A 115,343-nucleotide genomic window follows, 5' to 3' on the forward strand; every position below is an offset into this window, starting at 1 on the left:
CGCCATGGATGGCGCGAAACGAGGCCCGCATGGATGCAGCTTCTGCCGTCCCCCGACCAGCCCCACCGCCCGGCCCCAAGCACGTAGCCAACTGTAAGCCGCCGCCCACGAAGGGGTCTCACCCGTTCGCACCGCGCAACAGCCTGTTGCCCATCCGGGGCATGTGCCCGCACACCGCGCATGCGATCCTGCGCCCCTGTCCCCGCCAGCGAGATCGCCCGCATGACCACCCTCATCGCCCCCCGCGTGCACGACATCGGCGGTCTGGAAGTCCGCCGTGCCGTGCCGACGCTGCAGGCCCGCAGCGTCGGTCCGTTCGTGTTCGTCGACCAGATGGGCCCGGCCCTGCTCAATCCCGGCACCGGCATCGACGTGCGTCCGCATCCGCACATCGGCCTGGCCACGGTGACCTTCCTGTGGTCCGGCGCCATCGGCCACCGCGACAGCCTCGGTTCGGACCAGGTGATCCGCCCCGGCGACGTCAACTGGATGACCGCCGGTCGTGGCATTTCGCACTCCGAACGCACGCCCCCGCCGGAACGCGAGCACGGCCATCCGCTGCATGGCATGCAGACCTGGATCGCACTGCCCAGGCAGTACGAGGAAGTCGAACCGGCCTTCCACCACCACAGCGCCGCCACCCTGCCCCAGCAACGCCGCAATGGCGCCTGGCTGCGGGTGATCGCCGGCCGCGCCTACGGCGAGGAATCCCCGGTCAAGGTGTTCGCCGACACCCTCAACGTGGCCATCGACCTGGACCCGGATGCGGAGATCGACATCGATACCGGCCACCGCGAACGCTCGCTGTACATCCTCGACGGCCAGGCGCAGCTGGACGGCGTCGACGTGCCCGCCCAGCACCTGATCATCCCGGCCGATGGCGCCCGCGGCCGGCTGCGCGCGAAGACGCCGGTCAAGGCGATGCTGATGGGCGGCGAGCCGCTGGATGCACCGCGCCATCTGTGGTGGAACTTCGTCTCCAGTTCCCAGGAGCGCATCGAGCAGGCCAAGGACGATTGGGCAAACGGACGCTTCGGCAGCATCCCGGGCGACGCAACGGAATTCATCCCGCTGCCGGCGAAGTGAGCCGACGGCCTGCGCGTCACTGAGCCGTCAGGCTGGCTGGCAGGATCTTCCCGGCCCGCTACGGCCCACCGGTCCGTGGAATTTGGTTACCGATGAAACCGCGATTTGTGCACTTGCTCACGTTCCGTTAAGGTCAAGGAATACCCGCCAGCTGGGCTGGCGGGCCGACGCGGCATCCGGGGATGGATGCCAGGTCGCAACGGCGACCACGCCGGCCCGCCGCTGGCGGTGCCGTCGACTTGAACGCCTCTGGGGGAACTGCATGAAAATCGTCTCTGCTGCCTTACTGCTGTGCCTGTGCGCCACTGCCATGAGCGCCCACGCGCAAAGCGCACCCAAGTGCCCGTCGCTGCCGGCTGCCAGCAACCTGCAGTGGCAGGAGCAGGCCACCGGCGATTTCCTGGTGTGCCGCGCGACCACCAGCGACGGCCGCGAAGTCCTCAGCCTGATGCTGACCGGCAGCGATCCGGAGCTGCGCTTCCCGCGCGCGTTGCGCCAGGAAAAGGACAGCTTCGCCGGCGAGGAGCTCTACTGGTACCTGCCTGACCTCGGCGGCCAGGAACCCCCGGGCTTCGCCGACCGCCGCGTCAGCGTGGTGAAGATCGACAAGAACCGCTATGCACAGTTGGCGCTGTATCCCGGCGACAGCGAAGAGCGCGCCGGCCTGCAGCAGATGATCCGCAGCATGAACCTCAATCCGGCAGCCGTGGCCGCCGGTCGCTGATCATGCGCCCCCTGTGGGCGGGGCCGGTGGATGACCGGCCCAACGCCACGGTGGCCTCAGAAACGGCCTTCCTGGAAATCCACGAAGGCCTGCATCAGTTCCTGCCGGGTGTTCATGACGAACGGCCCGTGCCGCATCACCGGCTCACGCAGCGGACGGCCTGCGACCAGGATCAGCCGTGCACCGGCGCTGCCAGCGGCGAGGTGCAACGCATTGCCTCCGCCCAGCACCGCCATCTGCTGCGCCGCCACCGGCCGCGCATCGTCGCCGGCGCCAACCTGCAGATCGCCTTCGAACACATACGCGAACACGTTGTGGCCATCCGGCAGCACGTAGTCCCACGCCGCGCCAGCGTCCAGGGTGATGTCCAGATACACCGGATCGGTCGCCGGCTGCGCGATCGGCCCGGGTGTGCCGTCGACCTCGCCGGCGATGATCTTGACCGTCACGCCGGCCACCGGGGTGACCTGCGGGATGCGTTCCGGGGCGAACTCCTGGTACTTCGGCGCGATCATCTTGTCGCGCGCGGGCAGGTTCACCCACAGCTGGAAGCCGCGCATGCGGCCACTTTCCTGCTCGGGCATTTCTGAATGCACCAGCCCACGACCCGCGGTCATCCACTGCACGCTGCCCGGGGTAAGCAGGCCTTCGTTGCCATGGTTGTCCTTGTGCCGCATGCGCCCGTCGAGCATGTAGGTGACCGTCTCGAAGCCGCGATGCGGATGGCTGGGGAAGCCGGCCAGGTAATCCTCGGCCTTGTCGGTACCGAATTCATCCAGCAGCAGGAACGGATCCAGGTCCGGCAGCGCGGAGCCGCCGATCACGCGGGTCAGGCGCACGCCGGCGCCGTCGGAGGTGGGCGAGCCTTCAATGGTGCGCAGCACGCGTGCCGCGGTCTGGGTGCTCATGGAAACTCCAGCAAAGTGTCTACCCGCAAGATGGCGGCTGTCGCGGGCAGCGCCAAGCCCTCGCACCGCAACCCATTGTTCCAGCGGTGCCTGCCACGGCCGGGGAGGTGCCGTGACCGCGTTACGACCAAAGTACTAGCTGGGAAACACCCTGTCTGCATTGACCCGACACGGGGCAAGGCGGACCCTTGTGATGTTCTTAAGGGAGAGTTCACCTCATGAAAGGCTTCTCAAAGCTGGGCTGGGCACTGCTCGCACTGCTCGGCGCATTCTGTCTGGGCACCGTGGCGCTGCGCCGCGGTGAACCCATCAACGCCTTGTGGATCGTGGTCGCCGCGGTCTCCATCTACCTGATCGCGTACCGTTTCTACGGCCTGTTCGTGGCCAGCAAGGTGCTGCAGCTGGACCCCACGCGGGCCACCCCGGCAGTGCTCAACAACGATGGCCTGGACTACGTCCCGACCAACAAGCACGTCCTGTTCGGCCACCATTTCGCCGCCATCGCCGGTGCCGGCCCGCTGGTCGGCCCGGTGCTGGCCGCGCAGATGGGCTACCTGCCCGGCCTGTTGTGGCTGGTGGTCGGCGTGGTGTTGGCCGGTGCGGTGCAGGACTTCATGATCCTGGTGCTGTCCAGCCGCCGCAACGGCCGCTCGCTGGGTGACCTGGTGCGCGAGGAAATGGGGCCGGTTCCGGGCACCATCGCCCTGTTCGGTGCGTTCCTGATCATGATCATCATCCTGGCCGTGTTGGCGATGGTGGTGGTCAAGGCGCTGGCGGAAAGCCCGTGGGGCATGTTCACGGTGATCGCCACGATGCCCATCGCGATCTTCATGGGCGTGTACATGCGCTACATCCGCCCCGGCAAGATTGGCGAGATCTCGGTGGTCGGCCTGATCCTGCTGCTGGGTTCCATCTGGTTCGGCGGCATCGTCGCGGCCGATCCGGTCTGGGGCCCGGCCTTCACCTTCACCGCCAAGCAGATCACCTGGATGCTGATCGGCTACGGATTCGTGGCATCGGTGCTGCCGGTGTGGCTGCTGCTGGCACCGCGTGACTACCTGTCCACCTTCCTCAAGATCGGCACCATCATCGCGCTGGCGGTCGGCATCCTGATCGTCATGCCCGAACTGAAGATGCCCGCGCTGACCCAGTTCGCCGCCAGTGGCGACGGCCCGGTGTGGAAGGGCGGGATGTTCCCGTTCCTGTTCATCACCATCGCCTGCGGCGCGGTGTCCGGCTTCCATGCGCTGATTGCCTCGGGCACCACGCCCAAGCTGCTGGCCAATGAAGCGCACGCGCGCTACATCGGCTACGGCGGCATGTTGATGGAATCCTTCGTCGCAGTGATGGCACTGGTCGCGGCCTCGATCATCGAACCCGGCATCTACTTCGCCATGAACAGCCCGGCCTCGGTGATCGGCGCCGATGCGGTATCGGCGGCGCACTACATCACCACCAACTGGGGCTTCACCATCACCCCGGAGCAGCTGGAAGCGACCGCGGTGGCCATCGGCGAGCCGACCATCCTGCACCGCGCAGGTGGCGCGCCGACCCTGGCCGTCGGCATCGCGATGATCCTGCACGAAGCGATCCCCAGTGCGGGCGATGCGATGATGGCGTTCTGGTACCACTTCGCCATCCTGTTCGAAGCCCTGTTCATCCTGACCGCGGTCGATGCCGGTACCCGTGCCGGTCGCTTCATGCTGCAGGACCTGCTGGGCAACTTCATCCCGGCGTTGAAGAAGACCGAGTCCTGGTCGGCCAACATCCTCGCCACCGCCGGCTGCGTGGCGCTGTGGGGTTACCTGCTGTATTCCGGCGTGGTCGATCCGTTCGGTGGCATCCAGACCCTGTGGCCGCTGTTCGGCATCTCCAACCAGATGCTGGCCGGTATCGCGCTGATGCTGGGCACCGTGGTGCTGTTCAAGATGAAGCGTGACCGCTACGCCTGGGTCACCGCGGTGCCTGCGGTGTGGCTGCTGATCTGCACCACCTACGCCGGCCTGATCAAGATCTTCGACAGCAACCCGGCGCAGGGCTTCCTGGCCCAGGCCCACAAGTTCCAGGATGCCATCGCCAGCGGCACCATCACCGCACCGGCCAAGACCGTCGGCCAGATGCAGCAGATCGTGGTCAACGCCTACGTCAACACCACGCTGACCGTGCTGTTCCTGCTGGTGGTCTTCTCGATCCTGTTCTATGCACTGAAGACCATCGCCGCCGCACGCCGCACGCCGCAGCGCACGGACAAGGAAACAGAGTACGTGAAGCTGCTGCCGCACCAGATGGCGGACCTGTGATGAGTACCGAACTGGTACCGGTCGGCCAGCACCAGGCCCATCGCCGCATCTGGCGGCGCCTGGTGCAGACCGCGCGGCTGTGCTGCGGCATCCCGGACTACGACAACTACGTCCGGCATGTGCTGGAGAACCATCCCGACCGCACGCCGATGGACTACAAGACGTTCTTCCGCGAGCGCCAGGAAGCGCGGTACGGCGGCAGGAACGGCGGACGCTGCTGCTGAGTCAGACAAAAACGGCGGGGCTTGGGCCCCGCCGTTTTTTCATGCCCCGGCCATCGCCTTCAGGATCAGCCCGGTGACATACGCAAGGCCGGTACCGGTCGCATAGCCCACCGTTCCGAGCAGCACGCCGACCGGCGCCAGCGACGGGTGGAAGGCCGCAGCCACCACCGGTGCCGACGCTGCCGCACCGATGTTGCCCATCGAGCCGACGCCGAAGAAGAACAACGGCGCACGCATCAGCTTGGCCACGATCCACAGCACCAGCACGTGGGTCGCCATCCAGATCAGGCCGAGCAGGAACAACCACGGACGATCCAGCAGCGACAGCAGGTCCATCTGCATGCCGATGCAGGCGATCAGGAAGTACAGGAACACCGTCCCCAGCCGCGAGGCACCGGCCGATTCCAGCTGGCGCGCGCGGGTAAAGCTCAACGCCAGGCCCAGTGCGGTGGAGAACAACACCACCCAGACGAACTGGCTGTCCAGGCTGAACTGGCTGGACCAGCCGACGTTGGCCTTGAACCAGGCCGCCAGCGGCGCGGCGATGGCATGCGCCAGCCCCACCCCGCCCAGCGCCACGCCCACGATGACCATCAGATCGGTCAGGCTGGGAATGCGCGCGTTCTGCGCCTCATAGGCGCTGATGCGCGCCTTCATCTCATCGATGGCGCGGGTGTCGGCGCCGTTGCGGGCATCGATCTGCTGCGAGCGGTTGGCCAGGAACAGCAGGATCGCCATCCACAGGCTGGCACAGGCCACGTCGACCACCGCGAACTGGCCGAAGGTGGTGGCATCGGTGCCGAAGATTTCGCGCATCGCCACCATGTTGGCACCGCCGCCGATCCAGCTGCCGGCCAGCGCGGCCATGCCCGCCCAGGTATCACCGGACACGGTTTCAGGATGGATCAGCTTCATCACCTGGAAGGACACGATCGCACCGAGCATCACCCCGGCGGTACCGGCGCAGAACACCACCAGCAGCTTCGGGCCCAGCTTGACGATGCCCTTGAGGTCGATGGACAGCGTCAGCAGCACCAGCGCTGCGGGCAGCAACACGTCGCGCGCCACCGGGTTGTACAGCGCGGTGGCATGCCCATCGATCAGGCCGGCGGTGTTGTAGATGGCCGGGATGAAGTAACACAGCAGCAACGCCGGAACCCAGGCGAATATCTTCTTCAACAAAGGCGTGGGGCCACTGGCCGCCCAGAAAATGAGCGCAAGGGTGGCGGCGATGAGCCCCAGGCCGACGATGTCGCTGGAGATCAGGGCGGTAGCGGGTTCGGTCGGCATGCAGTCCTCTGTCGATCGAAAAGTGACGGGCGAAAAAAATGCCGCAGGAGGCGGCACCCGCCGAGCTTACCATCGGCCCTGCCCGGCCGCATGCCGCAGCGCGGCTTGCCCGGTCCTTCGCCGCTGCGCAGAATCCGCCGGAAATCCCCCGGAAACCCGCCAGGAGCACGTCCATGGAACTCGGTGCTTTCTCCATCAGCCTTTCAGTGAAAGACCTTGATGCGTCACGTGCGTTCTATGAGGCGCTGGGCTTCAGCGTGACCGGTGGCGATGCCGCCCAGAACTGGCTGGTGCTGCGCAACGCCAACACCGTGGTCGGGCTGTTCAAGGGAATGTTCGAAGGCAACTGGCTGACCTTCAACCCGGGCTGGGACCAGCAGGCCAAGCCGCTGCCCGGCTTCACCGACATCCGCCAGTTGCAGGCCCAGCTGGATGCCAGCGGCGTCCCCCTGAGCACGCGCGCCGATCACGACGGTAACGGGCCGGCGCACGTGATGCTCAGCGATCCCGATGGCAACGTGATCCTGATCGACCAGCACGTGCCGCGCCCTTCACCCTGAGCGCGAGGCGCTGACATCCAGGGTAGCCAGGGTGCCACGCGGCTGTACCGGTTCAAAATGCAGCGTCCACCCCAGGTGCTCGCACAGGCGTGCCACCAGTTCCAGGCCGATGCCGCCGTGTTCGTTGCGCAGCCCGCGTGCCATGCGCGCGTGGATGGCGGCGATCTCCTCCGGACTCATGCCGTGTCCGGGGTCACGCAGGGTCAGCACGCCGGCCGAGGTCAGTTCCAGCTGGATGCTGCCACGTCCACTGTTCTCGATGGCATTGCGCAGCAGGTTGCCGATCGCCGCCTGCACCACCGCCAGCGGCGCGACCACATCCACCGGCGCGGCCTGCAGGCCCACGGTCAGGTCCTTGTCCCCCAGCAGGTGACGATGGTCTTCGATGATCTGCAGCAACAACGGGGCCAGTGCGATGCGCTCGGCGCGCGCGGCCAGCCGCGCCGGATCACGGGCCAGGACCAGCAGCAGTTCGATCAGCTCCTCCACGTCCTCTGCCGTGCGCTGCACGCGCTGCATCTGCTGGCGTGCGCGCTCGGGCAGACCCGGTTGCTCCAGCGCCAGCTCCGCTGCGCCGGTGATCACCGCCACCGGGGTGCGCAGCTCGTGGCTGGCGGTGCTGATGAAAACCCGTTCGCGCTCGACGAACTGCTCGTTGCGCGCAAGGTAGTCGTTGAGAGAATTGGCGATGGTATGGAGCTCGGCGCTGCCACGCGGATCCACCCTGATGCGCTGCCCCGGCGCCCCCGGTTTCAGCGCGCCGATGTCGCCTGCCAGCAGGCTCAGCGGGCGCACCACCCGCTGCATGCCCAGCCGCGCCATCACCACGGTGACGATCACCATGACCAGCCCGGCCAGCAGCACCCAGCGCGTGGCGAACTGTTCCAGCGCTTCGAAATCGGAAATATCCAGCGCGAGTGCCAGCCGGCCCATGGTTTCCGTCTGCCGCACCATCACCGCCGCCTTGCGTTCGCCGATCGGGATGCCGTCATGCAGCCCGGGATGCAGGCCGCGCAGGGTTGCCGGCGTGCTGGCCTGGTCCAGCCGGTACAGGCTCAGCGTGTCCGAATCCTGCCATCGGTACTGCGGGTCGCGCTCGCTGTGCAGGATGATGCTGTCCAGTTCGGAGTTCAGCAGCGCGCGCCACGCCGCGTGCTCGGCATGTTCATGCACGTTGTTGCCCACGCCGAACACCGCCAGCGAAATCAGTGCAAGGTAGGTCAGCAACCAGCCCAGTACGCGCCGGTACAGCGGCGCCGGCCTAGCGGCCATCGATCATCTCTCCTTCCTGCACGGCCAAGCGGTAGCCGACCCGCGGCAGGGTATGCACCAGCTTGCGCGCGAACGGTCCGTCCACGCTGCGGCGCAGTTCGTACACATGCGATCGCAGCAGGTCGCCGTCCGGCGGTTCATCGCCCCACAACGCGAACTCCAGCTGCTGGCGGGTGACGGCAGCCGGACTGGCGCGCATCAGCACTTCCAGCAGCTTGCGGCAGGCCGGGTACAGGTGCAGCACCTGCCCTGCGCGCTGGGCTTCCAACGTGGAAAGGTCCAGCACCAGGTCGGCCACCTGCAGGCGCTTGCGTGGATTGCGTCCCTGCGCACGCAGCAGCAGCGCATCCAGCCGCACTTCCAGTTCGGGCAATGCGAAGGGCTTGGTCAGGTAATCATCGGCGCCTGCGCGGAAACCGGCGATCTTGTCGGGCAGTTCGTCGCGGGCCGTGAGCATGATCACCGGCACTTCCGAGGCATGTTCGGCGCGCAGGCGACGAAGGACTTCCGGGCCCTCCATGCGCGGCAGCATCCAGTCCAGGATCAGCGCATCGTAGAGCTGCGTGGTGGCCAAGTGCAGGCCGGTGATTCCATCGGGCGCAACGTCCAGCACGTGCCCGCGCGACTCGAAATAGTCGAACAGATTGGCGACCAGTTGCCGATTGTCCTCGATCACCAGCAGACGCATGGGCGTATCCATCCCGTAGTTCCCTGCATGGTAGCGCCGCCGATGTCGGAATCCCGTGCCCCCCGCGCTTCCGACGAATTTCCCACGTGCCCGGATGGATAGTCCGGCTTTGCCCGGATGCGCCCCCCCCCCCTTGTCCCCGCCTTCCTTCCCTCGTGCGCGCTGGCGCCTGCCCCTGCTGTGGCTGCTGGTAGTGATCGCACTGGCAGCCGGCATCGGCATGCGCCTGCCGCAGCCGCCGGACGAGCCCCGCTTCGTGCTGGCCGCGCGCGCCATGCTGGACTCCAGCCAGTGGCTGGTGCCACACCGGGGCAGCGAGTTCTACGCCGAAAAGCCACCGGTGTACATGTGGATGCAGGCAGCGACACAGCAGGTGCTGGACTGGAAGGGAAGCTTCCTGCTGCCTTCCCTGCTGGCCGCCCTGCTCAGCCTGTGGCTGGTGGCCGACCTGGCACGTCGGCTGTGGTCGCCGCGGGTGGCGCCCCATGCCATGGCGGCCCTGTTCTGCAGCCTGCAGTTCGGCCTGATGGCCAAGCGCGCGCAGATTGACATGGTGCTGGTAGCGATGACCACGCTGTCGTTGTGGGGCCTGCTGCGGCACCTGTGCGAACGCCGCAACCTGCCGGCGCTCTGGTTGGCCGGCATCGCCGCTGGCGTGGGCACGGTCACCAAGGGGGTCGGCTTCCTGCCCCTGCTGGTCGTGCTGCCGTGGTTGGCGTGGCGGTCCGGTTACCGGCGGCTGCGCGGCCACGTGGCGCCGGGCCCCGCCCCCTCCACGCTGGCCTGGCTGCTGCCGTCCTTCCTGCTCGGCACTGCGGTCTGGCTGGCGCCGCTGGGTTGGGCGCTGCTGCGCCAGCCCGACCCTGCCCTGCAGGCGTATGCGCATGAACTCCTGTTCAAGCAGACGGCCACCCGTTACGCCCATGCCTGGCACCACGTGCAACCCGCTTGGTACTACCTGCAGGTGATGCTCACGCTGTGGCTGCCCGGCAGCCTGCTGCTGCCCTGGCTGCTGCGGCCGTGGTGGCGGCGGTTGCGTCGCACCGATGCACGCCTCTGGCTGCTGCTGGGCTGGGCCGTGCTGGTGCTGCTGTTCTTCACCCTCAGCCCCGGCAAGCGCGAGGTCTACCTGCTGCCGATGCTGCCGGCGCTTGCGCTGGCCAGTGCCCCGCTGTTGCCCGGCCTGCTGCGCCGGACCGGTGTGCGCCGCTACCTGCTGGGCTACAGCATCGCGCTGGGGCTGCTGGCGATCACCGTCGGGGCCCTGTTGGTGTACGCCGCGCCATGGGCCGTAGCGCAAGTCGAGCGACGCGCGATGCCGACCAGCCTGTTGCCCGTTCTGGGGGCAGGCCTGCTGGTCCTGGGAACCGCCGTACTGGGGCTATCAGCATGGCTGCGGCAACGCCACGCCGGCGCACTGGTGCTGGTGACCCATGCGTTGCTGTGGTGCGTGTACGGCGCCGTGCTGCTGCCCGCGATGGACCCTTACGCTTCCGCTTCGGCCCTGATGCAGCGTGCAGGCGCACGGATCGGGCCACAGGCCGAACTGGGCCTGCTGGCCTGGCGCGAACAGAACCTGCTGCAAGCCGACCGACCGGTCCGCGAGTTCGGCTTCAAGCGTCCGTGGGACCTGCAATGGCAGGACGCCGGCCAATGGATCGCTGCTGCGCCACAGACACGCTGGCTGCTGGTGCTGGATGCGGCGATCAGCCCCTGCGTGGATACCGCGCAGATCATCGACATCGGCATGTCCAACGGCAATCGATGGCAGCTGGTACCGGGAACGGCGTGGTCCCGCACGTGCCACGCAGCGGCGCGCGGGGCAAGCGACGCTGAAGACTGAGCCAGCGCGGCGGCGCGGTCCGGTTTAACCGAAGCCGAACATCGCTCCGATTTTTCTCCGACATCGCGCTACCTAGCATGGCCGCGGATCCTCCAAAGGCCTTGTGCATGCACCGCATCGCTGTTCCCGGATATCCGCTCCCACGCATTCGGCAGATCGCAGGCAGCGGATTCACTGCACGTCACCTGTGGCTGCCGTTGATCGCTGCCGCCCTGATTTTCAGCGCGCTGGTGCTGGGCGGCGACCAGTGGATCGCCGACCGCGTCTTCGCGCTCGAAGGCCAGCACTGGCTGCTGCGCGATGCGTGGGCCACCACCGTCCTGATGCACACGGGCGGCAAATGGCTCAGCGCCACCGCAACGTTGCTGGTCCTGGTGCTGTGTTTCCACCAGTGGCGCTACGGCAGCAATCGCCACCTGCGCTGGGCGCTTCTGTATCTCGTCCTGGCCATTGCACTGGGCACCGGCGCGGTATCGCTGCTGAAATCGCTGACCCACATGGACTGCCCGTGGGACCTGCTGCGCTATGGCGGACAGCGTCCGTTCGTCGGCCTTCTGCAGGCGCGGCCCGCCGCCCTGCCCGCCGCCGCCTGCTTCCCTGCCGGCCAGGCCAGTGCGGGTTACGCATGGGTCAGCCTGTATTTCTTCGCGCTGCTGTGGCGACCGGCCTGGCGCTGGCGCGGGCTTGCCGTCGGCCTGCTTGCCGGCATAGCGCTGGGGCTTGCCCAGCAGCTTCGCGGCGCGCATTTCATGTCGCACGACCTGGCCACGCTGAGCGTCTGCTGGCTGCTCTCGCTGGGCCTGTATGCGCTGGCGCGTTCCCGCCTGCCGCGTCGGGCCGGGCACGCAGCGGGGGCGCGCGCATGAATGCCACCGTCGCACGCGGCGTACGGCTGCCGGCCATGGCTTGGCTGCAGTGGCGCCCGCTGATCTCCAGCGAGGCGCTGATCGCGCTTGCCAGCCTGTACTTCGCCGTCGCAGGCAATGGGCTGTTCTGGTCCAGCGCAATGGCCACCCACCCCGGCAGCATCCGCTATGCCGTGTCGCTGCTGCTGCTGCTGCTCGGGACCCACGCCTTCCTGCTGGGTCTGCTGGTCTGGCGCTGGAACGGCAAGGCCGTGGTCAGCCTGCTGATCCTGCTGACCACGCTGGCTTCGCACTACATGAGCCGTTACCACATCTACCTGGATGCGGACATGCTGCGCAACGTGCTGGCAACCGACCGCCGCGAAAGCCGCGAGCTGCTCACCGCCTCGCTGGCCGGGCCGTTGCTGATCGGCATGCTGCCGGTGATCGCGCTGTGGCGGGTGCAGTGGGCGCAGCGGCGCTGGCCCGGCACCCTGCTGTGGCGCGCCGGCTTCCTGCTGCTCGCCGCCAGCGTGGCACTCGGCGGTGCGCTGCTGTCGTTCCAGGAAATCTCCGCGTTGATGCGCAATCAGCGCGAAGTGCGCTACCTGGCCACGCCCGCCAATGTCCTGCTGGGACTGCCGCGCGCCCTGCGTGGCGACAACCCGGTGCAGCGCGCGCCCAAGTTGCCGATCGGCACCGATGCCCAGGCAATGCCCCGCGTGGCGGGAAGCAGGCCACGCCTGCTGCTGGTCGTCATCGGCGAAACCGCGCGTGCGCAGGACTGGGGGCTCAATGGCGGCACGCGTGAGACCACCCCGGAGCTGGCGCAGAAACCGGTGATCAACTTCCCCGACATGCATTCCTGTGGCACCAGCACCGAAGTATCGCTGCCCTGCATGTTCTCCCCGTGGGGACGCCGCGACTACGACGAGAAGAAAATACGTGCGCACCAGTCGCTGCTGCATGTGCTGGACCATGCCGGCATCGCGACGCTGTGGCGTGACAACCAGTCCGGCTGCAAAGGCGTCTGCGATGGACTGCCATTGCAGTCGCTGACCGATGCCACCACGCCGGGGCTGTGCGTCGACGGTCGCTGCATGGATGAGATCCTGCTGCAGGACCTGCCGGCACAGGCCCGCGCGAAACCCGGTGACCGGGTCATCGTGCTGCATCAGCTGGGCAACCACGGGCCAGCTTATTTTGAACGCTATCCGCCGCGCTTCCGCCGCTTCACGCCTACCTGCGATACCGCTGACCTCGGACGTTGCACGCGTGCCCAGATCGCCAACAGCTACGACAACGCGCTGCTGTACACCGACCATGTACTGGCCCAGGCGATCGGGCTCCTGCAGGGGATGGAGGACTACGACACCGCGATGATCTATGTCTCAGACCATGGCGAATCGCTGGGAGAGAAAGGCCTGTTCCTGCACGGGGTGCCCTACGCGATCGCACCGCAGGAGCAGACCCATGTGCCGATGACGATGTGGTTCTCACCGCAGTTCGTGCGCGACCGCAGGCTGGACCTGGCCTGCCTGCGCGAGCGTGCCGGCCAGCGCACCGACCACGATGCGCTGTTCTCCTCCGTGCTGGGCCTGATGCAGGTGCGCACCGCGCTGTACGATCCGCAGCACGACCTGTTCGCCCGCTGCGAAGGCTGATCGGCGTGCGTCGTCCCGCCCCGTAGTGCCCTTCATTGCACTGCCCCTTGCGGCAGCGGGCCCGGGCCACTAGCCTTCAGCGGTCGTTCACCACCCAAGGACCACCCGTGAAACACCGTCATCTCCTGTTGGCGTCGGCAATCGCCGCCGCCACGCTGTCGCTGGCCGCCTGCAAGAAGGAGCCCACCCCGGGCACCGACACCGCGACCGCAACGGCGCCGGCTGGCGAAACCGCCGACCAGTTCGTGGCCCGCATCAACGCCGAATACAAGGCCGCGTACCCGGAGATGACCTCGGCGCAGTGGCTGTCGTCGACCTACATCAACGGCGATTCCGAACGCGTGGCGGCCAAGGCCAACGAACGCTCGCTGACCCAGCTCAACAGCTGGATCGAACAGGCGGCCAAGTTCGAAGGCCAGCCGATGTCCGACGACAGCAAGCGCGCGCTGCAGCTGCTCAAGCTGATGTCGTCGATGCCGGCCCCGCGCGACCCGGCCAAGCTGGCGCAGCTGACCCAGATCGCCACCCGCATGGAAGGCAGCTATGGCGCCGGCAAGTACTGCACCGACGCCAATGATCCGAACTCCTGCCGCCAGCTCGGCGACCTGGAACAGGTGCTGTCCAGCAGCCGCGACTACGACCAGCAGCTGGATGCGTGGCAGGGCTGGCACGGCACCACCAAGAACATGCGGGGCGACTACCAGCAGTTCGTCGGCCTGGTGAACGAAGGTGCCAAGGGGCTGGGCTTCGCCGATGCCGGGCAGATGTGGCGCAGTGGCTATGACATGCCGCCGGAGCAGATCGGCCCGGAAACCGATCGCCTGTGGGAACAGGTCAAGCCGATGTACGAGCAGCTGCACTGCTACGCCCGCGGCAAGCTCGACGCCACCTATGGCAAGGACAAGGCCGAAGTGGGCAACGGCCTGATCGCCGCCCACCTGACCGGCAACATGTGGCAGCAGGACTGGTCCAACCTGTGGGACCAGCTGCAGCCGTATCCCGGTGCCGGCAGCCTGGACATCACCGCTGCGCTGGAAAAGCAGTACCAGGTCAACCTCAGCGGCGCGCTGGCCAAGGCCGGCAGCAACGCCAACGTGGAAAGCCTGTACAAGGCGCAGCGTGAAGCCGAACTGCGCACCGCGCGGCAGATGACCGAACGCGCGCAGGACTTCTACGTGTCGCTGGGCATGCCGGCGCTGCCGAAGTCGTACTGGGAGAACACCCAGTTCATCAAGCCGCAGGACCGCGACGTGGTCTGCCATGCCAGCGCCTGGGACATGAACATGGAAGGCGACGTGCGCACCAAGATGTGCATCAAGCCGAACGAAGAGAACTTCACCACGATCTACCACGAGCTCGGCCACATCTATTACGACCTGGCCTACAACCCGCTGCCCCCGCTGTTCCAGGGCGGTGCCAACGATGGCTTCCATGAAGCGATCGGCGACACCATCGTGCTGGCGATGACGCCCAAGTACCTGAACTCCATCGGCCTGGTCGACAAGCCGGAAGAAAGCCGCGAAGCGGTGATCAACAACCAGATGCGCATGGCGCTGTCCGGCGTGGCCTTCCTGCCGTTCGGCCTGATGATCGACCGCTGGCGCTGGGGCGTGTTCGACGGCTCGATCACCCCGGACAACTACAACAAGGCCTGGTGGGACCTGAAGGCGCGCTACCAGGGCGTGGCCCCGCCGACCACGCGCGGTGAAGAGTTCTTCGATCCGGGCGCCAAGTACCACGTGCCGGGCAACACGCCGTACACCCGCTACTTCCTGGCGCGCATCCTGCAGTTCCAGTTCTACAAGGGCCTGTGCGATGCGTCCGGCTACAAGGGACCGCTGCACGAATGCAGCTTCTACGGCAACAAGGAAGCCGGGCAGAAGTTCTGGTCGATGCTGAGCAAGGGCGCCAGCCAGCCGTGGCAGGCCACGCTGAAGGAGCTCACCGGCGGTGACAAGCTCGATGCCGGCCCGATGATCGAATACTTCACCCCGGTCAACGCCTGGCTGAAGGAGCAGAACCAGGGCCAGGTCTGCGGTTGGCAGGCCAGCGCCGCAGCGCCGGCAGCACCGGCAGCGCCTGCAAAGCGCTGATCATCCGGTGGCGTCGGGCATGGCCCGGCGCCACCTTCGGACGTCATGCAACGCCGGGCATCGCCCGGCGCGATCAAGCGGGGTCAGTTGGCCTTGCCGGCGGCCATCTTCGCTGCCAGCGCGTCCTTGAACTCATCGAAACTGAGCCCCTGCGCATTGGCCTCGGCCTGCGCGGCATCGCGCAGCGCATCCGAATACACCAGGCGCACCGGCGTGCCCTTGCGTTCGTGCAGTTCGCCGGCCTGCATGATCAAGGCCAGCACCTGGGCGGCGCTTTCACTCTGGCCGGCGATGCGGCCATCCATGCCCAGCACCCATTCACCATCGCGTCGCACCACGCCGGCCAGCAGCGTGCGCTGCTGGTCACGCAGTTCGGCGTGCGGCTCGACCGGCGAGGCCTGCGCGGCTTCGCGGTTGGCGGCCTGGGTTTCGCGGCGCCGGCGGATGTCACGGCGCAGTTTGGAGGTGGTCGACATCAGGGGAGTACGGGCAATCGGGGTGGCAAGGATACCGCACGCCACGCGCGGACCTGCTTCACGGCGGGCCGCCTGCGGCCACCCGCAGTGCCTCTTGGTCGCGCTCGCGCCGGTGTTCCCAGTACCAGAACACGAAGCCCACGGCGAAGAATGCCGCCTGGCCCAGGGCCAGCTGCAGCGGCGAATGGCTCAGCAGCGGCGACACCAGCCCGGCCACCAGGGTGCTGACCATCAGCTGCAGGAAGGCCTGCAACGACGACGCCAGCCCGCGCTGGTGCGGGTACATGTCCAGCACCGCCAGCGCCAGGATCGGGAAGATCAGCGCCATGCCCAGGCCACCGATGAAGATCGGCAGCACCGCCCAGGGCAGCGCAAGCTGCGGCGCGGTGGCCACGTAGGCGATGTTCAGCACGGCGGAGACCGCGCAGCAGATGAAGCCGATGCTGACCTGGCGGGTCGGCGTGGTGCGGCCGGCCATGCGCCCGGACAGGAACGAACCGGCCGTCATGCCGCCGATGGTCGGGATGAACAACCAGGCGAATCCGCCCTCGCCCAGCCGCAGGTGCTGCATCACGAACATCGGCGCGGAGGCGATGTACAGGAAGATGCCGCCGAAGTTGATGCTGCCGGCCAGCGCCAGCCGCATGAAGCGAGGATTGGAGCCGATGCGCAGGTAGTCACGCACCAGTCCGCGCGGCGACAACGGCGTGCGCGCGGCGACCGGATGGGTTTCCGGCAGGAAACGCGCGGTGGCCACCAGCAGCAGCAGCGAGAACACCACCAGGAACCAGAAGATCAGTGGCCAGCCGGCACCGCTGAGCAGGATCCAGCCGCCGATGATCGGCGCGATGGCCGGCGCGATGCCGAAGATCATCGACACCTGGCTCATCAACCGCTGCGCATCGTGGCCGTGGTACAGGTCACGGATCACCGCGCGGCCGACGATCATGCCGACGCCGGCCGACAGGCCCTGCAGCGCGCGGAACATCAGCAGCGTGGTCAGGTCGGTGGACAGGGCACAGCCGACCGAGGCGCCCACGAACACCACCAGGCCGCCGAGGATGACCCGCTTGCGTCCCCAGGCATCGGACAGGGGGCCGTGCGCCAGGCTCATCAGGCCATAGAACAGCAGGTAGACACTGACGGTCTGCTGCACCGCCACTTCGTCCACCCCGAGCCGCTGCGCCAACTGCGGGAACGCCGGGAAAATGGTGTCGATGGAGAACGGGCCGAACATCGCCAGGCCTGCGAGCAACAGGGCCAGACGGCGGGTCGAAGGCGAGGCGGCAGTCATGGGAGCGTCCGGAGGAGCCGCGCAGGCCATGCACGGCAGGCGCCCGACCCGGTCCAGGCAGGACAGGAAGATGGCGCCGGATGAATACGAGAGTGGCGCCATGATAGGCCGTTGGCCGCCCCAATACCATGCGATCCGGGCCGAATCCGTCCGGTAGGTCGTGACGCATTCAGCGGGGTCTAGCGGGCTGCCGCTCCCCCGGCTTCCACGCGGGCCGCTATAATCGGCGGGCAACAAGGTGGGAGAAGCAGGACACCGCTGCCGAAGGCGCAAACGCCCGTAATCGCTCAGGCCCGTGACCACCCGCATCAAAACTCTGGAGAGACCGGTTCGATCCGGCGCCGAAGGGGCACGAAGCCGCGCACACGCGCGCTTCCAAACTCTCAGGCAAAAGGACAGAGGGGCGCCCCGCGGGCTGCTGATCGGCAGCCTGCCCACGTGCGTGCCCTTTCCCGACGGATCCTTCGCCATGTCCCAGAACACCCCTTCGTTGCGCGAGCTTGAACACCACAACGCGTTCGTCGAGCGCCACATCGGCCCCAACGACGCGGAGATCGCGCAGATGCTCGGCGTGGTCGGCCATGCCTCGCTGGATGCGCTGACCGATGCCATCGTGCCGGCCCGGATCAAGTCGCCGGCGCCGCTGGCGCTGCCCGAATCGATCACCGAAGTGCAGGCACTGGCCAAGATCCGCGCCATCGCCGACCAGAACACCGTGCTGCGCAGCTTCATCGGACAGGGCTACTACGGCACCCACACGCCGAACGTCATCCTGCGCAACATCCTGGAAAATCCGGCGTGGTACACCGCCTACACCCCGTACCAGGCCGAGATCTCGCAGGGCCGCATGGAAGCGCTGATCAACTTCCAGACCCTGTGCGCCGACCTGACCGGCATGGAAATCGCCAACGCCTCGCTGCTGGACGAAGCCACCGCCGCCGCCGAGGCGATGACCCTGGCCAAGCGTTCGGCCAAGTCGAAGTCGGACACCTTCTTCGTGCACGACGCGGTGCATCCGCAGACGCTGGAACTGCTGCGCACCCGCGCCGAGCCCCTGGGCATCGTGCTGCGCGTCGGCACCCCGGCTGAAGCACTGGAAGCGGAGGCGTTCGGCCTGCTGCTGCAGTACCCGGACACCTTCGGCCAGGTCGCTGACCACAAGGCGCTGGTGGATGCCGTGCATGCGCGCGGCGGCCTGGTCGCCGTGGCCACCGACCTGCTGGCACTGACCCTGCTGGCCGCCCCCGGCGAATGGGGCGCGGACATCGTGGTCGGCAACAGCCAGCGCTTCGGCGTGCCGTTCGGCTTCGGCGGTCCGCATGCGGCCTTCATGGCCTGCCGCGATGCCTACAAGCGTTCGATGCCGGGCCGCCTGATCGGCGTTTCCATCGACGCCCAGGGCAACCCCGCCTACCGCCTCACCCTGCAGACCCGCGAGCAGCACATCCGCCGCGAGAAGGCCACCTCCAACATCTGCACCGCACAGGTGCTGCTGGCGGTGATGGCCTCGATGTATGCGGTGTACCACGGCCCGGACGGTCTGACCCGCATCGCCCGCCGCACCCACCGCCTGGCGGCGATCCTGGCCGCGGCCCTGCGCAGCAACGGCGTTGCCGTCGGCAGCGACTTCTTCGATACGCTGCACGTGACCGGCATCGATGCCGCCGCGATCCACCAGGCTGCACGCGCGGCCGGTTACAACCTGCGTGCCATCGACAGCAGCTCGGTCAGCATCAGCCTGGACGAGACCGCCACCCGCGAGGACGTGGTCGCGCTGGCCGCCGTGTTCGGTGCGCAGGCCGACGTGGATGCGCTGGACGGCAGCACCGCCGACGCGATCCCGGCCGACCTGGTGCGCCGCAGCGACTTCCTGACCCACCCGGTGTTCAACACCCACCACAGCGAGCACGAACTGCTGCGCTACCTGCGTTCGCTGGCCGACAAGGACCTGGCGATGGACCGCACGATGATCCCGCTGGGCTCGTGCACGATGAAGCTCAACGCCACCGCCGAGATGATTCCGGTGACCTGGCCGGAGTTCGGCAACATCCATCCCCTGGTGCCGGCCGACCAGGCCGTGGGCTACAAGGCGCTGATCGAAGGCCTGGAAGCAATGCTGGTGGAATGCACCGGCTACGACGCGGTGAGCCTGCAGCCCAATTCCGGCGCGCAGGGCGAATACGCCGGCCTGCTGGCGATCCGCGCCTATCACCGTTCGCGCGGCGATGACCATCGCGATATCTGCCTGATCCCCGATTCGGCCCACGGCACCAACCCGGCGTCGGCGCAGATGTGCGGCATGAAGGTCGTGGTGACCAAGACCGACGCCAACGGCAACGTCGATGTCGAAGACATCCGACGCAACGCGGAAAAGTACAGCGACCGCCTTGCCGCGCTGATGGTCACCTACCCGTCCACGCACGGCGTGTTCGAAGAAGAGATCGTGGAGATCTGCGAGATCATCCACCAGCACGGCGGCCAGGTGTACACCGACGGTGCCAACATGAACGCCCTGGTCGGCGTGGCCAAGCCCGGCAAGTGGGGCTCGGACGTGTCGCACCTGAACCTGCACAAGACCTTCTGCATCCCGCACGGCGGCGGCGGTCCCGGCGTGGGTCCCTGCGCGGTGAAGTCGCACCTGGCCCCGTTCCTGCCGCGCGTGCTCGGTGGCGAAGGCGATGTCGGGATGGTTTCGGCGGCCTCGTTCGGCAGCGCGTCGATCCTGCCGATCAGCTGGATGTACATCACGCTGATGGGCAGCGAAGGCCTGCGCAAGGCAACCCAGGTCGCCCTGCTCAACGCCAACTACATCGCCACCCGCCTGGCCCCGCACTTCAAGACCCTGTACACCGGCCGCAACGGGCTGGTGGCGCATGAGTGCATCCTGGACGTGCGTCCGCTGGAAAAGACCAGCGGCATCGGTGCCGAAGACATCGCCAAGCGCCTGATCGACTTCGGTTTCCACGCCCCGACGCTCAGCTTCCCGGTCGCCGGCACGTTGATGGTGGAGCCGACCGAAAGCGAATCCCAGCACGAGCTGGACCGCTTCATCGACGCGATGATCCAGATCCGCGAAGAGATCGCTGCCATCGAAGATGGCCGCCTGGAGCGCGAGGACAACCCGCTGAAGAACGCACCGCACACGGCCACCGCGGTGACCGCCAGCGAGTGGACCCACGCCTACCCGCGCGAACTGGCGGCGTTCCCGCTGGCCAGCCTGAAGCAGTCCAAGTACTGGCCGCCGGTAGCCCGCGTGGACAATGTGTACGGCGACAAGAACGTGATGTGCGCCTGCATCCCGGTCGATGCATACAAGGATGACGAAGTCGACGCCTGACCTGCCTTCCCGGGCAGCCGATGGTCAACCACAAGGCCCGCGCAAGCGGGCCTTGTGGTTGATGGACAGGTCTCCACCATGGCCATCATGAAGAACGACGACAAAGAAGCACGCAGGCCCCTGACGGCTGCGCTCCTGATTCCCTGATGGGTTTGATGCGACGGCAGCGGGACGATGCTGGCACGTTCCGGCGCGACAGCCCGGAACGGCCCCGCATCAATCGGGGCACGTCCCCTTCCTGCAGCGCAGGGAGTCTCTCGTCACCAGTGGAGCCATTCCATGAAACGCATCAGATCACTTCCCGCCATCGCCCTGCTCAGCGGGCTGCTTGCCGCGCCGGCCGCCCTTGCGCAGGACACCGCCGACCAGCGCGGCGTCGTCGACTGCGGAGTGCAATACGCCGCCTGCATCATCACCCAGAGCATCTTCACCTGTACGGCGAAACTCGCTCTGTGCCTGATGAGCGGTGGCGATGACAATGGCTCAGCCAGCATGGACCGCCGTGACTGACAGCGTCCCTCGGTGCGTAGCGGTCTGGACCGCTACGCCTTCACCGCCGCTCAGCCTGCGTGGCTGCGCAGACGCCGCGCAGCGGCGCTGCAGCCGGCGATGAACAGGGTCAGGACCACCATCGACAGGAACTGCAGGCGGGTCTGGTCGCCGTACAGCAGCAGCGCGAAGATCAGGGCCAGGATGGCCAGCGCCAGCGCCGTCAACCAGGGGAAAGCAGCCATCCGGAACGGCAGCGCCACCCCGGCGCGGTCCGCCCGCCGACGCAGCACGAGCTGCGACAGCAGCGACAACGTCCACACCAGCAGGCAGGTGGAACCGACGATGTTCAGCAGCACCGGCAGCACCCTGTCCGGGAACACCAGCTCCATCACCGTAGCGGCGAAGCCGAACAGCACGCTGGCCAGCACAGCCAGCACCGGCACCTGGCGACGGTCGGCCCAGCCGAGCACGGCAGGCGCCTCGCGGCGCTGTGCCAGCGAGAAGATCATCCGCGAAGCGCCATATAGATTGGCGTTGAGTGCGGACAGCAGCGCGATCACCGCAACCAGCGTGATGGCGGTCCCGGCGCCGGGGATATTGGCCGCTTCCAGCACGGCAGCGAACGGCGATTTCAACGCCTCGCTGGTCCACGGCACCACCGCGATGATGACGCTCAGCGAACCGATGTAGAACACCAGGATACGCCATGCCACGGTACGGATCGCGCGCGCGATGCTGCGCTCGGGGTCCTCGGTTTCAGCCGCGGCGACCGCTACGATCTCGGTGCCGCCGAAGGCGAAGATCACCACCAGCAGCGCCGCGCCGACGCCGGCCAGGCCGGTCGGGGCAAAGCCGCCATTGCCGGTGAAGTTGGACAGGCCCGGTGAGGTCGCATCCGGCAACCAGCCCAGCAGCAGCGCCGCACCGATGGCGATGAAGCCAAGGATCGCGGCCACCTTGAGGATCGCGAACCAGAACTCGAACTCACCGAAATTCTTCACCCCCAGCAGGTTGATGGCGGTGAAGAACAGCATGAACGCCAAGGCCGCCATCGGCACCGACAGGCCGGTCCATACTGTCGCCAGCAGGCCGGCCGCGCCTACCGCTTCGGCGGCGATCACGATCACCAGCTGCACCCACCACAGCCAGCCGACGGTGGCACCGGCGGTCGGGCCCAGGGCGTCGGCGGCATACACCGAAAACGCCCCGCTGGTCGGCTTGTTGGCCGCCATTTCGCCCAGCGCGTTCATCACGATGATCACCAGCGCACCGGCGACCAGGTAGGACAGCAGCACGGCCGGGCCGGCCAGCTGCACGCCAACCCCGGAGCCGAGGAACAACCCGGCGCCGATGGCACTGCCCAGCCCCATCATGATCAGCTGGCGGGGCTTGAGCGCATGCCCAAGGCGGGGGGTCGAAGCAGGAGCGGCAGGCGTCGGGTTGGCAGGCATCGAAGGACACTGTGTGCGGCAACAAGGCCGTCACATTACCTTGTCCGGCGCGCCGGTGGGATAGGCCGGATGGCCTGCCGGCTCAGCCGCCTGCCAGTTCGGAGATGCGCGCCCGGTAGGCGCGTGGGGAAAGCCCCGCCTCCGCCTTGAACTTGCGGGTGAACGCGCTCTGGTCGCTGAAGCCGCAGGCCTGGCCGATGCTGGCGATGCTGTCGTTGCCATGCAGCAGATGCATGGCCATCTGGATACGCAACCGGGTAAGTACCTGCTGCGGGGTCATCTGGAACACCTTGCGGAAGCTGCGCTCCAGTTTGGACAGCGAGAACCCGGTGATGTCCAGCAGGGTCTGCATGCGCACGTTCTCGGCGTAATGCGCATTGAGGTGGGCCAGCGCCAGTCGCAGGTGCTCGTACTGCGCGCCCAGGCTGTGCTTCTGCCCCAGGTCGCGTGAAATGCCGATCAGCCCCTTGATCTCTCCTTCCACGACCAACGGACGCTTGCAGGTCAGGCACCAGCCCGGTTCCCGGTTGGCGAACAGGTGCAGTTCCATCAGGTTTTCGATCACCGCCCCGGCGATCACCCGGGCATCCTGGTCGGCGTAGTCCGCGCTCAAGCCGGTGGGATAGATTTCCGCCGCCGTCCGACCGATCACGTCCTTGCGCGATTTCAACCCGAGCCGGCGCAGCATGGTCTGGTTGATGTGGGTGTAACGCCCCTCGCGGTCCTTCATGAAGAACAGCACGTCCGGAATGGCGTCGAACAGGGCTTCGATGTCGGCAGGTTCAACACGCATGCCCACAGCATAGCCGACCGCCGTTTTGCCTGCGCGCTCACCTGCACGGGACCGTGGATTAACACATCACCGGCCACAGTCGAACAGAGACCCCCCGCCAATCCACCAGGAGATCCTTCGATGGCCGCCAGCAAGCCCTCCGGCAAGCGCGCACCCGCCCAGCCCACGTCCGCACCGTCGTCCAGCGAGGCGCTGGAACAGCGCGGCCAGGGCGATGAACTGCACCAGCTGGCCGGTGGCTCCCACCCGGTACTCACCAGCAACCAGGGCATTCCGGTTTCCGACAACCAGAACTCGCTGCGTGCAGGGCCGCGTGGCCCCAGCCTGCTGGAAGACTTCCTGCTGCGCGAGAAGATCACCCACTTCGACCACGAACGGATCCCGGAGCGCATCGTGCATGCGCGCGGCAGCGCCGCCCATGGCTACTTCGAGCTGACCCGTTCGCTGGGCAAATTCACCCGTGCGAAGGTGCTGACCGAAGTCGGCGTCAAGACGCCGGTGTTCACCCGCTTTTCCACCGTGGCCGGCGGTGCCGGTTCGGTCGACACCCCGCGCGACGTGCGCGGATTCGCGGTCAAGTTCTATACCACCGAAGGCAACTGGGACCTGGTAGGCAACAACATCCCGGTGTTCTTCATCCAGGATGCGCTGAAGTTCCCGGACCTGATCCACGCAGTGAAGATGGAGCCGGACCGCGCCTTCCCGCAGGCCGCCAGCGCGCACGATACGTTCTGGGATTTCGTGTCCCTGATGCCCGAATCCATGCACATGATCATGTGGGCGATGAGCGATCGCACCATTCCGCGCTCGCTGCGCATGATCGAAGGCTTCGGCATCCACAGCTTCCGCCTGCTCGACGACGCCGGCAATTCCACCTTCGTCAAGTTCCATTGGCGGCCCAAGCTGGGGCTGCAGTCGACGGTATGGGACGAGGCGCTGAAACTGCAGGGCGCTGACAATGATTTCCAGCGCCGCGACCTGTTCGAGGCCATCCAGCGTGGCGACTTCCCCGAATGGGAACTGGCCGTGCAGCTGTTCACCGAAGAAGAGGCCGAACAGTTCCCGTTCGACCACCTGGACCCGACCAAGATCGTCCCCGAATCGCTGGTTCCGCTGCAGGTGATCGGCCGGATGGTACTGGACCGCTGGCCGGACAACTTCTTCGCCGAAACCGAACAGGTAGCGTACTGCCCGGCCAACGTGCCGCCCGGCATCGATTTCAGCAACGACCCGCTGCTGCAGGGGCGTTTGTTCTCTTACCTGGATACCCAGCTGATCCGCCTGGGCGGGCCGAACTTCCACCAGATACCGGTCAATGCACCGAAGTGCCCGTTCGCCAACCACCAGCGCGACGGCCACATGCAGATGCAGGTGCCCAAGGGCCGGGTGGCGTATGACCCCAGTTCGCTGGAAGCCGACACCCCGCGCGAGACGCCGGCCGGTTTCCGCAGCCATGCCACCGTCGATGACGGGCGCAAGGGCCGCACCCGCGCCGAGAGTTTCTCCGACCACTTCAGCCAGGCACGGATGTTCTTCCGCAGCCTGGAAAAGCCGGAGCAGGCCCACCTCGCTTCTGCGCTGGTGTTTGAACTGTCCAAGGTGGAAACCGCCGCAGTGCGCGAGCGCACCGTCGGCCAGCTGCGCAATATCGATGACAGCCTGGCCCAGCGCGTGGCCGACGGCCTGGGCATGGCCGCGCTGCCGGACCCGGTGCCTGCCGCCGTGCCCGCGCAGGACCTGCCCAACGCCCCGGAAGTGCGCACCATCGGGCGCGGCAAGGACAGCCTGCAGGGCCGCTGCATCGGCATCCTGTTCGACGAAGGATCCGACGCCGGCGTGATTGCCGGGCTGCGCAAGGCCGCGCAGAAAGCCGGCGCGGATGTGAAGCTGGTCGCGCCCAAGCTGGGCGGCGGCGTGCTCAGCGACGGCAAGCGCCAGGCCGCGGATGGACAACTGGCGGGTACGCCCTCGGTGGTCTTCGATGCAGTCGCTGTGGTGCTGACTGCAGATGCGGGCAAGGCGCTGTCCAAGGAGTCGGCCGCGATCGATTTCGTCAGCAACGCGTGGGCGCACCTGAAGGCGATCGGCCACGATGACGGCGCCAAGGCGCTGCTGAAGGCCGCCGGCGTCGGCAATGATCCCGGCATCGTGGGCGCCGCGGACGCGCAGGCATTCATCCGCGCGGCCGCGCTCCGCCAGTGGGCACGCGAACCGAAACTGCGCCTGCTCGCCTGACAGCGGGCTGCACCCGGCGGTTACATGGGTGGGTGACGACCGTTGGTCGTTACGCTCTACGCTCTCAGCGCGGAGCTGGCTTGCCCGCTCCGCGCCCCGGCGTAGCCACCTTCGCCGCCACCACTACCGCCTGCACCCGGCGAACCGCGGCGATCGGCACCGCTTCGGCCCGTCGCTGCGCCGGCCACCACAGGAAGACGAACGCGCTGCTGGTTCCCAGCAGTCTCGCCTGGCCCGGCAATGCCGCCGCGTCGCCGATCAAGTGCACGGTCACCGCATCACCGTCCCGGTGATCGCGGATGTCCGCGCCGCGCTGGGCCACGTAACCGGCCGCCGCCACCGCCATGAACAGGGTCACGGCCACGGTCATCGCGGTCAGCGGACGCATCCGCGTCGCCTCCCAGCTGGTGAACACCGAACGCCCCAGCAGCATCCGCCACGCCCGGTTGCGGCCGGCCAGCCGCGCCACGGTATCCGGATTGCGCAGGCGCAGCGTCTCCGGCCAGGTCACCAGCAGCACCAGCAACACGCCCAACACCAGCAGGCCGATGTATACCGGGTCGCGCACACCGGCGACGAGGAAATCGCTGGCCTGCAGGTAATCCAGGATCGACAGTCCGAAGCCACGGTAGAACCAGTAGCTGCACCACAGGCCGAGCGCGGAAACCAGCAGGTAGGCCGTGGTGAACAACAGCGCCGGCTCGCGCCGCATGCGGTGCGCGGCCCGCAGCACGAGGGAATCCTCATTGCCCTCCGAAACCGGTATCAACGACCAGTCGAACGCGCTGGGCCGACTGCCCGGCAGCCCGCCGGCAGGTACTGTGTTGTCATTGCTGTCCATGGCGTCCCCTTGTCGTGCGCCCAGCATCGGCGAAGACGCGCCGCAGCGGTAGTGTCGCGCGTGCTCGCCCCCCTCCCGTCGTCGAACACGCGCGGCGCTGCATCGTCCGCTCAGCCTCCCCTCAGCCTTTTCACGGTGGCTGCGCATGCCCCATGGGCATGGTGGACGCATTCGATCAAGGAGTTCCCGATGCTGCCCAAACGCCTGCCCCTCTCTTCCCTGCTGCTCGCCTGCCTGGGCCTGGCCGCCGCGCCGCTGGCCATGGCCCAGGCGCCTGCGCCTGCCGCCCCCGCGCAGGCGGCGGCCGGGCAACCGGTGAACATCGAACCGCGCTCGCCGCTGCACGCCCAGATCCTGCTGGACCGCGCGAACTTCTCGCCCGGCCAGATCGACGGCGAGGTCGGCTCGAACCAGCGCCGCGCGGTATCCGGTTTCCAGGCCGCGCGCGGACTGAAGGTCACCGGCGAACTGGACGAGGAGACCTGGCAGGCACTGCAGGCCGACAGCACCAACATGCTGGTGCGCTACACGCTCACCGCCGAAGACGTGGCCGGTCCGTTTCAGCCCACGCCGAAGGGGCCCGCCGCACAGGCACAGCTGAAAGCACTCGGATTCGGCTCGGTGGCTGAAGCACTGGGCGAACGCTTCCATGCTTCGCCCGACCTGCTCAAGGCACTCAATCCGGGCATGGACCTGGGCAAGGCCGGCACCACCATCCAGGTGCCCAACATCGGCGGCGGTGCACTGCCGAAGGCGGCCAAGGTGCTGATCGACAAATCCGATTCCACCCTGCAGTTGCTGGACGATCAAGGCAAGGTGCTGGCCCAGGTGCCGGTGTCTTCAGGCAGCCAGCACGATCCGCTGCCGATCGGCGAGTGGAAGATCCTCGGCGTTGCCCGTGACCCGACCTTCCATTACAACCCCAAGCTGTTCTGGGATGCGAAGAAGAGCGACAGCAAGCAGACCCTGCCGCCGGGCCCGAACAATCCGGTCGGCGTGGTATGGATCGACATCTCCAAGCCGCACTATGGCCTGCACGGCACGCCCGAGCCGGGCCACGTGGGCAAGACCGAATCGCATGGCTGCGTGCGCATGACCAACTGGGATGCGCTGCGCGTGGCCGATGCGGTGGGACCCTCGCTGACCGTAGTGATGCAGGAGTAAGCCGATGCGCGTGATGCCGTTGATCGCAGTGGGACTGGTGGTGGGAATCGGTGCTGGCTGGTGGCTGTTCGGCCAGCACGGCCAGGCGGTGGATATCGCGCCGGTGGATCCGGCGTCGGTGATTGCCGTGCCGGGTGAACCGGCGCCGTCGCCATCGGTGACGCCAGAAGCGGTGTCCGGACCGTCGCCTTCATCGCTGCAGGTGACGGCCGCGGCGCCCACCCTGCCGGCCGCGCCGGTCGCCACGCCTGTCGTCGCGCCCGCCGGCAGTGGGCTGCTGTTGCCAGTGCAGGGAATCGCAGCATCGCAGCTGCAGGACACCTTTACCGATGCGCGCAGCGAAGGCCGGGTGCACGATGCCATCGACATCATGGCGGCCGAAGGCACGCCGGTGTTGGCGGTGGCGGACGGCCATGTCGAGAAGCTGTTCGACAGCGACAAGGGCGGGTTGACGATGTACCAGTTCGATCCCGATGGCGTGCACTGCTATTACTACGCGCATCTGCAGCGCTATGCCGACGGGCTGGCGGAGAAGAAGCAGATCAAGCGGGGTGAGGTGATCGGCTACGTCGGCAGCACCGGCAATGCGAATCCGGAAGCGCCGCACCTGCACTTTGAAGTGCACGTGCTGGGGCCGGAAAAGCAGTGGTGGAAGGGGGAGTCGATCAACCCGTATCCGCTGCTGACGGGGCGGTAACCGGCCGCTGCGCTCGCCGACCATGGGCCGGCGCTACCGTGGTGGCATGGGTCTGGTAGCGCCGAGCCATGCTCGGCGGGAACCGAAAACGCGCATTACACCGTCAGTTCACCATTATCTTCGCCGTCCCACCACGCGATGCGCGAGGCACGCACGTGCAGCAGCACGATGCCGGGCGTATCGATGCCCTGCTCGAACCAGCGCTCCAGATCCTTGACCCAATGCTCGGCGAAGGTCGCCTTGTCGGTATGCAGGTGGCAATGCCCCTGCACCGCGACGAAGATCGGCGGCTTGCCCAGCAATGACTTGGCACCGGTGAAGGACAGGCCGACCTTCGGGTCGCGGCGGATGTCGGCCACCATGCGGGTGTTTTCAAAGGTGAAGAACCAGCTGTCGCCATCGTAGTCCACGTCACCGTTGTTGCTCATCGGCCGCGCCGCTTGCTCGCCGCCGTCGGTGGTGGTCTGCAGCATGACGAAGTCAATGTCGGCCATTTTTTTGGCCAGGTCCTGCAGGGTGTAGGCGCTCATCGGTGATTCCTGGTTGGTGATGCGCCGAGGGTGAAGCGGCCGCGGTAAATGCACCGTGTAGGGCCAGCGAGGGCGATGTGCAGTGTCGCCGATGAGGGCATGCAGTTGCGTGCCCGGGGGGAGAAAACACCCATGGTTCTCCGCCGCCCCCGTGGGGCAACAACAGACTGACTTCGATAAAGCGTTACAGGATGCCAGTCCCGGCGTGTGCTGTTGCACCCGCCCGCGCATCCTCGAGGCGGTGGCACGCTAGCCATATGGGCAAATGTGTAGAACACCTGCAGGCAAGCGCTGGCGTCTCGAATGCCGTCACGACGTGTCCTGACGGCGTCGCCGACACATGAGTCTTCCGTGCGCGAGGTCACACCTCGCTCCAGTCATCTGGTCACAGACTCACAGTTGCGCACACCATGTGCGCGAATTCTGGAGGAGTTGATGACAATTACAGCCACGTCATGTGTGACCGCCCTGCTTCTCACCGCAAGCGTGCTTGCAACCAGTACGAGTGCACATAGCGCCACCGCCAGCCAGAATCCCGGGGTGGCGGCCTGCTCGGCCGCGTTTTCACAATCGCCCGCCAGTCAATCCTGCGTCTCGCGAGGCATCGGCGGGAGGAACGACGGATACTGCGCGATCAGGGCCTTGTGCACCACAGCCGATGGCTCGCCAAGTCCCTCAACCGGCGCATTCTCGCTGACGGAGATGGCGACACTGCACAACTGCGATGGAAAGCTGAGGGCTGGCGGCTGCTGATTGCCCCGCCCAATGCGGTGAGCCCCGCAGATGCGGGGCTCACCGGGTATGCGCTGATGCTCGCTCTGGATCAGGCGAACGGGTCCTGCAGGACCATGGTGTGGTCACGGTCCGGACCGGTCGACACGATGCTGATCGGGCAACCGGCCAGCTCTTCCAGCGACCGCAGGTAGGCGCGTGCGGCCGGCGGCAGGTCGTCCCAGTTGGTGATGCCGTGGGTGTTCTCGGTCCAACCCGGGAACTCCAGGTACACGGGGGTGCACTCTTCCCAGCCCTGGCCATCCAGCGGGGCGTATTCGGTGCGCTTGCCACGGTATTCGTAGGCGATGCAGATCTTCAGCTTTTCCATGCCGTCCAGCACGTCCAGCTTGGTGATGCACAGGCCGCTGATGCCGTTGATCGCCACCGCGCGCTTCAGCGCCACGATGTCCATCCAGCCGCAACGACGTGGGCGACCGGTGGACGCACCGTACTCGGCGCCACGGTCACGGATGCCCTGGCCGATTTCATCGTCCAGTTCGGTCGGGAACGGACCACCGCCGACGCGCGTGGCGTACGCCTTGGCGATACCCAGCACGTAATCGATGGAATCGGCGCCCACGCCGGCGCCGGCCAGCGCCCCACCGACGGTGGTGTTGGAGCTGGTGACGTACGGGTAGGTGCCGTGGTCGATGTCCAGCAGCGCGCCCTGCGCCCCTTCGAACAACACCCGCTTACCCTGCTTGCGCAGGTCGTGCAGGATGCCGGCCACGTCGGACTTCATCGGCTGCACGTACTCGCCGAAGGCCAGTGCCTCGTCGAAGGTCTGCTGGAAATCGACCGCATCGGTGCCCAGGTACTTGGTCAGCACGAAGTTGTGGTAATCCAGCGCGGTGCGCAGCAGTTCTTCCAGCTGCGCCGGGTAATGCAGGTCGGCGATGCGGATGCCGCGACGCGCCACCTTGTCTTCGTACGCCGGGCCGATGCCACGGCCGGTGGTGCCGATCGCCTTGCCGCCGGCAGCGCGTTCGCGCGCCTGGTCCAGGGCGATGTGGTACGGCATGATCAGCGGCGCGGCCGGGGAGATCTTCAGGCGCGAACGCACTTCCACGCCGGAGGTTTCCAGCTCGGCGATTTCCTTCTGCAGCGCGGCCGGCGAGATCACCACGCCGTTGCCGATCAGGCACAGCGCATCGGCGCGCAGGATGCCCGACGGAATCAGGTGCAGGACGGTCTTCTTGCCATTGATGACCAGCGTGTGGCCGGCATTGTGGCCCCCCTGGAAACGCACTACGGCACCGATTTCCTCGGTGAGCAGATCGACGATCTTGCCCTTGCCTTCATCGCCCCACTGGGCACCAAGCACTACGACAGACTGACCCATGACGGGCTCCTCGAATTGTGTGCGGCCATCGGGGCCGCGGACGGGTAAACCGTGGCGAGGCTGGCCAGCGCGGGGTGGCGGCTCCAACGGGGAGGCGCCGGCGATGGAGGGCCCGGACACGGAAAAAGCCGAACGGGAGGCCCGTCCGGCTTTTGTGCATTATCCGGGTTTCGGCAGCCGGCGGCTACCGCTGGCCGACGCTCCGTTCAGATCAGGTCGCGGAAAGGCGCCGTCGGTCGGGGTCTGCAGTCGAACGCCTGCTCGTAGCCCTCCACCATCGGCGGCAATTGGGCACGCAGCGGCCCTGGGGGATGTTCATCCCCAAGCCGCTGGCGCAGTTGGCCTGGTGTCATGTGCGCGGCATGGGTCTGCACCGCAGCGCGGAAGAACGCGGCGTCATCATGTGGGCGCCCTGCTGCGGCGGCCTCGGCCCGGCTGGCCAGCAACGCGGCGCGGATGCCGCGGAGGTCGGCCAGCGCTTCGTTGGCGGTGACCTTCGGGTCAAGCCGCACCGTACCGCTGCGGACATCACCGATGCGCTGCGCAACTGCGTCCTGCCTACGTGCCAGCAATGCCTTGCCCAGATCATCCAATCCGGTGATGTCAGCCACCCAATGAGCGACCTCATGGCCCAGCACGCTGCCCAGCAGCCCCCACCAGCCCTCCGGCTCCCCCCCGGCGATCCGCTGCGCGACATCCAGCAAGGCCAGCGATACGCTGATGGTGCCCGGCACGAAGCCAGCACCTGCGAACGGGACATGGCTCGCCGCAGGCGGCATGACCGATCCATGGCCCGCATTCACGGCCGCCACCGCGTTCACGGCGGCGCTGGCACGCAGCGCCTGAAGGTTGGCCAGCAGCGGCGCAGTGGCCGACGTGCCGGTCCAGCCCTCGGCGCGGCCGCCGTGCGTGGTATCCAGGCGGAGCGCCAGCAGCATCGCGCGCATCCGTTGCTGGTCGGCGGCTCCCAATCCTGACGCGGCCACGGCATCCACGAATGCCTCACGTACCCCGTCGAAGGTCGTCTGCCCCCGCGCCACGAGCGACGGCTCCAGGGTGGCGGCGTACACCGACTGCAGCGCCGCGCTGCCGGCTTCCTCGCTGTCGATCTTCCGTAGCACGCTGCCTGCGGTGCGTGGCCCCTGGATGGTGTCCTGCGCATTGCGCGCTTCCTGCAGCCAGACAAAGGCTTGCCAGGCCGCTACGTCGTGGCGTGGCAGCAGTGCAGCCAGTTGTTCAAAGAAGCCGGTGGTCAGGAACAACCGAGTGTCTGGCAGCAGTCCCAGCCCGGACCAGATGCGCGCCCAGGGCAGTGCGGGCACCAGCGCCTGCGCCTGCGCCAGGGTGCAACGGTCGAGATCGCTGCTGGCAGCTGCCATTACCGTCTCCATTGCCACCACGTCGGGCGCCTGCACGCGCGCGTCGGCAACCGGCATGCCGGCCTTCACCAGCAGTGCCTCGACCTCGGACCGGTAAGCCGCCACGGCTGACGGGTCGGCATCGCTTCGGTAGACACTGCGGTCCTTGAAAGGCAGCAGCGGCAGGTTGGCCGCCAGCACCCCGGTACCGCCGACGTCGTAGAGACCGATCAGCGATTCGCGCCCCCCCAGGGCGCCAGCAATGGCATGGTCCAGCGCCGCGTCAACGCTGGTCAACCGACGGAGCGCGTTGGCCTGGGGCGAAAAATCCGCCCAGTTGCCGGGCACGTCTGCGAAAGCACTGTGCCATGTGTCCCCCAGCGCCTGGCGTGCGGCACTGGCACCGGCCGGCACCGGTGCGGCGAGCAGCGTGGCCAGCCTGATCGCCAGTTCGTGTTGGGCTTCGGCGAACAGCGAGGGGGGCGGATCAGCGGGCGGATGGGCGATCCGCCACAGCCCGTTGAACGCCGCGTCGGGGTCGGTGCAGGGATCGGCGAACCACGCGGATAGAAGTTCGCCTGCCAGTTGGAGGGCGCCGGACTGGTCAGCCACGACGCCGGCTGAGCCGAAGGGTTCTGGCCAGTCAGGGGAGATCATGGCCGGGTTGAAACAGCGTGTCGGGCCTACTGCAGGAGCTACCGGCATCGGCCCTGCGGACAGTTCGTCAAGCGGGCGCAGCACGCTGCTGACGGCGAGCAGCCGCACCAGGTTGGCTTGCCAACCGCCCCGGGTAATGCCGACTGCGCGGCGGCCTGCAGGTGGATGGCCGGTCGGTGTCAGCGCCGGCAAGGAATCTGCGAAATTACGGATATCCAGCGGAAGCTGCGTGCCGGCGTTGTCGTCACGACTTGCAGGCGAAGTTGCCGGTCCGGTGGCATTGCGCGCCGCACCCTTCCAGCGAGCGTCGAATCGACCCATGGCAGCAACGGCCTGCGGTGCGGTGATCGGCATGCGATCTCTCCTTGACAGGCCATCAGCGACCTGATTCGACGTTAGACAGCACGTCGATGCACGGCAAATGGCAATCGCGTCAGCTCACTGGCAGAAATCGCTCAGTGCTTGGCCCACCACAGCAGGCTCAGGCCCGCCAGCAGCACCAGCCCCCCGAAGCTGCGCAGGGCGGGACTGGGCATGTCCAGCAAGCGTTCGGCCATGCGCTTCCACGCCAGTGGCGCGGCAAACATCAGCAGCCCTTCCAGCACCGCCACCAGGCACAGCGCGGCGAACAGATCTTTCATCCAACAGCTCCGCAAAAAGCACGGGGCCCGGACATGCCGGGCCCCGTGGGGAAACGACTGCGACTCAGCGGTCGCTCTTCAGGTACTGCAGGAACGGATCATTCTTGTCCAGCACGATCACGCCGTTGCCATCGGTCAACGAGTTCCGGTAGGCCTCCAGGCTGCGGGTGAACGCGAAGAACGACGGATCGGCCGAGCCGGCCTCGCCGTAGATGCGCGTTGCATCGGCGTCGCCCTCACCGCGCAGGCGCTGCGCATCGCGCTCGGCTTCGGCCACCAGCACCGTCGCCTCGCGGTCGGCCTGGGCACGGATGGTCAGCGACTGCTCCTCGCCTTCCGCACGCAGCTTGGCCGCTTCCTGCTTGCGCTGGGCGCGCATGCGCTCGTACACATCGTTGATCACCTGGCTGTCGGTCGGCAGGTCGATCTGCTTGATGCGCAGGTCGATGATCTGCATGCCCAGGCCCTTCACCGCTTCGTTGATGCCGGTCAGCTGGTCGGCGATCAGTTCGCTGCGGTCACCGGACACCAGCTCGGTCAGCGAACGCGAGTTGATCTGGTTGCGCAGCGAATCGGTGATGATCGGTGCCAGGCGGGCGTTGGCCACGCGCGGGTCGCCACCGGTGGCGCGGAAATAATCGCCCACGTTGGAGATGTAGCCGATGGCGAAGAAGTCGACGCTGACGTCCTTCTGTTCGGCGGTGAAGTAACGCGCCGGCGCGGTATCGAGCACCTGGAAGCGGCGATCGAACACGCGCACCGTTTCCACCAGCGGCACCTTGAAGTGCAGGCCCGGCTTGATGTCGGCGCGGACCACGCGGCCCAGGTTCAAGACCATGCCGGTCTGGTCCTCGCGGACCACGAACACCGACCCCAGCAGGCCGAACAGGATCACGACCACCAGGCCGATCCACAGTGAACTCCTCATTGGCTGCCCTCCTCACGGCCGCTCGGTCGTCCCGTCGGGCGGCCTGTCGGCCGGCCTGCATCACGCGGGGTGGGGCTTGCACTGCCGGTCACGGCAGGCAGCACGACATCCGGATTGGACAATGGCAGCTGCGCTGCACCGGTCGGGCGGGTTTCGCCCGGGAACGGCACGTACAGGACCTGGCGGCTGTCGCCACCGATCACCTTGCGGTTTTCGGCCAGCACCTGTTCGACCGTTTCCAGCCACAGGCGCTTGCGGGTCACGTCCGGCGCATTCTTGTACTGCTGCTGCAGCAGCGTGAAGCGCTGGGCATCACCTTCGGCGCGCGACACCACGGCCGCCTTGTAGCCTTCGGCGGTGGTACGGGTACGGGCGGACTGGCCGCGCGCTTCCGGAACCACCTTGGCCGCGTAGGCCTGCGCTTCGTTGATCAGGCGTTCCTTGACCTGCTGCGCACCGTTGACCTCGTCGAAGGCCGGCTTCACTTCTTCCGGCGGACGCGCATCGGGCAGGGTCAGGCCGGTCACGGTGACACCGGTGCGATACGCGCCCAGCAGGGTCTGCAGGCGGGTTTCGGCGGCGGTCGCCAGCGGGCCACGGTTGTTGAGCACCGAGTTCAGGTCGGCACGGCCGACTTCTTCGCGCACCGCGCTCTGCGCCGACTGCTCCAGCACCTGGTTGGCATCGTAGGTACCGAACAGGAACAGGCGCGGATCGTCGATGCGGTACTGCACGTTGAGCGAGACGTTGACGATGTTCTCGTCACGGGTCAGCACCGGCACCGAGACCGAGAACGTCTTGATTTCCGTGGCGTTGACCTTGGTCACCGACTCGATCGGCCAGGGCAGCTTGAAGCTGGGGCCCGGCTGCAGGATGCGCGAGAACTGGCCGAAGCGCAGGACCACGCCACGCTGCTGTTCGCCGATCAGCTGGAAGCTGGAAAACAGCAGCAGCAGGACCGCCGCGATGGCGATCCAGCGGACGATGCCGCCATCGAACATTTCCTTCAACGGCCCCGGGAACCCACCCCAGCCACCACCAAATCCGCCGCCGCGGGGCTTGGAAGGCCCCCGCCGGTTGTCTTCGGGACGGTGTCCGTCCCTGTTGCCGCCGGGTGTATTCCAGGCCATGCACGCTCCATCTGAATTGGGCCGCGCCACGGGCCCTTCCCGTGACACCAGCCTTGTACCGGTTTCCCTGATTCTACAAGATGGGGCGGACCAGAAGGATTGGAAGGGGGTAAGGTGATATTTCCCCGTCAGCGAGCGTTCCAATGTCCCTGCCCGACAGCTTCAGCGCCTTCCGCATCCACAAGGACGACCACGGCCACCGCAGCGGCCTGGAGCCCCTGCAGGTGGACGATCTTTCCCCCGGGCAGGTGCTGGTCCGCGCGCAGTGGTCGTCGGTCAACTACAAGGACGCCCTGGCCGGAACCGGCCGCGGCCGCATCCTGCGGCGGTTTCCGCTGGTCGGTGGGATCGACGTGGCGGGCGAGGTGGTCGCTTCGACCGACCCCGCCTGGCGCGAAGGCGATGCGGTGCTGGCCACCGGCTGCGGCCTGAGCGAGACCCGCGACGGCGGCTACAGCCAGTACGTGCGGCTGGAATCGAGCGCGGTCATTGCCCAGCCGCCCGGACTGACCCCGCGCGAGGCGATGGTGCTGGGCACCGCCGGCTTCACCGCCGCGCTGGCGCTGCTGCGCATGCAGGACAACCGCCTGACGCCCGATCACGGGCCGCTGGCGGTAACCGGCGCCAGCGGTGGAGTCGGCAGTCTGGCGGTGGATATCTTCAGCCGCGCCGGCTATGCCGTGCATGCGGTGAGCGGCAAGCCGGAGCAGGCCGACTGGCTGCGCGCGATCGGGGCCAGCGAGGTGCTGCCGCGCGAGGTGCTGGCCGATACCGCGCCGCTGCAGTCGGCACGCTTCGGCGGTGGCCTGGACAACGCAGGTGGCCCGATGCTGGCCAGCCTGCTGGCACAGACCGTGGGCTACGGCAGCGTGGTCAGCGCGGGACTGGCCGCCGAGCCGACCCTGGACATGACCGTGATGCCGTTCATCCTGCGCGGCGTATCGCTGCTCGGCGTGTCCTCGGCCAGCGCACCGCGGACGCTGCGCGAGCAGGTCTGGGAACGGCTGGGCAGCGACTGGAAGCCGGCGCACCTGCAGCAGATATGCACGCGGGAAATCGGGCTTGCCGAGCTGCCGCCGGTCTTTGAAAGCATGCTTTCGGGCGGGGCGCGCGGGCGTACCGTGGTGCGGATCGACTGAACGTCGCAGGCGGGCGACGGACGGCACGTTGTCGCCTTCTCCCCAAGGCGAGCGGCACACTACACTGCGGCATCACCTGGGGAGCAACATGGCACGCATCCTGATCGTCGACGATTCACCATCGCAGCTGTTGGGGATACAGCGCATCGTCGAGAAGCTGGGTCACCAGATCCTGACCGCCACGGATGGGGCGGCCGGCGTGGAAACCGCGCGCGCCGAGCTGCCGGACCTGGTGCTGATGGACGTGGTGATGCCCAACCTCAACGGCTTCCAGGCCACCCGCACGCTGGCCCGCGATGAAACCACCCGCCACATTCCGGTGATCCTGGTGACCACCAAGGACCAGGACACCGACCGCATGTGGGGCATGCGCCAGGGCGCGAAGGCGTACATCACCAAGCCGTTTTCCGAAGACGAACTGTCCGAGGTGCTGGAGCGCGTGTTCGCCGGCCAGCCCTGACCGGGGGTTGGTCGAACGGGTGGAACTCCCTCGCGGGTGGATGTTGTCTGAAGCTGCAGCTGGAGGTGGCCGGGCGGGGAGGCTATGCGGGGCACGCGCAAGTACGTCCATGCAGCTCTTCGCGGCTCCTGCCGCTCAAGGCCCCGCATAGCCTCCCCGCCCGCCCCCCTGACAGGTGCCGGTGGCCACCACCCGCGCAATGAAAATAAAAGAGCAAAGGCAGGGGGCATCTTCCTCCCACCCCTCCCTCCCACCGCCTTGTCCATGGCCACCATGGACCTGTCGAAGGTGGGGCGGGGTGGCTGTGCAGGACCGTCTTTTCGCATGGATGCGAAAAGCGAGCCTCCATGGACGGATTCACGGCGTGTCCTGCACAGCCACCCCGCCCCGCCAACACAACAGCCCTGCAGCTTTTGCCGTTGACGTCAGCTTTTGACGTTGCCTGCGCTTCAAGCCGTGCGCAGCACAACAAACCCCCTCAGATCGACTCGCCGAACGCCTTGGCCAGGTTGCGGTAGGCCTCGGCCTGGGCCTCATCGTTGGCCGCCGGCGCCACGATCTCCAGTTCCACGATCTGGTCGCCGTCCGGGTTGCCCGGCAAGCCACGGCCGCGCAGGCGCAGCCTGCGCCCGGCATCGGACCCTGCGGCCACCTTCAGTTCCACCGCACCGCCCAACGTCGGCACGCTGATGCTGGTGCCCAGCGCCGCCTGCCACGGCGTCACCTGCAGGGTGTACAGGATGTTGCGACCGTCCACCTCGAACTGCGGGTGCGCGGCATATTCCACTTCCAGCAGCAGGTTGCCACCATCCGTGCCCTGCCCGCCCAGCCGGATCACCTGGCCCGGCTTGATGCCCTTCGGCACGCGCACGTCCAGCTGGCGGCCGTTGACCGTGATCCGCAGCGTATCGCCGTTGTAGGCCGCTTCCAGCGGCACCGAAAGCTTGGCCCGGGTGTCGCGCTGCGGGGCGTGGCCACCGCTGCTGAAGCCAGGACCGGGGCCGCGCCCGGCCGCGCCACGCTGGCGCGCGAACAGGCTCTCGAAGAAATCGCTGAAGCCGCCGTTGGCACCGCCTGCGCCGCCACCGAACACCTCCTCGAAATCGAAGCCACCGCCCCCGCCGTAGTTGGGCGGGACATTGAACTCCTCGCCCGGCCGGTACCCCTGGGCCTTCAACTGGTCATACGCCGCGCGCTTCTGCGGGTCGCGCAGCGCTTCGTACGCCTCGTTGATGCCCTTGAATTTTTCTTCCGCGCCGGCTTCCTTGCTGACATCCGGGTGGTACTTGCGCGCCAGCCGCCGGTAAGCGGTCTTGATTTCAGCGTCGCCCGCGCTGGGCTCCACGCCCAGCGTGGCGTAGTAATCCTTGAATTCCATCGTTCTACCTCGAGTGATCCGTCGGCACCGGGGGCGCCAACCCGCGCCTATTCTAGCGGCTGCCGTGTGCAGGCCCGGACGTTGCCGTCCCCCGTCGCCTGCCAGATCGGGCGTGCACGCGGGATTTTCAATCCGTTGACGCGGCCATCCCATCTCCGTGCCTACGCTGCCCGCTTACCAGGAGCCCCCCATGAGCATCCAAGCCGGCGACCCGATCCCGGAAGTCACCCTGAAACGGATCCGCGACGGCGTGGAGACGGTCGACACCAAGGCCTTGTTCGACGGCCGCAAGGCCGTGCTGTTCGCCGTGCCCGGTGCGTTCACCCCCACCTGCTCGGCCAGCCACCTGCCCGGGTTCATCGAACACTTCGCCGCATTCCGCCAGCGCGGCATCGAGGTGTACTGCGTGGCGGTCAACGACCCGTTCGTGATGAAGGCCTGGGGCGAAAGCCAGCACGTGCCCGACGGACTGCTGATGCTGTCCGACGGCAACGGCGAACTGGCCCGCGCGCTCGGCCTGGAAATCGACGCCAGCGCGTCCGGCATGGGCATGCGCTCGCGTCGTTTCGCCCTGTACGTGGACAACGGCACGGTGCGCGAGGCCTGGATCGACGCCCCCGGCAAGTTCGAGGTGTCATCGGCCGAGCATGTACTGGCGCACCTGCCGCACTGATCAATGTAGTACCGCAACCCACGATAACGAAGGAGAAAAGGCCAGCCATGTCAAAGCCAGCCAAGCACCCCCACCCCGCCCATCCCGCCGGCATCAGCGATCGCCAGACCCTGCGCGACAACGCCCGGCGCAATATCGAAGATGGCGCGATCACCGATACCTACAACGCCGACCGCAAGGCGGTCATCCAGCTGCTCAACGATGCACTGGCCACCGAATACGTGTGCGTGCTGCGCTACTACCGCCACTACTACATGGCCAAGGGCATGCTCGCCGACGCGGTCAAGGCCGAGTTCCTGGAACACGCGCAGCAGGAACAGGCGCATGCCGGCAAGCTGGCCGAACGCATCGTGCAGCTCGGCGGCGAGCCGGACTTCAACCCGGACACCCTGACCGCACGCTCGCACGCCGAGTACAAGGAAGGCAGTGACCTGCGTGACATGGTGCGCGAGAACCTCATCGCCGAACGCATCGCCATCGACAGCTACCGCGAGATGATCAATTTCGTCGGCGACAAGGACACCACCACCAAGCGCATCCTGGAAGAGATCCTGGCCCAGGAGGAAGAGCACGCCGACGAGTTCGCCGACCTGCTGGATGGCTGGATCGGCAAGTAAGCCGACTCAGCGCACCACGTTGAACCGCACCTGGGTCCAAGCCCCATCGCTGGCCAGTGCGGTCAACGTGTGCCGTCCTGGCTGTTCGAAGCGCTGGCTGAACGGCTGGGCGCCGCGGGTGCGGGCGATCCAGCGGCCGTCCAGCAGCCAGTCGATGTCATGCTCGCTGCCGAGCGCACGCAGCTGCAGGCGCACGCCGTCGACGGCCCCCGGCGCACGCGCCAACGACGCCCCGTCGTTGAGCCCGTCGATGTGCAGGGCGATGCTGGCCTGGCGTCCGTCGTCGCGACAATCCGGTGCCAGCGCGGGCAGCTGCGAGGCAGCCCGTGCCGCCTGCGGCAGCCACGGCGCCAGCAGCGCCGGCCAGCGCGCGACTTCGCGGTCTTCCGCCTGGTGCGGCGCGCTGCAGTCGGCGGACAGTCGCAGGCCGCTTTGCAGATCAGCCTGGTAGCGCTGCCGGCCCGGCTGCCAGCGCCGCGCATCGCGCTCGGCGAAGGTGGGGGGCACGCTGCCATCAAGCAACCATGCACTCAGCCGGCGCTGACACAATCCCGCCGGCAGCTCGCTGGCGAGTTCCCCGGTGGGCCAGCACACGTCCGCCTGGGTGACACTGGCCGGACGCGGCGGCGCGGCGCTGGCACGGCCCTGGCGCGGCAGGCTGTCGACCACCTCGAACATCAGCGGCAGTGCCGTCACCGCCCCGTACTGTCCCGGCAATGGCGTGCCGTCCGGCCGCCCTACCCAGACCCCCACGGTGTACTGGCGCGTGCTGCCGATCGCCCACGCGTCGCGGTAGCCGTAGCTGGTGCCGGTCTTCCACGCGACCCGCGGCCGGCCGCCGAGGTCGAAGGTATCGATACCCTGCCCCGGGCGCGGATTGGCTTCGAGCATCTCGCGCACGATCCACGCCGCGCCCGGAGACACCAGCCGGCGATCCAGCACGGGATCCGCATCGGTATAGCGCACGCGACCGGCGATGCCATCGCGGTTCAACGCAGCGAAGGCACCGACCAGGTCCTCCAGCCGCGCTCCGGTGCCGCCCAGGATCAGCGACAGGTTGGGTGAGCTTCCACGTGGAAAGCGCAGCTGGATCCCGGCATGCGACAGGCGCGCGGCGAAGCGCGCCGGCCCGACCCGGTCCAGCAGGTCCACCGAAGGCACGTTGAGCGACAGGCGCAGTGCGGTGGCCGCGCTCACCGGACCATTGAAAGCCTCGTCGAAATTGCCCGGGCGGTAGCCACCGAAGCTCTGCGGCGCATCCACCAGCAGGCTCTCCGAGTGGATCAGGCCGTCATCCAGCGCCATGGCGTACAGGAAGGGCTTGAGCGTGGAACCCGGCGAACGCCATGCCTGCACCATGTCCACGTGGCCCAGCCGCTGGCGGTCGCCGAAGTTCAGCGTGCCGACGTAGGCGCGTGCCTGCAGGGTCTGGTTGTCGACCACCAGCAGCGCCGCCGACGTCCGCTCGGGCAGCGTGGAGAAGTAGCTGGAAAGCCGGCCCTCCAGCGTGCGCTGCAGGTCGATGTCGATGCTGCTTTCGATGCGTGGCTGCCCGGGTTGCGCGGCATGCAGGCGCTGCGCCAGCAAGGCGGCATGCAGGGGTGGACGCAGCGAACGGGTGACCACCGTTTCCACGCGTGCATCTTCCACCGCGTCGGCGGACCAGCGCCCCAGCGAAGCCATCCGTGCCAGCACCTTGTCACGCGCCTGCTGCGCTGCCTGCGGATGGCGGTCCGGACGCAGCCGGCTGGGCGCCTGCGGCAGCACCGCCAGCAGCGCGGCCTCGGCATGCGACAGCTGCGCCGCCGGTTTGCCCAGGTAGGCCCAGCTGGCCGCTTCAACGCCCTCGATGGTGCCGCCGTAGGGCGCGCGCTCCAGGTACAGGGTCAGGATCTCGCGCTTGGAAAGGTGCGCTTCCAGCTGCAGCGCGCGCAGCATCTGCTTGGCTTTGCCCCAGGGCGTGCGCGTATGCGGGTCAAGGATGCGCGCCACCTGCATGGTCAGCGTCGAGCCGCCCGACACGATGCGCCCCTGCCCCAGCATCTGCGTGCTGGCGCGCAGCAGCGCGACCGGGTTGATGCCGGGATGGCGCCAGAACCAGCGGTCCTCGTAGCCCAGCAGGGCCTGCAGGTACAACGGGGAGACCTGGTCGACCGAAGCCGGGTAGCGCCACACGCCTTCGGCATCGGCGAACGCGCGCAGCGGGCTGCCGTCGCGCGCGACGACCAGCGTGCTGGTATCGCGCTGCTTCGGCAACGGCGGCGGGAACGCCAGGTCCAGCAGCAGCACCGCCAACAGCAGCGCCACGCTGCCCCAGCGCAGCCACGGCCATAGCGGCCGCAGGCTGCGCCGCAACCGGCGCAGGCCGCGTTTGATCACCGGCGGCCCCGTGGGCAGGCCGCAGCGTGGCGGCCCGCCCGCCGGCTCACGGTTGCACCACCGTGATCGTGCTGGGGTTGCTGCGGCCGACACCGCGCAGCTGCGGTCGGTACATGTCTTCAACCAGCGACGGCGGCACCGTGTAGGTGCCCGGAGTGACCGCGCGCACCAGGTAGAACAGCGTCGCCTTGCTGCCACGCGACAGGTTCAGTGCCGCCACGTAGCGGTCATCGCGGAACTCCTCGTGCTTGACGTCGGCCGCATCACCGCGTGCGCTGATGCCGATGCCGTCCACCACCACGTCGGCCCACTGCTTGGCATCACCGAGGTTGAAATTCTCGATCTCCAGCCCGGCCGGCAGCAGGTCGGTCAGCAGGGCATCGGGCATGCTGCTGTCCGGGGTGACGGTGACGCGCACGATCAGCGCCTCGCCTTCCTTCAACGGGCGCGGCGTCCACGGCTTGCCGTCGGTGCCGAACCAGCTGCGCTCCACCCCGATCACGCTGTTGTCCGGCGCCGGCGCGGTGCGCGGAATACCCGCCACGTCGATGCTGGCGAACATCGGCGGCTCACCGGTGGGCGCAAAGCGCACGCCACTGACCAGCTGCGCGGCGTCGAAGCCGCGGCCGAACAGGCGACGCTCCCCGATGCTTTCGGTCTGCGCACCGATCACCAGCTCACCGGCAACCAGCTTCTTCTGGTTCGCGGCCAGCGCCTTGCCCAGGCGGGCGATGGCCACTTGTTCCTGGGTGCTCAGCCACATCCAGCCACGGTTGCGTCGGGTATCCAGCTCACGCCCGAGGTCCACCGAACGCGCATCCCAGGCCGGCTTGGCCAGGTTGTGCTCGTGGGTCAGCGCGATCATCAGCGCGTCATCGCGGATCGCGCTGCCGTAGTCACCGAAGTACGACGGCCGTTCGCTGCTCGGCTTGGCGAAGCCGGCCGCGATGGCCGCTTCACCGCGCTTGCGATCACCCTGCAGCGACAACGCCACGCCCAGGTGCACCAGCGGCAGGCCACCGATGGCCTTGGCCCGTTCGTTGTCATACAGCGTGCGCAGGGTGCCCAACGGCGCGCGGTTGACCCGCGCCAGCACGTAGCCGGAGTAGGCCTGGTTGGCGAACTTCAGGTTGTCACGGCGATCCTGGCCATAGAACTGATTGCCGCCGGACAGCAGGTCCTCGCTGAGCCGGTTCAATGCCTTCTGCAGCACGTTGTCGGGTACGGCGAAACCGGCATCGCGGGCATCCAGCAGGAACTCGGTGATGTACGGCGTCAGCCACGGATTGACGTAGCCGTCGTCGCCCCACATGGAGAAGTTGCCGTTGGCCACCTGCATCGAAGCCAGGCGACCGAAGGCGCCTTCCATGCGCTCGCGGCGCACCTTGGCGTCCAGTCCGTCGGCACCGAGCATCGTCGACGTGGCCTGGTCCAGGATCAGCGCGGCGTAGCCCTTGCTGGTGGTCTGTTCGGCACAGCCGTACGGATAGTTCAGCGCCCCCTGCAGGGCACTGGCGAAGGGAATCGGTGGCAGCGGGCTGACCAGCAGGCGCGCGGTCACCGATTCCGGCATCAGGCCGTCCATCAGGCTGCCATCCAGGCTGATCGCAGCCAGCGGATCCAACGTGCGCACCTGCGAACGCAGCACCTGCGGCCAGGCCGCACGTACCGGCAGGTCGTAGCGGCGATCGGCCTTGAAGCCGTTGCCGTCCACCCGCACCCGCACCTTGGCCACGCTGTGCCCCTCGCGCGCACTCAGCGGGAAGCTGAGCGTGCTCTTGGCATCGGCCGCCAGCTGGATGCTGCGCGTGCCCTCGGCCAGGCTCAGCGGGCCTTCGGTTTCCACCCGCACGTTGAACTGGCCGGGCTTGCCGGTGAAGTTCTGCACGTCCAGGGTGACCGTGCTGCGGTCGCCCGGGGCCAGCACGCGCGGCATGCTGGCTTCGGCCAGCAGCGGGGCGCGCACCACGGTCTCCACATCGCGCTTGCCATAACTTTCATCGGCATACACCAGCGCCGACACCCGCAGCGTGCCGTTGAAATCCGGCACCTTCAGGCGGACCCGGGCATTGCCCTTGGCATCCAGCTTCACCGGCCCGGTGAACAGGTCCACGGTCTGCACCCGCGCCGTCGGCCGCTTGGCCTGCGGCAACGCCGCCAGCGCCATGTCGCCGCCGAATTTCAGCTTGCCGCTGCTGCCGTCGAAGCTTTCGATGACGCGGCTGTAGATGTCATAGGCATCGATGCCCAGCCGGCGCTGCGCGAAGAAATGCGCCGCCGCATCGGGCACCGGGAAGCGGGTGATGTTCAGGATGCCCACGTCCACCGCGGACACGGTCACGTGCGCGACCTTGCCGGCCAACTGCGGCACGCTCACGGTGACCGGCAGGTCCTGCTCCGGACGCATCTGCTTCGGCGCCACCAGTCCCACCGCGACCGTGCGCGCCTTGCGGTCCATCGGCACGTGCACCACGCCCACCGCGCGTGCCGGGGTCACCTTGCTCGGTGCACTGCCGCCACGGAACACCAGCGCGGTGATGTACACATCGTGGCGCTCCCAGTCGGCGGTGACCGGAATCCTGAAGGTGCTGCCCGGCTTGGCGTCGATGTCCTGCACGTAGATCATGCGATCGGTTTCCACCATCAGCAGGCTACGACCTGCATGCGGCGGCGTCACCGTCACTTCCAGCGTGTCGCCGGCCTTGTAGCCGGTCTTGTCCAGGCCCAGCTTGACCTTGTCCGGGCGTGCATCCAGGCCCCGGTTGTCGTCGCCCCAGCTCCAGCCTGCGCGGAACGGGTAGCGGCTGGTCAGTCCGGTGGCCGGATCGAATACGTCCACCCGGTATTCGCCCCACTCCACCGGCACGTCGAAGGCCACCGCGCTGGTGCCGGCGTCGACGGTGCGGGTGTCCTTGTTCTCGAAGCGGCGGGTGAAATCGTAGTCCCAGCGATTGTCGTTGAACGCCCAGTGGTAATCACGGAGCTCGCGCACCAGGGTGACCTTCAGCCCCTTGGCCGGCTGCGGCTTGCCGGCCGCATCCACGCGCATCAGTTCGAAGCGCGCGGTGCCATTGGCATCGGCGCCGTCGTCCGGGTTGAACAGCGGGCGCACGCCGACCAGCGCCGCGGCCGGCCACATCACCCGCTTGAGGGTGCGGTTGACGGTGCGTCCACCAGTTTCATACAGGCTGCCCGACAACACCACCGCCACCGGGGTCTTGGCCTTGGCGGCTTCTTCCGGCAGGTCCACATCCTGCTTCAGCATGCCATCGGCGGGCAGCGTGGTGTCCACCACGTCCTTGGCTTCGCGCGGCAGGCTCACCGTCGGGTCGCCGAAGAAGTAACCCGGCAGGCCTTCCACCGGGGTCTGTTCCACGGCCACAGCCAGGCGCGCGGTGAAACGATTGCCGTCGGCCGGTGCGCCATACAGATAGGCACCGTTGGCCTGCAGCCGCAGCGCATCACCGGGCTTGAGGCTCTTCTGCGCACTGTCCAGGTCCAGCTTCATCCGCTCCGGCAGGAATTCTTCGATGCGCAGGGTCATGCCCTGGATCGCTTCCTTGCTGGCCGGATCGGTACGGAACTCGACCTGCCAGCGGCCGGTCGGCGCATCGGCAGGGATCAGCTGTTCGAAATTGAAATAGCCCTGTTCGCCGGGCTGCAGCTGGGTTTCGCGGAAGATCTTGCCATCGGGCTGCTTCAGCCGCAGGAACACCGGCTGGCGTGCCTTTGCATCCTTGCCCGGTGCGACCGGCCTGCCATCGTTGTCGCGCAGCAGCGCGGACAGGCGCACGGTCTCGCCGGGACGGTACAGGTCGCGCCCGGACCAGGCGAACACATCGAACCAGGCGTTGTCTCGCCCGGCCACCGCGAACTCGCTCAGGTCCAGCGCGGGCTGGTTGAACGGCAGGAAGCTGGTGTCCTTGCCGCTGCCGGCGACCAGCACGTGGCTGGCATCCAGGGTGTAATCCAGCAGCGCGTTGCCGTTGCCGTCGGTGCTGCCGCGCAGGACCACTTCGCCCTTGCCGTCCAGCACGCGCACGTCCACCTTCTTCAGCGGCGCGCCGTCCTTCAGCGAGGCGGTGTGGACGAACAGCTTGTCCTTGTACGCGCGGGTATGCAGGCCGATGTCGCTGACACTGAAGAACGCGGTATCGAACTCACCATCGAAGGCACCGGTGCGCTTGAGCACGGCGAAGTACAGTCCGGGCTCCTGCAGTTCCTTGATGTCCTGGGTCGGCAGGTAGGTCAGCACGCGCTCGTTCTGCTTGCCGCCCAGGATGAAGCGGTTGACGTAGACCGGTTCGGCCAGGCGGCTGATCGGCGTGCGTTCGCTGTAGTCGCTGTCCAGTTCCCAGCTGCCGCGGCGGCCGCCGCGCTGGTACTGGCTGAAGAACGTCGGCAGTTCCTTCTCGCGCACGCGCAGGAACTCCACGTCCACTTCCGGCACGTTGACCGACACCACCGGCAGGCCGCGGCTGTCGCGCGCCGGCAGCACGCTGCCCTGCGAGGCGAAGCCGGCCACCGGGGTCAGTTCGCCGCTGAACACCTTCTGCCGCAGTTCCTTGCCCAGCCTGCTGCCGTCGGCGGCCAACAGGTCGGCCGACACCACCAGCGAGTATTCCTTGGCGGCTTCCACGAACGGGTAGCGCAGGGTCCTGCCGTCCTCGGACAGGGTCCAGCTGCTGTCATCTGTGCCGACCTTTTCCTCGAAGCGCACCAGCGCGTCGAAGTCCTGGGTGCCGACCAGCGGGCGCGAGAACTCCAGCGCCAGCGACAGTCCATCGTTCTTCTGGTCCGGGTAGGCGCGCAGCAGGGTGAACTCGGTCACCTGCTCGGCCTTGGCGGTGATCGCCTCGCCGCTGGCCGCGGGCAGCTGCCCGCTGTCGTTGCGGTTGCAGCCGGTGATGCCGGCCAACAGGCTTCCTGCCATCAGGGCTGCCGCCCATCCCCACTTCCGAAGCCGCTGCGGACCGGTCATGTCGTCACTCCTTGAACAAGGCGTGCATTATGCCCCGCGCGCACCGGTAGTGACGGCCGCTGGCCGTCATCCGGCGCCACGCTGACGGCCAGCGGCCGTCACTACCGGTTCGAGCGGCCGTCAGTACCGGTTCAAAGGGTATCGGCCGGGACGCGGACGGCGCCTTCCATCAGCACCCGGGCGCTGCGGCTCATGATCGCCTTGGTCACCGTCCACTGCCCGTCCACCTGCGCCGCCTCGGCGCCGACCCGCAGCGTGCCCGAAGGATGACCGAACACGACCGACGTGCGCGCCCCGCCGCCCGCCGCCAGATTGACCAGGGTGCCCGGAATCGCCGCGGCCGTGCCGATGGCGACCGCGGCGGTGCCCATCATCGCGTGATGCAGCTTGCCCATCGACAGCGCCCGCGCATGCAGGTCGATCGACGCGGCGGCAATCGCCTTGCCACTGGAAGAAACGAAGTCCTGCGCCGGCGCCACGAATGCCACCTTGGGCGTGTGCTGGCGGGTGGCCGCCTGCTCGATGCGCTCGATCAGCCCCATGCGCACTGCGCCGTGCGCGCGGATCGCCTCGAAGCGCTCCAGCGCCGCGCGGTCTTCGTTGATGGCCGGCTGCAGTTCGGTGCCGGTGTAGCCCAGGTCGGCGGCGTTGAGGAAGATGGTCGGAATCCCGGCGGTGATCATCGTCACCTGGAAACTGCCCACGCCGGGGACCTCCAGCGTATCAACCAGGTTGCCGGTCGGGAACATCGCCCCGCCGTCCTGATCGTCGGACGGGTCGAGGAATTCCAGCTGGATTTCCGCCGCCGGGAAGGTCACCCCGTCCAGATCGAAATCGCCTATTTCCTGCACCTGGCCATCGCGCATCGGCACGTGGGCAATGATGGTCTTGCCGATGTTGGCCTGCCAGATGCGCACGCTGCACAACCCATCGCGCGGCACCCGCGCCGGCTCGATCAAGCCATTGCCGATGGCGAAGGGGCCAACCGCCGTGCTCAGGTTGCCGCAGTTGCCGCTCCAGTCGACGAAGGCGGTATCGATCGACACCTGGCCATACAGGTAATCGACATCGTGGTTGGGGACCGACGCCGCCGAAATGATCACGCACTTGCTGGTACTCGACGTTGCCCCGCCCATGCCATCGGTGTGCTTGGCATACGGATCGGGCGAGCCGATCACCCGCATCAGCAGCGCATCGCGCGCCGGCCCGGGAACCTGCGCGGCGGGCGGAAGATCCTGCAGGCGGAAGAACACGCCCTTGCTGGTGCCACCACGCAGGTAGGTGGCGGGAATGCGGAGCTGCGGAAGAAAGGTCATGGGATCAGTCCAAGGAGGAAGGTCGGCGAGATCGTCATGCAACCTGCGACGCTTCCAGGAAGTCCTGCGCAAAGCGCTGCAGCACGCCGCCGGCCTCGTAGATGGACACCTCTTCGGCGGTATCCAGCCGGCAGGTGACCGGCACCATCAGCTGGCTGCCGTCGCGGCGATGGATGACCAGGGTCAGCTCCGCACGCGGCAGCCGCGCACCGGTCACGTCGAAGGTTTCGGTACCGTCGATGCCCAGCGTCAGGCGGGTCACGCCCGGCTTGAACTCCAGCGGCAGCACGCCCATGCCGATCAGGTTGGTGCGGTGGATGCGTTCGAAGCCTTCGGCCGCGATCGCTTCCACACCGGCCAGGCGCACGCCCTTGGCCGCCCAGTCACGCGAACTGCCCTGGCCGTAGTCGGCACCGGCGATGATGATCAGCGGCTGCCGGCGCAGCATGTAGGTCTCGATCGCTTCCCACATGCGCAGCACCTGGCCTTCCGGTTCCACGCGGGCCAGCGAACCCTGCTTCACCACCCCGTCCACGACCGCCATCTCATTGATCAGCTTCGGGTTGGCGAACGTGGCGCGCTGCGCAGTGAGGTGGTCGCCGCGGTGCGTGGCATAGGAATTGAAGTCCTCTTCCGGCAGGCCCATCTGCGCCAGGTACTCACCGGCAGCGCTGCTGGCCAGGATCGCATTGGACGGCGACAGATGGTCGGTGGTGATGTTGTCGCCCAGCACGGCCAGCGGACGCATGCCGCTGAGGGTGCGGGCACCGGCCAGCGCACCCTCCCAGTACGGCGGGCGGCGGATGTAGGTGCTCTGCGGACGCCATGCGTACAGCGGGCTGATCGGCGCGCCGTGTTCCACCTTGAAGGTGAACATCGGGTCGTAGACCTTGCGGAACTGTTCCGGCTTCACGCTGGCCTTGACCACCGCATCGATCTCTTCGTCGCTCGGCCACAGGTCCTTCAAGGTGATCGGATTGCCCTGCGCATCGACACCCAGCGCGTCCTTTTCGATATCGAACCGCACCGTGCCGGCGATCGCATAGGCCACCACCAGCGCCGGCGATGCCAGGAACGCCTGCTTGGCGTAGGGATGGATGCGGCCATCGAAGTTGCGGTTGCCCGACAGCACCGCGGTGGCATACAGGTCACGGTCGATGATCTCCTGCTGGATCACCGGGTCCAGCGCGCCGCTCATGCCATTGCAGGTGGTGCAGGCGAAGCCGACGATGCCGAAGCCCAGCTGCTCCAGCTCGCCCAGCAGTCCGGCCTCTTCCAGGTACAGCTGCACCGCCTTGGAACCCGGCGCCAGCGAACTCTTCACCCACGGCTTGCGGGTCAGCCCGGCGCGGTTGGCATTGCGCGCCAGCAGCGCCGCACCAATCACGTTGCGCGGGTTGCTGGTGTTGGTGCAGCTGGTGATGGCGGCGATGATCACCGCGCCATCGGGCATCAGCCCGCCGGCCTGCTCGAGCTTGCCGGAGGCCAGCTTGGCCTCGTCGGCGATGCCGCGCGCGGCCAGTTCACTGGTGGCCACGCGCTTGTGCGGATTGGACGGGCCGGCCATGTTGCGCACCACGCTGGACAGGTCGAACTGCAGCACGCGCTCGTACTGCACCTGCGCCAGGTCATCGGCCCACAGGCCGGCGGCCTTGGCATAGGTTTCCACCAGCTGCACCTGCGGTTCCTCGCGGCCGGTCAGGCGCAGGTAGTCCAGGGTCTGCTGGTCGATGGAGAACATCGCCGCGGTGGCGCCGAACTCCGGCGTCATGTTGGAAATCGTCGCGCGATCACCAATGCTCAGCGCGCTGGCACCGGCGCCGAAGAACTCGATCCACGCACCGACCACCTTGGCCGCGCGCAGGAACTCGGTCAGCGCCAGCACGATGTCGGTGCAGGTGATGCCCGGCTGCGGGCGGCCGGTGAGTTCCACGCCGATGATGTCCGGCAGGCGCATCCACGAGGCACGGCCGAGCATCACGCTCTCCGCTTCCAGGCCGCCGACGCCGATGGCGATCACGCCCAGCGCATCCACGTGCGGGGTGTGGCTGTCGGTGCCCACGCAGGTATCCGGGAAGGCCACGCCATCACGCACCTGCACCACCGGCGACATCTTCTCCAGGTTGATCTGGTGCATGATCCCGTTGCCCGGCGGAATCACGTCCACGTTCTTGAACGCCTTGCGGGTCCAGTTGATGAAGTGGAAACGGTCTTCGTTGCGACGGTCTTCCACGGCGCGGTTGCGCTCGAAGGCGGCCTTGTCGAAACCGGGGTACTCCACCGCCAGCGAGTGGTCGACGATCAGCTGGGTCGGCACCACCGGGTTGATCTGCGCCGGGTCACCGCCGGCATCGGCGATGGCGTCACGCAGGCCGGCCAGGTCGACCAGCGCGGTCTGGCCGAGGATGTCGTGGCACACCACGCGGGCCGGGAACCACGGGAAATCAAGGTCCTGGCGGCGCTCGATCAGCTGCCGCAGCGAGGCTTCCAGGGTGGCCGGGTCGCAGCGGCGCACCAGGTTTTCCGCCAGCACGCGCGAGGTATACGGCAGCGTGGCATAGGCGCCGGGCTGGATCGCATCGACCGCGGCCCGGGTATCGAAATAGTCCAGCGCGGTGCCGGGGAGGTTCTTGCGGTACGACTCATTCATCATGGGGCTGGTCATGGCTGGCTCTTGGACAGTGGCGGGCCGGGCGTCGCGTCACCGGCAGGGACGGCGTTGCAACGCCACAACGGAACCAGGACGGCATCGCCGCCCCGCTCCGCACGGCACCCTGCGCGAGGGTGCCGGGTCACGCGTCAGGCGCGCTTGTCGATCGGCACGAACGCCTGGTCTTCCGGACCGGTGTAGTTGGCACTGGGGCGGATGATCTTGCCATCGATGCGTTGTTCGATGATGTGCGCGCTCCAGCCGGAGGTGCGTGCGATGACGAACAGCGGGGTGAACATCGCCGTCGGCACGCCCATCATGTGGTAGCTCACCGCGCTGAACCAGTCGAGGTTCGGGAACATCTTCTTGATGTCCCACATCACCGTTTCCAGGCGCTCGGCGATGTCGTACATCTTCATGCTCGACTGTTCTTCGGACAGCTCGCGGGCGACGTCCTTGATCACCTTGTTGCGCGGATCGGACACGGTGTACACCGGATGGCCGAAGCCGATCACCACTTCCTTGCGCTCCACGCGCGCCTTGATGTCCGCCTCGGCTTCATCCGCGCTGTCATAGCGCTTCTGCACTTCGAACGCCACTTCGTTGGCGCCGCCGTGCTTGGGTCCGCGCAGCGCGCCGATGCCGCCGGCGATGGCGCTGTACATGTCGCTGCCGGTGCCGGCAATCACCCGGCAGGCGAAGGTCGAGGCGTTGAACTCGTGTTCGGCGTACAGGATCAGCGAGGTGTGCATCGCCTTGACCCACGAATCCTGCGGCTTTTCGCCGTGCAGCAGGTGCAGGAAGTGGCCGCCGATGGAGTCATCGTCGGTCTCCACGTCGATGGCGCGGCCGTTGTGGCTCCAGTGGTACCAGTACAGCAGCATCGAGCCCAGGCAGGCCATCAGCTTGTCGGCGATGTCACGCGCGCCGGGATGGTTGTGGTCGTCCTTTTCCGGCGACACGCAGCCCAGCACGGACACGCCGGTGCGCATCACGTCCATCGGGTGCGCCGACGGCGGCAGTTCTTCCAGCGCGGCCTTGACCGCGGCCGGGATGCCACGCAGCGACTTCAGCTTGGCCTTGTAGGACACCAGCTCGGCGCGGGTCGGCAGCTTGCCGTGCACCAGCAGGTGGGCGATTTCCTCGAACTCGCTGGTGGTCGCCAGGTCCAGGATGTCGTAGCCACGGTAATGCAGGTCATTGCCACTGCGGCCCACGGTGCACAGGGCGGTGTTGCCGGCGGCGGTGCCGGACAGGGCGACGGACTTCTTCGGCTTGAAGGTCGGGGTGGCGGTCGTATCGTTCATTGTTTTCCTCCCGGAAATCGTGGCAGCAGGTTACTTCCTGGCGGCGAACAGCGCATCGAGCTGCTGCTCGAAGGCGTGGTAGCCGATCCGGTCGTAGAGTTCGTTGCGGGTCTGCATGGCATCCACCACATTGCGCTGGTGGCCGTCGCGGCGCACCGCTTCGTACACGCTTTCGGCGGCCTTGTTGGCCGCGCGGAAGGCAGACAGCGGGAACAGCTGGATGGCCACGCCGGCCGAGGCCAGCTCGTCACGGCTGAACAGCGGGGTGGCGCCGAATTCGGTGATGTTGGCCAGCACCGGCACCTTCACCGCATCGACGAAGCGGCGGTAAGTGTCCAGGTCATAGGCGGCTTCGGCGAAGATGCCGTCGGCACCGGCTTCCACGCAGGCGATGGCGCGCTCGATGGCCGCGTCCACGCCGTCGACCTGGATGGCGTCGGTACGCGCGATCAGGAAGAACGCCGGATCGGTCTTCGCATCGGCAGCGGCCTTGACCCGGTCCACCATCTCGCCCTGCGACACGATCTCCTTGCCCGGCCGGTGGCCGCAGCGCTTGGCGCCCACCTGGTCTTCGATATGGCAGGCACCCGCACCGGCCTTGATCAGCGACTTCACCGTGCGCGCGATGTTGAACGCGCTGGGCCCGAAGCCGGTATCGATGTCCACCATCAGCGGCAGGTCGCACACATCGGTGATGCGACGCACGTCGATCAGCACATCTTCCAGCGTGTTGATGCCCAGGTCCGGCAGGCCCAACGAACCGGCCGCGACGCCACCGCCGGACAGGTAGATGGCGCGGTAGCCGGCGCGCTTGGCCAGCAGCGCATGGTTGGCATTGATCGCACCGATCACCTGCAGCGGTGATTCGGCAGCCAGGGCCTGGCGGAAGCGGGCGCCGGCGGAAACGAGGGAAGCAGTCATGCAGCAATCCTGTCAGGGGTCAGCGTAGGACAGCGCAAAGAACGTGCCAACCCGCAAGCCATTGATTCTCCTGCCTTGCCCAGCCATGGATTTGAAACATATGAAACATCGAAACAGATGTATCATGAAACACCCTGCGATCCGTGACGCCCATGTACCTGCCCCGCCCTCCCGACAGCGCCGGCGATGCCGATCCCACCCAGCCGGTCATCTGGACGGTGAGCGTGTCCCGGCTGACCGGTCTGCTGGGCGATGTCATTCCCGAATTCGACCGCCGCGCGCGCATCGAACAGATCAACCTCGGCTTCGAGGAGGCCGTTGCGGTGATCAACCAGCGGCTGCGCCAGGAACACTGCGACGTGGTGATCGCCGGCGGCTCCAATGCGGCCTGGCTGCGCAGCCGGCTGGACGTGCCGCTGGTGCCGATCCAGGCCAACGGCTTCGACCTGATGGAAGCGCTGGCGCGGGCGCGCCGCATCGCCCCGCGCATCGGCCTGGTCACCCACGCCAGCGACGTGCCGACCTTCGGCAGCTTCCAGGACAGCTTCGGCCTGCAGATCGAGCACCGCCGCTTCGTCACCCGCGAAGACGCGCGCGACTGCATCGCCGACCTGCGCGCCAACGGCATCGAAGTCATCGTCGGCACCGGCATGGCCATCGACCACGCTGAAGCCGCCGGGCTGCAGGGCGTGCTGCTGTATTCGGCCGATTCGGTCCGCCAGGCCTTTGAACATGCGCTGGAGCTGGCCCACACGCTGGCACGTTCGGGCAGCCGCCGCCTGCCGCTGCGGCAACGCCGCGGCAACCGCGCAGGCCAGGGCACGGCGCTGCTTGGCGACAGCGGCGCGATGGCCAAGGTCCGCCAGCACATCGCGCTGTACGCCCCGCATGACAGCACCGTGCTGGTCAGCGGCGAGACTGGCACCGGCAAGGAACTGGTGGCCCGCCAGCTTCACGCTGAAAGCGGGCGACGTGGCCGCTTCGTCGCGTTGAACTGCGGCGCGATCAGTGAATCGCTGCTGGAATCGGAACTGTTCGGTTACAGCGATGGCGCGTTCACCGGCGCCCGCCGCGGTGGTCGCATCGGGCTGGTGGAAGCCTCCGACGGCGGCACGCTGTTCCTGGACGAAATCGGCGAGCTGCCGCTGCCGTTGCAGACCCGCCTGCTGCGCGTGCTGGAAGAGCGCGAAGTGCTGCGCGTGGGCGCCACCGAACCCACGCCGGTCAACCTGCGCGTGGTCGCCGCCACCCTGCAGTCGCTCGAGCAGCGCGTACAGGCCGGCCAGTTCCGTCGCGACCTCTTCTATCGGCTGGCGACCTTGCGCATCGTGCTGCCGCCGCTGCGTGCACGGCGCGGCGACGTCGCCCTGCTGGTGCACCACTTCTTCCAGCAGCTGCGCGGCATCGACGCCCCGCTGGACGAGGACGCCATGGCCCTGCTGGGTGCGGCGGACTGGCCCGGCAACGTGCGCGAACTTCGCAACCTGGTCGACCGCCTGCGCATCCACTGGCAGCCGGGCGACGGCCTGATCGATGCACACCGACTGCTGTCACTGGCACCGGAACTGGCGCAGGGCACGCCCGCTTCGGCGGCCGCGCCGCTCGCCGCCGGGCGCCCGTCCAGCGTGCAACTGCAGCAGCTGCTGGCGACCCACCGCAATGATCGCGAGGGAATGGCGCAGGCGCTGGGCATTTCGCGCACCACCTTGTGGCGCTGGCTGCGCGCAGCGGGGCTGTGACGGCGGATTCCCTGCTGAGCAACGCGCGTCACCCACCACACCCTTGCTACCGCCGCGCCGCCCAGCGCGCGTCGAGTGCGAACCGTCCACTCCCGGCCAGCGCCAGCCACGACAGCAGGACCGCCAGTGGCACCTCGGTCAGGTAGAAGAACCAGCTCAGCCAGTCCAGCACGCCCAGTCCGCCGGGAATGCGTGCGACCCCATCGGTCAGTGCGGCCACCACGCAGATCGCCGCCAGCAACAGCGCCGACGGACGACTGAGCAGGCCGGCCACCAGCAGCGCCCCGGCCACCCATTCGATCGCACCCAATACCGGCGCGCTGAGCCCGGGAAACGGAATGCCGGCATCGTGCAGCGTGGCCACCATGCGTTCCCGACCCGGCACCGTGAACAGCTTGTTCCAGCCTGAAACGCTGAACATCCCGCCGGCCACCACACGCGCGGCGAGCAGCAGCCACGACTCCACGCCGCCGCGTAACGGCGCAACCGACCAGACCCCGCGCAGAAGCTCCATCCCGACTCTCCCTTCCCGAAAAGAACCGAAGCTGCAACGGCCTGCCCTGCCGGCACATGAAGCGGTCACTGGCGTGCGGCCGGTGGAACCCGATGCAGCATGCAGATCACGTCATGAACGCGCGGCGCCGCGTGCTCAGGGATACAGCTGGCGCTTGCTCCAGCTGCCATCGGTGGCCTTCTCGTAGCACCAGCGCTCGTGCAGGCGGAACTTTGCCCCGTACCAGAATTCCACGCGGTCCGGCACCACCCGCAGCCCGCTCCAGCCGTCCGGACGCGGCACGTCCTGGCCGTCGAAACGCGCCTCTGCCTCGGCGACCCGCGTATCGAATTCCTCGCGCGAGGACAGCGTCCGGGACTGGCTGGATGCCCACGCGCCGATCTGGCTCAACCGCGGCCGCGAAGCAAAGTACGCATCCGCCTCGGCATCGTCGACCTGCTCCACCGCACCTTCGATGCGCACCTGGATGCCGGCCTCGCGCAGGCTGCGCCACAGGAACAACAGCGCCGCCCGTGGATTTGCCTGCAGCTCACGCCCCTTGTGGCTGTCCAGGTGCGTGTAGAAGACGAAGCCGCGCGCATCGAACGCCTTCAGCAGCACGGTGCGCGCGGACGGACGTCCGTCCGCGTCGGCAGTAGCCACGGTCATCGCGTTGGGCTCGATCTCGCTGCCCTGCCGGGCCTCGTCGAACAGCGCCGAGAAGGTGGACAACGCTTCGGTGTAGAGCTCGCTCATGACACTTCATTCCTGCAGGGATTGGGCTATTGTGGCGGCATGAGGGCAACTGCGTACACGACCACCACGAAAGGATTCCCGGACACGCTGGCCGAACAGGCGCTGGATGACGCGCTGGCCAGCGGCGCCGAGGTGCCAGTATTGGCGATCAGCGGCCTGCAGGGCAGCGGCAAATCGACGCTGGCCGCGCAGGTCGTGGCACGTGCACAAGCGCGTGGCCTGCGGGCCGCGACGCTGTCGGTGGACGATGTCTACCTGACCCGCGGCCAACGCCAGCGGCTGGCGCGCGACGTGCATCCGCTGCTGGTCACCCGCGGCCCGCCCGGCACGCATGATCTGCCACTGGCGCATGCGGTGCTCGATGCGGTGATCGCCCGCGCGCCTACCTCGCTGCCACGTTTCGACAAACTGGCCGATGAACGGCTGCCGCCGGCGCAGTGGCAGGACCTGGATGCACCACTGGACCTGCTGGTGTTCGAAGGCTGGTTCCTGGGCACGCCGGCGCAGCAGCCGGACGCGCTCGACGAACCGCTCAATGCCCTGGAACGCGATGCCGACAGCGATGGCCGCTGGCGGCGCTGGTGCAACCAGGCGCTGGCCGACCACTACGCCCCGCTGTGGCAGCGCTGTGACCGGCTGTGGTTCCTGCAGCCGCCGGATTTCGCGGTGGTGCCACGCTGGCGCTGGCAGCAGGAACAACACCTGCAGGCCGCCCAGCCCGGACGCAGTGGCATGACCCGGGCGCAGCTGGAGCGCTTCGTGCAGTACTACGAACGGGTCAGCCGGCAGGCCCTGCGCACCCTGCCGGCGTTGGCCGACCGGGTGATCGCGCTGGACGCCGAGCGCCGCATCGTCGAGGTCCGCTGAGCCGGATCCGCGCGACGCGGGACGCGGGACGGCCCTATTCAACCAGGAAGGTGACCTTCAGGTTGACCCGCCACTCGGTGATCTCGCCGCTGCCGCTGGTTACCACCTTGGTCTCGTTGATCCAGGCGCCCTGGATGTTCTTCACGCTTTCGGAAACCTTCTTCAGCCCGCTGCGTACCGCATCCTCGACACTGGTCTTGGAGGAGGCGTTGATTTCGATGACCTTGGCAACCGACATGGTGGCTGCTCCGTGGCGCGCGGGAAGCTCCGCGCTGGCCAAGGCTGGGGCGTCGGGGCGTAAAGGAATGTCACGGAGGTGTTAGCATCGCAGGGCATGAATCCCGCACCGAACCTGATCCTGATCGGCCCCATGGGGGCCGGTAAAACCTGCATCGGCCGTCGCCTCGCCGAACGGTTCACGCTGGACTTCATCGACCTGGACCAGGTGATCGTCGACAACGCCGGCGCCAGCATCCCGACCCTGTTCGAACTGGCCGGCGAAGCCGGGTTCCGCCAGCATGAACGGCAGGCCCTGCAGCAGGTGCTCAGCGGCCACGGCCAGCTGGTGTCCACCGGTGGCGGCGCGGTGCTGGATGCCGGCAACCGCCAGGCCATCGCCGCGCATGGCTATGTGGTCTACCTGCGGGTCAGCGTTGCGGCCCAGCTGGAACGCCTGGCGCGCGACAAGGGCCGCCCGCTGCTGCAGCGGCCGGATCGCGAACAGGTGCTGCAGGACCTGGCCTACCACCGCGATCCGCTGTACCGGCAGCTGGCCGACCTCACCCTGGATACCGACCTCTATACCGCCGCCGAGGCCACTTCCCAGCTGGTGGTGAAGCTGGCCGCGCACTGGCAGCGACAGGACCTCATCGCATGACCGACACTCCCCCCCTGCACGTCGCCGTCGGCGGCGCGCATCCGTATTCGATCACCATCGGCCCGGGCCAGCTCGCCGACGGCCACGCCCTGGCCCGCCATGTGCGCGGTCGCCACGTGCTGCTGGTCAGCGACAGCGAGGTCGCCCCGCTGTACCTGGCTGGCGTGCGTGCCGCGCTGCTGCAGGCGCGACCGGACCTGCTCATCGGCGACCACGTGCTGCCGGCCGGCGAAGCGTCCAAGACGCTGGCCGAGTTCGGCCGGGCCATCGAAGCGCTGGCCGCGCTGGGCGCCACCCGCGATGCCTGCGTGCTCGCGCTGGGCGGCGGGGTGGTGGGTGACCTGTCCGGCTTTGCCGCCGCCTGCTGGATGCGCGGGGTGGACTGCGTGCAGTTGCCGACCACGCTGCTGGCCATGGTGGATTCGTCGGTGGGCGGCAAGACCGCGGTGGACATCGCGGCGGGCAAGAACCTGGTCGGCGCCTTCCATCCGCCGCGCGCGGTGATCGCCGACACCCAGGTACTTTCCACGCTGCCGGTGCGCGAACTGCGCGCCGGCCTGGCTGAAGTGGTCAAGTACGGGGCACTCGGCGATCCGGAGTTCTTCGACTGGCTGCAGCAGCATGCGCAGGCCCTGTCTGCCGGCGACAGCGCGCTGCTGGCCGAAGCCATCGCGCGCAGCTGCGCGCACAAGGCCGCCATCGTCGCGCGTGACCCGCTGGAAAAGGGCGAGCGCGCCCTGCTCAATCTCGGCCACACCTTCGGCCATGCGATCGAGACCGAGCAGGGCTACGCCGCCCCAGGCCGTGATGCGCTCAACCACGGCGAAGCGGTCGCGGTCGGCATGGTGCTGGCGGCGCGGCTTTCCACCGCGCTGGACCGCGCGCCCGCCGCCGACGCCGATCGCCTGGTGGCCTTGCTGCAGTCACTGCAGCTGCCGGTCGCCATTCCCGCCGGGCTGGCCCCGCAGGCGCTGCTGGAACGCATGCGGCTGGACAAGAAGAACGTGGCCGGGCGGCTGCGGCTGGTGCTCTGGCGCGGCATCGGCAAAGCCGAAGTCGTGGCCGATGTGCACGACGAGGCCGTGCTGGCGGTGCTGGCCGCCGGCTGAGCGCGCAGCCTTCAGGCATGGGGTCAAGCATGGGGTCAGAGTCCTTTCGCTACGCGAAAGGACTCTGACCCCTGCCTTTGTTTTTTTTCTACGCGGTGGCGGCCACCGGAACCCGTCAGCGGGTCGGGCGGGGAGGCTGTGCGGGGCCTTGAGCGGCAGGAGCCGCGAAGAGCTACATGGACGTACTTGCGCGTGCCCCGCACAGCCTCCCCGCCCGGCCCAGACCCAGCAACGGCTTTCAGCTACCCGCGAGGGGCCTCACCCGTTCGATCGACCCCACGGTGCCCCGCCGCCTGCCCGTTCCCGCGGCTTTCGGACGCGCCGTAGTATCCGCCTTGTCTCCGGGTCACATAGCGCGGCGCTACACTTGCGCCATGCATGCCTTCCTGCAACACCCTGCAACCGGCACCGAAGCGCCCCGCTTCCTGCGCCTGACCCTGCTGCCGGACCTGTTCGGTGGTTGGGAACTGCTGCGCGAAACAGGTCGCATCGGCGGCCGGTCGCAGCTTCGCCGCGAGCTGTACCTGGACCAGGATGAGGCCCGCGCTGCCTTCGACAAGGCGCGCGATGCAGAACTGCATCGCGGCTTCGCGCTCGTCGAAGGCAGCACCTGATCGCACCTCCCCCGCACCGCGCCCACGTCCCACCCGCACAAGGAACACCCTTACGTGACCAGTCCCCTCCGCAATGATCGCCTGCTGCGCGCCCTGCGCCGCGAACCGGTGGACCACACGCCCGTCTGGCTGATGCGCCAGGCCGGCCGTTACCTGCCGGAATACCGCGCCACGCGCGCCAAGGCCGGCAGCTTCCTGGCCATGGCGAAGAATCCGGAGATCGCCTGCGAGGTCACCCTGCAGCCGCTGCGCCGCTTCCCGCTGGACGCGGCGATCCTGTTCTCCGACATCCTGACCATTCCCGATGCGATGGGTCTGGAGCTGTACTTCGTCGAGGGCGAAGGTCCCAAGTTCCGCCATCCGGTCCGCGATACCGCGGCCATCGCCCGGCTGGCGGTGCCGGACATGGAACAGGAACTGCGCTATGTCATGGACGCGGTACGGGTGATCCGCCGCGAACTGGATGGCCAGGTGCCGCTGATCGGTTTTTCCGGCAGCCCGTGGACACTCGCCTGCTACATGGTGGAAGGCGGCGGCAGCAAGGATTTCGCGCGCATCAAGGCGATGGCGCTGAACCACCCGCAGGAACTGCACCGGCTGCTGGAGGTGGTGACCGATGCGGTGATCGCCTACCTCGGCGCGCAGCGCGCGGCCGGCGCGCAGGCGCTGCAGGTGTTCGACACCTGGGGCGGCGTCCTGTCCCCGGCGATGTACCGTGAGTTCTCGCTGCGCTACCTGCAGCGGATTTCCGCCGAACTCGAACGCGGCCAGGGCAGCGAGCGCACGCCGTTGATCCTGTTCGGCAAGGGCACCGGCCTGCATCTGGAAGCCCTGTCGCACACCGGCGCCGATGCGCTCGGCCTGGACTGGACGCTGGACCTGGACGAGGCCGTGCGGCGTACCGGCGGACGGGTCGCACTGCAGGGCAACCTGGATCCGACCACCCTGTATGCCAGCCCCGAAGCGATCACCGCGGCGGCCGGGCGGGTGCTGGACACCTACGCGGCCGGCAACGGCGGTTCGCGCGAAGGCCACGTGTTCAACCTCGGCCATGGCATGTCGCCGGACATGGACCCGGCCAGCGTGCAGGTGCTGGTGGACGCCGTGCACCGGCTCAGCGCGCGCTGACGCTTTTCCCTACATGGCGGCATGGCGTGCATTGATCGCGCCATGACCGCCATTGGGTGATGATGACGCCTCCCGGTCGTGCGGATCCAAGCCCGATGACGTCAAGCTACGCCTCCATCCGTCCCCTGCTGTGGCTGGTGTCGCTGGCGATCTTCATGCAGATGCTGGACTCCACCATCGTCAACACCGCGCTGCCGGCGATGGCGCGCAGCCTGGGCGAAAGCCCGCTGCAGATGCAGTCGGTGGTCTTCAGCTACGCCCTGGCGGTGGCCACGTTCATTCCGGCATCGGGCTGGATCGCCGACCGTTTCGGCACCCGGCGTACCTTCCTGGTCGCGATCATCCTGTTCACCCTCGGGTCGCTGGCCTGCGCACTGGCCCAGAGCCTGCACCAGCTGGTGGCCGCGCGCGTGCTGCAGGGCATCGGCGGGGCCATGCTGCTGCCGGTCGGGCGGCTGGCGGTGATGCGCTCGGTGCCGCGCGAAGACTTCCTGCGGGCGATGAGCTTCATCGCCATCCCGGCGCTGATCGGCCCGTTGATCGGTCCCACGCTGGGCGGCTGGCTGGTGGAAGTGGCGTCCTGGCACTGGGTATTCCTGATCAACCTGCCGATCGGGGTGATCGGCTACCTGGTGGCGATGAAGGTCATGCCCGACCACTACGCCGCGCATCGCAGCCGCTTCGACCTGCGCGGCTATGTGATGCTGGCCTTCGGCATGGTGGTGCTGTCGCTGGCGCTGGATGGCATCTCCGGAATGGGCACCCCGCATGCGCTGGTGATGCTGATGACGGTGGCCGGGCTGGCCGCGCTGGTGGGCTACTGGCTGCACGCGGCCAACTCCACCGCGCCGCTGTTTTCGCTCGCCCTGTTCCGCGTGCCCAGCTACCGCATCGGCATCCTCGGCAACCTGTTCTCGCGCATCGGCAGCAGCGCCATGCCGCTGCTCATTCCTCTGCTGCTGCAGGTCGGCATGGGCATGAGCCCGATGAACGCCGGCCTGATGATGATCCCGGTGGCCGCCGCCGGCATGGTTTCCAAGCGACTGGCGGTGAAGCTGGTGGAACGCTTCGGCTACCGGCGCGTGCTGATGACCAATACCGTGCTGGTGGGCCTGGCCATGGCCAGCTTCGCGCTGATGTCGCCGGACCAGCCGCTGGGCTGGCGACTGCTGCAGCTGGCGCTGTTCGGGGCGGTCAATTCGCTGCAGTTCACCGTGATGAACACCGTGACCCTGCGCGACCTGGACGTCGGCTTCGCCAGCTCCGGCAACAGCCTGCTGTCGATGGTGATGATGCTGGCGGCAGGCTTCGGCGCCGCCGCCGCCGGCAGCCTGCTGGCGGCGTTCGCGCCGCTGGAATCACACGGCGCCACCGCGGCCCTGCATGCCACGTTCCTGTGCGTGGGCGCGATCACGCTGACCTCCACGCTGATCTTCTGGCAGCTGCCCGACACCGGCCCGGACCCGAAGCAGATCGAGGAAGTCGCCGAATAGCGCAGCTGCCGACCGCGATCGGCACCGCCCCGGCGCTACCGGGACATCGCCCGGGCGATCGCCTCGGCCAGCAGGTCGCCGGTCACCGGCTTGCGCAGGAAGCCCTGCATGTCCGCAGCGCCGACGCGCTCGGCCAGGTCGGCATCGGTGCGCGCGGTCACCGCCAGCAAGGGCAGCACATGGCCCTGGTTGCGCAGGTGCAGGGCCAGGTCGAAGCCACTCAGGCCGGGCAGGTCCAGGTCGAGCAGGCCGATGTCGAAGCGTTCACCGGCCATCTCGCGCAGGGCGGCCAGCGCGTGCTCGGCATGCACCACCTCGTGCCCGCGCGCGCGCAGCAGCCCGCCGACCACCTCGGCGACGGTCGGATCGTCTTCCACCAGCAGGATGCGCAGCGGGAGCGCCGGCGCCGGGCGCAGCTGCGTGGCGGGCGCACCGCTGACGTCCAGCGCGTGCAGCGGCAGCGGCAGGTCGACGCGGAACCGCGTGCCGCGGCCCAACTGGCTTTCCACGCTGATGTCGCCGCCCATCGCCAACGCCAGTTCGCGGCTGATCGCCAGCCCCAGCCCACTGCCGCCGTACTGGGCCGCGGTACGCGCCCCTTCGGCCTGTTCGAAGCGTCGGAACAGGCGTTTCTGCAGCTCGTGGCTGATGCCGGGCCCGGTGTCGGCGACCTCGAAGCAGAGTCCGCTGGACGGGCTTTCGGCACGCGCCAGCAGGGTGATGGAGCCGCGCTGGGTGAACTTCACCGCATTGCCGAGCAGGTTCAGCAGGATCTGCCGGACCCGCAGCGGATCCCCTTCGGCGGCCAGGCCCGGATCCAGCTCGTTGTACAACGTGAACTGCACCGCTTTCTGCCGCGCCAGCGGCGCGGTCAGCGCCTGCACTTCGGCAAGCAGCGCGTGCAGATCGATGCTCTGCGACTGCAGTTCCAACCGGCCCGATTCGATCCGCGCCAGGTCCAACGCATCGTTGACCAGCAGCAGCAAGTGCTCGCCCGCGCTTCGGATCGATTCGGCCTGGCTGCGCTGGCGCGTGTCCAGCGGCGATGACAGCAGCAGTTCGGTCATGCCCAGCACGCCGGTCATCGGCGTGCGCACCTCGTGTCCCAGATTGGCCAGGAAGCGGGTCTTGGCCGCCGATGCCTGCTCGGCCACTTCCTGCTTGTGCACGGCCATCTGGTAGTCGTGCCGCCGGTGCAGCCGCCGCCGGTACAACCAGGCAAAACCGCTCAGCAGCAGCAGCGACGCCGCGGCCAGCACCAGCACGCCGGTAACGCTGCGCCACCACGGTGGCAGCACCTGGAATTCAAGCGTCTGCACCCGCGACCAGACGTGGTCGGCGGAGCGTGCCTGCACTTCCAGTGCGTAACGCCCCGGCGGCAGCGCCGAGAACACCCGCTCCCCGCCTGCCCCGCCATCCACCCAGTCCGGGTCGTAGCCCGCCAGCCGGAAGCGATAGACATTCGAGGCCGCATCACTGAAGGACAGCAGGCGCGCCACGATGTGCAGGTCACGGTCACCGTCTTCGATGGTCACGGCTGCATCGTGGGTCAGCTCGACCACCTTGTCACCGCGACTGACCTCGACCCGCTCGATCACCAGCGGCGCCTGCCGCGTGGGCGGCCCCACCTTCAGCGGATCGAACACCACCAGCCCGGCCGGCGTGCCTGCCAGCAGCTGTCCACCGGCCGCGGTCACCAGCGTGTTTTCACGGAACTCCTGGCTGGGCAGGCCGTCATGCACCCCGTAGAGCCGCACGCTCGGTGCGCGCGGGTCCACCCGCAGCATGCCGCGCGGGCTGCTGGCCCAGACGATGCCGTCGGCACCCACCGCCAGCCCGTTGGCGGCCAGCGCCGGATAGCCCTGCACCGCGCCGATCGCGCGATGCCGCTGCAGCGCATTGCCGTTCCACCGGTGCTGCACCAGGCGACCATCCTGCGACAACCAGACCTGGTCGTCGGCCGCCAGCACCATCGCATGCACGGCCCCGGAAGGACCGCCATCGACCTGCACGAAGCGCGCCCCCTGCGCATCCCATTCCTGCACGCCGGCGCTGCTGGTCAGCCAGGGCAGGCCGCGCGGACCGCATTCCAGGCTGGTCGCGAGCTGGCCCGACTGCAGCCCACCCTGCCCAAGCGGTACGTCATGCAGCAGGTGCCCGTCCAGGTCACGCGCCTGCACGCCGGGCGGCGACATCGTCCAGACCTGGTCGCCGCACACGGCGATGTCTTGGACGTTGCCCTCCATAACCGCATCCCGGCCGACGCCGGTGCCCCAGCGCAGCAGTTGGCGACTGGCCGGGTCGTAGCGCAGCAGCGCATCCATCGATCCGATCCAGACCCGCCCGCGGGCATCCTCGGCCACCGACAACAACCAATGGTTGCCGTTGACCCAGGTCAGGTGCTGCTGCACTTTCCCGGTGGCCGGGTCCAGCTTGTCCAGCGCGCCGTGGCCGCCCACCGTCCACACGCCCCCATCGCGCGACGCCGCGGTGCCCAGCACGAAAGCATTGCGCAGTGACGAAGGCTCGTCTTCCAGCCGGGCGAGCACCGAGAACTGCCACCAGCGCGGCAGCAGGTGCCACAGCCCGGCATTGGTGCTGGCCAGCCAGATGCCGCCTTCGCGATCCTGGAAAGCGCCGCTCCAGTTCGGGCGTACCCGCCCCCGCGCGAGCGCGCTGTACAGCGGCACCTGCTGGTAATGCCCTTCCACCCCCCGGCCCAGTCCTGAACGGGTGTCCAGCCAGTAGCCGCCCTGTTCGTCATGCAGCATCACGCCGAGCACCTGGTCCCCGGCCGGTACCGGCCAGGGCGCAGGTTCGAAGCGCCCGTCGGCGCGCCGCACGATGACACTGCCGAGCGTGTTGATCCACAAGCTGCCATCGGCGTCGGCGGTCATTCCGTTGATCACCGCATCGGCGGGCAGCGCATCCGGCATGCGCTCGAAATCGCTGCCGGTCCAGCGCGCCAGTCCGCGCTTGGTGCCGACCCACAGCGTGCCATCGGGCAGCGTGGCCAGGAACGGTACGCTGTTGGACGGCAGGCTGCGCGGGTTGCCCGGCTCGGGCAGGAAGCGCTGCAACCGGTCCTGCGCATCCAGGCGGTACAGGCCGCCCTCATAGGTGCCGAACCAGATCGCACCATCGGGGGTGGAGGCGACGCTCCACACCGTGTTGCTGGCCAGCAGGGGCTGGCTGGCGCGGTCATAGAAACGCATCTGCCGGCGGTCGGCGGACAGCCGCACCAGCCCGGCGTTTTCCGTGCCGATCCACAACTGGTTGCGCGCGTCGGCCAGCACCGTCCAGATGCGGTTGTCACGCAGGCCATCCTCAGCGCGCCAGATGCGATAGCTGCGGCCGTCGAAGCGCGCCAGCCCGTCGTTGGTGGCGATCCAGAGATAGCCCAGGCGATCTTCGGCCATGCGGTTGACGGTGTTGGAAGGCAGCCCATCGAACACGGTCAGCTGGCGTGGCGTGGGCGGCACCGGCTGCGCCAGCACGTGCGCTGGCACGCACAGCAGCCAGGCCGACAGCAACAACGCGATTACATTCCCACGCCCCATCACCCTTGCCATCTCCGCATTGCCGTCCCTCACCTGCCAGACCGCGCGTTCAACGCAGCGGTGGATGCGACAGCACATCGCCGTCCCGGCATGGTAAACCGAAGCCCTGCCCTTCGCGCGGGGCGCGCCGCGGGCAATCCGCTGCCACGGCAGGATTCACGGCCATGGACGGCGCTGGCGCGCGCGCGCGATGGCACCGACCAGCATATCGCCGGTCACCGGCTTGCGCAGGAATCCGTCGAATCCTGCTGCCAGCACTTCCGCTTCCGCATAGGCGTCGGAACGGGCGGTCACCGCCACCAGCGGGAAGTCATGCGCGAGGGCGCGCAGCTGCCGCGCCAGGGCCAGGCCGTCCAGCGCAGGCAGGTCCAGGTCCAGCAGTCCGACATCGAAGGAGGAGGTGGTCACTTCGGCCAATGCCGCCAGTCCGTGCAGCACATGGACCACGCGGTGGCCGCGCGCCGACAGCAGGCCGACGATGACCCGGGCCACGGTCGGATCATCTTCCACCAGCAGGATCGCCAGGCCGGGCAGCTCCAGTGAAAGCGAATCGGCGCCGGGCCCAGGCGGCCCAGCCTCCTGCTGCCACGGCAGCGGCAGTTCCACCCGGAAACACGCCCCGTGGCCCGGACGGCTCTGTACGCCGATGCGCCCGCCCATGGCCACGGCGAGTTCCTGGCAGATCGCCAGCCCCAGCCCGGAGCCACCGAAGCGCGAGGCGGTGCGGGGTCCCTCGGCCTGTTCGAAGCGCTCGAACAGCCGCGCCTGCTGCTCGGCACTGATGCCCGGACCAGTATCGATGACCTCGAAGGCGAGCCCGACCCCTCCCTCGCAGGGGTGGGCTTCCAGGCGCACCGCGCCGCGTTCGGTGAACTTGATGGCGTTGCCCAACAGGTTCATCAGGATCTGCCGCACGCGCATCTCATCGCCGCTGGCCGACACGTAGCCGGGCATGCCGACCCGGCGCTGGAAGTCGAGCCCGCGCTGCCGCGCCAGGGGTTCCATCAATCCCTGTACTTCGTCCAGCAGCGCACCGAGGTCGAACGGCCGGATGTCCAGTTCCAGCCGGCCGGCCTCGATGCGCGCCAGGTCCAGCGCATCGTTGACCAGTCGCAGCAGGTGGGTGCCGGCCTGGTGGATGGCGCCGGCGTAGCCGCGCTGCTGCTCATCCAGCGCCGAATCCAGCAACAGCTCGCTCATGCCCAGCACGCCGGTCATCGGGGTGCGCACCTCATGGCCCAGCGTGGCCAGGAAATGACTCTTGGCCTGCGATGCCTGCTCGGCCAGGTGCTGCTTGTGCAGGCTCAGCTGCCATTGCTGGCGACGCCGCAGCCGCAGCCGCACGTACCCGCCCAGTGCCGCCAGCAGCGCCACGCCGCTCACCGCATACAGCGACAGCGCAACGCCGCTGCGCCACCACGGCGGCAGCACCTGCACGTGCAGGTCGGGGGCAGCGGTCCACTCACCGCCGGCGCGGCGTGCCTGGACTTCAATGCCGTAGTGGCCTGCCGGCAGCCGCGACAAGGTGCGTTCGCCGTCCACCGCCGGCACCCAGTTCAGGTCGTATCCCTCCACGCGGAAGCGGTAGGCGTTGCTGAGCGGATTGGCAAAGGACAGCAGGCGTGCGTTGATCTGCAGGTCGCGATCATCCGGCCCCAGCACCACCGGGGCCCCGAGCGGCAACTCCTGCCAGCCTTCGCCGTCGTCGCGGCGCACCCGCAGCGCGCCGAGCACCAGCTGCGATGGCGGCAGTGCGGCATCCTGCACGCCGGGGTCGAAGCCCACCAGGCCGGTCTGCGACACCGCCAGCACGCGCCCTGCCGCGTCCTGGGCGGGGGGACGACCGGTGAACTCGGCATCCGGCAGTCCATCACGTTCGGTGTACAGCCGCAGTTGCCGGCTCTGCGGATCCCAGCGCATCAGGCCGCGCGGACTGGTGGCCCACAGCTGCCCGTCCGCGCCAGGCACCAGGCCGCCGATTGAAACCGGAGGCACGCCTTCATTTGCCGCGACCTGCTCGCGCAGGGTCAGGCCCAGGCCATCCCAGTCATAACGTTCAAAGGCACCTTGGCGTGCCAGCCACAGGCTGGTCGGGGTCATCCAGGCGATGTCGAAGATCGGCCCACGTGACACCCCCGGCACGGCGATGAAGGTGTCGTCCTGGAAGCGCAGCACGCCCATGTCGCCGACGATCCATGGCTGGCCACGGGCGTCGAAGCGGATCTGTTCAACCGGCGCTTCACTGCGCCCGGGCAGGTCGGCGGCCAGCACTTCGCGCAGCACGCGTCCATCACCGGCACGCTGCTGCAAGCCATGGTTCATCACCGACAACCACACCGTTCCATCCGGCGCGGCGCGCATCAGGTCGATGCGTTGGCGCAGGTCCGCGCCGCCGTGGATCAACCAGTCACGATGGGTACCCCGGCGGGGGTCGTACACCGTGATGCGCCCGGCACGCCCCAGCCACACGCTGCCGTCGGCACGTGGCAGCAGCGACCAGATGGCGCCGCTGCCGATGGTTTCATCGCTGACCAGCAGCGACAACGTGCCTTTTCCATCCAGTCGGTACACGCCATGCGCCGCACCGATGTAGAAGTCGGTGCCATCACTGGCGGCGCTGAGCAGGTATTGGCTGTCGAGTGGTTTGCCATCCAGCTGGTACCACGTCGAAAAGCGCTTCCAGTCCGGCGGCAGATAGGCCAGGCCCTGGGTGAGCAGCGCGATCCAGATGCCGCCTTCGTGATCCTGCAGCAGGTCCAGCACGCCACTGTGTGCGGTCAGGAAGCCACTACCGCGGTCGCCTTCGAGCCGCCGCAGCTGCTTTTCATCGCCACGCAGCAGCCCCTCCGAACCGCCGACCCAGTAGCCGCCCTGGCGATCATGCAGGACCATCGAAGAGCGCAGCGTCCCCCCTTGTGACCACTGCGGACGATGTACCCGGTCGTCGGCATCGATGCCGAACATGCCCTCCGCCTGGGTCCCCACCCAGACACTGCCGCCGGCATCGCGGCTCAGCCGCAGCACCGCCGTCGTGCCCAGGGTGGCCACGCCAACCCGCTCGAAGCCGGTTCCGTCCCAGCGTGCGACGCCCTGCTCGGTGCCGATCCACAAGCGTCCGCGTTCGTCCACCAGGCTGGAATAGATCGTATCGCTCGGGATGCTGCGCGGATTGGCCGGATCATGGCGGAACACCTGCACGTTGCCGGCTTCGTCGCGCCGGCACAGTCCATAGGCGCTGGTGCCGATCCACAACGATTTGTCGTGATCGGCCAGCGTCCAGAACTGTCCCTGGCAGGTTTCGTTGAGATCGTTGATCGACTCGAAGGCGTCACGGGCCGGTCCCATGCGCACCAGGCCCACGCCGTTGATGCCCAGCCACAGCCGGTCCTGCGCATCCACCAGCAACGTTTCGATCTCGTTGCCGGGCAGGCTGCCTTCCACCTGCGGGTCATGCCGCCAGCTGCGCAGCGACACGCCGTCGTAACGCGCCAGTCCGCCGTCGGTAGCGGCCCACAGGTAGCCCTGGCGATCCTGCGCCAGCGCGGTCACCATGCGCGAAGGCAGGCCTTCGGCGGTGCCCAGGCGCCGCAGCCGGGGCGTTTCGGCGGCGTCCTGCGTGGCGGCCATTGCCGGGCCGGGCAGCAGCCCGGCCAGCACGGTGCTGGCCATTGCCAGCAGCCATCCCAATGCCCGTCCATGATGCATGTGCCTGACCATCGCTTCCCCTTGGATGCCGGCGATTGTCACACAGCCTTGACGAGGCGTCCGTCGAGGCGGAGGCTGCCGCTGTCGTTGCCGACACGCCCTGACAGCCAAGGCGTCATCGGCACCATGAACTGTTGCAGCCATGTGGCTGCTCGCGAAGCCGGTGCCGTGCGTATGATCGTCACGTCCCCCTGCAGGAGCCCACCGCGTGCTGCAACGTCTCACCCTCGCCTTGCTGCTGTCCGCCCTGCCCTGCATGGGGCTGGCCGCCACGCCGCTGTACCGCCTCGACCCGGTGCATACACGGGTGCTGTTCGCCATTGAACACGCCGGCTTCTCCCATGCACTGGGCACCGTATCGGGCAGCGAGGGCGAGTTGTATTTCGACCCGTCCGACTGGGCCGCCTCGCGGCTGGACGTACGCGTGCCGATCACCCGCCTGGACCTGGGCGATGCAAAGTGGAACCAGGCCACGCTGGCGCGCAACCTGCTCGACGGTGAGCGCTTCCCCGAAGCACGCTTCGTGTCTACCCGGGTGGAACCGATTGATGACACGCACGCGCGCGTCATCGGTGGGCTGACCCTGCGCGGGGTCACCCGCGAGGTGGTGCTGGAGGTGACGCTCAACGCCCTCAAGCGGCATCCGCTGCCACCGTTCCGCCGCACCGCCGGTTTTTCCGCGACGACCACCTTGAGCCGCCGTGACTTCGGCCTTACTGCGTGGTCCAGCATGATCGGCGACAGCGTGCAGCTGCGAATCGAAGCCGAGGCGGTCCGCGACCGCAGCGGCGCTGATGACGAACCGCCTGCTGCTGCGCCAGCAGCCCCCGTTGCGCCCGAACCGCCTGCCAGGAGCACGCCATGACCCGTCCCAATGCACAACGCTGGGGAGGCGTGAGCCAGTCCCTGCACTGGCTGATCGCCATCCTGATCCTCACCCTGGGGGTGGTGGGACTGACCATGGGCGAACTGCCGAAGACGCCGAAGTATTTCTGGGTGTACACCGCGCACAAATCCCTGGGCATCAGCGTGCTGGCGCTGGTGGCCCTGCGGCTGGGCTGGCGCCTGTATGCCGGTGCGCCCCCGGCAGTGCCGGGCACGCCGAGTTGGCAGGAACGCATTGCCAGTGCGACGCACGGGCTGCTGTACGTGCTGATGTTCGCCATTCCGCTGTCCGGCTGGATCTACGACTCGGCCAGTGGCCTGCGCCCGTTCCGCTGGTTCGGGCTGGTCGACGTGCCCAAGCTGGTGGCACCGGATCCGCAGACGGTCGCCGTGTCGCATGCCATCCATGAGTACGGTTTCTGGCTGTTGATCGCGGTGGTGCTGGCGCATGCTGGCGCCGCGCTCTACCACCACTTTTTCCAACGCGATGCCACGCTGGTGCGCATGCTGCCGCGCGGCTGGCTCGCCTCTTCCCAGAAGGATTGATTCGATGAGCATCAAACTGAGCACCCCGTCCGCCGTCGCTGCGGCCCTGGCCGGCCTGCTGGCGGCCTCGCCGGCGATGGCCGCCGATTACGTCCAGGCGGCCGGCGCGCCGGGATCCAACCTGGCCTTCGCCACCAAGTACGACGGCGAAGTCTTCGCCGGCACCTTCCCCGGCTTCTCCACCCAGCTCAGCTTCGACCCGGCCAATCCGGCGGCGGGTTCGCTGGACGTGGCGATTCCGTTGGCCGGTGCCCGCAGCGGCAACAGTGACCGCGACTCCACCCTGCAGGGCGCGGATTTCTTCGATGTCGGCAAGTTCGCCACCGCGCGTTACACCGCCAAGGGGTTCCGCGCGCTTGGTAATGACCGGTTCGCCGCCGACGGCACGCTCGAACTGCGCGGCGTCAGCAAGCCGGTCACCCTCACCTTCACCTGGACCCCGGGCACACAGCCGGTGCTGAAGGGCAAGGCAACGGTGAAGCGGCTGGACTTCGGCGTCGGCGGTGGCGACTGGGCCGATACCAAGACGATCCCGGATGAAACCGCAATCAGCACCGTGGTGACCTTCAAGGCGAAGTGATCGACAGGCATGGGGTGCCGGCCAGCGGGCGGCACTACCTGTCTTCTGCCAGCCAGGCCTGCACGTCAGCGGCATGGAACGGCCAGTCCAGTTCGCGGTCCGACCGGGCATCGCGCAACACGGGGACGCGGGCACCGTAGCGCCGTTCGAGCCCGGGCTGGTCATCGATGAACAGCGAATCGAAGGCAGGAAAACGCGCCTGGGCGAGCACTGCCAGCGCCTCGTCGCACAACTGGCAGTCGTCGCGCTGGTACAGGATGAACACAGACAGGGCTCCAGGGACCGGCTTTGCTGCGGCGCAGCCAAGGATGGTCTGCGGCAACCGCTAGAATAGCGCCTTTCCCGGTACCCGCAGCACGGCATCCATGGCAGTCAGCACGTTCGACGTCTTCAAGATCGGCATTGGCCCGAGTTCCTCGCACACCGTCGGCCCGATGAAGGCCGCCGAGCGCTTCGTGCACCGCTGGCTGCTGGACCCCGGCCGGCTGCAGGACGTGGTGCGCATCCGCGCCGACGTCTACGGGTCGCTGGCGCTGACCGGTCGCGGGCACGGCACCGACAAGGCGGTCCTGCTGGGGCTGGAAGGCCAGCGACCGAACCTGATCGACCCGGACATCATCCCGGCGACGCTGGAACGCATCCGTGCCAGCAAGCGCATCAACCTGATGGGCCAGCACGAGATCAGCTTCGACGAAAAACGCGACCTGGGCCTGAACAAGCGCCAGAAGCTGCCCTACCACACCAACGGCATGCGCTTCACCGCCTACGGCGCCAACGATGAGCTGATCGCCACGCGCGACTATTACTCGGTCGGCGGCGGCTTCGTGGTCAACCAGGATGACGCGGCGGACGACCGCATCGTGCCCGACGAGACCCCGCTGCCGTATCCGTTCAAGAGTGGCGATGAGCTGCTGGCGCAGACCGCGCGCAGCGGCCTGAGCATCGCCCAGTTGATGTTCGAGAACGAAAAATCCTGGCGCAGCGAAGACGATATCCGCGCCCAGCTGCGTGAGATCTGGGAAGCGATGCAGGCCTGCGTGGCCCGCGGCATCCGCCAGGAAGGCGTGCTGCCCGGCGGGTTGAAGGTGGGCCGCCGCGCGCCGGCGCTGCACCGCGAACTGTCGTCCAAGCCGGAAGCCGCAATGCGCGACCCGCTGACCACGCTGGACTGGGTCAACCTGTACGCGCTGGCGGTGAACGAAGAGAACGCTGCCGGCGGCCGCGTGGTGACCGCCCCGACCAACGGCGCGGCCGGCGTACTGCCGGCGGTACTGCACTACTTCGACCGTTTCTGTCCCGGCGCGAACGAACAGCGGATCTTCGACTTCCTGCTGACCTCGGCAGCGATCGGCATCCTGTACAAGGAAAACGCCTCGATTTCCGGTGCCGAAGTCGGCTGCCAGGGCGAGGTGGGCGTGGCCTGCTCGATGGCCGCCGGTGGCCTGGTCGCCGCGCTCGGCGGCAGCCCCAGCCAGATCGAGAATGCCGCCGAGATCGGCATGGAACACAACCTTGGCCTGACCTGCGATCCGATCGGCGGCCTGGTGCAGATTCCCTGCATCGAACGCAACGCGATGGGCGCGGTCAAGGCGATCAATGCATCGCGCATGGCGATGCGCGGCGACGGCAAGCACAAGGTATCGCTGGACAAGGTCATCAAGACCATGCGCGACACCGGCCGCGACATGCAGGACAAGTACAAGGAAACCAGCCGCGGCGGGCTGGCGGTCAACGTCATCGAGTGCTGAGCTCGCTGAACACCGTCGCTGACGGTGGATGACGGCCGCCGCTGCAGGTGGCTGACGACCGCCGCTTGAGGTGGGTGACGACCGTTGGTCGTCACGCTTTTCGGGGTAACCTCAGGCTTTCCCCCCGGAGCCCCCCATGCGCCTGTTGGCCGTCTCCCTGCTTGCCTGCCTTCCGTTCACCGCGCTCGCCGCCGACACTTACGGCGCACGCCTGGAAGGCTTCGATTATCCCCATCCGGTAAAGACCTTCGCGTTGCAGTCGCAGCGCCAGCCGCTGGAAATGGCCTATCTGGACCTGTCACCCTCGGGTACGCCGATCGGCACCGTGGTCCTGTTGCACGGCAAGAACTTCTGCGCGGCAACCTGGAAAGAAAGCTTCCAGCCGCTGCTCGATGCCGGCTACCGGGTGATCGCGCCGGACCAGGTGGGCTTCTGCAAATCCAGCAAGCCGCAGGGCTACCAGTATTCGTTCGGGCAACTGGCGGCCAACACCCATGCCCTGCTGCAGCAGTTGGGCGTGCAGCGCGCGCACATCGTCGGCCATTCGATGGGCGGCATGCTGGCAGCGCGTTACGCGCTGCTCTACCCGGATGCCACGCAGTCGTTGTCACTGGTCAATCCGATCGGCCTGGAAGACTGGAAGGCACTCGGCGTGCCATGGCGAAGCGTCGATGCCTGGTATGCGAACGAGCTGAAAACCAGTTTCGAATCGATCAGGAAGTACCAGCTGGATGTGTACTACAACGGCGACTGGAAGCCGCAGTTCGAGCAGTGGGCGCGGATGCAGGCCGGCATGTATGCCGGGCCGTGCAAGGAGGCAGTGGCGTGGAGCCAGGCGCTGACCTCGGACATGGTGTTCAACCAGCCGGTGGTCTACGAACTGAAGAACATCACGGTGCCGACCACGTTGTTCATCGGCCAGACCGACCGCACCGCCATCGGCCGCGACCTGGCACCGCCTGCGGTGAAGGCAACGCTGGGCGACTACCCTGCGTTGGGCAAGGCCGCGGCCGCGGCCATCCCGGCAGCGCAGCTGGTGGAGTTCGCCACGCTGGGACACTCGCCGCAGGTGCAGGACCCAACAGCGTTCAACAGCGCACTGCTGCGCTTTCTTGCTGCACGCCCCTGACCGGCAACAGGGGCCGCTGAGCGCGGCCCCTGTTGCTTTCGTGGATGCGGCGCGGGGTCAGCGCGCCAGGGCCAGCACGCTGACGCCATTGAAGGCCGCCTCGCCTACCACCCGCAGGTACCAGGTGCCCGGCTGCGGGTTGGCCACCACGATCGCTTCGGCAGTGCCGGCATGCCGCGAGCGGTACGCCGCATCTTCCACCGAAGGAGGTGCGCCGGGCGCGGCATACAGGCTGACATCACCGCGGCCGCCGAGGCTGCGCAGGTTGAGGCTGCGCGTGCCGGCCGGCACCTCGACCCGGTACAGCAACGACTGCGCCTCGCCACCGCCCAGCCCCTGCAGCACCACGCCACTCTGCAGTTCAGGTACCGGCGGCTCCGGCAGGGTATTGCCCAGTGCCAGCTGCACCGCACGGCCGGCATCGGCAAGCCCCGCACCAATGGAGCGGTTGGCTGGCGGCTGCACCGGGAACGGACGCACCGACCCCACCAGCAGCTCGCGCACCTTCGCAGGCGTCAACGCATCCTTGCCCGCAGCCACCGCCGCCGACTGCATCAGCGCCACGATGCCCGCCACATGCGGCGATGCCATCGAGGTGCCCACCATGCCGACGATGATGTCCCGGCCTGCCACGGTCGCGCCATCATTGCCGGTGGACCAGACATAGCCGCGTGATATCCCGGCGCCACTGTCCGGATCGCCACCCGGAGCGGCCAGGTCCACGCGTGGTCCGTAGTTGGTGTAGCTGGCGATCGTGCCACCCACGCCGGTGGCGCCCACGGTGATGACGTTGTCGCAGCTTGCAGGGCTGAACTGCGAGGCATCTGCGTTGCTGTTGCCCGCCGCGACCACCACCGTGGTGCCACGCGACACCGCGAAATCGATCGCCTCCTGCGTTGCCGGGTCCTGCGAGCAGGCGCCACTTCCGCCCAGGCTCATGTTGATCACATCGGCCGGACTCGGATTGATCGGGATCCCTTCGATGCTGCCGCCGGCGGCCCAGACGATCGCATCGGCGATATCGGAGGTCAGGCCACCGCAATGACCCAGCACGCGCACCGGCTGTACTTTTGCCCCCCACGCAGTGCCCGCCACGCCGAGACCGTTGTTGGTCATCGCCGCCACCGTGCCGGCGACATGGGTGCCGTGCCAACTGCTGTCGGAGCTGCGACCGCACCAGGGCATGGAGGTATCTGTCCAGTCGCCCGGATCGGTGGCATCGGGATCCCGCCCGTCGCCATCGCCGGCGACATCGGGCTGGTCAGGCGACTGGCCGTACCAGGAAATGAAATCGTAGCCGGCAACCAGATTGTCCTTCAGGTCCACATGCGGCGTGGAACCCGTATCCAGCACCGCCACGACCACGCCTTCGCCGGTGCTGTGGTCCCAGGCCTGTGGCCCGTGGATGCCGCCCACCGTGTTGAGCAGGTCCCACTGGTAGATCGGCAGCTGCGGGTCGTTCGGCATGAAATCCAGCGCGTACTTGCGTGAATCCAGCTGTGCGTACTGCACATCCGGATCCTGGCGAAGCTGCTGCAGCACTGCCTGCGCTTCGGCCTGGTCGAGCGGACGCGATGCCGCCACGATTTCCGCACCGGTGGCGCCGCGACGCAGTGCCTTCAGGCCCAGCGCTGCGCGTGCAGCCTGCGTGCCGGCGCTGCGCGCAGCGGCAGCACTCAGGCTGGACTGCACGCGGCTGCGGTCACGCGCCGGCGCACTGGCCGGCTTGTACTTGATGATGAAGCGTTGCACCGGTGCAACCGCGGGTTCTGCGGGGAGCTGCCGCAGCGGGACCACGGTGCGCGCCACGGCAATGTCGGCGGCGTGGGCCAGCATTGGCGCGGTGGCGAGCGAAATGGCGAGGGCCAAAACACCGGCCTGGGGAGTGAAGCGTTGGCGCATGTGTGTTTCTCCAGAAGAAACCATCAGGAAGAAGGCCGCTCCGATGAGAGCGGCCCCGGGGTTCAAAGATCGATGCCGAAACCGATGCCGGCGGAACGGTCGCTGCCACTGAACGCACCGCCCAGGCTGAAGCTGGCGCGCTCGCCGACCTGCTTGCCATAGCCGACCGAAAGGGCCTGCTCACCGTTCTGCCAGCCCGCACCCACGGCCACGCGACCACGTGGGCTGCGGCTACCGGCGGCGTTGATCGCCATGTTCATCATGGCGCTGCTCATCGCCCCCTGGCGGTCGATGCGCCGGTCCTGCTGGCCCAGGCGGCGGTCCAGGTCCTGGCTCAGGTCGACAAAACGGTCGTCCAACTGCTGGAAGCGCGAATCGGTATAAGTGCGTGCCGATGCGAGCGTCTGTGCGTCGCCGGCCTGCATCTGGCCGAGGTTGGCCGCATCGGTCGCGGCCGTGCCCGTACCGACGTTGGAGATGCGGCGGGCATTTCCTGCACTGCCGACCGACACCACGTTCGCCTCATCCGCGACAGCGCCTTCGCCTATTGCAACCGAGCCCTTGCCGCTGCCTGCAGTAACCAGCCCGGGGGCTGCTTCACCACCGCCCTCGCCGGGTCCTGGACCGACCGGCGGAGTGCCACCGTCTCCCGGGCCAGGGCCCGGCGTTGCAGGGGCGCCCGATTCCAGCGCGCCCACGCGATTGCCGAGCGCGCTCACCGCGCCATCCAGTGCGCTGACCGCACCGCCGACGTTGCCGAAGCGGGCACCCTGGACCGTATACACCGGCCCGATCAGCATGCCGTCGCCGCCCAGCGCCGCACCGCCGCCCAAGGCGCGCACCACGTCCTCGTGCTGGTTGACGTTGACCGCATCGGTGGCGGCCACGCCTGCGCGCAGGTTGCTGATCGTCGTGCCCTGCTCGCCCCCCAGCGCGATGCGTGCCTTGTCCTTGTCGTCGTAGCGGACCGCAGTGGCACCGAGTTCCCCCAGGCCGTCTCCGAGATCGGCAATGGCGCTGTCCATCTGCCGCTTGTTGACCGCGTCCGTCGCTTCCGTGCCATCGGCGACGTTGACGATCTGGCGCTCCGCGCCTGCGCGGCCGATCGACAGCGTATCGGGTCGATCCGCCACGCTCCCAGAACCCAGGGCGATCGAATCGTTTGCAGTGGCCAACGCCGAGTAGCCCAGCGCCATCGATTTCCATCCCGATGCCCGGGACGCTGAACCGATCGCGACACCGTCCGCGCCACTTCCCGCGGCAAGCTCACCGATGGCGATACTGCCACTGCCGCTCGCGTCGGCGAACACCCCAATGGCAAGCGAGCTCCATTGCGTCGCACTGCTGCCCAGGCCCATCGCAATGGCATACAGACCCGTGGCCTCGGCATTCCAGCCCACCGCGGTCGTGCCATGTAGCAGCGCCTTGGCGCCATAGCCGATCGCGGTGCCTTCCGATTCGGCCTGGCTGTAGGTACCCAGTGCCGTGGCGTAGGCATCGCGGGCCGAAGAGCCAAAGCCCACGGCCGTACTCTGGTCTTCCGCGCTCGACGCCGTCCCCAGCGCGAGTGAATTCACCCCTGTTGCCTGGGCACCGGCGCCAAACGCGCTTGCGCCGGCAGCGGAGGCGGTGGTGACGCGCTGTACCGGCTGGCCGTTCACCAGTCCGAGGTAGGTTCCGCCCACTGCGGTGTTGAAGTCTCCACCCGCACTCGCCCCTTGCCCGATCGCCAAGGCATGCGTACCGAGTGCGGTACTGGTTCCCCCCACACTGATTGCCCCGTCGCCAAGGGCCAGTGATTGTGTACCCACGGCAACACTTGCCTGGCCATCGGCCATCGCCTGTGGCCCGAAAGCCGAGGCGCCCGTGCCGGTGGCGATCGGATCGTCACTGCCATCTCCGGCACCATCGACGGCGACATAACGTCCCTTGCCCGCCTTGGCCTCCACCGCCTGTAGCTGGCGCAGATTGACCGCGTCGTTTTCTTCGGTGCCTGCAGCCACATCAGTGATCTGCCGCTGGATCGCGCCGTGGCGTTCGCCCGTCGCGTCCCACCATTCCTCGGACGCACCGACCGATACGGCGTTGGCGCGGGTTGCCAGCGAGCCATGACCCAGTGCGACGCTGTCGTTGGCCTGCTCCTGTACCTGTGACGTGCCGATGGCCACGCTGCGGTCGGCGGCGGCGGCCGCCAACGTGCCCAGTGCGATGCTGCTGGCGCCACTGCTCAGTGCTTCCGGGCCGATGGCCATGCTGTTGTTGCCGTATGCCCGGCTTTCCACGCCAAGCGCCAGCGCACGGTCGGCAAAGGCGCCACTCAGCGCACCCAGCGCGACGGCTTCGCGGCCAAGGGCCAGCGCCGATGGCCCCACGGCCATGCTGTTGGCGCCTGCGGCAATGGTGTTTTCAGCCACGCAGATGCCGTCGCATACGTACTGCGGGCCGATCGCCATTGCGCCATCGCCGTAGGCTGCAGCCAGATAGCCGGCGGCAATGCTGCGGAAGCCTGCAGCGGTGGTTGCCATGCCCAGCCCGATACTTCCGTCCCCCGCCGCGCTGCTCGCCACCCCCAGCGCCATCGCAAAGTCACCGGTACTCAATGAATTGGCACCCACCGCAATGGCGGCAGGTCCTTCGGCCGATGACTGGGTCCCCAGCGCCACCGAGCTGTTGCCATTGGCTTCGGCCAGGCCTCCCACGGCAACGCTGCCATGACCGCGCGAGGACGACAACGAGCCCAGCGCCATCGCGCCCGGCCCTTCAGCCGTGCTGCCATCGCCCAGCGCGATCGCCGATTGTGCCGTAGCTACCGCGCCGCTGCCCTGCGCGATCGCATTTTCGCCCAAGGCCGTGGCACGGTGGCCCACGGCCAGCGCCCCTTCACCGACCGCCAGCGCCTCCTCACCCACGGCCAAGGCATGATCGGCATCGGCATGGCTGTTGGCCCCCAGTGCCGCGCTTCCGCTGCCCTGTGCCGAAGCATTGCTGCCCACGGCGAGCGCTGTGGCACCCACCGCCGTGGCCAGGCTGCCCACTGCGCTGGCGTTGTCGCCGCGGGCCAGTGCGCCGGCACCGAGTGAGGTGGCCCCGTTCCCTGCAGCCTGCGCCTTGCCGCCCACCGCCACGGCGAAGTCACCGCCGGCGGCAACGGCATTGGCGCCGATGGCGACGCCGGCCTCGCCGTTGGTGCCCGCGTTGTAGCCGGCGGCGAAGCCGCCCGGACCATAGGCCTGCGCCCGTGCGCCGACCGCGGTGGAGCCTTGTCCCATCGCCGTGCTCAGTGCACCCAGCGCAGTCGCCGCCTGGTCACCTTCGGCCGACGCACTGGCGCCCACCGCGGTGTTGCCGAAACCTGCGGCCACGCTGCCCTGGCCGATCGCGGTGCCGGCGTCGCCAATCACGCTGGCGCCCTGGCCGAAGGCCGAACTGCCCACGCCCCGCACCCAGGCCTCGGCTCCGACGGCGGTTGTCGCATTGCCCTCGGCGGTAGCACGCGAACCGATGGCAATGGCGGTATCGCCGTTGGCGGAGGCGCGGTCATTGCGGTCGGGATCGCCTTCGATGGCGATGTAATCCAGATCGCCGATCTGATCCCTGACCTCGTCCAGCTGGGCGACGTTGACCGCGTCGGTCGCTTCGGTCCCTGCCTTGACGTTGACGATCTGGCGCTCCTGCCCTCGCCGCCCCACCGACACGGTGCCGGTGCGATCTGCCAGTGCGTTGCTGCCCAGCGCGACCGCGTCGGCGGCCTCGGCCTGTGCATACGCGCCCAACGCCACCGACCCCGCCCCTGCGGCGCTGACCGTGGCGTTCTGACCCAACGCAGCGGCGCCAGTGGCCAGTGCGCGGGCACTCTGGCCTACCGCCGTGGCCGATCCCGCCGTCGCCCGTGCACCACTGCCGAACGCCGATGCGCCCACCGCCGTGGCCCGTGCCTGGCTGCCGACCGCCGTGGCATCAGCGCCCTGCGCGCGTGCCAGCACGCCGACTGCAACGGCCTCGTCGCCCCTTGCCAGCGCGTTGTCGCTTCCATCATTGCTGCCGTCAACGGCCACATAGCCATCCTGTGCGGCTGCCGCGGCCACGATCGGAATCTTGCCGGATGCCATCGCCGCCCATGCCGGCAGCAGCAGCGCACCGGCCACCACGCATCCCGGCAGGCGACGTCGGCCGCCCTGGCAATGACCACGCGTGGCCAGCTCCGACGCCACCACCAGCTGCTGCAGCGAGCGGCTCCATACACGACTGAAAATCTTGTTCATCCAGCACCTCACGATTCGAAGGGCAACGCACTCCCGTCCTGGAGGCCAGGCGGTGCGATGTACCGGCCCAGCCTCTGGACCCGGGTGTCCAGAGAAGCGCCGCGCGGCACGTGGAATGAAGTCCGATCAAAGATGGCCAGCGGCGGCGTGGATGAACGTACGATTCAGCTGTAATCGGTGTCACGCACCGGTTGTCACCGAATACTCGCCACTCCTCACCGAACGGCGAACCGTTGCGCTGCCTGCATCAGCCTGACGCTGCAGGCCGCCTGGTCAGGGCGCGAACACGTAGCCGGCACCGTGCACCGCCGAAAGCGGAAACGGATGCCGGCTTGCCACGGCGATCTTGCGCCGCAGGCGGTGGATCAGCGAATCCAGCCGATGCATGTCGAAGGAGAACGGATCGGCGGTCAGGGTCGCGGCCAGCGCCTCGCGCCCGACGACTTCGCCGGCGTGCTGCATCAGGCAGTGCAGCAGCGGGCGTTCGCTGCGCGTCAACTGGACCGGCTGCCCACACGGTGCCAGCAGTCGCCAGCCGTTGCCGTCCAGTCGCCAACCCGGCTCAGCGGCGCGTGCAGCCGGATCGTCGAACCGACGCAGTCGCCGGGCAAGGCTGTGCAGGGTGGCTACCAGCAGCGCCGGCTCCGCCGGCTTGACCAGGTAGGCATCGGCGCCGCCCACCAGTCCGCGGACCTGGTCCTGCGGGCTTCGTCGCCCGGTCAACATCACCACCCCGACCGCCGGGAAACGCGAACGCAGCGACTGCGCCAGCTCGAAGCCGTCGGCGTCCGGCAGGCCGACATCCAGCACGATGATATCGGGCCGGTGGGTCACCAGCAGGTGCTCCAGCGCGGCCGCCGTGCCCAGCCCGACCACGTCGAAGCCATGGTCGCGCAGGCGCGGCACAAGAATCCGTTCGCGAAGCACCGCATCGACTTCAAGCACGGCCACACGCAGAGGGCTGACTACTAAATCGTTCACTGCAAACTCTTCGATCACTGCCATAAATCGATCATAGGCAGAACCGCGGGCTCAGCAGCGCTCGATTGTCTCCTTCCTCGCAATGCGCAGCACGTCATCCAGCAATGCCGCCGCCGTGACCTCCGCACCCGCGCCCGGGCCCTGGATCAGAAGAGGCTGATCGCGATATCGATCACTGTGGATCGCGACACGGTTATCCGTTCCCGCACCTGACGCAAGCGGGTGGTCCACCGCCAGCGACTGCACACCCACGCGTGCGGCGCCCGCTTCGACGCAGCCGATGAAGCGCAGCACCTCGCCCGCTTCGCGTGCGCGCAGCCAACGCTGGTGGAGTGGCGCATCCAGCTGCGCGAGCTGTTCCAGTGCCTGCGCGTGCGGCAGCGTGGCCAGCGCCGCCGGCACCAGCGAATCGACCTGCACCTGTCCATCGGCGAGGTCCAGCCCGCTTGCACGCGCCAGTATCAACAGCTTGCGGCGGACGTCCTCTCCAGAAAGATCCAGCCGCGGGTCGGGCTCGGTGAAGCCGGCATCGAGCGCTTCGCGGACCGCCAGCGAGAACGGCTGACTGCCGTCGTAGCGGTGGAACAACCAGGCCAGCGATCCGGACAGCACGCCTTCGATGCGAAGAATGCGATCCCCGCCTTCCACCAGTGCGCGCAGGCTGCTCAGCAACGGCAGGCCCGCACCGACCGTGGCACTGTCGCCATAGCGCGCGCCGCTGTCGGCACAGTGCGCCGCGATCTGCACGGCGCGCTGCGCATGCGCCCCCTGCCCCAGCTTGTTGGCGGTGACCACGTGCACGCCGCGCGCCAACCACTGCGCGTGTTCGGCCGCAACCGTTTCACTGGCCGTCGCATCGACCACCACGTCACCGGCGTGCAGGCTGTCGACCTGTTTCCACGGTGCGGCTGCGTCGCCGAGCCGGGGCGCGCAGCGCAGCGCATGCAGGGGCTGTTCCGGCGCACCGTCGCAGGCCAGCACCGCGCGCGAGTTGGCCAGCCAATGAAAGCGCGGCAAGGCGAGCCCGCGTGACTGCAACGCCTGGTAGCGCGCGACGAACGCGGTGCCCACGGTACCGGTGCCCAGCAGCGCCAGGCGGCGCGGTGCGGCATGGCCCAGTTCGACCACCTGTGCGTTCATGCGTCCACGACCTGTTTGTGCCGCGCCTGTGCATCGACCACGGCCGCCGCCCGGTCCAGTGCAGCGGCCAGGTCGGCCAGCAGGTCGCGTTCGGATTCGATACCCACCGACAGGCGCAGCAGGCCTTCGCTGATGCCAGCGGCCTGGCGTGCCTGCACGGTCATCGCCGCATGGGTCATCGTCGCCGGATGCGCCACCAGGCTTTCCACCCCGCCCAGCGACTCGGCCAGGGTGAAGTACTGCAGGCCATCAACGAAGGCACGCACGGCCGCGTGCGGATCGTCGCCGTCGCAGGTCACCAGTTCGAAGGACAGCATGGCACCGAAACCGGATTGCTGGCGTGCGGCGATGGCATGCCCCGGGTGGTCGGCAAGGCCGGGGTAGTACACCGCGCTCACCGCGCGATGGGCGGCCAGCAACGGCACGATCGCTGCGGTGTTTTCCTGGTGCACGCGCAGGCGTGCATCCAGCGTGCGCAGGCCGCGCAGGGTCAGGAACGCATCGAACGGCGAACCGGTCAGGCCCAGCGCATTGGCCCACCAGGTCAACTGCTGCGCAAGTTCCGGGTCGCGCGCCACCACCGCACCCCCCACCACATCGCTATGGCCGTTGATGTACTTGGTGGTGGAATGCAGGACCAGGTCGGCGCCGAACGCCAGCGGCTGCTGCAGGGCCGGCGACAGGAAGGTGTTGTCGACCACCACCAGCGCGCCGGCCTTGTGCGCGGCATCGATCACGAAGCGCAGGTCGGTGATCCGCAGCAGCGGGTTGGACGGGGTTTCCACCAGCACCAGCTTCGGTGAACCGGCCAGCGACTGGGCCAGCGAACGCGGGTCGGTCAGGTCGGCGGTGACCAGCTTGAACTGGCCCTTGCCGGCCAGTGCGTTGAACAGCCGCCAGCTGCCACCGTAGGCATCGTGCGGCACCACCAGGGTGTCTTCCGGTCCCAGCAGCGCCTGCAGCACCAGGCTGATCGCGCCCATGCCGGTCGCGGTGACCACGCCGCCCGCGCCGCCTTCCAGCTCGGCCAGCGCCTCGCCCAGCAGGTCGCGGGTCGGGTTGCCGCTGCGGGTGTAGTCGTATTGGCGCTTGTTGCCGAAGCCGTCGAAGCTGAAGTTGGAGGACAGCACGATCGGTGGGGTCACCGCACCGTAGGCACTATCGCGGTCGATGCCGGCGCGCACCGCGGCAGTGGTGCGGCTACAGGACGGCGTGCCGTTGTTGTCGTGGCTCATGCGGTTTCTCCCGGGATGCGGATGGCGTTGGCGAGGATCGCGTCGATGCGATCGGTTTCTTTCAGGAAGGCGTCGTGGCCGTAGGGCGAGCGCAGCACGCGCAGGCTGCCGCGCGGGCCCAGCCCTTCGACCAGGCTGACCAGGTCGGCCAGCGGCACCAGGCGGTCACCTTCGACGGCCACCACCACGGTCGGCAGCAGCAGCTGCGCCGGCTCGATGCGGTGCAGGTCGATGGATTCGGACAGGCGCAGCCAGGCCGTGACCGGCGTGCGCGCGACGTACTGCGCGGCGGCGGCGTCCAGGTAATCTTCGGCGGCCACGCGCACGCGCCCATTGATCACTTCCGGCGCGGCGTCGAAGCGCTCGCTGAACTCTTCAGGGGTGCGGTAGCTGAGCATCGCGAACTGGCGTGCCAGCGCCAGGCCGTTCTCGTCGCTGCACTGCAGTTGGCCCAGCGCAACCGCACGCCGCTGCAGCGCGCGCCACGCCGCCGCATAGGGATGCGCACGATGCGCGCCGCTGACCACCACCAGCCGCTGCACGCGCGGGCGGTGGCGCACGCCGAACTGCTGGGCGACCAGCGCACCATAGGAGTAACCGACGAACGCCTGCAGCTGCGCGATGCCGAGATGATCCAGCAGGATCGCCAGCGCATCGGCCTGGTCGGCGGTATCGATCGGCACGTCCAATGCGCCATCGGCGCCGATGAAATCGAACGCCAGCACGCGCAGCAGCTGCGGGTCGAGCGTCCGCCCCGGGCCGACCAGGCCTTCGGCCCAGCCCTTTTCGACGAACTGGGCATTGGCTGCCACGTGGCGGTTGGCGGAAATGCCACCGGCCAGCACCACCACCGGCGCGTCGGCAGGGCCTACCCATTCGTAGCGCAGGCGGATCGGGCGGGGGCCGGCGTGGCGCATGTCCAACACCGCGGCGAACTCGCCGCGTGCGGCGTGCACGCGGTCTTCGACCGGCACGCTGACGGGAACAAAGGAGTCGGGGCGGAGGGCGGTGCTGGGGGCGAAACTCATGGCGGCGTCCAATAAGGAAAACGGCCATCGAGCCTTCGCGGGGCTCGCGTCCAAGTCCTGCCCTTGCAGGGCACGGCTCGAACCATCTTCCGGTAGACACGGGGTCCCCGCAGGATTTGGCACCTACGCTGACGCTTTCGCGCCTGCGGGCTGCCCCGGCTTCAAAGGGCCTGTCCCTCTGCCGGTCTCGATGGTGGAGCCACGATGCCAGTGTAATTCCGTCATGTCAATCCCTTCATGCGGATGAAGAGATGGATTCATTCGCAACTTCCGCCTGCTGCCGCGCGGGCTGCTACAGTCCGCCCTCCTGCCGCCACGCCGAGCCTCGATGCGCCGTCTGCTGCCGTGCTGCCTGATCCTGCTGCCGCTGTGGGCGCGGCCCGCCATGGCGGCAGACACCGCCGACTGGCGCGCCGGCTGGGGCCTGTCAGGCGCCCCCGCGGCCGATTCGTTTGCCTACCAGTTACCGTTCGATGCCCGCCGCTTCAGCGTGGGACAGGCGCCGCAGGGCCGCTTCAGCCACCGCGACGCCGAAAACCGCCATGCGGTGGACTTCACCCTGCCCGAAGGCACGCCGGTTCTGGCCGCGCGCGCCGGCCGGGTGACCCGGGTGCAGGCGGGCTTCAGCGGCAATGGTCTGGACCCGCAGCGGGACCGCGAGCGCGCCAACTATGTGCGCCTCGTGCATGACGACGGCAGCATGGCCGTCTACGCGCACCTGCAACACGCGGGCGTGCGCGTGCGTGAAGGCCAGCAGGTGCAGGCCGGCCAGCTGATCGGCCTGTCCGGCAACACCGGCTACAGCACCGCCCCGCACCTGCATTTCGCCGTGCAGCGACAGCACGGTACCCAGCTCGAGTCGATCCCGGTGCGCATCGTCACCCCGCGCGGCCAGCTCCACTTCGAAAAAGGGGACGGAGGGGATTAAGGCGCATTCGGCCCGAACGCGGCCTTTCACGTCTTAATCCCCTCCGTCCCCTTTTTCGGCGATAATCATCGGCTTACTTCATTGATCTGCGCCCCGGGCGGGCGCCCCCTGCCATGTCCGAAGTCGCCACCGAAGCCGCGCGTCGCCGTACGTTCGCCATCATTTCCCACCCTGATGCGGGCAAGACCACGCTGACCGAAAAGCTGTTGCTGTTCGGCGGTGCGATCCAGATGGCCGGCTCGGTGAAGGGCCGCAAGGCCGCACGCCACGCCACGTCCGACTGGATGGCGCTGGAGAAAGAACGCGGCATTTCGGTCACCTCCTCGGTGATGCAGTTCCCCTACGAAGGCAAGATCGTCAACCTGCTCGATACGCCCGGCCACGCCGACTTCGGCGAGGACACCTACCGCGTGCTCACCGCGGTGGACTCGGCGCTGATGGTGATCGACGTGGCCAAGGGCGTGGAAGAACGCACGATCAAGCTGATGGAGGTCTGCCGGCTGCGCGACACGCCGATCATGACCTTCATCAACAAGCTGGACCGCGAGGGCAAGGAACCGATCGACCTGCTGGATGAAGTGGAAAGCGTGCTCGGCATCCAGTGCGCGCCGGTGACCTGGCCGATCGGCATGGGCCAGCGCCTGAAAGGCGTGGTCCACCTGATCTCCGGCGAGGTGCACCTGTACGAGCAGGGCCGCAACTTCACCCGCCAGGACTCGACCATCTTCCCGTCCATCGACTCGCCCGGCCTGGCCGAGAAGATCGGCGCGCAGATGCTGGCCGACCTGCGCGACGAACTGGAACTGGTGCAGGGCGCCAGCCACCCGTTCGACCTGGACGCCTACCGCGCCGGCAAGCAGACCCCGGTGTTCTTCGGTTCGGGCGTGAACAACTTCGGCGTGCAGCCGCTGCTGGACTTCTTCGTTGAACACGCCCCGTCACCGCAGGCGCGTGCCAGCACCGGCCGCGCCGTGCAGCCGCAGGAAAACAAGCTGACCGGCTTCGTGTTCAAGATCCAGGCCAACATGGATCCGCAGCACCGCGACCGCGTGGCATTCATGCGGGTGTGTTCGGGCCGGTTCGCGGCGGGCATGAAGACCCTGCACGTGCGCACCGGCAAGGACATGAAGCTGGCCAACGCACTGACCTTCATGGCCAGCGACCGCGAAATCGCCGCGGAGGCCTGGCCAGGCGATGTCATCGGCATCCACAACCATGGCACCATTTCCATCGGTGATACCTTCACCGAAGGCGAGGCGATCACCTTCACCGGCATCCCCAACTTCGCCCCGGAACTGTTCCGCCGTGCGCGCCTGCGCGATCCGCTCAAGCTCAAGCAGCTGCAGAAGGGCCTGGCGCAGTTGTCCGAAGAGGGCGCGACCCAGTTCTTCCGTCCGCTGATGAGCAACGACCTGATCCTCGGTGCGGTCGGCGTGCTGCAGTTCGACGTGGCCGCGTACCGCCTGAAGGACGAATACGGCGTGGAAGCGACCTTCGAACCGGTCAGCGTGGTCACTGCGCGCTGGGTCACCTGCAGCAATGAAAAGAAGCTGGAAGAGTTCCGCGAGAAGAACGCGCTGAACCTGGCGGTGGATGCGGCCGGGCAGCTGGTCTACCTGGCACCGACGCGGGTCAACCTGCAGTTGGCGCAGGAACGCGCGCCGGACGTGCGGTTCTCGGCAACCCGTGAAGCGGCCTACACCGCTACGTCCTGAACCAGAGGGTCATGGCCGGGCGTGCAAGCGCCGGCCATCGCGGCGATGATAGGGGGGATGCAGGTCCCCCTCCCTGCGACCCACTCCTCTTCCATGACCTCTGTTGAATCGATCCGCGAGGAAATCGCCAGCGCGTTGACCCATGGCCTTGGTGCGGTGTTCGCCCTGGCCGCCAGCGCCGTGTTGATCACACTGGCCGCCATCAACGGCGATGGCTGGCAGCTGTTCAGTTCTATCGTGTTCGGCGTGGCGTTGCTGCTGCTGTACACCGCCTCCACGCTGTACCACGCGATCCAGCACCCGGTGGCCAAGGGGCGGCTGAAGGTATTCGACCATTGCGCGATCTATGTGCTGATCGCCGGCACCTACACCCCCTTCATGCTGATCGGCCTGCGCGGTCCGTGGGGCTGGGGCATGTTCACCGCGATCTGGATCCTGGCCCTGGCCGGGGTGGTGTTCAAGCTGTTCTACACCGGCCGTTTCAAGGCCCTGTCGACAGGCATCTACATTGCGATGGGCTGGCTCATCGTGGTGGCGATCAAGCCGATGCTGGCGGCGATCGACCTGTGGACGCTGGGCTGGCTGCTGGCCGGCGGGCTGTCCTACACGCTGGGCACCTACTTCTACCACCGCGAATCGATCCGTTATTCGCATGCGATCTGGCATCTGTTCGTGATCGGCGGCAGCGTGTGCCACTTCGTCGCGGTGACTGCGCAGGTGTTGTGAGTTCGTGCGCTTGCGCGCGGCTTTGAAGCCAAAGCAAAAGCAACGTCAACGTCAACGTCAAATGCTGCAGGGCTGCTAGCTGGTGGGGCGAGGTGGGTTGGCGGGGGACGGCAACAGCCGCTCCTGCGGGCCTCGATGCGCGCCATCCATGGCGCTTTACGCCCCCGCCAACCCACCCCGCCCCACCTTCTGGCGGCCATGAAACCTTCGGTAGCGCCGACCCATGGTCGGCGGATTCGGGGAAGGAAGGGGGGGAGAAAGTTGGGGTCAGAGTCCTTTCGCGCAGCGAAAGGACTCTGACCCCTGCCTTTGTTCTTTTATTTTCTTGCGCGGATGGCGGCCACCGGAACCTGTCCGGGGGGCGGGCGGGGAGGCTGTGCGGGGCCTTGAGCGGCAGGAGCCGCGAAGAGCTACATGGATTTATTCACGCGTGCCCCGCACAGCCTCCCCGCCCGACCACTCGCAGCGACACGCAGCAACACCCGAAGAGCCACACGCGAGGGGGTTCCACCCGTTCGACCACGCCCCCTGCACATCATCCGAATGCCCGCTTCGCACCCTGTGCACGATGAACGGGCAACCATGCAGCAGTGAACGACACCTCGCCCCCCGTACCTGCACGTCCTTCCCGCTGGCGCATGCGCCGTCCCACCAAGCGCGGGCAACGGTGGCTCGCGATCCTGGTGTTCCTGCTCGCCGCGATCCTGCTGCTGATCGCCTTGTGGGACTGGAACTGGTTCAAGGGGCCGGTGGAGCGCGCGGTGCAGGCCAAGACAGGACGTGCGCTGCATATCGGCAACCTCGACGTGGATCTGGGTCGGGTGACCACCGTCCGCGCCGACTCCATCACCTTCGCAAACGCCGAATGGGCCAGGCAGCCGAAGATGGCCAGCGCGGACCGCGTGGAAATCGACGTGCGGGTGTGGCCCCTGCTGCGCGGCAGCGTGCAGCTGCCGGAGATCCGCCTCACCCGGCCCGATGCGCTGTTGCAGACGGCGCCGAAGGCCGACCAGCCGGGCAACTGGGATTTCATGGGCGATAGCAGCGGTGGCGAACCGCTGCAGCTGCGTCGGCTGCATATCGACGACGGGCGCCTGCAGTTCCTGGATGAACGCGGTCGCACCGATATCCAGGTGGCCGTGCGCAGCGGCGAGCCAAAGCAGGCCGATGCCGCGCCACCGCTGCTGGTCAGCGGCAAGGGCTCGTGGCAGGGCAATGCGTTCACCTTGAACGGCAACACCGAATCGCCGCTGGAGCTGACCAACAGCGGGCATCCGTTCCGGATCCACCTGGATGGCCGCGCCGGCGCCACGCATGCCGTGGCCAGCGGCACACTGATCAATCCTTTCCAGTTCCAGACCTTCAAACTGCGGTTCAGGCTGAGTGGCCAGGACCTGGAAGACCTGTATCCGCTGGTCGGCATCGCCCTGCCCTCCACGCCCCCGTATCGGCTGGACGGCCAGCTCAGCCGCAACCACCAGGTATGGGGCTACGAGAAGTTCAGCGGAACGGTCGGCGACAGCGACCTGGGCGGTGATGTGAAGGTCGAAACCGGCGGCGAGCGACCGCGCCTGACCGCCAACCTGGTGTCCAAGCGACTGGACTTCGACGACCTGGCCGGCTTCGTCGGCGCGCCGCCCAAGACCGGGAGCGATGAAACCGCCAACGCCGAACAGAAGGCCGAAGCCGCCCGGCTTGCGGCCAAGCCGACCGTGCTGCCGGATACGCCGTATGACCTGGGCAAGCTGCGTGCGATGGATGCCGACGTGCGCCTGAAGGCCCAGCGGATCAATGCCCCCAGCCTGCCCCTGGACGACATGGATGCCCATCTTTTCCTCGATGACGGCCTGTTGCGCCTGGAGCCGCTGAACTTCGGCGTGGCCGGCGGCGACATCCGCAGCACCATACGCATGGACGCGCGCCGTCCGCAGATCGCCACGTCACTGAAGGCCAGCGTGCGCCGCGTGCAGCTTGGCCAGCTGTTCCCGGATGCCAAGCTGGCCGAACAGGCCTCCGGCGGCATCGGGGGGGAGATCGACCTGACCGGCAACGGCAACTCGATCGCCGCGATGCTCGGCAGCAGCGACGGCAACGTCGCCGTCGGCATGGGCAAGGGCCACGTCGGCAACCTGATCATGGAACTGGCCGGCCTGGACGTGGCCGAGTCGCTGAAGTTCCTGTTCACCGGTGACAAGCAGATTCCGCTGCGTTGCGCCTTCGCCGATTTCGGGGTGAAGGACGGCCTGATGGACAGCCGGGCGCTGGCGGTGGACACCACCGACACGCTGATCGTCGGCGAAGGCACCGTCAACCTGAAGAACGAGCAGATGGACCTGCTGCTGAAGCCGCGGCCTAAGGACATCAGCATATTGGCGTTGCGCTCGCCGCTGCGGATCAATGGCACCTTCAAGGATCCCGGGTTCCGGCCGGACTTCAAGGCGCTCGGACTGCGGGGTGCGATCGCGCTGGCACTGGGCAGCATCGCGCCGCCGGCCGCCTTGCTGGCGACGTTCGAGCCCGGCCCGGGCAAGGACAGCGACTGCGGCGGCAAATACGCCAAATAAGGGTAGTGACGGCCGCTGGCCGTCAAACCCGGGATGTCTCAGCCGGCCACGATGTACTGCTGCAGCTGTTCCAGCTCCTGCGCCTGCGCATCGATCACCGCCTTGACCAGGTCACCGATCGATATCACGCCCAGCACCTTGCCGTTCTCCACGACCGGTAGATGGCGGATGCGGTGATCAGTGACCACCTGCAGGCAGTGCGCCACGTGCGCCGTCGGCGCCACCGTCACCAGCTTTGCGGTCATGATCTCTGCGACCTGCGTATCGCGTGAGGAGCGGTCCCGCAGCACGATCTTCCGCGCGTAATCGCGCTCTGACAGGATGCCGGCCAGCACCGGCCCGTCCATCACCAGGACCGCGCCGATGCTTTTCTCCGCCATCAGCCGGATCGCGTCGATCACCGCCGCGTCCGGCCTGACCGCATGCACTTCAGGAGACTTGCCGTCCAACAGTTGCCGAACCGTGGTCATCTGCCTGCCCTCCCAGGGTGGGTTGCCATCCAGAGTCTGCCACGCCCGGAGCGATCCAGGTGTCAAGCAGGTACAGCGGCCGCTGCTTGGACTCCTCGTACAGACGCCCCAGGTACTCCCCGATCAGTCCCAGGGCGATCAGCTGCACGCCGCCCAGGAACAGGATCACCGCCATCATGGTCGGCCACCCGGCGACACGGTCACCGTACAGCGCGGCCTTGACCACCACCCCCACGGCGAACACGAAAGCGCCGGCAGCGGTCAGCAATCCCAGATAGGTAGCCGCCCGCAGCGGCACGGTGGAAAAGCTGGTGATCCCTTCCAGCGCGAAATTCCACAGTCGCCACAGGCTGAACTTGCTTGTCCCCGCGATCCGCGCATGGCGCTCGTACGGCACGGCGATGCGTCGGTAGCCGACCCAGCTGAACAGGCCTTTCATGAAGCGATGGCGTTCACGCAGCTCGCCCAGGGCGTTCAGCGCGCGCGGCGACAGCAGGCGGAAATCGCCGGTATCGGCCGGAATCGGGGTCGGCGACAGCCGACCGATCACCCGGTAGAACATGTTCGCGGTGGCGCGCTTGCTCCAGCTTTCACCGGCACGGGCAAGCCGCGTGCCGTACACGTTGTCGTAGCCCTCGCGCCAGCGCGCGACGAACTGCGGGATCAACTCCGGCGGATCCTGGCAGTCGGCGTCCAGGATCATCGCCGCGCCTTCGCGCACCTGGTCCAGTCCGGCGGTGAGCGCGGCTTCCTTGCCGAAGTTGCGCGAGAGCCGCAGCGCGGAAACGCGCGGGTCCTTCCGCGCCAGTTCGCAGATCACCTGCCAGGTCGCATCGCTGCTGCCGTCATCCACGTACAGCATGCGACCGTCGATGTCGGGCAAGGTGGCGAACACCGCCGTCACCCGCTCGTGCAGGTGCGGCAGGGCCACCTCTTCGTTGTAGGCGGCGACGAGGACGGTCAGTTGATCGGGCTGCATCACAGCAGTGTACTCAGTCATCCTGCAGATACCCGCCGCCGCCCAACTGACGGGCCTGCCGTTGGATCCAGTTCGCCCGGCGCTGCACGTAAGGGCCCGGCCGGGCCGCACTGTACCGGCGCGGCGCCGGCAGCACCGCTGCCAGCCGCGCGCTCTCGGCGGGGGTCAAAGCCGACGCATCCTTGTTCCAGAACTGCCGCGCCGCCGCCTGCGCGCCATAGATCCCATCGCCGAACTCGGCGATGTTGGCGTACACCTCCAGGATGCGGCGCTTCGGCCAGAAGGTTTCGATCAGCAGCGTGTACCAGGCCTCCAGGCCCTTGCGCAGCCAGCTGCGGCCTTGCCACAGGAACAGGTTCTTGGCGACCTGCTGGCTGATCGTGCTGGCGCCGCGCACCCGGCCACCGCGTGCGTTGTGGTCGCGGGCCTTCTCGATCGCCTGCAGGTCGAAGCCGTTGTGCAGCGGGAAGCGCTGGTCTTCGGCGGCGACCAGCGAAATCGGCAGGCTCGACGCCATCTGGTCCAGGTCACGCCACTGGTGATGCAGGCGGTACTTCCAGTCGCCCTGCCCCAGCGCTTCGCCATACCGCCAGACCATCACGGTGGAAAGCGGCGGATCGATGAAACGCAGCGTCAGTACCTGCAGCACGCTGAACGCGGCCAGCAGCACCGGCAGCCACAGCAGGCGCCGCCAGCGCCAGCGCGGCGCGGCCGCGACATCGGCCACCTTGAGGTTTTCGTCCCCTGACCCCATTGATCGCTCACTCTTCTTTCAAACCGTTGTCGGCACATTATCCGGCAAGCCCTCTCCCTTATATACGCGCGGCCCCGAATCCATGAGCGACCACACCGACTCCCTGTTCCGCTTCCTGCTGCCCGATGCCGGCGTCCGTGGGGTGCACGTGCGCCTGCAGGACACCTGGCAGGAGATCCTGTCGCGCGGCGACTACCCTGCCGTAGCCGCTGGCCTGCTGGGCGAAGCGACGGTTGCCGCGGCGCTGTTCACCGGCCACACCAAGGTTGACGGGCGGCTGTCCATCCAGCTGCGCAGCAGCAGCGCACTGCGCACGCTGTTTGCCGAATGCACCGCCGCCGGCACCCTGCGCGGCATCGCACGCGTGGAAGACGGCGAGGATGCCCCGCGCGAACTGACCGCACTGGGCGAGGACGCGGTGCTGGCCATCACCATCGAAAACCCCGGCCTGGACCCGCGCGAGCCGCAGCGCTACCAGAGCCTGGTCGGGCTCACCGCACCGAGCCTGGATGAGGCCTTCGAGGATTACTTCCGCCAGTCCGAGCAGTTGCCCACGCGGTTGCTGCTGGCCGCAGATGGCCAGGGCGCTGCGGGCCTGCTGCTGCAGAAACTGCCCGGCGAAGAAGGCGATGCCGACGGCTGGACCCGCGCCAGCGCGCTGTTCGAGACGCTGGGCAAGGCCGAACTGCTGGCCACCCCGGCCGAAGAGCTGGTGCGCCGGCTGTTCCATGAGGAACAACCCGAGGCCATGGGCGACAAGCCGCTGCGCTTCGCCTGCTCCTGCTCGCGTGAGCGGGTGGAGGCCATGCTGCAGTCGTTGGGCGAGGAGGAGGCCCGCGCGGCCGCTGAAGCCACGGGATCGGTTGATGTGAAATGCGAATTCTGCGGACGGGAGTATCACTTTCCGTTGACGGAATTCGGGATACTGTTCCACGGTGCCGGAGCCTCCGTGCCGGCCCCTGAGCGGCTTCAGTAACCGTTTCCGCCCCAGCATGCCGACCATCTTCGCGAGTTCGTGTTCTGGGGAGGACAACGACTTGTTAAAGATTCATAAACAGCCTAGTCTCGAGTTCCCGCTTCCGCGGGAACTTGCCCTGCATTCGACTGTCTGACTGGACCCATGCCGAACTTCCTGCGCCTGCCACTTGCCCTGCTGATCGCCCTCGGGACGGTCACGGGCGCACATGCGCAGGCCAAGGACACCCGCACCGTCATCCCGGTCTGGAACAAGGGCAGTGGCAAGGTCGAAGCCCTGCTGTACCTGGAACCGACCGGCGAACAGATGGCCGGCGCACGCTGGCATTTCGGGCGCAGTTCACTGGATGCGGCCTTCGGCCTGTCCTCCGGCGATTCGCTGGGGCTGCTCTGCAACAGCAGCCGCGGCACCAGCATCAGCGGGCTTGCCAGTCATTGCATGCTGGCCAGCCTGGGCGATGACGAAGACACGCTGTCCAGGCGATTCAGTGCCACGGCGGCCTTCAACCGCGCCGGTGGACGTGTCGGACTAACCGCCGGCGCCGGCCGCGAGACCCTGCCCGCCTGGCTGGCAGGACCGAACAAGTCGCCAGCGCTGCGTGCCGAGCAGAACGACCTCACGGTATTCGGTCAGAAGAACATCGGCCGCGAAGGCTTCGTGTCCATTGGTGGCACCTATGCCAAGGCGCGCCTGGTGCCGTTGGCTGACGCCGCGCCCTCGATCGTGGATCGCTGGGACAGCAAGAGCATCAGCATTGGCGCAGGCTATGGCAACTTCAGCGGCAACATCATCGGCCGCGTGGTCGATGTGCCCGGCCAGCCCGGCAAATGGGAAGGCCTGGGGGTCGGTCTGACCTGGCGTACGCCGTGGTCGGGCCAGCTGACGGTGGGTGCGGAGAACGTCGTAAGCCGTGGCAAGAACCCGTTCTCACCACGCAATGAGAGTAACGACGACGGCACTGTTCCGTATGTCCGTTACGAGCAGGATCTGTAAGCACTTGATCCCTGTAGGGTATTTTTGAGAACGCCCCGAATTCCGGGGCGTTTTCGTTTGCGGACTGCCTGAACGGGTTTGCCGAATTTCACCAAAATCACGCGAATCATTAACAAAGCTTTAATTTTCGAAAAGACGGAAGTAGTATCGGGATCAGCCCGGCGATTTTTGGAAGCGCCATTCGCTTTCGTCGCGGGCCACACCACGTAGCTACCAAGTCCACTTGGAGAGAGAGCCCAATGAACCGCAACAGCAATAAACTGCGTGACGCCGTCGTCATCGCGCTGATCACCAGCGCTGCAGGTACCGGCGCCGCCGTCGCGCAGGAAACCTCCGGCACCACCAACCTGGACCGCATCTCGGTCACGGGTTCGCGCATCCGTCAGGTCGACGTCGAAACCGCCCAGCCGGTGCTGACGATTTCCCGTCAGGACATCCAGAACCAGGGCTTCAGCTCGGTCGGTGACATCCTGCAGAACATCTCGGCCGCAGGCAGCCCGGCGTTCAGCCGCTCCTCCCCGCTGACCTCCAACCAGGAAGCAGGCGGTCAGTACATCGACCTGCGCAACCTCGGTGCGCAGCGTACGCTGGTCCTGGTCAACGGCAAGCGCCTGGGCATCTCGCCGGACGGCTTCCAGGACGTGTCGACCATCCCGACCGTCATCGTCGAGCGCATCGACGTGCTGAAGGACGGCGCCTCGTCGATCTACGGCTCGGACGCGATGGCCGGCGTGATCAACATCATCACCCGCAAGAACTTCGACGGTGCCGAAGCCAACGTCTACACCGGTCAGTACGGCCAGGGCGACGGCAAGAAGGAAACCTATGACTTCATGATCGGCTTCTCCGGCGATCGTGGTTCGGTGACCATCGCCGGTGAATACCACAACGAAGAGGAAGTCTGGGCCAAGGACCGCTGGTTCACCCGCAATACCTATCCGGGCTGGAACCACAACGCGTCCTTCACCAACGTCGGGCAGTGGGGCAACTGGCGTCCGGCCGGCAGCACGGGCGGCTACCAGGCGCCGAACCGTGGCGGCACCGCGCTGGGCGTGGGCCAGTTCCACCCGCAGAATCTCGACGACCGCAGCCGTTCCTCGGATCAGATGCACCTGCTGACCCCGCTGGAGCGCCGCTCGCTGTATGTGTCGGCCAACTATGATCTCGTCGACAACGTCCGTTTCGTCACCGACCTGCAGTACTCCAAGCGCAGCTCGGACCGCCAGATCGCCGGTTACCCGCTGCAGTCCGGCGCGTACGAAGACCTGAACCTGAGCGCTGACAGCCTGTACAGCCCGAACGGCGGTGCGACCGACGTCGAATGGCGCCGTCGTGGCTGGGAAGTGCCGCGCACCACCAATACCGACCTGACCACTTGGCGCTTCACGGCGGCCCTGGAAGGTTCGTTCGAGATCGGTGATCGCTACTTCAACTGGGATGCGGGCGCGCTCTACAACGAGAACGACGTCTCCATCATCAACAACGGCAACTTCTACATCCCGGCCGTCCGCAACGCCGTCGGTCCGTCGTTCGTCAACGGCGCCGGCCAGGCCGTCTGCGGCACCCCGGGTCTCGACGGCGCGGATGACACCATCATCGCCGGCTGCGTGCCGTGGAACCCGTTTGCCGGCTTCGGCACCGGCGCGGTCGCCAATTCGCTCGACGACGAAGCCGTGCGCAACTACCTGTTCCGCGAGGAGCACGCGACCGGCAACACCACCACCCACAACTACTTCGCCAACATCGCCGGCACCATCGTTCCGCTGCCGGCCGGCGACCTGGGCTTCGCGGCCGGTTACGAGTACCGCCGTGAGGAAGGCCAGTTCGCTCCGGATGCCATCGCGCAGTCGGGTGACTCGACCAACCTGGCTTCTGGCCCGACCGGTGGCAAGTACGATGTCAGCGAGTTCTACCTCGAACTGAACGTGCCGATCCTGGCTGACCTGCCGTTCGCCAAGGAGCTGACGCTGGACGTGGCGACCCGCTACTCCGACTTCAACACCTTCGGCGACACCACCAACAACAAGTTCGGCCTGAAGTGGCGTCCGATCGACGACCTGCTGGTGCGTGGTACCTATTCGGAAGGCTTCCGCGCCCCGACCATCGGCGACCTGTACGGCGGCTCCTCGCAGACCTTCACCACCGGCTTCATCGATCCGTGCGACAGCATCTACGGCAACGCCCGTGGCACCGCACGCTGCCTGGCTGATGTCCCGGCGAACTACCGTCAGCTGCAGCAGGGCTTCATCCCCGCTGACGGCCCGGCCGCACAGTCCCCGGTGCCGTTCACCTCCGGCTCGAATGAGTTCCTGCAGCCGGAACGTTCGGAATCCAAGTCGATCGGCCTGGTGTACAGCCCGAGCTACGTCAGCGGCCTGACCGTGGGCGTGGACTGGTGGAGCATCCGCATCGAAGACACCCTGGTGTCCGACAGCCCGAACCAGATCCTGGAAGACTGCTATGTCGGCCTGATCGAAGAGCGTTGCGCCCTGTTCACCCGTGACCCGGCCAACGGCAACATCGTCGGCGACCTGACCTACGGCAACCGCAACGCCGGTTACACCGAAACCGAAGGCTTCGACTTCGACATCAACTATGCGCTGGACACCGATTGGGGCCGCTTCTCGGCCAAGTCCGCGACTACGTACGTGAGCAAGTACGAGTCCAAGACCACCAACGATGCCGAAGAAGTGCCGTCGCAGTACAACGGCTTCAACGCCTACTTCCGCGTACGCTCGAACCTGAGCCTGGGCTGGACGAAGAACGACTGGTCGGTCAACTGGAGCATGCGTTACTACTCCGGCACCAAGGAAACCTGCTACTTCACCGCACGCTGCACCCTGCCGAACTTCTCGGCTCCGGACACCGGCGGCATCATCACCCCGATGAACGAGCTGGGTTCGACGACCTTCCACGATCTGCAGGTCTCCTACGCAGCGCCGTGGAACGCCACCATCGCCATCGGTGCGAACAACGTGTTCAACAAGGTTGCCCCGCTGATGATGGATCAGCCGAGCTCGAACTTCTCGTACTATGGCGGCTTCGATATCGGTCGCTTCCTGTACCTGAAGTACAACCAGAAGTTCTGATCGGTCCACTGATCAACAACGTCTGAAGCAACGGCCCCGAAAGGGGCCGTTGTTTTATCTGGTGGGTTGGAATGCAACAACGCCACGCACAAAAAAAGAGCCGCTTCGCAGCGGCTCTCTTCAGCATCCTGGCTTGATGTGCTCAGCCCGGGATCAGCGTCTCGATCACGTGCTCGACGTAGGCTTCGAAGTCCTCGCGCGCCTGCTTGGGCTGCTGCAATTGCAGTGACAACTGCAGGAAGCCGACATAGGCCGCATAGGCCAGCCGCGCGCGATGGCGTGCATCGGTCGAACTCAGGCCCGCCTGGCGGAACGAGGCGATCAGGTAATCCATGCGCCGCTGCGACACACGGTCGATCACCGGACGCACCATCGGATGATCCAGCGCCTTCAACAGTTCGCTGTAGATGATGTGCGGCTGCACTTCATGCGCCACCACCTGGAACAGCTGGCGCAGGCGCACGCGCGGGTCGGGCACCTCTTCCAGGCTGCCGAACACCTGTTCCTGCTCGAACAGTTCCCAGCGCTCCAGCGCGGCCTGCAGCAGGGCGTCACGCGACGGGAAATGCCAATAGAAGCTGCCCTTGGTCACGCCAAGGCGGCGCGCCAGCGGCTCCACCGCGACGGCGCTCACGCCTTGTTCGGCAATCAGGTCGAGGGCAGCCTGGGCCCAGTCTTCGGCGCTCAGGCGGCTGTTGCGGCCGGCGCGCGGTTCGCCGGCGGGAGTTTCGGATTCGCTCATCTGGTGATTTAACCATACGCCGGGGTTCGTTGCAGTATGCCTCTGTATATAAAGATGTAAGTGCTCACCGACAGGCCGCTGCAGCGCACCATACGTGACAGTATTGACATCGAACCGAAGCGCTCCATACTAGCTGGTATGGTCACACCTCCTTCCCTCGCCCCGTTGTCCTCTCTGCGCCTGGACGCAGCGCACGGCGCGGTGCTGGCGGCCACCGCCGACACGGCCGGGCGCCGCGGCCCGATCCTGTTCGCACACGGCTTCGGCCAGACCCGTCATGCCTGGAACGCGTCGGCCCGCGCGTTGGCCGCCCATGGCTTCCAGACCCTGGCCTACGATGCGCGCGGCCATGGCGATTCCGACTGGAACCCAGCCGACCTGCCCTACCACGGTGATCAGTTCGCCGATGACCTGATCGTGCTGGCCGGCGAGCAGTCGCGCCCACCGGTGCTGGTCGCCGCGTCGATGGGCGGCCTGTTCGGGCTGCTGGCCGAATCGCGCTGGCCCGGGCTGTTTTCGGCAATGGTGCTGGTGGACATCACCCCGCGCTGGGATACCGCCGGGGTGGAGCGCATCCTCAGCTTCATGACCGCCCACCCGCAGGGCTTCGCATCTCTGGCCGAGGCCGCCGACGTGATCGCCGCCTACCTGCCGCATCGGCCGCGCAAATCCGAAGATTCCCTGCGTGCGCTGCTGCGCGAAGACCGCCATGGCCGCTGGCGCTGGCACTGGGATCCGCGGCTGGTGGCCGAACTGGCACGTGACAGCGAACAGCACCAGGACGCCCTGGCCGATGCCGCACGCAAGGTGAAGTGCCCGCTGCTGCTGGTCAGTGGCGGCCGCAGCGAGCTGGTCAACGCCGGCACCATCGCCGATTTCCTCGCGCTGGCCCCGCATGCCAGCCATGTACAGCTGCCGCAGGCCACGCACATGCTGGCCGGCGACGACAACGACGCCTTTACCGCTACTGTGTTGAACTATCTGGACGTGTTACCCCCGGCCCTGGCCGCAACATCGTCCGCCGAACCCGAGCACGTCACCGGAGTACGCTCATGAGCATCGTTCTTCCCTTCCTTGCCCTGTTGCTGGCAAGTGCATTCGCGGCCTATCACCGCATGCGCCTGATCACCTGGACGATCATCAGCGTGGCCGTGTTGGCCATCTGCTGGTTCGTGCCTTACATCAACCAGACCGCCACCATCGTCGCGGCCGCCATCGTGGCGGTGATCGCCGTCCCGCTGCTGCTGCCGTTCATCCGCAAGCCGCTGCTGACCGCCCCGATGATGAAGGTGTTCCGCAAGGTGCTGCCGCCGTTGTCGCAGACAGAGCGGATCGCCTTGGAGACCGGTTCGGTCGGTTTCGAAGGCGAGCTGTTCACCGGTGACCCGGACTGGAACATCCTGCTGAACTACCCCAAGCCGCAGCTCACCGCCGAAGAACAGGCCTTCATGGATGGCCCGGTGGAAGAACTGTGCAAGATGGTCAACGACTGGGAAATCACCCACGTCCACGCCGACCTGCCGCCGGAAATGTGGGCCTTCATCAAGAAGAACCGCTTCTTCGGCATGATCATTCCCAAGCAGTACGGCGGGCTGGGCTTCAGCGCGCTGGCCCACCACAAGGTGATCCAGAAGCTGGCCTCGGTGTCTTCGGTGGTCAGTTCCACCGTCGGTGTGCCCAACTCGCTGGGCCCGGGTGAACTGCTCAACCATTACGGCACCCAGGAGCAGAAGGACCAGTACCTGCCGCGCCTGGCAGATGGCCGCGAAGTGCCCTGCTTCGGCCTGACCGGTCCGTTCGCCGGCTCCGATGCCACCTCCATTCCCGATTACGGCATCGTCTGCCACGGCGAGTGGAATGGCGAGCGCGTGCTCGGCGTCAGGCTGACCTTCGACAAGCGCTACATCACCCTGGCCCCGGTGGCCACGCTGATCGGCCTGGCGTTCCGCATGTACGATCCGGACAAGCTGATCGGTGAAACGCGCGATATCGGCATCACCCTGGGCCTGCTGCCGCGCGAGACCGCCGGCGTGGAAGTCGGCCGTCGCCACTTCCCGTTGAACTCGCCGTTCCAGAACGGCCCGATCAAGGGCAAGGACGTGTTCATCCCGCTGACCCAGCTGATCGGCGGTGCCGCGATGGCCGGCAAGGGCTGGAACATGCTCAACGAATGCCTGGCCGTGGGCCGCTCGATCACCCTGCCCTCCACCGGCAGCGGCGGCGCGAAGGCCGGCGCGGTCATCACCGGTGCTTACGCCCGCATCCGCAAGCAGTTCGGGCTTTCGGTCGGTCGCTTCGAAGGCGTGGAAGAAGCGCTGGCCCGCATCGGCGGCAAGGCCTACAAGATCAGCGCGCTGGCCCAGGCCACTGCGGCGGCGGTGGATCGCGGCGATGTGCCGTCGGTGCCGTCGGCGATCGCCAAGTACCACTGCACCAGCATGAGCCGTGAAGTGATCTCGGACATGATGGATGTGATCGGCGGCAAGGGCATCATCCTGGGACCGCGCAACTTCGCCGGCCGCAGCTGGCAGGCCGCGCCGATCGCGATCACCGTGGAAGGCGCCAACATCATGACGCGCAGCCTGCTGATCTTCGGCCAGGGCGCGATCCTGTGCCATCCGTGGGTGATGAAGGAAATGAAGGCCGCGCAGGATCCGGACCGCAAGGCCGGCCTGCAGGACTTCGACCGCAGCCTGTTCGGGCACATCCGCTACGGCATCTCCAACGCCGTGCGTTCGTTCTGGTTCGGCCTGACCGGCGCCCGTTTCGGTGCCGCCCCGGGCGATGCCTACACCCGCCGCTATTTCCGCAAGCTGGACCGCTATTCGGCCAACCTGGCGCTGATGGCCGACATCTCGATGATGACGCTCGGCGGCAAGCTGAAGTTCAAGGAATCGCTGTCCGGCCGACTGGGCGACGTGCTGAGCCATGTCTACATGACCAGCGCCATGCTCAAGCGTTACCACGACGAAGGCGCACCGGTGGCCGACCAGCCGCTGCTGGCCTGGGGCTTCCATGACAGCGTGCACAAGATCGAAGAGTCGCTGTCGGCGGCGCTGCGCAACTTCCCGATCCGCCCGATCGGCTGGCTGATGTGGCTGTTGATCTTCCCGCTGGGTCGTCGTGCCGAAGCCCCGGGTGACCGCCTGAGCCGTCGCGTCGCCGCGCTGCTGATGGCGCCCAATGAAGCCCGCGACCGCCTGGCCGACGGCGTGTTCATGACCCCGTGCGAGAACAACCCCGGTGGGCGCATCAACAGCTACCTGGCCAAGGCCATCATGGCCGAGCCGGTGGAGCGCAAGTTCCTCAAGGCGCTCAAGAGCAAGGGCATCGAAGCGCTGGACTACAACAAGCAGCTCGACGAAGCCGTGGCCGAAGGCGTGCTGACCCAGGACGAGCGCAGCCTGTTGGAAGAGCTGCGTGCGATCACCCTGGAAGCGATCACCGTGGACGATTTCGATACCCACGAACTGCGCTCGGCCGGTTACTACGACCTGCCGCGCAAGGAAGCCGGTTCGCAGCAGGCAGCCTGACCGCCTCGCGACCCGATGGGGTCAGAGTCCTTTTCCGCAGGAGAAGGACTCTGACCCCTTTCTGTTGCCGTGTCAGTGCAGGTTGCGGCCGGCCTGCCAGATCGCCGCCAGCGCCAGCAGTGCGGGCACTGCCTGGATGTAGAAGATCCGCCGGTTCACGCTCCAGGCGCCATAACAGCCGGCCACCACCACACAGACCAGGCTGAAAATGGTGATCTCGAAGTAACGGACCAGTCCGACCAGGATGCCGGCGGCCAGGAAGCCGTTGTAAAGCCCCTGGTTGGCCGCCAGCACGCGCGTGGCCTGTGCCTTCTCCAGCGTGTTGCGGAAGGTCTTCAAGCCCAGTGGACGCGTCCACAGGAACATTTCCAGCACCAGGAAATAGACGTGCAGCGCAGCGACCAGCAGCGTCAACGACAACGCGATCCAGATCCAGTACATGGGCAATCCTCAGGTAAGTGCGCAGAGCTTACTTGAGGATCGGCAACCGGCGGGCTCGCGCGCGCTCCGCTAGCGGTCGCGCGGCAGCTTCTTTTCTTCGCGCAGCACGCCGAAGGCAGCCAGCGTCATCAGCGCAGCGACGACGATGCCCCCGGCAAACACGAGGTTGGACCCCAGCAGGGAAAGCCCCTTGTGCACCCAGGTGAAGCTCAGGTCCGCGCCGCGGTAGACCACGGTGTCGATGGCCGCGCCGGCCTTGTAGCGCCACTGGCGGTCCACACGGGTGTAGATGGTCTCGCGCGCCGGCTTGAACAGCGAAAACTCGCTGGCGCGGGTTACTACCTGCACCACCGCCACCAGCAGTGGCAGCGGCGACGCCGCCAGCACCGAGAAGCCGACGATGATCGCCAGCGCCGGGATCAACAGCGCCGGCGCCACCCCATGCCGGGACAGCAGCCAGCGCGTGAGCGTCAACTGCACCAGCAGGGTCAAGGCGTTCACCGCCAGGTCCAGGTGCGAATAAAAGGCCGTGCGCGCTTCCGGATCCGGATACGCCACGCGCACGATCGCGGCCTGCTGGTTGTACAGCAGCGTGCCCACGCCCACACCGAACAGCACCAGCAGTGCCAGCCAGCGCAGCAGCGGCTCGCGCGCGATCAGCTTCAGGCCATCCAGCACGCTGCCGCCCATCGGCTGCTCGCCGGACACCAGCTGCTGTTCGCGCTCGCGCAGGATCGCCCAGTGCCGCAGCCGCCAGATGCACAGCAGGCAGACACTGAGGAAACCGGCAGAGACCAGCATCAGGTTGGCGATGCCGACCCGCTGCACCAGCGCGCCGGTGATGGCCGGGCCGAGGAACGCGCCGAGCGTGCCGGCCGCACCGATGTAGCCGTAGTACGCCCGCGCCTGGGCGTTGGAGAACACATCGGCCATGAAGCTCCAGAACACCGCCACGGCGAACAGGTTGAACACCATCACCCAGAAGAAGAACGCCATGCCCCGGCCGGGCACGTTGCTGTCGAACATCAGGTGGAAGCCGAGCAGGGTGACGATGAAGAAGCCATACACAACCGGCATGAAGACGCGCCGTGGCTGCCGGCTGACCAGCCAACCGTACACCGGCTGCAGCACCAGCATGATCAGGAACACGCAGGTAAACAGGAACTGCAGCACGAACTCCTGCAGCGCTACGCCGTGGCTGCTGAACCAGCTGATCAGCGCTGGCGGGAAGACCTCCTGCAGGTCAGACGAGGAAGCCATCGCCTCGCGCACCGGGCGCAGCACGTAGTAGCCGCTGAGCAGGCAGAAGAAATACAGGAACGACCACCACAGCGCGGGCGTATCCCGCAGGGCCTGCAGCAGCCCCCGCAGCGGGCCGCGTTGCAGCGGCGGATCCAGCGGCGCGCTCACGCGTCACCCGGCGCGCACACGCGGCGGCAGCAGCAAAGCATGGGCGACTCCGGGAGGCGAGGAAGCGCGTACGGTATCCAATGCACTGCAACATCGCCAGCGCGCCGCGCCAACCGGGCTGCGCAGGGAGCGGTCCGGATAGCCGCTGATCCGGCATCGAAATCCCAGTATTTTCAGCAAGATGCGCATTCATCTTCGCTTTGTTTGTGCAACGGCGAAAAGCGAGGCTAGAATCGGTCACAGCAGTCGCGCTCGGGTCCCGATCAATGAACAAGAACAGCAGGCGTCGTCCGTTCCGCACGGCGGCCACCGGAATGCTGGGCATGCTGATGCCCGTCGCCCTTTCCACCACGGCGCAGACGTCCTCGCTGCCGCCGATGCCCACCAACATCGAAACCGCCGTTGCAGCGCCGGCGCATACCCAGCCGGCGGCCTACCGCACCGGGCTGACCGCCAATCCGCAGGCACCGGCGGCCGGCTTCAACGTGGCCAACATCGAATCGATGGCGCAGCAGCTCACCTATGGCGAGCGCGTGCCGGGCATGGCGGTGGCCATCGTGCAGGGCGGTCGCATCCTCAGCGCGCGCGGCTACGGCGTCACCGACGTCAACAATCCGCTGCCGGTCGATTCGCACACCGTGTTCCGCCTGGCGTCGCTGTCCAAGGCCTTCGCCGGCACCATGGCCGGGCTGCTGGTCAACGATGGCACGCTGCGCTGGGACAGCAAGGTCACCGACTACGTGCCGGGCTTCCAGCTGACCACGCCGGAGGCCACCGAGCGGCTGACCGTGGCCGACCTGCTGAGCCACCGCGTGGGCCTGCCCTACAACGCCTACGACCGCGACGTCGAAGCCAACGCCGAGTACTACACGCTGACCCAGAAGCTGGGCTCCACCTCGCTGAAGTGCCTGCCCGGCGACTGCTATGCCTACCAGAACGTGGCCTACAGCCTGATCGGCGACGTGGTCTACGCCGCATCGGGCAGCTTCTACGAACAGGCTGTCGAACGACGCCTGTTCAAGCCGCTGGGCATGGACGATGCCAGCCTCGGCCTTGCCGGCATCCAGGCCAGCTCGCGCTGGGCACGCCCGCACGTGCGCAGCCGCAACGGGTGGGTCTCGCTGACCCCGAAGCCGACCTACTACCGTCTCGCACCCGCGGCCGGCGTCAACGCCAGCGCCAACGACATGGCGCAGTGGCTGCTGGCGCAGACCGGCCACCGTCCGGACGTGCTGCCCGCCCCGCTGCTGGCCACCCTGCACGCTTCGCTGGTCAACACGCCGGGCGAAATGCGTTCGGGCTGGCGCCGTGACCGCCTGCGTTCGGCCGGCTACGCGCTGGGCTGGCGCAACTTCGATTACGCCGGCCATGAAGTGGTGTTCCATGCCGGCGCGGTGCAGGGCTACCGCGGCCTGGTGGCGCTGATCCCCGAACGCGACATGGGCATCGCCATCATGTGGAACGGTGAAAGCAGCCTGCCCAGCGGCCTGCTGCCGACGGTGCTGGATTCCGCCCTCGGCCTGCCGACCCAGCGCTGGCTGGACGTGGATACCGATTTCGGCAGCGACAGCCTGATGGCCGAAGGCGCGCCTTCGCAGGACAAGCGCAAGGGCGCCTCGTCCAACCGCGCCAGCGCCTCGCCCCGCTGAGCCGCCACGAAAAAGGGGACGGGGGGAATTAAGTCGAATTAATTCCCTCCGTCCCCTTTTTCGTGGATAAAAAAAACCCCCTCTCCGCTGGGCTGTCGGAGAGGGGGCTTCAGGTACGGCTATCGGGAGATGCTTAGATCAGCGGCGCCGGGGTTGCCGGGAGAGCCACCGGAGCGGCCTTCTTGCGGCGTGCCGGGCTCTTGCGGGCGGCCTTCTTTGCGGCCGGCTTCTTCGCAGCTGCCTTTTTCGCGGTCTTCTTCACGGCCTTCTTGGCGGTCGCTTTCTTGGCGACTTTCTTGGTGGCCTTCTTCACTGCCTTCTTCGCGGTCGCCTTCTTGGCCGTGGCCTTCTTGGCTACCTTCTTCGCCGCCTTTTTCACTGCCTTCTTGGCAGTGGCCTTCTTGGCGACCTTCTTGGCGGGCTTGCGCGCGACCTTCTTCGCTGCCTTCTTGGCAGTCGCCTTCTTGGCGACCTTCTTGACGGCCTTCTTCGCGGTCTTCTTCACTGCCTTCTTGGCAGTTGCCTTCTTGGCGACCTTGCGCGCGGTGGTCTTCTTGGCCGCCGCCTTCTTCACGGCCTTCTTGGCGGTCGCCTTCTTGGCGACCTTCTTGACGGCCTTCTTGGCGGTGGCTTTCTTGGCTACTTTCTTCGTCGCCTTCTTGGCGGCGGGCTTCTTCTTCGCAGTTGCCATGGGATGGCTCCTCGTCAGTGATGGAGTGTTGAAACGCCCAGGTAAATCGAACCCGCTGAAGCTGCTCGCGGGGCCCGCCGACGCGTCTTCCGCGTCGTGACGGTTGCTGCGATGCGCGCTTCGATCGGCGAGGCTGGCATCGCGGCAGAACGTGTCGTGCAATTGCCGGGGGGAAGCTGGGCCGACTCCACCGCGCGTGGCGGTGCAGCAGGTATCCGGGTTGTGCTTCGCGCCTGGCGGTTGATCGGTTGCACTCGGTTTGGCAGTAAAGGTCTGCTGGGCGAAACCTAATCACGCTTTTTTGGGCTGTCAACAACCCCCCGCAAAAAAATTCACGCCGCAGGTGTTCCGCGCTGGTCGCTGGCGGTGCGGCCGGCGGCGTTGCCGATCACCGCTGCAGGCATGCATCGACCGGCGCAGCGTGCGCGTGCGCATCGGCACGGCGAACGAAAGCACTTTAAACAAGCCTTATTCTGAAACAGCCGAACAACACGCACGGTGTCGCGCTGTTGCGGCACGCAGCATGGCGGTGACCGTCGCCGCTTCCCCAACGCTTCGGAAACGGTCGCTTTTTTTTTCACACGCGGCGCGTCGAACTTTGCGACGCAAATGCGATTTTGCGCAAAACTTTTCGTTCCCTGCGCGCCAGCCGCCAACCCTCGAACCAGCTGACAACGTCTTCGACAACCGCATGCTCATGCCTGAAGCGGGCGTCCGCTGCGCGCCCCGCGCATGAGCGAGGTGCCGCGATGCGGACAAAAAAAAGGACCGCCAGGGGCGGTCCTTCGGTCTGCCATGTCGACGACGGATCAGTGATCGTCGTCTTCCAGGACCTCGGCGTAGTCGTCCGGACCCAGCAGTTCGTCCAGCTCGGCCGCCAGGTCGCTCGGCTGCACGACGTACAGCCAACCCTCGCCGTAGGCATCTTCGTTGATGGTTTCCGGCTTGTCCGACAGGGCGGAATTGACCTTGATGATGGTGCCGGTGACCGGGCTGTACACGTCCGATGCCGCCTTGACCGACTCCACGACCGCGATGGTTTCGCCGGCCTTGGCTTCACCGTCGAGCTCGGGCAGCTCGACATAGACCAGATCGCCGAGCAGGCCCTGGGCGTGGTCGGAAATACCTACGGTGACGCTGCCGTCGGATTCGACGCGCGCCCATTCGTGGGACTTGAGGAACTTGAGGTCGCCGGGGATCTCGCTCATGGCACTGCTCCAGGAATACGGGTGTGGAAAAAACGCGGGTAGTGTAACCAACCGGCCGGGCCTGCTGGCAGGCCCCGGCCGACAAAACAGGATCAGGCGACCGGCAGCACGCCGTCCTGCGCCTGGCCTTCGCGCACGAACGGGAACTTGACCACGCGCACCGGCACGGCGCGGCCGCGGATGTCCACGCTCACCGCGCCCAGCTCACCTGCGGGCACGCGGGCGAACGCGATGCCCTTGGCCAGCGTCGGCGAGAACGTGCCCGACAGGATCTCGCCCTGGCCGCCGGCGGTGAGCACGGCCTGGCCATGCCGCAGCACGCCCTTCTCGTCCATCACCAGGCCGATCATCTGGCGCGCGTCACCGGCAGCCTTCTGTGCTTCAAGCACGTCGCGGCCGATGAAATCGCGGCCCTCGTCGAGCGAGACCGTCCAGGCCAGCGCGGCTTCGTACGGGGTGATCGCTTCGTCCATGTCCTGGCCGTACAGATTCATGCCGGCTTCCAGGCGCAGCGTGTCGCGCGCGCCGAGGCCGGCCGGCTTCACGCCCGCCTGCAGCAGCTGGTTCCAGAACGCCACCACCGCGTCCTGCGGCAGCAGGATTTCGAAACCGTCCTCACCGGTATAGCCGGTGCGTGCCACGAACAAGGCGACACCGTCGGCCGAGGTCACCTCGGTGGCGGCAAAGCGCGCCAGCTTGGCCAGGGTGGCCGCGCCAGCGGCGTCGACCAGACCGATCACCGCATCGCGCGCCTGCGGTCCCTGCACGGCCAGGATGGCCAGGTCAGGGCGCTGCTGCACCGCCACGCCGAACGGGGCGGCCTGCGCGGTCAGCCACGCCAGGTCTTTCTCGCGCGTGGAGGCGTTGACGACCATGCGGAAGAAGTCATCGGCCAGGTAATAGACGATCAGGTCATCGATCACCCCGCCCCGCTCATTGAGCATGCAGGAGTAGAGCGCCTTGCCGGTCACCTTCAGCTTGTCCACCGAATTGGCCAGCAGGCGACGCAGGAACGGTTTGACCTGCTCACCGCGCAGGTCGACCACGGTCATGTGGCTGACGTCGAACACGCCCGCTTCCCGGCGCACCAGGTGGTGTTCATCCAGCTGCGAACCGTAGTGGATGGGCATGTCCCAGCCCCCGAAATCGACCATCTTGGCGCCGAGGGCGCGGTGGGAATCGTTGAGCAGCGTCTTCTGGGTCATGACCGGTCCGGCAACAGGGAAACAAGGTCGCCATTATCCCAGATAGAGGCACAGCGCTGCGCGGTCCACTGCAGAAGCAAAGGCAAAGCGTGCATATTGCTCGTGGCGGGGCGGGGTCGGCTGGCGGGGGACGGCAAGAGCCGCTCCTGCGGGCCTCGATTCGCGCCATCCATGGGGGGTCCACGTCATCGCATTCGCGCTGCCGCTCCCACGCTTTGCTGCGCAAACCGCGGGCCCCGTCCACACCCCGCCGCTTCGCGGCCGCCCCTGACTCAGGGGCTCCCTCTCCTCCACCCGCCACGTAGCCGTGAAAGGGGTCAGGGTCCTTTCGCGTCGCGAAAGGAGGCTGACCCCTGCTTTTGCTCTTTTATTTTCTTGCGCGGATGGCGGCCACCGCAACCTGTCAGCGGGTCGGGCGGTGGGGCTGGGCGGGGGCGTTGAGCGCCATGGATGGCGCGAAACGAGGCCCGCATGGATGCAGTTTTTGCCGTCCCCCGACCAGCCCCACCGCCCGGCCCAGCGCCGGATATACAAAGCAGCCACCCGCGAGGGGGTCTCACCGGTTCGCTTCCACCTGCAGCACGCCATTGACCACCGCCACCACCCGCACCGGCGTTCCCGCCGCCAGGTCCGGTCCGGTCACCTGCCACGACGCATCGTCGATGCTCACCCGCCCCTGCCCCGCCACGATCCCCTGCTGCAGCACCGCCACGCGGCCCACCAGCTGTTCGCTGCGGCGGTTCAACAGCGGCTTGTCGCTTTCGCGCCCGCGGGTGCGGCCCCAGCGCCGATACGCCTGGATCGCCACCACGCTCAGCACCACGAAGGCCACCACCTGCCACAGCACCGGAATGCCCGGCACCAGCGCGGTGATCAGGAATACCGCCGCCGCCCCGATGCCGATCCACAGCATGAACGCGCCCGGTGCCATCGCTTCGGCGGCGAACAGCAGCAGGGCCAGTGCCCCCCATCCGACCACTTCCCAGCGCATGTCAGTCTCCAAAGCGCGGCGGTACCGCGCGGGTAGCCTTGTTTTCTTCCTGTTTGGCGAAGGCGTGCCTGGCCAGCTCGGCGACGCCGGCGATCGAGCCGATCACGCCACTGGCTTCCATCGGCATCAGCACCAGCTTCTGGTTCGGCGAGGTCGCCAGTTCCTTGAACGCTTCGACGTACTTCTGTGCGATGAAGTAGTTGATCGCCTGCACGTCACCTTCGGCGATCGCCACCGACACCATCTGGGTCGCCTTGGCCTCGGCTTCGGCCAGGCGCTCGCGCGCTTCGGCATCGCGGAATGCCGCTTCACGACGGCCCTCGGCTTCCAGCACCGTCGCCTGTTTCTCACCGTCCGCGCGCAGGATCTCCGACTGGCGTGCGCCTTCAGCTTCGAGGATCTGCGCGCGCTTCTCGCGCTCGGCCTTCATCTGCCGCGCCATCGCATCAAGCAGGTCACGCGGTGGCTGGATATCGCGGATCTCGATGCGGTTGACCTTCAGTCCCCAGGGATTGGTGGCCTGGTCGACCACGCTGAGCAGCTGGGCATTGATCACTTCGCGCTGGCTGAGCGATTCATCCAGGTCCATCGAGCCGATCACGGTCCGGATGTTGGTCTGCACCAGGGCGATCATCGCCACTTCCAGGTTGGACACTTCATAGGCCGCCTTGGCCGCATCCAGCACCTGGAAGAACACCACCCCGTCCACGCGCACGGCGGCGTTGTCCTTGGTGATCACTTCCTGGCTCGGCACGTCCAGTACCTGTTCCATCATGTTCACCTTGCGCCCCACCCCGTAGACGATCGGGATCAGGAAGTGCAGGCCGGGCGACATGGTGTGGGTATAGCGCCCGAAGCGCTCCACCGTCCATTCATACCCCTGCGGCACCATCCGTACGGCCTTGAACAGGATGATCACGGCCACCAGGGCCAGCACCACGGTAAAGAACATCGTCGGGAACATCGCGCTTCCTCTTCCATGAAAACCGACCTGCAGCATACCGCGCGGGGTGGGTGTGCCGCGCTGGCGGTTTCTTTCCCTTTCGCGCTGCGGCGGCAGGCAGGGCTGTGCAGGACACGCCGCAAGTACATCCCTGTAGGCTCGCGTTCGGCTCCTGCCTCACGACGGTCCTGCACACCCCTGCCTGCCACCGCCGGACAGTGGGTCGGCCGCCTGGGGCAAACGACAGGAGAAGAAAGAGCAGCCTAGCGTTGCTCGGCTTCAGGACCGGCGCAGGAAACTATCGGGCAGATCGCAGGCTTCAGATCCGCGTGGTCGCCATGAAGCGTTCGCGGTCGTGCGCGGTGCGGCGGCGGATCTCCGCCAGGGCTTCGTTCTCGGTGGCTTCCAGCATCGCCTCGAACAGGCGCTGGAAGTGATGGCGCATCGCGTTGCGCGCTGCAACAGGATCGCGCGAGGCCAGGGCTTCGAAGATCGCCATGTGCTCGTCCGCGCGGCTGGCGCCATCGTCGTGGCACACCCGCGAATAGACCTCAGCCACCCGCGGCAGGTCGCTGCGCATGCGCCAGATCTGCTGCACGAAGTATTCCACCACCGGGTTGCCGGACAGGCGCGCGATGGTCAGGTGGAAGCGGCGGTCGAAATCACCCGCCTCGGCATCGGTGAGGTCGCGGCGGCACAGCGCCTCGGCCAGCACCCGCAGTTCGGCGATGTCCGCATCGTCCAGGTTGCCGGCCGCCAGCGCCGCCGCTTCGGCTTCGAACACCGCACGCGCCGCGGTCAGGTCGAAGGCGCTTACGTCAGGGAAACCGCCCTGCCCGTCCAGCGGACGCGGCTTTACATAGACACCCGAACCGATCCGGATGGCGATCCAGCCCTGCGCTTCCAGGGCGATTTCCGCCTCGCGCACGGTGACCCGGCTCACGCCGAAACGTTCGGCCAGCTCCCGTTCGCCGGGCAGGCGCGCGCCGGGCGGGAACTCTCCGTCCTCGATCAACTTGCGCAGTTTTGCGGCGATGGTCTGGTACAGGCGGTTGGCGGACATGGGCTGACCCTCGGTGGTTCCCTCCGGCACCGTCCCGGGCCACCGCACGCGGGGCTGGTCCGGTTGGAGCAACGGCGCGATCACCAGGACCGCGCCGTCTCGTTCAGAACTTGTATCGTACACCGAAAAATGCACGTCGCCCGTAGCTCACCACCTCGCGGAAGTTGCCATAGGAAGGCTGGTAGGCCACGCGCGGTTCATTGGTGATGTTCATCAGTTCCAGCGACAGCGACAGGTTCTTGTTCACCCGGTAGCGGGCGCGCAGGTCCACGCTGGTGTTGTCATCGTAGTAACGGTTCTGCTGCGCGGTGTTGCCGGTGAAGTCCTGGTAGTAGTGCGAGCGGAACTTGGCGATGGCCTGGATGTTGAACGGGCCGACATCCCAGTACAGCGATCCGGACAGCACGTGCCGCGAGAACCCGCTCAGGCCCGCCGGCGCCACGATCGCCGGGATCAGCGTGCCATCGCTGGCCAGCTGCTCGCCCAGCCGCGAATCCTGGGTTTCATAGTCCGAATCGGCGTAGTTGTAGCTGACCTTGAAGCCGAGGCCATCGAAGGGCTGCGGCAGGTAGGAGAAGCGGTGCGTGGCACTGAGCTCCATGCCGGTCAGCGTGCTGTCTTCGTCGGTGGTGACCTGCTGGCGCACCGGCACGGTGACCGACTGTCCGTTGATGGTGTAGGTCTCATCGACCAGCGCGGTGGCGGTACCGCCATTGAACTGCTTCCAGTAGACGGCGGCGGCCAGCAGCGTATCCGGGTTCGGATACCACTCCAGCGACAGGTCGCCGTTCCAGCTCATCAGCGGCTGCGCGGCCGGATTGCCGCTGGCACTGATGTCATCCAGCGCATCGGCCAGGTTGCCGAAGCTGGCATCGCTGTTGACGTTGATGGTGCGGCCGGCGCCCAGCGCGGAGATGTCCGGACGCGACATGGCGCGGTAGCCGGCCACGCGCAGCAGCAGGTCATCGCGCAGTTCGAAGGAGGCGTTGACGCTGGGCAGCAGCTTGTCGTTGCCGGCCTTGAAGGTCTGGGTGGTGAAGTCGCCGGTCGGCTGCAGGCGGATGGTGCCATCGCCGTTGTCCAGCACGGTCAGCCCGGTGCGCACGCCCTCCGAGCGCACATCGGTCTTGACCCAGCGCACGCCGACATTGCCGGTCACCGGCAGGCCGAACCATTCGCTGGCGAACTCACCCAGCAGGTACAGCGAGCGGGTCTTTTCGGTGATGTCGACGTTGTTGGGATCCGGCTGCGACGGGTCCAGCAGGCTGTCGCTGGTGCCGCGGAAGGACTGGTACAGGCACATCGGGTCGAAGTAGGCCCACTCGGAGATCGTGTTGCCACTGGCGGCATCCATGAAATCCTTCTGCGGGAAGGCCGTGCGGCAGGCCCGGTTGGCGGCGATGATCGCGGCCTTGTCACCCGCTACGCGCTGGTCGTAATCGGTAAGCAGGGTGTTGTCGCGCAGGGTGTAATCGGCCTGGCTGGCGCGCACGCCGCCCTTGATCCGGGTGAAGAAGCCTGCTTCCGGCATGAAGCTGGCATCGAAGCGGCCGGCGCGGATCTGGTGGTCGTTCTCGGTCTGGCTGGAGGTCACGCGCGCCGCGCCGGTGTAGGCGTCCCAGTTGCCCGGGTCGAAGGCCGGGTCGAGGTAGACGCTCGGCACTTCGCCCTGCCACGCCCAGTCATAGTTCACATAGCCGGTGGCGCCGCTGCTGATGCCCGGCACGATGGCATTGGCGGTGTCGCGCTGGTTGGCGCGCAGGCGGGTGGCGCGTTCGTTGTCCAGCCGCTCGGTATGCGAATACGACAGGTCGGTGGACAGCTCCCAGGCGGGGCTGGGGCGCACGATCAGGTTGAGTCCGCCGCCGGTGTATTCCTCGTTGCGCCAATAGCGGTTGGAGGTCGAATCGATCGACGTGCTGCCGGACAACGCGCGCACCACGCCGTTGTCGTCCACCTGGCGGTTGATGATGCCGCGGCGGGTGTTGGAGAGGCTCAGGTCGCTGCGGTTCTCATACCAGTTGCGGTCGGTATGTTCGACATCGACATTGACCTCGACCACGTCATTGGGCCGCCACTGCACTGCGGCGAACTCGCTCTGGCGGTCGTTGCGCTCCTGCTTCAGGCGGTAGATGCGGCTGCTGGGCACCAGGTAATACGGCGTGCCGGCGGCAATGGCCGCAGCACCCGGCTCGGTGCAGTTGGCGTTGGCGACGTTGACCCGCCCGTCGCAGGCGTACCAGGTGGAGCCACTGGTGATGCTTTCCTCCGGATCAGACCCTTCCAGGCGCTGGATGCCCAGCGAGACGCCGAGCTTGCCGCCGTTGCTGAACTCGAACTGGTCGATGTAGCTGGCGGTACCGCGGTAGCCGATGCCATCGTCGTCCTTGTACTTCTTGTCGTACTCCGCCCAGCTGCCGCGCAGGTCCATCTGCACCGCGCGCTTGCCGTATTCCAGCGGCTTCACCGTCTCCAGCCCGATCGTGCCGGCCACGCCGCCTTCGATGATGTCGGCGCGCTGGGTCTTGTAGATCGCCACGGTGTTGATCAGCTCGGCCGGGAACATGTTGAAGTTCACCGAACGGTCGCCGCTGCCGTTGGTGATTTCGCGGCCGTTGAAGTTGGTGCTGCTCAGGAACGCGCCCAGGCCGCGGATCGAGATTTCCGAGGCACCGGTCTTGTCGCGGGTGGAGGCCGCGCCGGTCAGCGTCTCGATGGCGTCGGCCAAAGACGGCGCCGGCAGGTCACCGATGTCTTCCGCCGACAGCACGTCCGAAATGACCGTGTCGTCGCGCTTCTTGTTGATCGAACTCTGCATGGATTCGCGGATGCCGGTGACCTGCACCTGGTCCAGCGTGGTGGCCGCACCGGCGGCCGGCGGGTCGGCCTGCTGGGCCATTGCCGGGGCGGCAGCGCACAGGGCCACAAGCAGGGCGGCCGCGAGCGGGCTTGGATGGATCCGTGAAACGGGCAGTTCGGTACGACGCATGATGTCCTCCTCCCAAAGGATGTCCCGCAGACCGGGCATGGGGCGCACT

The 115,343-nt window shown here is 67.4% G+C and carries 86 protein-coding genes, 1 pseudogene and 2 riboswitches; of the genes and pseudogenes, 40 read left to right on the forward strand and 47 right to left on the reverse strand.

Annotated elements, in window-relative coordinates; translation table 11 throughout:
* Positions 1-222 precede the first annotated feature (222 nt).
* Together RTX79_RS12790 and RTX79_RS12795 are read left to right on the forward strand one after the other, a co-directional pair.
* A complete protein-coding gene (locus RTX79_RS12790; RefSeq protein ID WP_312684100.1) occupies positions 223-1,086 on the forward strand; it encodes a pirin family protein in 864 nt (287 codons plus the stop codon).
* A gap of 262 nt (positions 1,087-1,348) precedes the next feature.
* Positions 1,349-1,810, forward strand: a complete 462-nt coding sequence (locus RTX79_RS12795) for a hypothetical protein (RefSeq protein WP_312684101.1) — start codon at positions 1,349-1,351, stop codon at positions 1,808-1,810.
* 56 nt (positions 1,811-1,866) lie between these two features.
* Here RTX79_RS12795 and RTX79_RS12800 read toward each other — a convergent pair whose 3' ends face one another.
* Positions 1,867-2,718: a pirin family protein gene (locus tag RTX79_RS12800; protein ID WP_312684102.1), complete on the reverse strand. Its 852-nt coding sequence runs from the start codon at positions 2,716-2,718 to the stop codon at positions 1,867-1,869.
* A gap of 218 nt (positions 2,719-2,936) precedes the next feature.
* Between RTX79_RS12800 and RTX79_RS12805 the strand changes: the two genes are divergently transcribed.
* Positions 2,937-5,018, forward strand: coding sequence for a carbon starvation CstA family protein (locus RTX79_RS12805; protein ID WP_057509147.1), 2,082 nt, complete (start codon positions 2,937-2,939; stop codon positions 5,016-5,018).
* Complete coding sequence (locus RTX79_RS12810; RefSeq protein ID WP_057509146.1) at positions 5,018-5,242, forward strand: YbdD/YjiX family protein; 225 nt, start codon at positions 5,018-5,020, stop codon at positions 5,240-5,242. The genes RTX79_RS12805 and RTX79_RS12810 overlap by 1 nt, the downstream gene beginning before the upstream one ends.
* Before the next feature lie 39 nt (positions 5,243-5,281).
* On the opposite strand, the gene RTX79_RS12815 is transcribed toward RTX79_RS12810, so the two are convergent.
* Complete coding sequence (locus tag RTX79_RS12815) at positions 5,282-6,532, reverse strand: DUF819 domain-containing protein (RefSeq protein WP_309687156.1); 1,251 nt, start codon at positions 6,530-6,532, stop codon at positions 5,282-5,284.
* Between the two features lie 173 nt (positions 6,533-6,705).
* Between RTX79_RS12815 and RTX79_RS12820 the strand changes: the two genes are divergently transcribed.
* Positions 6,706-7,092, forward strand: coding sequence for a VOC family protein (locus RTX79_RS12820; protein WP_312684106.1), 387 nt, complete (start codon positions 6,706-6,708; stop codon positions 7,090-7,092).
* Here RTX79_RS12820 and RTX79_RS12825 read toward each other — a convergent pair.
* A complete protein-coding gene (locus RTX79_RS12825; RefSeq protein WP_312684108.1) occupies positions 7,084-8,364 on the reverse strand; it encodes a sensor histidine kinase in 1,281 nt (426 codons plus the stop codon). The two genes, RTX79_RS12820 and RTX79_RS12825, sit on opposite strands and share 9 nt — an antisense overlap.
* Entirely contained in the window at positions 8,354-9,052 is a 699-nt protein-coding gene (locus tag RTX79_RS12830) for a response regulator transcription factor (RefSeq protein WP_309689793.1), read from the reverse strand. The genes RTX79_RS12825 and RTX79_RS12830 overlap by 11 nt, the downstream gene beginning before the upstream one ends.
* A 94-nt stretch (positions 9,053-9,146) precedes the next feature.
* Here RTX79_RS12830 and RTX79_RS12835 point away from each other — a divergent pair, with 94 nt between their 5' ends.
* From RTX79_RS12835 to RTX79_RS12850, 4 genes are all read left to right on the forward strand, one after another.
* Positions 9,147-10,895 (forward strand): ArnT family glycosyltransferase, encoded by a 1,749-nt coding sequence (locus RTX79_RS12835; RefSeq protein ID WP_428696006.1) that lies wholly within the window; start codon positions 9,147-9,149, stop codon positions 10,893-10,895.
* 107 nt (positions 10,896-11,002) lie between these two features.
* A complete protein-coding gene (locus RTX79_RS12840; protein ID WP_428696007.1) occupies positions 11,003-11,761 on the forward strand; it encodes a phosphatase PAP2 family protein in 759 nt (252 codons plus the stop codon).
* Positions 11,758-13,404 carry a phosphoethanolamine transferase gene (locus tag RTX79_RS12845; protein WP_312684109.1) on the forward strand — a complete coding sequence of 549 codons (1,647 nt, stop codon included), beginning with the start codon at positions 11,758-11,760 and terminating at the stop codon, positions 13,402-13,404. Before RTX79_RS12840 ends, RTX79_RS12845 begins: the two co-directional genes overlap by 4 nt.
* Before the next feature lie 107 nt (positions 13,405-13,511).
* Entirely contained in the window at positions 13,512-15,497 is a 1,986-nt protein-coding gene (locus tag RTX79_RS12850) for a M2 family metallopeptidase (RefSeq protein WP_312684110.1), read from the forward strand.
* An 83-nt stretch (positions 15,498-15,580) separates the two neighbouring features.
* Here the strand turns inward: RTX79_RS12850 and RTX79_RS12855 are convergent, their stop codons facing one another.
* Together RTX79_RS12855 and RTX79_RS12860 are read right to left on the reverse strand one after the other, a co-directional pair.
* Positions 15,581-15,973, reverse strand: a complete 393-nt coding sequence (locus tag RTX79_RS12855; protein WP_057509140.1) for a hypothetical protein — start codon at positions 15,971-15,973, stop codon at positions 15,581-15,583.
* 58 nt (positions 15,974-16,031) lie between these two features.
* Positions 16,032-17,267, reverse strand: coding sequence for a multidrug effflux MFS transporter (locus RTX79_RS12860; RefSeq protein WP_057509139.1), 1,236 nt, complete (start codon positions 17,265-17,267; stop codon positions 16,032-16,034).
* 306 nt (positions 17,268-17,573) lie between these two features.
* Positions 17,574-17,676, forward strand: a riboswitch (glycine riboswitch).
* A 60-nt stretch (positions 17,677-17,736) separates the two neighbouring features.
* Between RTX79_RS12860 and gcvP the strand changes: the two genes are divergently transcribed.
* Entirely contained in the window at positions 17,737-20,604 is a 2,868-nt protein-coding gene (gene gcvP / locus RTX79_RS12865) for an aminomethyl-transferring glycine dehydrogenase (protein ID WP_312684111.1), read from the forward strand.
* A 279-nt stretch (positions 20,605-20,883) separates the two neighbouring features.
* The gene (locus RTX79_RS12870) at positions 20,884-21,114 is read left to right on the forward strand and encodes a hypothetical protein (protein ID WP_312684114.1); all 231 of its coding nucleotides are present in this window, start codon (positions 20,884-20,886) and stop codon (positions 21,112-21,114) included.
* 50 nt (positions 21,115-21,164) lie between these two features.
* On the opposite strand, the gene RTX79_RS12875 is transcribed toward RTX79_RS12870, so the two are convergent.
* Positions 21,165-22,547, reverse strand: a complete 1,383-nt coding sequence (locus RTX79_RS12875) for an amino acid permease (protein ID WP_312684116.1) — start codon at positions 22,545-22,547, stop codon at positions 21,165-21,167.
* An 82-nt stretch (positions 22,548-22,629) separates the two neighbouring features.
* Positions 22,630-23,340: an AraC family transcriptional regulator gene (locus tag RTX79_RS12880; RefSeq protein ID WP_057509354.1), complete on the reverse strand. Its 711-nt coding sequence runs from the start codon at positions 23,338-23,340 to the stop codon at positions 22,630-22,632.
* 120 nt (positions 23,341-23,460) lie between these two features.
* Here RTX79_RS12880 and RTX79_RS12885 point away from each other — a divergent pair, with 120 nt between their 5' ends.
* Complete coding sequence (locus RTX79_RS12885; protein ID WP_312684117.1) at positions 23,461-25,575, forward strand: catalase; 2,115 nt, start codon at positions 23,461-23,463, stop codon at positions 25,573-25,575.
* Positions 25,576-25,639: 64 nt separating this feature from the next.
* On the opposite strand, the gene RTX79_RS12890 is transcribed toward RTX79_RS12885, so the two are convergent.
* Positions 25,640-26,416 (reverse strand): hypothetical protein, encoded by a 777-nt coding sequence (locus RTX79_RS12890; RefSeq protein WP_312684119.1) that lies wholly within the window; start codon positions 26,414-26,416, stop codon positions 25,640-25,642.
* A gap of 261 nt (positions 26,417-26,677) precedes the next feature.
* On the opposite strand from RTX79_RS12890, the gene RTX79_RS12895 reads away from it, so the two are divergent.
* Positions 26,678-27,580 carry a L,D-transpeptidase family protein gene (locus tag RTX79_RS12895; protein ID WP_428696009.1) on the forward strand — a complete coding sequence of 301 codons (903 nt, stop codon included), beginning with the start codon at positions 26,678-26,680 and terminating at the stop codon, positions 27,578-27,580.
* A gap of 4 nt (positions 27,581-27,584) precedes the next feature.
* Entirely contained in the window at positions 27,585-28,277 is a 693-nt protein-coding gene (locus tag RTX79_RS12900; protein WP_312684121.1) for a M23 family metallopeptidase, read from the forward strand.
* Positions 28,278-28,372: 95 nt separating this feature from the next.
* Here RTX79_RS12900 and RTX79_RS12905 read toward each other — a convergent pair whose 3' ends face one another.
* From RTX79_RS12905 to hflK, 6 genes are all read right to left on the reverse strand, one after another.
* Positions 28,373-28,807 (reverse strand): pyridoxamine 5'-phosphate oxidase family protein, encoded by a 435-nt coding sequence (locus tag RTX79_RS12905; protein WP_312684122.1) that lies wholly within the window; start codon positions 28,805-28,807, stop codon positions 28,373-28,375.
* Positions 28,808-29,630: 823 nt separating this feature from the next.
* Positions 29,631-30,923, reverse strand: coding sequence for an adenylosuccinate synthase (locus tag RTX79_RS12910; RefSeq protein ID WP_042613514.1), 1,293 nt, complete (start codon positions 30,921-30,923; stop codon positions 29,631-29,633).
* Between the two features lie 206 nt (positions 30,924-31,129).
* Positions 31,130-33,292 (reverse strand): M13-type metalloendopeptidase, encoded by a 2,163-nt coding sequence (locus RTX79_RS12915; RefSeq protein ID WP_312684123.1) that lies wholly within the window; start codon positions 33,290-33,292, stop codon positions 31,130-31,132.
* Positions 33,293-33,393: 101 nt separating this feature from the next.
* Complete coding sequence (locus tag RTX79_RS12920) at positions 33,394-33,579, reverse strand: DUF2065 domain-containing protein (protein ID WP_312684124.1); 186 nt, start codon at positions 33,577-33,579, stop codon at positions 33,394-33,396.
* Positions 33,580-33,643: 64 nt separating this feature from the next.
* A complete protein-coding gene (gene hflC / locus RTX79_RS12925; RefSeq protein WP_057509347.1) occupies positions 33,644-34,507 on the reverse strand; it encodes a protease modulator HflC in 864 nt (287 codons plus the stop codon).
* Positions 34,504-35,637 carry an FtsH protease activity modulator HflK gene (hflK, locus tag RTX79_RS12930; RefSeq protein WP_312684125.1) on the reverse strand — a complete coding sequence of 378 codons (1,134 nt, stop codon included), beginning with the start codon at positions 35,635-35,637 and terminating at the stop codon, positions 34,504-34,506. The genes hflC and hflK overlap by 4 nt, the downstream gene beginning before the upstream one ends.
* Before the next feature lie 143 nt (positions 35,638-35,780).
* On the opposite strand from hflK, the gene RTX79_RS12935 reads away from it, so the two are divergent.
* Positions 35,781-36,776, forward strand: coding sequence for a YhdH/YhfP family quinone oxidoreductase (locus RTX79_RS12935; protein WP_312684126.1), 996 nt, complete (start codon positions 35,781-35,783; stop codon positions 36,774-36,776).
* Between the two features lie 88 nt (positions 36,777-36,864).
* Entirely contained in the window at positions 36,865-37,236 is a 372-nt protein-coding gene (gene pilH, locus RTX79_RS12940; RefSeq protein ID WP_101099900.1) for a twitching motility response regulator PilH, read from the forward strand.
* A 478-nt stretch (positions 37,237-37,714) separates the two neighbouring features.
* Here the strand turns inward: pilH and RTX79_RS12945 are convergent, their stop codons facing one another.
* Complete coding sequence (locus RTX79_RS12945; RefSeq protein ID WP_309687213.1) at positions 37,715-38,614, reverse strand: DnaJ C-terminal domain-containing protein; 900 nt, start codon at positions 38,612-38,614, stop codon at positions 37,715-37,717.
* Positions 38,615-38,804: 190 nt separating this feature from the next.
* Between RTX79_RS12945 and RTX79_RS12950 the strand changes: the two genes are divergently transcribed.
* Positions 38,805-39,287, forward strand: a complete 483-nt coding sequence (locus RTX79_RS12950) for a peroxiredoxin (protein ID WP_312684131.1) — start codon at positions 38,805-38,807, stop codon at positions 39,285-39,287.
* 47 nt (positions 39,288-39,334) lie between these two features.
* Positions 39,335-39,904, forward strand: a complete 570-nt coding sequence (locus RTX79_RS12955) for a ferritin-like domain-containing protein (protein ID WP_057508731.1) — start codon at positions 39,335-39,337, stop codon at positions 39,902-39,904.
* Positions 39,905-39,910: 6 nt separating this feature from the next.
* Here the strand turns inward: RTX79_RS12955 and pbpC are convergent, their stop codons facing one another.
* The 6 genes from pbpC to prpB all read right to left on the reverse strand — a co-directional run bounded on the left by pbpC (position 39,911) and on the right by prpB (position 53,458).
* On the reverse strand, positions 39,911-42,283 hold the full coding sequence (pbpC, locus tag RTX79_RS12960) for a penicillin-binding protein 1C (RefSeq protein WP_312684133.1): 2,373 nt from the start codon (positions 42,281-42,283) through the stop codon (positions 39,911-39,913).
* Positions 42,284-42,329: 46 nt separating this feature from the next.
* Positions 42,330-47,264, reverse strand: coding sequence for an alpha-2-macroglobulin family protein (locus RTX79_RS12965; RefSeq protein WP_312684134.1), 4,935 nt, complete (start codon positions 47,262-47,264; stop codon positions 42,330-42,332).
* A gap of 131 nt (positions 47,265-47,395) precedes the next feature.
* Positions 47,396-48,580: a 2-methylaconitate cis-trans isomerase PrpF gene (gene prpF / locus RTX79_RS12970; protein ID WP_312684135.1), complete on the reverse strand. Its 1,185-nt coding sequence runs from the start codon at positions 48,578-48,580 to the stop codon at positions 47,396-47,398.
* A 34-nt stretch (positions 48,581-48,614) separates the two neighbouring features.
* A complete protein-coding gene (acnD, locus tag RTX79_RS12975; RefSeq protein WP_312684224.1) occupies positions 48,615-51,230 on the reverse strand; it encodes a Fe/S-dependent 2-methylisocitrate dehydratase AcnD in 2,616 nt (871 codons plus the stop codon).
* 149 nt (positions 51,231-51,379) lie between these two features.
* Positions 51,380-52,537: a bifunctional 2-methylcitrate synthase/citrate synthase gene (prpC, locus tag RTX79_RS12980; protein ID WP_312684137.1), complete on the reverse strand. Its 1,158-nt coding sequence runs from the start codon at positions 52,535-52,537 to the stop codon at positions 51,380-51,382.
* A gap of 30 nt (positions 52,538-52,567) precedes the next feature.
* Positions 52,568-53,458 (reverse strand): methylisocitrate lyase, encoded by an 891-nt coding sequence (gene prpB, locus RTX79_RS12985; protein WP_057508727.1) that lies wholly within the window; start codon positions 53,456-53,458, stop codon positions 52,568-52,570.
* A gap of 152 nt (positions 53,459-53,610) precedes the next feature.
* Here prpB and prpR point away from each other — a divergent pair, with 152 nt between their 5' ends.
* A complete protein-coding gene (gene prpR, locus RTX79_RS12990) occupies positions 53,611-55,197 on the forward strand; it encodes a propionate catabolism operon regulatory protein PrpR (RefSeq protein WP_312684138.1) in 1,587 nt (528 codons plus the stop codon).
* Between the two features lie 46 nt (positions 55,198-55,243).
* Here prpR and RTX79_RS12995 read toward each other — a convergent pair whose 3' ends face one another.
* A complete protein-coding gene (locus RTX79_RS12995; protein ID WP_312684139.1) occupies positions 55,244-55,711 on the reverse strand; it encodes a DoxX family protein in 468 nt (155 codons plus the stop codon).
* Between the two features lie 135 nt (positions 55,712-55,846).
* Entirely contained in the window at positions 55,847-56,446 is a 600-nt protein-coding gene (gene pdxH, locus RTX79_RS13000) for a pyridoxamine 5'-phosphate oxidase (RefSeq protein ID WP_312684140.1), read from the reverse strand.
* A 39-nt stretch (positions 56,447-56,485) separates the two neighbouring features.
* On the opposite strand from pdxH, the gene RTX79_RS13005 reads away from it, so the two are divergent.
* The gene (locus tag RTX79_RS13005; RefSeq protein ID WP_312684141.1) at positions 56,486-57,313 is read left to right on the forward strand and encodes a kinase; all 828 of its coding nucleotides are present in this window, start codon (positions 56,486-56,488) and stop codon (positions 57,311-57,313) included.
* A 34-nt stretch (positions 57,314-57,347) separates the two neighbouring features.
* On the opposite strand, the gene RTX79_RS13010 is transcribed toward RTX79_RS13005, so the two are convergent.
* Positions 57,348-57,551, reverse strand: coding sequence for a dodecin family protein (locus tag RTX79_RS13010; protein WP_057508723.1), 204 nt, complete (start codon positions 57,549-57,551; stop codon positions 57,348-57,350).
* 96 nt (positions 57,552-57,647) lie between these two features.
* On the opposite strand from RTX79_RS13010, the gene RTX79_RS13015 reads away from it, so the two are divergent.
* The 5 genes from RTX79_RS13015 to mdtD all read left to right on the forward strand — a co-directional run bounded on the left by RTX79_RS13015 (position 57,648) and on the right by mdtD (position 62,534).
* Positions 57,648-58,190, forward strand: a complete 543-nt coding sequence (locus tag RTX79_RS13015) for a shikimate kinase (protein WP_057508722.1) — start codon at positions 57,648-57,650, stop codon at positions 58,188-58,190.
* Complete coding sequence (gene aroB, locus RTX79_RS13020; protein WP_312684143.1) at positions 58,187-59,299, forward strand: 3-dehydroquinate synthase; 1,113 nt, start codon at positions 58,187-58,189, stop codon at positions 59,297-59,299. The genes RTX79_RS13015 and aroB overlap by 4 nt, the downstream gene beginning before the upstream one ends.
* Positions 59,300-59,673: 374 nt before the next feature.
* Positions 59,674-59,913, forward strand: coding sequence for a WGR domain-containing protein (locus tag RTX79_RS13025; protein WP_312684144.1), 240 nt, complete (start codon positions 59,674-59,676; stop codon positions 59,911-59,913).
* Positions 59,914-59,967: 54 nt separating this feature from the next.
* Positions 59,968-61,041 carry a uroporphyrinogen decarboxylase gene (gene hemE / locus RTX79_RS13030; protein WP_057508719.1) on the forward strand — a complete coding sequence of 358 codons (1,074 nt, stop codon included), beginning with the start codon at positions 59,968-59,970 and terminating at the stop codon, positions 61,039-61,041.
* Between the two features lie 95 nt (positions 61,042-61,136).
* Positions 61,137-62,534 carry a multidrug transporter subunit MdtD gene (mdtD, locus tag RTX79_RS13035; protein WP_123699516.1) on the forward strand — a complete coding sequence of 466 codons (1,398 nt, stop codon included), beginning with the start codon at positions 61,137-61,139 and terminating at the stop codon, positions 62,532-62,534.
* Between the two features lie 35 nt (positions 62,535-62,569).
* On the opposite strand, the gene RTX79_RS13040 is transcribed toward mdtD, so the two are convergent.
* Both RTX79_RS13040 and RTX79_RS13045 read right to left on the reverse strand, forming a co-directional pair.
* A complete protein-coding gene (locus RTX79_RS13040; protein WP_312684146.1) occupies positions 62,570-66,094 on the reverse strand; it encodes a sensor histidine kinase in 3,525 nt (1,174 codons plus the stop codon).
* Positions 66,095-66,250: 156 nt separating this feature from the next.
* Entirely contained in the window at positions 66,251-69,763 is a 3,513-nt protein-coding gene (locus RTX79_RS13045) for a hybrid sensor histidine kinase/response regulator (RefSeq protein WP_312684148.1), read from the reverse strand.
* A 292-nt stretch (positions 69,764-70,055) separates the two neighbouring features.
* On the opposite strand from RTX79_RS13045, the gene RTX79_RS13050 reads away from it, so the two are divergent.
* Genes RTX79_RS13050 through RTX79_RS13060 form a run of 3 tightly spaced genes read left to right on the forward strand, consistent with a single transcriptional unit; the run spans position 70,056 to position 71,810 of the window.
* The gene (locus RTX79_RS13050; protein WP_312684226.1) at positions 70,056-70,664 is read left to right on the forward strand and encodes a YceI family protein; all 609 of its coding nucleotides are present in this window, start codon (positions 70,056-70,058) and stop codon (positions 70,662-70,664) included.
* Entirely contained in the window at positions 70,661-71,230 is a 570-nt protein-coding gene (locus RTX79_RS13055) for a cytochrome b (RefSeq protein WP_312684149.1), read from the forward strand. The genes RTX79_RS13050 and RTX79_RS13055 overlap by 4 nt, the downstream gene beginning before the upstream one ends.
* A gap of 4 nt (positions 71,231-71,234) precedes the next feature.
* Positions 71,235-71,810: a YceI family protein gene (locus RTX79_RS13060; RefSeq protein WP_312684150.1), complete on the forward strand. Its 576-nt coding sequence runs from the start codon at positions 71,235-71,237 to the stop codon at positions 71,808-71,810.
* A 34-nt stretch (positions 71,811-71,844) separates the two neighbouring features.
* Here the strand turns inward: RTX79_RS13060 and RTX79_RS13065 are convergent, their stop codons facing one another.
* Positions 71,845-72,075 (reverse strand): glutaredoxin family protein, encoded by a 231-nt coding sequence (locus RTX79_RS13065; protein ID WP_312684151.1) that lies wholly within the window; start codon positions 72,073-72,075, stop codon positions 71,845-71,847.
* Between the two features lie 100 nt (positions 72,076-72,175).
* Here RTX79_RS13065 and RTX79_RS13070 point away from each other — a divergent pair, with 100 nt between their 5' ends.
* Together RTX79_RS13070 and RTX79_RS13075 are read left to right on the forward strand one after the other, a co-directional pair.
* A complete protein-coding gene (locus RTX79_RS13070; RefSeq protein ID WP_057508715.1) occupies positions 72,176-73,558 on the forward strand; it encodes an L-serine ammonia-lyase in 1,383 nt (460 codons plus the stop codon).
* Positions 73,559-73,694: 136 nt separating this feature from the next.
* Positions 73,695-74,687 carry an alpha/beta fold hydrolase gene (locus RTX79_RS13075; protein WP_312684152.1) on the forward strand — a complete coding sequence of 331 codons (993 nt, stop codon included), beginning with the start codon at positions 73,695-73,697 and terminating at the stop codon, positions 74,685-74,687.
* Positions 74,688-74,744: 57 nt separating this feature from the next.
* Here RTX79_RS13075 and RTX79_RS13080 read toward each other — a convergent pair whose 3' ends face one another.
* From RTX79_RS13080 to metX, 6 genes are all read right to left on the reverse strand, one after another.
* Entirely contained in the window at positions 74,745-76,589 is a 1,845-nt protein-coding gene (locus tag RTX79_RS13080) for a S8 family peptidase (protein WP_312684153.1), read from the reverse strand.
* A gap of 62 nt (positions 76,590-76,651) precedes the next feature.
* Positions 76,652-80,851: an ESPR-type extended signal peptide-containing protein gene (locus tag RTX79_RS13085; protein WP_312684155.1), complete on the reverse strand. Its 4,200-nt coding sequence runs from the start codon at positions 80,849-80,851 to the stop codon at positions 76,652-76,654.
* Between the two features lie 273 nt (positions 80,852-81,124).
* Complete coding sequence (locus tag RTX79_RS13090; protein ID WP_312684157.1) at positions 81,125-81,856, reverse strand: response regulator transcription factor; 732 nt, start codon at positions 81,854-81,856, stop codon at positions 81,125-81,127.
* Positions 81,857-81,883: 27 nt separating this feature from the next.
* Entirely contained in the window at positions 81,884-82,972 is a 1,089-nt protein-coding gene (locus RTX79_RS13095; protein WP_312684159.1) for a homoserine dehydrogenase, read from the reverse strand.
* Positions 82,969-84,207 (reverse strand): O-succinylhomoserine (thiol)-lyase, encoded by a 1,239-nt coding sequence (locus RTX79_RS13100; protein WP_312684162.1) that lies wholly within the window; start codon positions 84,205-84,207, stop codon positions 82,969-82,971. The genes RTX79_RS13095 and RTX79_RS13100 overlap by 4 nt, the downstream gene beginning before the upstream one ends.
* The gene (gene metX, locus RTX79_RS13105) at positions 84,204-85,235 is read right to left on the reverse strand and encodes a homoserine O-succinyltransferase MetX (protein ID WP_057508708.1); all 1,032 of its coding nucleotides are present in this window, start codon (positions 85,233-85,235) and stop codon (positions 84,204-84,206) included. Before metX ends, RTX79_RS13100 begins: the two co-directional genes overlap by 4 nt.
* 79 nt (positions 85,236-85,314) lie before the next feature.
* A riboswitch (SAM riboswitch) is annotated at positions 85,315-85,432 on the reverse strand.
* A gap of 236 nt (positions 85,433-85,668) precedes the next feature.
* Between metX and RTX79_RS13110 the strand changes: the two are divergent.
* The 4 genes and pseudogenes from RTX79_RS13110 to RTX79_RS13125 form a co-directional block, all read left to right on the forward strand.
* Positions 85,669-86,163, forward strand: a pseudogene (locus RTX79_RS13110) (M23 family metallopeptidase); the annotation flags it as partial.
* 113 nt (positions 86,164-86,276) lie between these two features.
* Positions 86,277-87,878, forward strand: coding sequence for a peptide chain release factor 3 (locus tag RTX79_RS13115; RefSeq protein WP_057508707.1), 1,602 nt, complete (start codon positions 86,277-86,279; stop codon positions 87,876-87,878).
* A gap of 93 nt (positions 87,879-87,971) precedes the next feature.
* Positions 87,972-88,604, forward strand: a complete 633-nt coding sequence (trhA, locus tag RTX79_RS13120; protein ID WP_057508706.1) for a PAQR family membrane homeostasis protein TrhA — start codon at positions 87,972-87,974, stop codon at positions 88,602-88,604.
* 638 nt (positions 88,605-89,242) lie between these two features.
* Positions 89,243-91,168 carry an AsmA family protein gene (locus tag RTX79_RS13125; RefSeq protein ID WP_312684164.1) on the forward strand — a complete coding sequence of 642 codons (1,926 nt, stop codon included), beginning with the start codon at positions 89,243-89,245 and terminating at the stop codon, positions 91,166-91,168.
* A gap of 38 nt (positions 91,169-91,206) precedes the next feature.
* Here RTX79_RS13125 and RTX79_RS13130 read toward each other — a convergent pair whose 3' ends face one another.
* The 3 genes from RTX79_RS13130 to mtgA are packed head-to-tail and all read right to left on the reverse strand — an operon-like array spanning position 91,207 to position 93,371.
* Positions 91,207-91,638, reverse strand: a complete 432-nt coding sequence (locus RTX79_RS13130; RefSeq protein WP_312684166.1) for a CBS domain-containing protein — start codon at positions 91,636-91,638, stop codon at positions 91,207-91,209.
* On the reverse strand, positions 91,598-92,617 hold the full coding sequence (locus tag RTX79_RS13135) for a glycosyltransferase family 2 protein (RefSeq protein ID WP_309689804.1): 1,020 nt from the start codon (positions 92,615-92,617) through the stop codon (positions 91,598-91,600). The genes RTX79_RS13130 and RTX79_RS13135 overlap by 41 nt, the downstream gene beginning before the upstream one ends.
* A 13-nt stretch (positions 92,618-92,630) precedes the next feature.
* Positions 92,631-93,371 carry a monofunctional biosynthetic peptidoglycan transglycosylase gene (gene mtgA / locus RTX79_RS13140; RefSeq protein ID WP_312684168.1) on the reverse strand — a complete coding sequence of 247 codons (741 nt, stop codon included), beginning with the start codon at positions 93,369-93,371 and terminating at the stop codon, positions 92,631-92,633.
* Positions 93,372-93,453: 82 nt separating this feature from the next.
* Here mtgA and RTX79_RS13145 point away from each other — a divergent pair, with 82 nt between their 5' ends.
* From RTX79_RS13145 to RTX79_RS13155, 3 genes are all read left to right on the forward strand, one after another.
* Positions 93,454-94,347: an Hsp33 family molecular chaperone HslO gene (locus RTX79_RS13145; protein WP_312684169.1), complete on the forward strand. Its 894-nt coding sequence runs from the start codon at positions 93,454-93,456 to the stop codon at positions 94,345-94,347.
* Positions 94,348-94,491: 144 nt separating this feature from the next.
* A complete protein-coding gene (locus RTX79_RS13150; RefSeq protein ID WP_309687304.1) occupies positions 94,492-95,340 on the forward strand; it encodes a hypothetical protein in 849 nt (282 codons plus the stop codon).
* A gap of 239 nt (positions 95,341-95,579) precedes the next feature.
* Entirely contained in the window at positions 95,580-98,429 is a 2,850-nt protein-coding gene (locus RTX79_RS13155) for a TonB-dependent receptor domain-containing protein (protein ID WP_312684171.1), read from the forward strand.
* Positions 98,430-98,571: 142 nt separating this feature from the next.
* On the opposite strand, the gene RTX79_RS13160 is transcribed toward RTX79_RS13155, so the two are convergent.
* Positions 98,572-99,171 carry a TetR/AcrR family transcriptional regulator gene (locus RTX79_RS13160; protein ID WP_042615262.1) on the reverse strand — a complete coding sequence of 200 codons (600 nt, stop codon included), beginning with the start codon at positions 99,169-99,171 and terminating at the stop codon, positions 98,572-98,574.
* 138 nt (positions 99,172-99,309) lie between these two features.
* On the opposite strand from RTX79_RS13160, the gene RTX79_RS13165 reads away from it, so the two are divergent.
* Together RTX79_RS13165 and RTX79_RS13170 are read left to right on the forward strand one after the other, a co-directional pair.
* Complete coding sequence (locus RTX79_RS13165; RefSeq protein WP_312684172.1) at positions 99,310-100,227, forward strand: alpha/beta fold hydrolase; 918 nt, start codon at positions 99,310-99,312, stop codon at positions 100,225-100,227.
* Positions 100,224-102,704, forward strand: coding sequence for an acyl-CoA dehydrogenase (locus tag RTX79_RS13170; protein WP_312684173.1), 2,481 nt, complete (start codon positions 100,224-100,226; stop codon positions 102,702-102,704). Before RTX79_RS13165 ends, RTX79_RS13170 begins: the two co-directional genes overlap by 4 nt.
* 72 nt (positions 102,705-102,776) lie before the next feature.
* Here the strand turns inward: RTX79_RS13170 and RTX79_RS13175 are convergent, their stop codons facing one another.
* Both RTX79_RS13175 and RTX79_RS13180 read right to left on the reverse strand, forming a co-directional pair.
* Entirely contained in the window at positions 102,777-103,145 is a 369-nt protein-coding gene (locus RTX79_RS13175) for a DUF1304 domain-containing protein (protein ID WP_057508045.1), read from the reverse strand.
* A gap of 69 nt (positions 103,146-103,214) precedes the next feature.
* Positions 103,215-104,543 (reverse strand): NTP/NDP exchange transporter, encoded by a 1,329-nt coding sequence (locus tag RTX79_RS13180; RefSeq protein ID WP_259171667.1) that lies wholly within the window; start codon positions 104,541-104,543, stop codon positions 103,215-103,217.
* A gap of 278 nt (positions 104,544-104,821) precedes the next feature.
* Between RTX79_RS13180 and RTX79_RS13185 the strand changes: the two genes are divergently transcribed.
* The gene (locus RTX79_RS13185; RefSeq protein ID WP_309687318.1) at positions 104,822-106,204 is read left to right on the forward strand and encodes a serine hydrolase domain-containing protein; all 1,383 of its coding nucleotides are present in this window, start codon (positions 104,822-104,824) and stop codon (positions 106,202-106,204) included.
* A 133-nt stretch (positions 106,205-106,337) separates the two neighbouring features.
* Here RTX79_RS13185 and RTX79_RS13190 read toward each other — a convergent pair whose 3' ends face one another.
* The 7 genes from RTX79_RS13190 to RTX79_RS13220 form a co-directional block, all read right to left on the reverse strand.
* The gene (locus RTX79_RS13190; RefSeq protein ID WP_312684176.1) at positions 106,338-107,057 is read right to left on the reverse strand and encodes a histone; all 720 of its coding nucleotides are present in this window, start codon (positions 107,055-107,057) and stop codon (positions 106,338-106,340) included.
* 647 nt (positions 107,058-107,704) lie between these two features.
* Complete coding sequence (gene gcvH, locus RTX79_RS13195; protein WP_057687194.1) at positions 107,705-108,103, reverse strand: glycine cleavage system protein GcvH; 399 nt, start codon at positions 108,101-108,103, stop codon at positions 107,705-107,707.
* Between the two features lie 92 nt (positions 108,104-108,195).
* Positions 108,196-109,308, reverse strand: coding sequence for a glycine cleavage system aminomethyltransferase GcvT (gene gcvT, locus RTX79_RS13200; protein ID WP_057687195.1), 1,113 nt, complete (start codon positions 109,306-109,308; stop codon positions 108,196-108,198).
* Between the two features lie 556 nt (positions 109,309-109,864).
* Positions 109,865-110,299: an NfeD family protein gene (locus RTX79_RS13205; protein WP_312684178.1), complete on the reverse strand. Its 435-nt coding sequence runs from the start codon at positions 110,297-110,299 to the stop codon at positions 109,865-109,867.
* A 1-nt stretch (position 110,300) separates the two neighbouring features.
* Entirely contained in the window at positions 110,301-111,263 is a 963-nt protein-coding gene (locus RTX79_RS13210; protein WP_123699535.1) for an SPFH domain-containing protein, read from the reverse strand.
* A gap of 298 nt (positions 111,264-111,561) precedes the next feature.
* Positions 111,562-112,305: a FadR/GntR family transcriptional regulator gene (locus tag RTX79_RS13215; RefSeq protein WP_042615027.1), complete on the reverse strand. Its 744-nt coding sequence runs from the start codon at positions 112,303-112,305 to the stop codon at positions 111,562-111,564.
* A 103-nt stretch (positions 112,306-112,408) separates the two neighbouring features.
* Positions 112,409-115,294, reverse strand: a complete 2,886-nt coding sequence (locus RTX79_RS13220; protein ID WP_428696008.1) for a TonB-dependent receptor — start codon at positions 115,292-115,294, stop codon at positions 112,409-112,411.
* Positions 115,295-115,343 lie beyond the last annotated feature (49 nt).

This window comes from Stenotrophomonas chelatiphaga (genome assembly GCF_032054965.1).
Lineage (GTDB): Bacteria > Pseudomonadota > Gammaproteobacteria > Xanthomonadales > Xanthomonadaceae > Stenotrophomonas > Stenotrophomonas chelatiphaga.

Excerpts from the sequence above, each read along its gene's own strand:
- RTX79_RS12790 (WP_312684100.1), top strand. The coding sequence starts at position 223 with ATGACCACCCTCATCGCCCCCCGCGTGCACGACATCGGCGGTCTGGAA.
- RTX79_RS12795 (WP_312684101.1), top strand. The coding sequence starts at position 1,349 with ATGAAAATCGTCTCTGCTGCCTTACTGCTGTGCCTGTGCGCCACTGCC.
- RTX79_RS12800 (WP_312684102.1), bottom strand. The coding sequence starts at position 2,718 with ATGAGCACCCAGACCGCGGCACGCGTGCTGCGCACCATTGAAGGCTCG.
- RTX79_RS12805 (WP_057509147.1), top strand. The coding sequence starts at position 2,937 with ATGAAAGGCTTCTCAAAGCTGGGCTGGGCACTGCTCGCACTGCTCGGC.
- RTX79_RS12810 (WP_057509146.1), top strand. The coding sequence starts at position 5,018 with ATGAGTACCGAACTGGTACCGGTCGGCCAGCACCAGGCCCATCGCCGC.
- RTX79_RS12815 (WP_309687156.1), bottom strand. The coding sequence starts at position 6,532 with ATGCCGACCGAACCCGCTACCGCCCTGATCTCCAGCGACATCGTCGGC.
- RTX79_RS12820 (WP_312684106.1), top strand. The coding sequence starts at position 6,706 with ATGGAACTCGGTGCTTTCTCCATCAGCCTTTCAGTGAAAGACCTTGAT.
- RTX79_RS12825 (WP_312684108.1), bottom strand. The coding sequence starts at position 8,364 with ATGGCCGCTAGGCCGGCGCCGCTGTACCGGCGCGTACTGGGCTGGTTG.
- RTX79_RS12830 (WP_309689793.1), bottom strand. The coding sequence starts at position 9,052 with ATGCGTCTGCTGGTGATCGAGGACAATCGGCAACTGGTCGCCAATCTG.
- RTX79_RS12835 (WP_428696006.1), top strand. The coding sequence starts at position 9,147 with ATGGATAGTCCGGCTTTGCCCGGATGCGCCCCCCCCCCCTTGTCCCCG.
- RTX79_RS12840 (WP_428696007.1), top strand. The coding sequence starts at position 11,003 with ATGCACCGCATCGCTGTTCCCGGATATCCGCTCCCACGCATTCGGCAG.
- RTX79_RS12845 (WP_312684109.1), top strand. The coding sequence starts at position 11,758 with ATGAATGCCACCGTCGCACGCGGCGTACGGCTGCCGGCCATGGCTTGG.
- RTX79_RS12855 (WP_057509140.1), bottom strand. The coding sequence starts at position 15,973 with ATGTCGACCACCTCCAAACTGCGCCGTGACATCCGCCGGCGCCGCGAA.
- RTX79_RS12860 (WP_057509139.1), bottom strand. The coding sequence starts at position 17,267 with ATGACTGCCGCCTCGCCTTCGACCCGCCGTCTGGCCCTGTTGCTCGCA.
- gcvP (WP_312684111.1), top strand. The coding sequence starts at position 17,737 with ATGTCCCAGAACACCCCTTCGTTGCGCGAGCTTGAACACCACAACGCG.
- RTX79_RS12870 (WP_312684114.1), top strand. The coding sequence starts at position 20,884 with ATGAAACGCATCAGATCACTTCCCGCCATCGCCCTGCTCAGCGGGCTG.
- RTX79_RS12875 (WP_312684116.1), bottom strand. The coding sequence starts at position 22,547 with ATGCCTGCCAACCCGACGCCTGCCGCTCCTGCTTCGACCCCCCGCCTT.
- RTX79_RS12880 (WP_057509354.1), bottom strand. The coding sequence starts at position 23,340 with ATGCGTGTTGAACCTGCCGACATCGAAGCCCTGTTCGACGCCATTCCG.
- RTX79_RS12885 (WP_312684117.1), top strand. The coding sequence starts at position 23,461 with ATGGCCGCCAGCAAGCCCTCCGGCAAGCGCGCACCCGCCCAGCCCACG.
- RTX79_RS12890 (WP_312684119.1), bottom strand. The coding sequence starts at position 26,416 with ATGGACAGCAATGACAACACAGTACCTGCCGGCGGGCTGCCGGGCAGT.
- RTX79_RS12895 (WP_428696009.1), top strand. The coding sequence starts at position 26,678 with ATGGCCCAGGCGCCTGCGCCTGCCGCCCCCGCGCAGGCGGCGGCCGGG.
- RTX79_RS12900 (WP_312684121.1), top strand. The coding sequence starts at position 27,585 with ATGCGCGTGATGCCGTTGATCGCAGTGGGACTGGTGGTGGGAATCGGT.
- RTX79_RS12905 (WP_312684122.1), bottom strand. The coding sequence starts at position 28,807 with ATGAGCGCCTACACCCTGCAGGACCTGGCCAAAAAAATGGCCGACATT.
- RTX79_RS12910 (WP_042613514.1), bottom strand. The coding sequence starts at position 30,923 with ATGGGTCAGTCTGTCGTAGTGCTTGGTGCCCAGTGGGGCGATGAAGGC.
- RTX79_RS12915 (WP_312684123.1), bottom strand. The coding sequence starts at position 33,292 with ATGCCGATCACCGCACCGCAGGCCGTTGCTGCCATGGGTCGATTCGAC.
- RTX79_RS12920 (WP_312684124.1), bottom strand. The coding sequence starts at position 33,579 with ATGAAAGATCTGTTCGCCGCGCTGTGCCTGGTGGCGGTGCTGGAAGGG.
- hflC (WP_057509347.1), bottom strand. The coding sequence starts at position 34,507 with ATGAGGAGTTCACTGTGGATCGGCCTGGTGGTCGTGATCCTGTTCGGC.
- hflK (WP_312684125.1), bottom strand. The coding sequence starts at position 35,637 with ATGGCCTGGAATACACCCGGCGGCAACAGGGACGGACACCGTCCCGAA.
- RTX79_RS12935 (WP_312684126.1), top strand. The coding sequence starts at position 35,781 with ATGTCCCTGCCCGACAGCTTCAGCGCCTTCCGCATCCACAAGGACGAC.
- pilH (WP_101099900.1), top strand. The coding sequence starts at position 36,865 with ATGGCACGCATCCTGATCGTCGACGATTCACCATCGCAGCTGTTGGGG.
- RTX79_RS12945 (WP_309687213.1), bottom strand. The coding sequence starts at position 38,614 with ATGGAATTCAAGGATTACTACGCCACGCTGGGCGTGGAGCCCAGCGCG.
- RTX79_RS12950 (WP_312684131.1), top strand. The coding sequence starts at position 38,805 with ATGAGCATCCAAGCCGGCGACCCGATCCCGGAAGTCACCCTGAAACGG.
- RTX79_RS12955 (WP_057508731.1), top strand. The coding sequence starts at position 39,335 with ATGTCAAAGCCAGCCAAGCACCCCCACCCCGCCCATCCCGCCGGCATC.
- RTX79_RS12965 (WP_312684134.1), bottom strand. The coding sequence starts at position 47,264 with ATGACCGGTCCGCAGCGGCTTCGGAAGTGGGGATGGGCGGCAGCCCTG.
- prpF (WP_312684135.1), bottom strand. The coding sequence starts at position 48,580 with ATGACCTTTCTTCCGCAGCTCCGCATTCCCGCCACCTACCTGCGTGGT.
- acnD (WP_312684224.1), bottom strand. The coding sequence starts at position 51,230 with ATGAATGAGTCGTACCGCAAGAACCTCCCCGGCACCGCGCTGGACTAT.
- prpC (WP_312684137.1), bottom strand. The coding sequence starts at position 52,537 with ATGAACGATACGACCGCCACCCCGACCTTCAAGCCGAAGAAGTCCGTC.
- prpB (WP_057508727.1), bottom strand. The coding sequence starts at position 53,458 with ATGACTGCTTCCCTCGTTTCCGCCGGCGCCCGCTTCCGCCAGGCCCTG.
- prpR (WP_312684138.1), top strand. The coding sequence starts at position 53,611 with ATGTACCTGCCCCGCCCTCCCGACAGCGCCGGCGATGCCGATCCCACC.
- RTX79_RS12995 (WP_312684139.1), bottom strand. The coding sequence starts at position 55,711 with ATGGAGCTTCTGCGCGGGGTCTGGTCGGTTGCGCCGTTACGCGGCGGC.
- pdxH (WP_312684140.1), bottom strand. The coding sequence starts at position 56,446 with ATGAGCGAGCTCTACACCGAAGCGTTGTCCACCTTCTCGGCGCTGTTC.
- RTX79_RS13005 (WP_312684141.1), top strand. The coding sequence starts at position 56,486 with ATGAGGGCAACTGCGTACACGACCACCACGAAAGGATTCCCGGACACG.
- RTX79_RS13010 (WP_057508723.1), bottom strand. The coding sequence starts at position 57,551 with ATGTCGGTTGCCAAGGTCATCGAAATCAACGCCTCCTCCAAGACCAGT.
- RTX79_RS13015 (WP_057508722.1), top strand. The coding sequence starts at position 57,648 with ATGAATCCCGCACCGAACCTGATCCTGATCGGCCCCATGGGGGCCGGT.
- aroB (WP_312684143.1), top strand. The coding sequence starts at position 58,187 with ATGACCGACACTCCCCCCCTGCACGTCGCCGTCGGCGGCGCGCATCCG.
- RTX79_RS13025 (WP_312684144.1), top strand. The coding sequence starts at position 59,674 with ATGCATGCCTTCCTGCAACACCCTGCAACCGGCACCGAAGCGCCCCGC.
- mdtD (WP_123699516.1), top strand. The coding sequence starts at position 61,137 with ATGACGTCAAGCTACGCCTCCATCCGTCCCCTGCTGTGGCTGGTGTCG.
- RTX79_RS13040 (WP_312684146.1), bottom strand. The coding sequence starts at position 66,094 with ATGGGGCGTGGGAATGTAATCGCGTTGTTGCTGTCGGCCTGGCTGCTG.
- RTX79_RS13045 (WP_312684148.1), bottom strand. The coding sequence starts at position 69,763 with ATGGCCAGCACCGTGCTGGCCGGGCTGCTGCCCGGCCCGGCAATGGCC.
- RTX79_RS13050 (WP_312684226.1), top strand. The coding sequence starts at position 70,056 with ATGGGGCTGGCCGCCACGCCGCTGTACCGCCTCGACCCGGTGCATACA.
- RTX79_RS13055 (WP_312684149.1), top strand. The coding sequence starts at position 70,661 with ATGACCCGTCCCAATGCACAACGCTGGGGAGGCGTGAGCCAGTCCCTG.
- RTX79_RS13060 (WP_312684150.1), top strand. The coding sequence starts at position 71,235 with ATGAGCATCAAACTGAGCACCCCGTCCGCCGTCGCTGCGGCCCTGGCC.
- RTX79_RS13070 (WP_057508715.1), top strand. The coding sequence starts at position 72,176 with ATGGCAGTCAGCACGTTCGACGTCTTCAAGATCGGCATTGGCCCGAGT.
- RTX79_RS13075 (WP_312684152.1), top strand. The coding sequence starts at position 73,695 with ATGCGCCTGTTGGCCGTCTCCCTGCTTGCCTGCCTTCCGTTCACCGCG.
- RTX79_RS13080 (WP_312684153.1), bottom strand. The coding sequence starts at position 76,589 with ATGCGCCAACGCTTCACTCCCCAGGCCGGTGTTTTGGCCCTCGCCATT.
- RTX79_RS13085 (WP_312684155.1), bottom strand. The coding sequence starts at position 80,851 with ATGAACAAGATTTTCAGTCGTGTATGGAGCCGCTCGCTGCAGCAGCTG.
- RTX79_RS13090 (WP_312684157.1), bottom strand. The coding sequence starts at position 81,856 with ATGGCAGTGATCGAAGAGTTTGCAGTGAACGATTTAGTAGTCAGCCCT.
- RTX79_RS13095 (WP_312684159.1), bottom strand. The coding sequence starts at position 82,972 with ATGAACGCACAGGTGGTCGAACTGGGCCATGCCGCACCGCGCCGCCTG.
- RTX79_RS13100 (WP_312684162.1), bottom strand. The coding sequence starts at position 84,207 with ATGAGCCACGACAACAACGGCACGCCGTCCTGTAGCCGCACCACTGCC.
- metX (WP_057508708.1), bottom strand. The coding sequence starts at position 85,235 with ATGAGTTTCGCCCCCAGCACCGCCCTCCGCCCCGACTCCTTTGTTCCC.
- RTX79_RS13115 (WP_057508707.1), top strand. The coding sequence starts at position 86,277 with ATGTCCGAAGTCGCCACCGAAGCCGCGCGTCGCCGTACGTTCGCCATC.
- trhA (WP_057508706.1), top strand. The coding sequence starts at position 87,972 with ATGACCTCTGTTGAATCGATCCGCGAGGAAATCGCCAGCGCGTTGACC.
- RTX79_RS13125 (WP_312684164.1), top strand. The coding sequence starts at position 89,243 with ATGCGCCGTCCCACCAAGCGCGGGCAACGGTGGCTCGCGATCCTGGTG.
- RTX79_RS13130 (WP_312684166.1), bottom strand. The coding sequence starts at position 91,638 with ATGACCACGGTTCGGCAACTGTTGGACGGCAAGTCTCCTGAAGTGCAT.
- RTX79_RS13135 (WP_309689804.1), bottom strand. The coding sequence starts at position 92,617 with ATGCAGCCCGATCAACTGACCGTCCTCGTCGCCGCCTACAACGAAGAG.
- mtgA (WP_312684168.1), bottom strand. The coding sequence starts at position 93,371 with ATGGGGTCAGGGGACGAAAACCTCAAGGTGGCCGATGTCGCGGCCGCG.
- RTX79_RS13145 (WP_312684169.1), top strand. The coding sequence starts at position 93,454 with ATGAGCGACCACACCGACTCCCTGTTCCGCTTCCTGCTGCCCGATGCC.
- RTX79_RS13150 (WP_309687304.1), top strand. The coding sequence starts at position 94,492 with ATGCCGAACTTCCTGCGCCTGCCACTTGCCCTGCTGATCGCCCTCGGG.
- RTX79_RS13155 (WP_312684171.1), top strand. The coding sequence starts at position 95,580 with ATGAACCGCAACAGCAATAAACTGCGTGACGCCGTCGTCATCGCGCTG.
- RTX79_RS13160 (WP_042615262.1), bottom strand. The coding sequence starts at position 99,171 with ATGAGCGAATCCGAAACTCCCGCCGGCGAACCGCGCGCCGGCCGCAAC.
- RTX79_RS13165 (WP_312684172.1), top strand. The coding sequence starts at position 99,310 with ATGGTCACACCTCCTTCCCTCGCCCCGTTGTCCTCTCTGCGCCTGGAC.
- RTX79_RS13170 (WP_312684173.1), top strand. The coding sequence starts at position 100,224 with ATGAGCATCGTTCTTCCCTTCCTTGCCCTGTTGCTGGCAAGTGCATTC.
- RTX79_RS13175 (WP_057508045.1), bottom strand. The coding sequence starts at position 103,145 with ATGTACTGGATCTGGATCGCGTTGTCGTTGACGCTGCTGGTCGCTGCG.
- RTX79_RS13185 (WP_309687318.1), top strand. The coding sequence starts at position 104,822 with ATGAACAAGAACAGCAGGCGTCGTCCGTTCCGCACGGCGGCCACCGGA.
- gcvH (WP_057687194.1), bottom strand. The coding sequence starts at position 108,103 with ATGAGCGAGATCCCCGGCGACCTCAAGTTCCTCAAGTCCCACGAATGG.
- gcvT (WP_057687195.1), bottom strand. The coding sequence starts at position 109,308 with ATGACCCAGAAGACGCTGCTCAACGATTCCCACCGCGCCCTCGGCGCC.
- RTX79_RS13205 (WP_312684178.1), bottom strand. The coding sequence starts at position 110,299 with ATGCGCTGGGAAGTGGTCGGATGGGGGGCACTGGCCCTGCTGCTGTTC.
- RTX79_RS13210 (WP_123699535.1), bottom strand. The coding sequence starts at position 111,263 with ATGTTCCCGACGATGTTCTTTACCGTGGTGCTGGCCCTGGTGGCCGTG.
- RTX79_RS13215 (WP_042615027.1), bottom strand. The coding sequence starts at position 112,305 with ATGTCCGCCAACCGCCTGTACCAGACCATCGCCGCAAAACTGCGCAAG.
- RTX79_RS13220 (WP_428696008.1), bottom strand. The coding sequence starts at position 115,294 with ATGCGTCGTACCGAACTGCCCGTTTCACGGATCCATCCAAGCCCGCTC.